The 113,086-nt window shown below is 73.9% G+C and carries 103 protein-coding genes and 1 tRNA gene (2 of these 104 only partly in view); 39 read left to right on the top strand and 65 right to left on the bottom strand.

The window, feature by feature from the left end:
* Window positions 1–1,531, bottom strand: partial view of a helix-turn-helix transcriptional regulator gene (locus GA0074696_RS04955; protein ID WP_088960000.1) — the 5' portion only. Its footprint begins 1,151 nt before the window's first position; the window shows 1,531 of its 2,682 coding nt (coding positions 1–1,531); the start codon lies at window positions 1,529–1,531; its stop codon lies beyond the left edge, outside the window.
* A gap of 99 nt (window positions 1,532–1,630) precedes the next feature.
* On the opposite strand from GA0074696_RS04955, the gene GA0074696_RS04950 reads away from it, so the two are divergent.
* Entirely contained in the window at window positions 1,631–2,041 is a 411-nt protein-coding gene (locus GA0074696_RS04950; protein ID WP_088959999.1) for a hypothetical protein, read from the top strand.
* A 174-nt stretch (window positions 2,042–2,215) separates the two neighbouring features.
* On the opposite strand, the gene GA0074696_RS04945 is transcribed toward GA0074696_RS04950, so the two are convergent.
* A tRNA-Thr gene (locus tag GA0074696_RS04945) sits at window positions 2,216–2,292 on the bottom strand.
* Between the two features lie 367 nt (window positions 2,293–2,659).
* Here GA0074696_RS04945 and GA0074696_RS04940 point away from each other — a divergent pair.
* Window positions 2,660–3,751 (top strand): ABC transporter ATP-binding protein, encoded by a 1,092-nt coding sequence (locus GA0074696_RS04940; protein WP_088959998.1) that lies wholly within the window; start codon window positions 2,660–2,662, stop codon window positions 3,749–3,751.
* Between the two features lie 83 nt (window positions 3,752–3,834).
* Here GA0074696_RS04940 and rlmB read toward each other — a convergent pair whose 3' ends face one another.
* Window positions 3,835–4,962, bottom strand: a complete 1,128-nt coding sequence (gene rlmB / locus GA0074696_RS04935) for a 23S rRNA (guanosine(2251)-2'-O)-methyltransferase RlmB (RefSeq protein ID WP_088959997.1) — start codon at window positions 4,960–4,962, stop codon at window positions 3,835–3,837.
* Entirely contained in the window at window positions 4,962–6,377 is a 1,416-nt protein-coding gene (cysS, locus tag GA0074696_RS04930) for a cysteine--tRNA ligase (protein ID WP_088959996.1), read from the bottom strand. Before cysS ends, rlmB begins: the two co-directional genes overlap by 1 nt.
* Window positions 6,378–6,584: 207 nt before the next feature.
* On the opposite strand from cysS, the gene GA0074696_RS04925 reads away from it, so the two are divergent.
* On the top strand, window positions 6,585–7,193 hold the full coding sequence (locus GA0074696_RS04925; protein WP_088964360.1) for an IclR family transcriptional regulator: 609 nt from the start codon (window positions 6,585–6,587) through the stop codon (window positions 7,191–7,193).
* Between the two features lie 146 nt (window positions 7,194–7,339).
* On the opposite strand, the gene GA0074696_RS04920 is transcribed toward GA0074696_RS04925, so the two are convergent.
* The 3 genes from GA0074696_RS04920 to GA0074696_RS04910 all read right to left on the bottom strand — a co-directional run bounded on the left by GA0074696_RS04920 (window position 7,340) and on the right by GA0074696_RS04910 (window position 10,784).
* On the bottom strand, window positions 7,340–9,031 hold the full coding sequence (locus GA0074696_RS04920) for a S8 family serine peptidase (RefSeq protein WP_172894177.1): 1,692 nt from the start codon (window positions 9,029–9,031) through the stop codon (window positions 7,340–7,342).
* A 96-nt stretch (window positions 9,032–9,127) separates the two neighbouring features.
* On the bottom strand, window positions 9,128–9,811 hold the full coding sequence (locus tag GA0074696_RS04915) for an HAD family hydrolase (RefSeq protein WP_172894175.1): 684 nt from the start codon (window positions 9,809–9,811) through the stop codon (window positions 9,128–9,130).
* Between the two features lie 13 nt (window positions 9,812–9,824).
* Window positions 9,825–10,784, bottom strand: coding sequence for an EamA family transporter (locus GA0074696_RS04910; RefSeq protein WP_088959993.1), 960 nt, complete (start codon window positions 10,782–10,784; stop codon window positions 9,825–9,827).
* Between the two features lie 82 nt (window positions 10,785–10,866).
* Here GA0074696_RS04910 and GA0074696_RS04905 point away from each other — a divergent pair, with 82 nt between their 5' ends.
* A complete protein-coding gene (locus GA0074696_RS04905) occupies window positions 10,867–11,412 on the top strand; it encodes a CGNR zinc finger domain-containing protein (protein ID WP_088959992.1) in 546 nt (181 codons plus the stop codon).
* Here GA0074696_RS04905 and GA0074696_RS04900 read toward each other — a convergent pair.
* The 6 genes from GA0074696_RS04900 to GA0074696_RS04875 form a co-directional block, all read right to left on the bottom strand.
* On the bottom strand, window positions 11,372–11,944 hold the full coding sequence (locus tag GA0074696_RS04900; RefSeq protein WP_088959991.1) for a GNAT family N-acetyltransferase: 573 nt from the start codon (window positions 11,942–11,944) through the stop codon (window positions 11,372–11,374). The genes GA0074696_RS04905 and GA0074696_RS04900 overlap by 41 nt on opposite strands.
* A 208-nt stretch (window positions 11,945–12,152) precedes the next feature.
* Window positions 12,153–13,562, bottom strand: coding sequence for a class II fumarate hydratase (locus GA0074696_RS04895; RefSeq protein WP_172894173.1), 1,410 nt, complete (start codon window positions 13,560–13,562; stop codon window positions 12,153–12,155).
* A gap of 35 nt (window positions 13,563–13,597) precedes the next feature.
* Window positions 13,598–16,579 (bottom strand): AfsR/SARP family transcriptional regulator, encoded by a 2,982-nt coding sequence (locus tag GA0074696_RS04890; RefSeq protein ID WP_088959989.1) that lies wholly within the window; start codon window positions 16,577–16,579, stop codon window positions 13,598–13,600.
* Window positions 16,580–16,841: 262 nt separating this feature from the next.
* Window positions 16,842–18,509, bottom strand: a complete 1,668-nt coding sequence (locus tag GA0074696_RS04885; protein WP_088959988.1) for a fumarate hydratase — start codon at window positions 18,507–18,509, stop codon at window positions 16,842–16,844.
* 90 nt (window positions 18,510–18,599) lie between these two features.
* Window positions 18,600–20,021: a hypothetical protein gene (locus GA0074696_RS04880; RefSeq protein WP_407940595.1), complete on the bottom strand. Its 1,422-nt coding sequence runs from the start codon at window positions 20,019–20,021 to the stop codon at window positions 18,600–18,602.
* A gap of 142 nt (window positions 20,022–20,163) precedes the next feature.
* Entirely contained in the window at window positions 20,164–20,655 is a 492-nt protein-coding gene (locus GA0074696_RS04875) for an Lrp/AsnC family transcriptional regulator (RefSeq protein WP_088959987.1), read from the bottom strand.
* A gap of 146 nt (window positions 20,656–20,801) precedes the next feature.
* On the opposite strand from GA0074696_RS04875, the gene hppD reads away from it, so the two are divergent.
* Genes hppD through hisC form a run of 4 tightly spaced genes read left to right on the top strand, consistent with a single transcriptional unit; the run spans window position 20,802 to window position 24,770 of the window.
* Entirely contained in the window at window positions 20,802–22,007 is a 1,206-nt protein-coding gene (gene hppD / locus GA0074696_RS04870) for a 4-hydroxyphenylpyruvate dioxygenase (protein ID WP_088959986.1), read from the top strand.
* Between the two features lie 11 nt (window positions 22,008–22,018).
* Window positions 22,019–22,729, top strand: a complete 711-nt coding sequence (locus GA0074696_RS04865) for an RDD family protein (protein ID WP_088959985.1) — start codon at window positions 22,019–22,021, stop codon at window positions 22,727–22,729.
* Window positions 22,726–23,670 (top strand): RDD family protein, encoded by a 945-nt coding sequence (locus GA0074696_RS04860; RefSeq protein WP_088959984.1) that lies wholly within the window; start codon window positions 22,726–22,728, stop codon window positions 23,668–23,670. The genes GA0074696_RS04865 and GA0074696_RS04860 overlap by 4 nt, the downstream gene beginning before the upstream one ends.
* Window positions 23,667–24,770, top strand: a complete 1,104-nt coding sequence (gene hisC / locus GA0074696_RS04855; RefSeq protein ID WP_088959983.1) for a histidinol-phosphate transaminase — start codon at window positions 23,667–23,669, stop codon at window positions 24,768–24,770. The genes GA0074696_RS04860 and hisC overlap by 4 nt, the downstream gene beginning before the upstream one ends.
* Before the next feature lie 95 nt (window positions 24,771–24,865).
* On the opposite strand, the gene GA0074696_RS04850 is transcribed toward hisC, so the two are convergent.
* The 5 genes from GA0074696_RS04850 to GA0074696_RS04830 all read right to left on the bottom strand — a co-directional run bounded on the left by GA0074696_RS04850 (window position 24,866) and on the right by GA0074696_RS04830 (window position 29,279).
* Complete coding sequence (locus GA0074696_RS04850) at window positions 24,866–26,104, bottom strand: outer membrane protein assembly factor BamB family protein (RefSeq protein ID WP_088959982.1); 1,239 nt, start codon at window positions 26,102–26,104, stop codon at window positions 24,866–24,868.
* Window positions 26,105–26,180: 76 nt separating this feature from the next.
* A complete protein-coding gene (locus tag GA0074696_RS04845) occupies window positions 26,181–26,663 on the bottom strand; it encodes an SRPBCC family protein (protein ID WP_088959981.1) in 483 nt (160 codons plus the stop codon).
* Between the two features lie 116 nt (window positions 26,664–26,779).
* A complete protein-coding gene (locus tag GA0074696_RS04840) occupies window positions 26,780–26,989 on the bottom strand; it encodes a DUF397 domain-containing protein (RefSeq protein ID WP_088959980.1) in 210 nt (69 codons plus the stop codon).
* Between the two features lie 156 nt (window positions 26,990–27,145).
* Complete coding sequence (gene fahA, locus GA0074696_RS04835; RefSeq protein ID WP_088959979.1) at window positions 27,146–28,345, bottom strand: fumarylacetoacetase; 1,200 nt, start codon at window positions 28,343–28,345, stop codon at window positions 27,146–27,148.
* A 76-nt stretch (window positions 28,346–28,421) separates the two neighbouring features.
* Window positions 28,422–29,279 (bottom strand): hypothetical protein, encoded by an 858-nt coding sequence (locus tag GA0074696_RS04830; RefSeq protein ID WP_088959978.1) that lies wholly within the window; start codon window positions 29,277–29,279, stop codon window positions 28,422–28,424.
* 94 nt (window positions 29,280–29,373) lie between these two features.
* Between GA0074696_RS04830 and GA0074696_RS04825 the strand changes: the two genes are divergently transcribed.
* The gene (locus tag GA0074696_RS04825; RefSeq protein WP_088959977.1) at window positions 29,374–30,540 is read left to right on the top strand and encodes a homogentisate 1,2-dioxygenase; all 1,167 of its coding nucleotides are present in this window, start codon (window positions 29,374–29,376) and stop codon (window positions 30,538–30,540) included.
* A 6-nt stretch (window positions 30,541–30,546) separates the two neighbouring features.
* Here the strand turns inward: GA0074696_RS04825 and ispF are convergent, their stop codons facing one another.
* From ispF to GA0074696_RS04810, 3 genes are read right to left on the bottom strand one after another with little or no spacing between them, the layout of a single operon-like run.
* Entirely contained in the window at window positions 30,547–31,029 is a 483-nt protein-coding gene (gene ispF / locus GA0074696_RS04820) for a 2-C-methyl-D-erythritol 2,4-cyclodiphosphate synthase (RefSeq protein WP_088959976.1), read from the bottom strand.
* A 16-nt stretch (window positions 31,030–31,045) separates the two neighbouring features.
* Entirely contained in the window at window positions 31,046–31,741 is a 696-nt protein-coding gene (gene ispD, locus GA0074696_RS04815) for a 2-C-methyl-D-erythritol 4-phosphate cytidylyltransferase (RefSeq protein WP_088959975.1), read from the bottom strand.
* Between the two features lie 54 nt (window positions 31,742–31,795).
* Window positions 31,796–32,281, bottom strand: a complete 486-nt coding sequence (locus GA0074696_RS04810) for a CarD family transcriptional regulator (protein WP_088959974.1) — start codon at window positions 32,279–32,281, stop codon at window positions 31,796–31,798.
* 328 nt (window positions 32,282–32,609) lie between these two features.
* On the opposite strand from GA0074696_RS04810, the gene GA0074696_RS04805 reads away from it, so the two are divergent.
* Complete coding sequence (locus tag GA0074696_RS04805; RefSeq protein WP_088959973.1) at window positions 32,610–33,347, top strand: hypothetical protein; 738 nt, start codon at window positions 32,610–32,612, stop codon at window positions 33,345–33,347.
* A gap of 64 nt (window positions 33,348–33,411) precedes the next feature.
* Here the strand turns inward: GA0074696_RS04805 and GA0074696_RS04800 are convergent, their stop codons facing one another.
* From GA0074696_RS04800 to GA0074696_RS04785, 4 genes are all read right to left on the bottom strand, one after another.
* Window positions 33,412–34,038: a hypothetical protein gene (locus tag GA0074696_RS04800; RefSeq protein WP_088959972.1), complete on the bottom strand. Its 627-nt coding sequence runs from the start codon at window positions 34,036–34,038 to the stop codon at window positions 33,412–33,414.
* A 9-nt stretch (window positions 34,039–34,047) separates the two neighbouring features.
* Window positions 34,048–35,115, bottom strand: coding sequence for a type III polyketide synthase (locus GA0074696_RS04795; RefSeq protein ID WP_088959971.1), 1,068 nt, complete (start codon window positions 35,113–35,115; stop codon window positions 34,048–34,050).
* A 201-nt stretch (window positions 35,116–35,316) separates the two neighbouring features.
* Complete coding sequence (locus tag GA0074696_RS04790; RefSeq protein WP_088959970.1) at window positions 35,317–36,483, bottom strand: acyl-CoA dehydrogenase family protein; 1,167 nt, start codon at window positions 36,481–36,483, stop codon at window positions 35,317–35,319.
* A 40-nt stretch (window positions 36,484–36,523) separates the two neighbouring features.
* Window positions 36,524–37,282 (bottom strand): methyltransferase domain-containing protein, encoded by a 759-nt coding sequence (locus GA0074696_RS04785; RefSeq protein ID WP_088959969.1) that lies wholly within the window; start codon window positions 37,280–37,282, stop codon window positions 36,524–36,526.
* Window positions 37,283–37,327: 45 nt separating this feature from the next.
* Between GA0074696_RS04785 and GA0074696_RS04780 the strand changes: the two genes are divergently transcribed.
* From GA0074696_RS04780 to disA, 4 genes are all read left to right on the top strand, one after another.
* Entirely contained in the window at window positions 37,328–38,167 is an 840-nt protein-coding gene (locus GA0074696_RS04780; protein ID WP_088959968.1) for a UbiA family prenyltransferase, read from the top strand.
* Window positions 38,168–38,308: 141 nt separating this feature from the next.
* Window positions 38,309–39,073, top strand: coding sequence for a copper chaperone PCu(A)C (locus tag GA0074696_RS04775; protein ID WP_088959967.1), 765 nt, complete (start codon window positions 38,309–38,311; stop codon window positions 39,071–39,073).
* 88 nt (window positions 39,074–39,161) lie between these two features.
* On the top strand, window positions 39,162–40,619 hold the full coding sequence (gene radA, locus GA0074696_RS04770; RefSeq protein ID WP_088964358.1) for a DNA repair protein RadA: 1,458 nt from the start codon (window positions 39,162–39,164) through the stop codon (window positions 40,617–40,619).
* Between the two features lie 129 nt (window positions 40,620–40,748).
* On the top strand, window positions 40,749–41,930 hold the full coding sequence (gene disA, locus GA0074696_RS04765; protein ID WP_088964357.1) for a DNA integrity scanning diadenylate cyclase DisA: 1,182 nt from the start codon (window positions 40,749–40,751) through the stop codon (window positions 41,928–41,930).
* 9 nt (window positions 41,931–41,939) lie between these two features.
* On the opposite strand, the gene GA0074696_RS04760 is transcribed toward disA, so the two are convergent.
* From GA0074696_RS04760 to GA0074696_RS04750, 3 genes are all read right to left on the bottom strand, one after another.
* Window positions 41,940–42,668 (bottom strand): hypothetical protein, encoded by a 729-nt coding sequence (locus tag GA0074696_RS04760; protein WP_088959966.1) that lies wholly within the window; start codon window positions 42,666–42,668, stop codon window positions 41,940–41,942.
* A gap of 107 nt (window positions 42,669–42,775) precedes the next feature.
* The gene (locus GA0074696_RS04755) at window positions 42,776–43,339 is read right to left on the bottom strand and encodes a peptide deformylase (RefSeq protein ID WP_088959965.1); all 564 of its coding nucleotides are present in this window, start codon (window positions 43,337–43,339) and stop codon (window positions 42,776–42,778) included.
* Complete coding sequence (locus GA0074696_RS04750; RefSeq protein ID WP_088959964.1) at window positions 43,336–43,848, bottom strand: glycine cleavage system protein R; 513 nt, start codon at window positions 43,846–43,848, stop codon at window positions 43,336–43,338. Before GA0074696_RS04750 ends, GA0074696_RS04755 begins: the two co-directional genes overlap by 4 nt.
* 96 nt (window positions 43,849–43,944) lie before the next feature.
* On the opposite strand from GA0074696_RS04750, the gene GA0074696_RS04745 reads away from it, so the two are divergent.
* The gene (locus GA0074696_RS04745) at window positions 43,945–44,847 is read left to right on the top strand and encodes an HhH-GPD family protein (protein WP_088959963.1); all 903 of its coding nucleotides are present in this window, start codon (window positions 43,945–43,947) and stop codon (window positions 44,845–44,847) included.
* Window positions 44,848–45,052: 205 nt separating this feature from the next.
* On the opposite strand, the gene GA0074696_RS04740 is transcribed toward GA0074696_RS04745, so the two are convergent.
* The 3 genes from GA0074696_RS04740 to lysS form a co-directional block, all read right to left on the bottom strand.
* Window positions 45,053–47,584 (bottom strand): ATP-dependent Clp protease ATP-binding subunit, encoded by a 2,532-nt coding sequence (locus tag GA0074696_RS04740; RefSeq protein ID WP_088959962.1) that lies wholly within the window; start codon window positions 47,582–47,584, stop codon window positions 45,053–45,055.
* Window positions 47,585–48,087: 503 nt separating this feature from the next.
* The gene (locus GA0074696_RS04735) at window positions 48,088–48,438 is read right to left on the bottom strand and encodes a histone-like nucleoid-structuring protein Lsr2 (RefSeq protein WP_172894171.1); all 351 of its coding nucleotides are present in this window, start codon (window positions 48,436–48,438) and stop codon (window positions 48,088–48,090) included.
* 107 nt (window positions 48,439–48,545) lie between these two features.
* Window positions 48,546–50,054, bottom strand: coding sequence for a lysine--tRNA ligase (gene lysS / locus GA0074696_RS04730; protein ID WP_088959960.1), 1,509 nt, complete (start codon window positions 50,052–50,054; stop codon window positions 48,546–48,548).
* A gap of 90 nt (window positions 50,055–50,144) precedes the next feature.
* Here lysS and GA0074696_RS04725 point away from each other — a divergent pair, with 90 nt between their 5' ends.
* Entirely contained in the window at window positions 50,145–50,885 is a 741-nt protein-coding gene (locus GA0074696_RS04725; RefSeq protein WP_088959959.1) for a class I SAM-dependent methyltransferase, read from the top strand.
* A 37-nt stretch (window positions 50,886–50,922) separates the two neighbouring features.
* On the opposite strand, the gene GA0074696_RS04720 is transcribed toward GA0074696_RS04725, so the two are convergent.
* The 7 genes from GA0074696_RS04720 to GA0074696_RS04690 all read right to left on the bottom strand — a co-directional run bounded on the left by GA0074696_RS04720 (window position 50,923) and on the right by GA0074696_RS04690 (window position 57,873).
* Entirely contained in the window at window positions 50,923–51,681 is a 759-nt protein-coding gene (locus GA0074696_RS04720) for a type III pantothenate kinase (RefSeq protein ID WP_088959958.1), read from the bottom strand.
* 92 nt (window positions 51,682–51,773) lie between these two features.
* Window positions 51,774–52,670 (bottom strand): carboxylating nicotinate-nucleotide diphosphorylase, encoded by an 897-nt coding sequence (gene nadC, locus GA0074696_RS04715; RefSeq protein WP_088959957.1) that lies wholly within the window; start codon window positions 52,668–52,670, stop codon window positions 51,774–51,776.
* Window positions 52,671–52,836: 166 nt separating this feature from the next.
* Window positions 52,837–54,531: an L-aspartate oxidase gene (locus GA0074696_RS04710; protein ID WP_088959956.1), complete on the bottom strand. Its 1,695-nt coding sequence runs from the start codon at window positions 54,529–54,531 to the stop codon at window positions 52,837–52,839.
* Between the two features lie 73 nt (window positions 54,532–54,604).
* Window positions 54,605–55,501 (bottom strand): septum formation family protein, encoded by an 897-nt coding sequence (locus tag GA0074696_RS04705; protein WP_088959955.1) that lies wholly within the window; start codon window positions 55,499–55,501, stop codon window positions 54,605–54,607.
* 89 nt (window positions 55,502–55,590) lie between these two features.
* Window positions 55,591–56,016 carry an aspartate 1-decarboxylase gene (gene panD, locus GA0074696_RS04700; protein ID WP_088959954.1) on the bottom strand — a complete coding sequence of 142 codons (426 nt, stop codon included), beginning with the start codon at window positions 56,014–56,016 and terminating at the stop codon, window positions 55,591–55,593.
* 34 nt (window positions 56,017–56,050) lie between these two features.
* On the bottom strand, window positions 56,051–56,899 hold the full coding sequence (gene panC, locus GA0074696_RS04695) for a pantoate--beta-alanine ligase (protein ID WP_088959953.1): 849 nt from the start codon (window positions 56,897–56,899) through the stop codon (window positions 56,051–56,053).
* Window positions 56,896–57,873: a Rossmann-like and DUF2520 domain-containing protein gene (locus GA0074696_RS04690; protein ID WP_088959952.1), complete on the bottom strand. Its 978-nt coding sequence runs from the start codon at window positions 57,871–57,873 to the stop codon at window positions 56,896–56,898. The genes panC and GA0074696_RS04690 overlap by 4 nt, the downstream gene beginning before the upstream one ends.
* Before the next feature lie 214 nt (window positions 57,874–58,087).
* Between GA0074696_RS04690 and GA0074696_RS04685 the strand changes: the two genes are divergently transcribed.
* Window positions 58,088–59,161 (top strand): SAM-dependent methyltransferase, encoded by a 1,074-nt coding sequence (locus GA0074696_RS04685; protein WP_088959951.1) that lies wholly within the window; start codon window positions 58,088–58,090, stop codon window positions 59,159–59,161.
* Entirely contained in the window at window positions 59,158–60,327 is a 1,170-nt protein-coding gene (locus GA0074696_RS04680; protein WP_172894169.1) for an NADH-quinone oxidoreductase subunit D, read from the top strand. The genes GA0074696_RS04685 and GA0074696_RS04680 overlap by 4 nt, the downstream gene beginning before the upstream one ends.
* A 21-nt stretch (window positions 60,328–60,348) precedes the next feature.
* Here the strand turns inward: GA0074696_RS04680 and GA0074696_RS04675 are convergent, their stop codons facing one another.
* The 4 genes from GA0074696_RS04675 to GA0074696_RS04660 all read right to left on the bottom strand — a co-directional run bounded on the left by GA0074696_RS04675 (window position 60,349) and on the right by GA0074696_RS04660 (window position 64,550).
* On the bottom strand, window positions 60,349–61,836 hold the full coding sequence (locus tag GA0074696_RS04675; RefSeq protein WP_088959949.1) for a hypothetical protein: 1,488 nt from the start codon (window positions 61,834–61,836) through the stop codon (window positions 60,349–60,351).
* 119 nt (window positions 61,837–61,955) lie between these two features.
* Complete coding sequence (locus GA0074696_RS04670; protein ID WP_088959948.1) at window positions 61,956–62,960, bottom strand: glycine betaine ABC transporter substrate-binding protein; 1,005 nt, start codon at window positions 62,958–62,960, stop codon at window positions 61,956–61,958.
* Between the two features lie 157 nt (window positions 62,961–63,117).
* Window positions 63,118–63,867, bottom strand: coding sequence for an ABC transporter permease (locus GA0074696_RS04665; protein ID WP_088964356.1), 750 nt, complete (start codon window positions 63,865–63,867; stop codon window positions 63,118–63,120).
* Window positions 63,864–64,550, bottom strand: coding sequence for an ABC transporter permease (locus tag GA0074696_RS04660; protein WP_088959947.1), 687 nt, complete (start codon window positions 64,548–64,550; stop codon window positions 63,864–63,866). Before GA0074696_RS04660 ends, GA0074696_RS04665 begins: the two co-directional genes overlap by 4 nt.
* Before the next feature lie 2 nt (window positions 64,551–64,552).
* Between GA0074696_RS04660 and GA0074696_RS04655 the strand changes: the two genes are divergently transcribed.
* Together GA0074696_RS04655 and GA0074696_RS04650 are read left to right on the top strand one after the other, a co-directional pair.
* Window positions 64,553–65,551 carry an ABC transporter ATP-binding protein gene (locus GA0074696_RS04655; protein ID WP_088959946.1) on the top strand — a complete coding sequence of 333 codons (999 nt, stop codon included), beginning with the start codon at window positions 64,553–64,555 and terminating at the stop codon, window positions 65,549–65,551.
* A 238-nt stretch (window positions 65,552–65,789) separates the two neighbouring features.
* The gene (locus GA0074696_RS04650) at window positions 65,790–66,848 is read left to right on the top strand and encodes an IS110 family RNA-guided transposase (RefSeq protein ID WP_088959945.1); all 1,059 of its coding nucleotides are present in this window, start codon (window positions 65,790–65,792) and stop codon (window positions 66,846–66,848) included.
* A gap of 132 nt (window positions 66,849–66,980) precedes the next feature.
* Here the strand turns inward: GA0074696_RS04650 and GA0074696_RS04645 are convergent, their stop codons facing one another.
* The 7 genes from GA0074696_RS04645 to folP form a co-directional block, all read right to left on the bottom strand.
* Complete coding sequence (locus GA0074696_RS04645; RefSeq protein ID WP_088959944.1) at window positions 66,981–67,481, bottom strand: hypothetical protein; 501 nt, start codon at window positions 67,479–67,481, stop codon at window positions 66,981–66,983.
* A 62-nt stretch (window positions 67,482–67,543) separates the two neighbouring features.
* Complete coding sequence (locus GA0074696_RS04640) at window positions 67,544–67,849, bottom strand: hypothetical protein (RefSeq protein WP_088959943.1); 306 nt, start codon at window positions 67,847–67,849, stop codon at window positions 67,544–67,546.
* A gap of 54 nt (window positions 67,850–67,903) precedes the next feature.
* Complete coding sequence (locus GA0074696_RS04635) at window positions 67,904–69,124, bottom strand: ABC transporter permease (protein ID WP_088959942.1); 1,221 nt, start codon at window positions 69,122–69,124, stop codon at window positions 67,904–67,906.
* A gap of 102 nt (window positions 69,125–69,226) precedes the next feature.
* The gene (locus GA0074696_RS04630; RefSeq protein ID WP_088964355.1) at window positions 69,227–69,763 is read right to left on the bottom strand and encodes a DUF3180 domain-containing protein; all 537 of its coding nucleotides are present in this window, start codon (window positions 69,761–69,763) and stop codon (window positions 69,227–69,229) included.
* 19 nt (window positions 69,764–69,782) lie between these two features.
* Window positions 69,783–70,310 (bottom strand): 2-amino-4-hydroxy-6-hydroxymethyldihydropteridine diphosphokinase, encoded by a 528-nt coding sequence (folK, locus tag GA0074696_RS04625; RefSeq protein WP_088959941.1) that lies wholly within the window; start codon window positions 70,308–70,310, stop codon window positions 69,783–69,785.
* A complete protein-coding gene (folB, locus tag GA0074696_RS04620) occupies window positions 70,307–70,666 on the bottom strand; it encodes a dihydroneopterin aldolase (RefSeq protein WP_088959940.1) in 360 nt (119 codons plus the stop codon). Before folB ends, folK begins: the two co-directional genes overlap by 4 nt.
* Before the next feature lie 52 nt (window positions 70,667–70,718).
* A complete protein-coding gene (folP, locus tag GA0074696_RS04615) occupies window positions 70,719–71,672 on the bottom strand; it encodes a dihydropteroate synthase (RefSeq protein WP_088959939.1) in 954 nt (317 codons plus the stop codon).
* A 333-nt stretch (window positions 71,673–72,005) separates the two neighbouring features.
* Between folP and GA0074696_RS04610 the strand changes: the two genes are divergently transcribed.
* From GA0074696_RS04610 to GA0074696_RS04580, 7 genes are read left to right on the top strand one after another with little or no spacing between them, the layout of a single operon-like run.
* Window positions 72,006–72,320 carry a hypothetical protein gene (locus tag GA0074696_RS04610; protein WP_088959938.1) on the top strand — a complete coding sequence of 105 codons (315 nt, stop codon included), beginning with the start codon at window positions 72,006–72,008 and terminating at the stop codon, window positions 72,318–72,320.
* Between the two features lie 13 nt (window positions 72,321–72,333).
* A complete protein-coding gene (locus GA0074696_RS04605; RefSeq protein WP_067302246.1) occupies window positions 72,334–72,696 on the top strand; it encodes a hypothetical protein in 363 nt (120 codons plus the stop codon).
* 49 nt (window positions 72,697–72,745) lie between these two features.
* Window positions 72,746–76,252, top strand: a complete 3,507-nt coding sequence (locus GA0074696_RS04600; protein ID WP_088959937.1) for an ATP-binding protein — start codon at window positions 72,746–72,748, stop codon at window positions 76,250–76,252.
* 1 nt (window position 76,253) lies between these two features.
* Complete coding sequence (locus GA0074696_RS04595; RefSeq protein ID WP_088959936.1) at window positions 76,254–78,209, top strand: MFS transporter; 1,956 nt, start codon at window positions 76,254–76,256, stop codon at window positions 78,207–78,209.
* A complete protein-coding gene (locus GA0074696_RS04590; protein WP_088959935.1) occupies window positions 78,206–78,763 on the top strand; it encodes a hypothetical protein in 558 nt (185 codons plus the stop codon). Before GA0074696_RS04595 ends, GA0074696_RS04590 begins: the two co-directional genes overlap by 4 nt.
* The gene (locus GA0074696_RS04585) at window positions 78,760–79,959 is read left to right on the top strand and encodes a M23 family metallopeptidase (RefSeq protein WP_088959934.1); all 1,200 of its coding nucleotides are present in this window, start codon (window positions 78,760–78,762) and stop codon (window positions 79,957–79,959) included. The genes GA0074696_RS04590 and GA0074696_RS04585 overlap by 4 nt, the downstream gene beginning before the upstream one ends.
* Window positions 79,956–80,558 (top strand): hypothetical protein, encoded by a 603-nt coding sequence (locus GA0074696_RS04580; protein WP_088959933.1) that lies wholly within the window; start codon window positions 79,956–79,958, stop codon window positions 80,556–80,558. The genes GA0074696_RS04585 and GA0074696_RS04580 overlap by 4 nt, the downstream gene beginning before the upstream one ends.
* A gap of 6 nt (window positions 80,559–80,564) precedes the next feature.
* Here the strand turns inward: GA0074696_RS04580 and GA0074696_RS04575 are convergent, their stop codons facing one another.
* Window positions 80,565–81,128 carry a hypothetical protein gene (locus tag GA0074696_RS04575; protein WP_088959932.1) on the bottom strand — a complete coding sequence of 188 codons (564 nt, stop codon included), beginning with the start codon at window positions 81,126–81,128 and terminating at the stop codon, window positions 80,565–80,567.
* Window positions 81,129–81,329: 201 nt separating this feature from the next.
* Here GA0074696_RS04575 and GA0074696_RS04570 point away from each other — a divergent pair, with 201 nt between their 5' ends.
* The gene (locus tag GA0074696_RS04570) at window positions 81,330–83,891 is read left to right on the top strand and encodes an FtsK/SpoIIIE domain-containing protein (protein ID WP_088959931.1); all 2,562 of its coding nucleotides are present in this window, start codon (window positions 81,330–81,332) and stop codon (window positions 83,889–83,891) included.
* A 32-nt stretch (window positions 83,892–83,923) separates the two neighbouring features.
* Window positions 83,924–84,622 carry a hypothetical protein gene (locus GA0074696_RS04565; RefSeq protein WP_407940594.1) on the top strand — a complete coding sequence of 233 codons (699 nt, stop codon included), beginning with the start codon at window positions 83,924–83,926 and terminating at the stop codon, window positions 84,620–84,622.
* Between the two features lie 59 nt (window positions 84,623–84,681).
* On the opposite strand, the gene folE is transcribed toward GA0074696_RS04565, so the two are convergent.
* Together folE and ftsH are read right to left on the bottom strand one after the other, a co-directional pair.
* Window positions 84,682–85,347, bottom strand: a complete 666-nt coding sequence (folE, locus tag GA0074696_RS04560; RefSeq protein ID WP_088959930.1) for a GTP cyclohydrolase I FolE — start codon at window positions 85,345–85,347, stop codon at window positions 84,682–84,684.
* A gap of 35 nt (window positions 85,348–85,382) precedes the next feature.
* Window positions 85,383–87,341 (bottom strand): ATP-dependent zinc metalloprotease FtsH, encoded by a 1,959-nt coding sequence (gene ftsH, locus GA0074696_RS04555; RefSeq protein WP_231925400.1) that lies wholly within the window; start codon window positions 87,339–87,341, stop codon window positions 85,383–85,385.
* Between ftsH and GA0074696_RS31655 the strand changes: the two genes are divergently transcribed.
* Window positions 87,252–87,449 carry a hypothetical protein gene (locus GA0074696_RS31655; RefSeq protein WP_231925517.1) on the top strand — a complete coding sequence of 66 codons (198 nt, stop codon included), beginning with the start codon at window positions 87,252–87,254 and terminating at the stop codon, window positions 87,447–87,449. The two genes, ftsH and GA0074696_RS31655, sit on opposite strands and share 90 nt — an antisense overlap.
* A 385-nt stretch (window positions 87,450–87,834) precedes the next feature.
* On the opposite strand, the gene hpt is transcribed toward GA0074696_RS31655, so the two are convergent.
* Together hpt and GA0074696_RS31110 are read right to left on the bottom strand one after the other, a co-directional pair.
* Complete coding sequence (hpt, locus tag GA0074696_RS04550) at window positions 87,835–88,410, bottom strand: hypoxanthine phosphoribosyltransferase (RefSeq protein ID WP_088959929.1); 576 nt, start codon at window positions 88,408–88,410, stop codon at window positions 87,835–87,837.
* 100 nt (window positions 88,411–88,510) lie between these two features.
* Window positions 88,511–88,648 (bottom strand): hypothetical protein, encoded by a 138-nt coding sequence (locus tag GA0074696_RS31110; protein WP_172894166.1) that lies wholly within the window; start codon window positions 88,646–88,648, stop codon window positions 88,511–88,513.
* 150 nt (window positions 88,649–88,798) lie between these two features.
* On the opposite strand from GA0074696_RS31110, the gene GA0074696_RS04545 reads away from it, so the two are divergent.
* Window positions 88,799–89,761, top strand: coding sequence for a GlxA family transcriptional regulator (locus tag GA0074696_RS04545; protein WP_088959928.1), 963 nt, complete (start codon window positions 88,799–88,801; stop codon window positions 89,759–89,761).
* A 295-nt stretch (window positions 89,762–90,056) separates the two neighbouring features.
* Here GA0074696_RS04545 and GA0074696_RS04540 read toward each other — a convergent pair whose 3' ends face one another.
* The 4 genes from GA0074696_RS04540 to dacB all read right to left on the bottom strand — a co-directional run bounded on the left by GA0074696_RS04540 (window position 90,057) and on the right by dacB (window position 95,463).
* Window positions 90,057–91,691: a gamma-glutamyltransferase family protein gene (locus GA0074696_RS04540; protein WP_088959927.1), complete on the bottom strand. Its 1,635-nt coding sequence runs from the start codon at window positions 91,689–91,691 to the stop codon at window positions 90,057–90,059.
* Between the two features lie 119 nt (window positions 91,692–91,810).
* Window positions 91,811–92,806, bottom strand: coding sequence for a tRNA lysidine(34) synthetase TilS (tilS, locus tag GA0074696_RS04535; protein ID WP_088959926.1), 996 nt, complete (start codon window positions 92,804–92,806; stop codon window positions 91,811–91,813).
* 10 nt (window positions 92,807–92,816) lie between these two features.
* The gene (locus GA0074696_RS04530) at window positions 92,817–93,884 is read right to left on the bottom strand and encodes a zinc-dependent metalloprotease (protein WP_088959925.1); all 1,068 of its coding nucleotides are present in this window, start codon (window positions 93,882–93,884) and stop codon (window positions 92,817–92,819) included.
* A 67-nt stretch (window positions 93,885–93,951) separates the two neighbouring features.
* The gene (gene dacB / locus GA0074696_RS04525) at window positions 93,952–95,463 is read right to left on the bottom strand and encodes a D-alanyl-D-alanine carboxypeptidase/D-alanyl-D-alanine endopeptidase (protein WP_407940593.1); all 1,512 of its coding nucleotides are present in this window, start codon (window positions 95,461–95,463) and stop codon (window positions 93,952–93,954) included.
* Window positions 95,464–96,015: 552 nt separating this feature from the next.
* Here dacB and GA0074696_RS04520 point away from each other — a divergent pair.
* Window positions 96,016–96,522: an inorganic diphosphatase gene (locus tag GA0074696_RS04520; RefSeq protein WP_088959923.1), complete on the top strand. Its 507-nt coding sequence runs from the start codon at window positions 96,016–96,018 to the stop codon at window positions 96,520–96,522.
* Between the two features lie 125 nt (window positions 96,523–96,647).
* On the opposite strand, the gene eccD is transcribed toward GA0074696_RS04520, so the two are convergent.
* The gene (eccD, locus tag GA0074696_RS04515; protein ID WP_088959922.1) at window positions 96,648–98,048 is read right to left on the bottom strand and encodes a type VII secretion integral membrane protein EccD; all 1,401 of its coding nucleotides are present in this window, start codon (window positions 98,046–98,048) and stop codon (window positions 96,648–96,650) included.
* Window positions 98,049–98,149: 101 nt separating this feature from the next.
* Here eccD and eccCa point away from each other — a divergent pair, with 101 nt between their 5' ends.
* The 4 genes from eccCa to GA0074696_RS04495 all read left to right on the top strand — a co-directional run bounded on the left by eccCa (window position 98,150) and on the right by GA0074696_RS04495 (window position 105,133).
* Entirely contained in the window at window positions 98,150–102,103 is a 3,954-nt protein-coding gene (gene eccCa, locus GA0074696_RS04510; RefSeq protein ID WP_088959921.1) for a type VII secretion protein EccCa, read from the top strand.
* Window positions 102,104–102,178: 75 nt separating this feature from the next.
* Window positions 102,179–103,537, top strand: coding sequence for a type VII secretion-associated serine protease mycosin (mycP, locus tag GA0074696_RS04505; protein ID WP_088959920.1), 1,359 nt, complete (start codon window positions 102,179–102,181; stop codon window positions 103,535–103,537).
* A 42-nt stretch (window positions 103,538–103,579) separates the two neighbouring features.
* Window positions 103,580–104,380 carry a phosphatase PAP2 family protein gene (locus GA0074696_RS04500; RefSeq protein ID WP_088959919.1) on the top strand — a complete coding sequence of 267 codons (801 nt, stop codon included), beginning with the start codon at window positions 103,580–103,582 and terminating at the stop codon, window positions 104,378–104,380.
* A 30-nt stretch (window positions 104,381–104,410) separates the two neighbouring features.
* Window positions 104,411–105,133, top strand: coding sequence for a phosphatase PAP2 family protein (locus tag GA0074696_RS04495; protein WP_088959918.1), 723 nt, complete (start codon window positions 104,411–104,413; stop codon window positions 105,131–105,133).
* 35 nt (window positions 105,134–105,168) lie between these two features.
* Here the strand turns inward: GA0074696_RS04495 and GA0074696_RS04490 are convergent, their stop codons facing one another.
* From GA0074696_RS04490 to GA0074696_RS04465, 6 genes are all read right to left on the bottom strand, one after another.
* A complete protein-coding gene (locus GA0074696_RS04490) occupies window positions 105,169–106,347 on the bottom strand; it encodes a MarP family serine protease (RefSeq protein WP_088959917.1) in 1,179 nt (392 codons plus the stop codon).
* Between the two features lie 58 nt (window positions 106,348–106,405).
* A complete protein-coding gene (locus GA0074696_RS04485) occupies window positions 106,406–107,101 on the bottom strand; it encodes an NUDIX hydrolase (RefSeq protein ID WP_088959916.1) in 696 nt (231 codons plus the stop codon).
* A 173-nt stretch (window positions 107,102–107,274) separates the two neighbouring features.
* Window positions 107,275–107,973, bottom strand: coding sequence for a TlpA family protein disulfide reductase (locus GA0074696_RS04480; RefSeq protein WP_088959915.1), 699 nt, complete (start codon window positions 107,971–107,973; stop codon window positions 107,275–107,277).
* On the bottom strand, window positions 107,970–108,749 hold the full coding sequence (gene nth / locus GA0074696_RS04475; RefSeq protein ID WP_088959914.1) for an endonuclease III: 780 nt from the start codon (window positions 108,747–108,749) through the stop codon (window positions 107,970–107,972). Before nth ends, GA0074696_RS04480 begins: the two co-directional genes overlap by 4 nt.
* 51 nt (window positions 108,750–108,800) lie before the next feature.
* Entirely contained in the window at window positions 108,801–109,958 is a 1,158-nt protein-coding gene (locus GA0074696_RS04470) for a CapA family protein (RefSeq protein WP_088959913.1), read from the bottom strand.
* Between the two features lie 56 nt (window positions 109,959–110,014).
* The gene (locus GA0074696_RS04465) at window positions 110,015–110,677 is read right to left on the bottom strand and encodes an adenosylcobinamide amidohydrolase (protein ID WP_088964352.1); all 663 of its coding nucleotides are present in this window, start codon (window positions 110,675–110,677) and stop codon (window positions 110,015–110,017) included.
* Window positions 110,678–110,899: 222 nt separating this feature from the next.
* Here GA0074696_RS04465 and GA0074696_RS04460 point away from each other — a divergent pair, with 222 nt between their 5' ends.
* The 3 genes from GA0074696_RS04460 to GA0074696_RS04450 form a co-directional block, all read left to right on the top strand.
* Window positions 110,900–111,577 carry a Crp/Fnr family transcriptional regulator gene (locus tag GA0074696_RS04460; protein ID WP_067306583.1) on the top strand — a complete coding sequence of 226 codons (678 nt, stop codon included), beginning with the start codon at window positions 110,900–110,902 and terminating at the stop codon, window positions 111,575–111,577.
* Window positions 111,578–111,696: 119 nt separating this feature from the next.
* Window positions 111,697–112,440, top strand: coding sequence for a metallophosphoesterase family protein (locus tag GA0074696_RS04455; protein WP_088959912.1), 744 nt, complete (start codon window positions 111,697–111,699; stop codon window positions 112,438–112,440).
* A gap of 173 nt (window positions 112,441–112,613) precedes the next feature.
* Window positions 112,614–113,086, top strand: the 5' portion of a protein-coding gene (locus GA0074696_RS04450) for a TetR/AcrR family transcriptional regulator (protein ID WP_088959911.1). It continues 193 nt past the right edge of the window; the window shows 473 of its 666 coding nt (coding positions 1–473); its start codon is at window positions 112,614–112,616; the stop codon falls past the right edge of the window.

Below are 113,086 nucleotides of genomic sequence, written 5' to 3'. Positions count from 1 at the left end.
GCCCGATCGCCTGGCTGACCAGCGGCGAACCGGGAAGCGCCGGAAGCTTCGCGGCTGCCTGCTCCGCCAGCTGCGGGTCCCCGGCGAACCAGGCGCAGCGGACGGCCTCCACCAGCAGCCATTGGGCCTGCTCGGTGGCGTGGGCCGCTACCCGAGGGACGGCATCCATGATGATCCGGCCCGCCGCCAGCGGGGTACCCAACTCGAACTCGCGATGGGCGCGGACCTGGGTCAGCGCCAAGATCATCGTGGGGTCGTCCACGTCGGGGGTGGCGCTGTCGGCGAGTGCGGCGGCACGGCGCATCAGGCCGGCGTCGCTCGCGGCCAGTGCGGCGGCGGCCAGCCGCGCGGATCGGCGTACCGGATCGGCGGTGAGCTCGGCGGCTCGTTCGTAGGCGGCCGCCATCGCGGCGTGGCCGCCACGCGTACGGGCTCGCCCCGCCGTCTCCTCCAACTGTTCTGCGACGTCCTCGTCGGGACCGAGCGCTGCGGCGGCCAGGTGCCAGGTCCGCCGGTCAGCGGCATCCGGCGAGGTCGAGCTGGTCAGCGCGTCGGCAAGGGCTCGATGTGCGGCGAGCCGTCGGGAGACGGGGGCGCTCTGATAGGCGGCAGCCCTGATCAGGGGATGACGGAAACCGACGATCGACCCGCTGATCTCGATCAGCCGGCTCCGCTCGGCCGCTTCCAGACCGTGGAGGGAAGCGCCGGCAGCGACCAGCGTCGCAAGCTCACCGGTGCCGCCCGCCGCCGCGATCAGCAGCGCGGTGCGCGCGTGCTCGGGAAGCTCCACCAGCTGCGCGTGGAACGCCTCCTGGACGCGATCGGCCACCGGCATCGCACCCACCGGCGACAATCGTCCCGCCCGCTGTTCGGGGCTGAGCGCGGCGGGCAACTCGACGAGCGCCAGCGGGTTGCCGTCCGACTCGTGGATGAGGCGTTCCCGTACCTGGGGCGGAAGGTCGGCGGGGAGCAGGGCGGCGGCCGCGGTGCTGTCCAGGCCGCCCAGCCGCAGCTCGGGAAGCCCCGGGGCAGGGAAATCCGGGCGAGCCGCGAAGATCATGGCAACGCCGTCCGCCTCGAGTCGGCGCGCGGCGAAAACCAGGGCGTCGATGGACGCCTGGTCGAACCACTGCGCGTCGTCGATGAGACAGAGCAACGCGGCGTCCCCGGTCAGCTCGGACAGGAGGCTCAGCGTGGCCAGTCCGACCAGGAACCGGCTTTCCGGCGGGGCGTCGCACAACCCCAGTGCACTGCGGAGCGCGGTGGCCTGCGCGTCGGGCAGCGCGTGGATCCGGTCCAACCCGGCGCGCAGAAGCAGGTGGAGTGCGGCGAACGGCAATGCCGCCTCGGACTCGACACCGACGCCGCGCAACACCCGCATGCCGGCTGCCCGCCCGGCGGCGTACTCGACGAGCGCCGACTTGCCGATCCCCGCTGGACCGCGCATCACCAGCGTGCCGCTGCGACCCTTCCTGGCGCCTTCCAACAGCCGGTCGATCTCCGCCTGTTCCTTGGCCCGCCCGTGCAGCACGACTGGCAACCTACCGTCACGACGACTGATTCGCCGATCGCGCCGACCTCCGTAGCTTCGTGATCAGACGCCCGTCAGCACCACGAAAGGACCTTCGAGATGGTTACCGCCGCCAGCACCGTCCAGACCGTCGGTGACGCCAAGCTGCTCCGCTTCGCCCTCAAGCAGGACGCGATCGGCTCGGGTGCCAATGGACTCGTCTACCTCGCCGCTGCGGCGATCTTCGGCGAGCTGTTCGGCCTTCCCGCCGCCTTCCTCTACCCGATCGGTGCGTTCCTGGTCGCCTTCGCAGCCGCTCTGCTCTCCCTGGCGTCGAAGCCGAGGGTGAGCAGGCCGGCCGTGGGTGTCGTGATCGCTGTCAACACCGCATGGGTGGTCGCTAGCCTGGAGCTGCTCATCGCCGGGTGGTTCCCGCTGACCGGCCTCGGCACCGCACTTGTGATCGCACAGGCGGTGGTGGTCGCCGGCTTCACCGCCCTGCAGCTTGCCGGCCTCCGCAAGACGGCCTGAATCCGCTGTGCCTCCGGTGCCCGCTCAGTGACGAGCGGGCACCGGTGCGCATCCGGACGCTGAAGCCACCGCCAGGGTGGCATCAAATGCGGCCTCGTCGGCATTCGCCACGGCTGGATGTCTGTCGACCGATCGGCTTCCGACAGCACCGCACCGGGAAATGCCGGGTGGAATTGGAGCCCCCGGCCGGGATCGAACCGGCGACATCTCGCTTACAAGGCGAGTGCTCTGGCCAGCTGAGCTACAGGGGCGCGTGTGTCGACGTCAGCATAGCGACTGGTGTCCGGAAATCCCGCTCGGCAGGTGTCCCGAGCACGCAAAACGTCAATTTCCCGACCGCTTCGGCCGACCGGCCGGCGCGGTCGGGCGCGGTCGTGCGTGCCGATTGATACCCGGGCGTGCCCGACTGACCGGAATGCGTATGCGGTCGGTCCCACCCGCTGTCCCCCGTCTTGGCAGGGTCGGGAAAGCCGTTTACCGTGCAGTGACACGGACGACACCCCCGATCGGCTCCGGCCGCCCCCGGGACGTCGCCCGAGGACCGGCACCGAGGGTGCCGGTGGCTCCTTCACTCGGATCGTCCGGCACGTTCCTGCCGGTGAAAGGAAGCGCTCCACCATGGCTACGGTCACGTACGCGAAGGCGTCCCGGATCTACCCGGGCACCGAACGCCCCGCGGTCAACCAGCTCGACCTCCAGATCGGCGACGGGGAGTTCCTCGTCCTGGTCGGCCCGTCGGGTTGCGGTAAGTCCACCAGCCTGCGGATGCTCGCCGGCCTCGAGGACGTCGACGACGGCGCGATCTACATCGACGACCGGGACGTCACCCACCTGCCGCCGAAGGCCCGCGACATCGCGATGGTCTTCCAGAACTACGCCCTCTACCCGCACATGTCGGTGTACGAGAACATGGCGTTCGCGCTGAAGCTGCGCAAGACCTCCAAGGACGAGATCGACCGGCGGGTCAAGGAGGCGGCGGCGCTGCTCCAGCTGGAGGAGTTCCTCAACCGCAAGCCGAAGGCGCTCTCCGGTGGCCAGCGCCAGCGGGTGGCCATGGGCCGCGCGATCGTCCGCGAGCCGCAGGTCTTCCTCATGGACGAGCCGCTGTCGAACCTCGACGCCAAGCTCCGCGTGCAGACCCGTACCCAGATCGCGTCGCTGCAGGCCAAGCTCGGCATCACCACGGTCTACGTCACGCACGACCAGGTCGAGGCGATGACGATGGGCCACCGGGTGGCGGTCATGCTCGACGGCGTGCTCCAGCAGGTGGACACCCCCCGCGCGCTCTACGACACCCCGGCCAACGTCTTCGTCGCGGGCTTCATGGGCTCCCCCGCCATGAACATCAAGACCGTGCCGCTGAACGAGCAGGGCGCCGCCTTCGCCGACCTGCACGTCCCGCTCACCCGGGAGCAGATCGCCGCGGCCAAGGAGGAGGGTGGCGACGGCAAGGTGACCGTCGGCTTCCGCCCGGAGGACTGCGACCTGGTCAGCCCGACCGAGGGCGGCATGCCGGTCGTGGTCGAGCTGGTCGAGGACCTCGGCTCGGACGCCAACGTCTACGGGCACGCCGCGCTCGAGGGCGCGAACGAGCGGTTCGTGGTCCGGACCGACCGGCGCACCATGCCGAACATGGGCGACACCGTGTTCGTCAAGCCGCGTACCGGCCGCAGCCACGTCTTCCACGCCGTCACCGGCGAGCGGATCTGACGTACCGGCTGCACTGACGTACCCGAAAGGGGCGGTCCGCTGTCGGCGGGCCGCCCCTTCTCGTCTGTGCGGGCGCGGGTCGGTCAGACCTCGGCGGCGCGGCGGCGGGCCACCTCGGCGAGGGCGACCGCGGCGGCGACGCTGGCGTTGAGCGACTCCACGTCGGAGATCATCGGGATGCTGACCGTCAGGTCGCAGGTCTCGCCGACCAGCCGGGACAGCCCGCGTCCCTCCGAGCCGACCACCACGACCAGTGGGCCGACGGCGGCTTCCAGGTCGTACAGGTCGGTTTCGCCGTCGGCGTCCAGGCCGACCACCATGAAGCCGGCGTCCTGGCAGGCCTTGAGCGACCGGGTCAGGTTGGTGACCTGGGCGACCGGCACCCGCGCGGCCGCGCCGGCGCTGGTCCGCCAGGCGGTCGCGGTGATCCCGGCGGCCCGCCGCTCGGGTACGAAGACGCCCTGCGCGCCGAACGCGGCGGCGGAGCGGATCACCGCGCCCAGGTTGCGCGGGTCGGTGACCCCGTCCAGCGCCACCAGCAGCGGGGCGGTGTGCTCCACCGACGCGGCGATCATGTCCTCGAACGGCTCGTAGGCGAACGGCGGCACCTGGAGGCCGATGCCCTGGTGCAGCACCCCGCCGGTCATCCGGTCCAGCTCGGCGCGGCTGATCTCCAGGATGGCGATGCCCCGGTCGGCGGCGGTCCGGATGATCTCGTTGACCCGGTCGTCGGCGTCGATGCCCTGCGCGGTGTAGAGCGCGGTCGCCGGCACCTGGGCGCGCAGCGACTCCAGCACCGGGTTGCGGCCGACCAGCAGCTCCGGGGTGTCCTTGGCCGGGTTGGACTTGCGCCCCGGCGCGACCCGCGGGCCGGTCCGGCCGGCGGGCTTGCCGCCCCGACCGCCGGTGGCACGGCCGGCCGGTACGCCCCGGCCGCCGCCCCTGCCCCAGGTGGTGTCCTTGCTGCCCGGCTGACCGATCTTGGGCGCGCGCCCCTCCTCGGCCGCCGCGCGGCGCTCCTTGTCCTGCTTCCAGGCGGTGCGCTGCGGCAGCTTCTCGGTGCCCGAGTACGCCTTGTGCCAGGGCCGCTCGTCGGCGGGCAGGGTCTTGCCCCGGCCGGCCAGAGCGTCCTTGCCCTTGCCGCCGGAGCCCTTCGGGGCGCCCGCCTTCGGCGTCAGTCGCCGGCCACGGCGCTGCGAGTTGCCGGCCATCAGTCCTGCTCTCCAATAGTCCAACGGGGGCCCTGTGGGGTGTCCTCCACCACCACGCCGGCCTGCTTGAGCTGGTCGCGTACGGCGTCGGCGGCGGCCCAGTCCTTGCGGCCGCGGGCCTGGGCGCGCTGCTCCAGGGCCAGGGCGACCAGGGAGTCCACCACGCCGCGCAGGTCGTCCGCGCGGTCGCCGCCGGTCCAGGCCGGATCCAGCGGGTCAACCCCCAGGATATCCAGCATGGCGCGCGCGGAGGCCAGGGTCGTGCGGACGGTCACATCGTCGCCGGCGGTCAGCGCGGTGTTGCCGTCCCGGACCACCTCGTGCAGCACCGCCAGGGCGGCGGAAGTGTTCAGGTCGTCGTCCATCGCCGCCACGAAGCCGGTCGGCAGCTCGCCGAGCTGCCCGCCGCCGACCCGCTCGGCGGCCCGCTGTACGAAGCCCTCGATCCGCCGGTACGCCACCGCGGCCTCGCGCAGCGCGTCCTCCGAGTAGTCGATCCGGGAGCGGTAGTGCGCGGCGGCGTAGTAGTAGCGCAGCTCCACCGGGCGCACCCCGAGCGAGTCGACGTACGTCAGGTCGAGGGCGTTGCCGAGCGATTTGCCCATCTTGGCGCCGCCGATGCTGAGCAGGCCGTGGTGCACCCAGTACCGGGCGAAGGGCAGCCCGGCGGCCTGGGACTGGGCGATCTCGTTCTCGTGGTGCGGGAACGTCAGGTCCAGCCCGCCGCCGTGGATGTCGAACTCGGCACCCAGGTAGCGCCAGCACATCGCCGAGCACTCGATGTGCCAGCCGGGGCGCCCCCGGCCCCACGGCGACGGCCAGTAGGCGTCGGCCGGCTCGTCCGGCTTGGCGCCCTTCCAGAGCGCGAAGTCGCGCGGGTCGCGCTTGCCGCGCTCGGGGGCGTCCCCGGCGGACTGCATGTCGTCGGGCGACTGCCCGGACAGCGACCCGTACGCGGGCCAGGAGGCCACGTCGAAGTAGACGTCGCCGGAGCCGTCGGTGGCCGGGTAGGCGTGCCCGGTCTCGATCAGCTCGGCGATCAGCTGGTGCATCTCCGGGATGTGCCCGGTGGCGCGCGGCTCGTACGTCGGCGGCAGCACGTTCAGCGCCCGGTACGACTCGGCCAGGATCAGCTCGTTGGCGTACGCGATGGACCAGAACGGGCGGCCCTGCTCCATCGCCTTGACCAGGATCTTGTCGTCGATGTCGGTCAGGTTGCGGATGAAGTTGACCTCGTAGCCGGCGGTGAGCAGCCAGCGGCGCAGCACGTCGTAGTTGACGCCGGAGCGAAGGTGGCCGATGTGCGGCGGGGCCTGGAGGGTGAGACCACACAGGTAGACCCCCACCTTGCCGGCTTCCCGCGGGACGAAGTCCCGCACCGATCGGGTGGCGGTGTCATACAGGCGTAGCGTCACCGTACAAGGGTAGCCGTCCACGCATTCCGGGGCCGCCCGGAGCCGGGTCGTACGCTGCGTGCTGTGGAGACGACGGCGAGGTCCGGCGAGCCCGGGGACGCGGCGGCCCGGCCCGGAACCGATCGGACGGAACGGCTCGGCGCCGGGGCGACGGACCGGGCGGCGGGCGGCGAGACGGCGGGCCGGCCCGGGGAGACGGCGCAGACCCTGGACCGGGGCCTGCGCCTGCTGCACCTGGTGGCCGACGCTCCCGCCGGACTGACCGTGACCGAGGCGGCGAACCGGCTGGGCATCGGCCGGGCGGCCGTCTACCGGCTGGTCGGGGCGCTGACCGGGCACGGGATGCTGCGCCGGGACGGCGACGGCCGGCTGCGCCTCGGCGCCGGCGTGCTGCACCTGGCCCGGCGGGCCCAGCCCCTGCTCGCCGAGGGAGCGCTGCCGGCGCTGCGCCGGCTGGCCGAGCAGGCCGGCGCGACCGCGCACCTCACCGTGGTCGAGGGCGGCGAGGGGGTGGCGCTCGCGGTGGTCGAGCCGAGCTGGACGTCGTTCCACGTGGCGTACCGGACCGGTGCCCGGCATCCGCTGGAGCGCGGGGCGGCCGGCCGGGCCATCCTCGCCGGCCGGTCGGGCGCCGCCGGCCCGGTGAGCACCAGCGGGGAACTGCAGTCCGGGGCGTACGGAGTGGCCGCGCCAGTGCTCGGCGTGCCCGGGCTGGAGGCGAGCGTCGGAGTGGTGGCCCTCGCCCCGCTGGACGTGGCCACGGTCGGCGCCCAGGTCGAGGCCGCCGCTGAGGCGATCGCCGCCGCCCTCTCCTGACGATCGGCCGCGTCGGATCAACTCGTCGCCGCCGGCTGGCTCGTGCCGACGTGACCGGCGCCGGCTGTGCCACCGGCCGGGATGTCGACAGCCTGCCACGAAGAGGGCCCGGGCGACCGACGGTCACCCGGGCCCCCTCCCGGCTGTCACATCGGGGTGGTCACCGCGGCGTACGCGTCGACGATCCCGTAGCCGTAGAAGCCGTTGAACTCCTCGTCACCCTCGCAGTAGGCGTTGAACTGGCCGCTGCGACCCTCGCGCTGGTAGGTCTGCGTGCGAGGCTGCGGGCAGGCGTGCTCGACGGCGGTGCCGGTGAGCTGCTCCTCCACCGCGTCCGGCGCGAGCCCGAACCCGGCCTCGGTCATCCCGCCGAACCGGCTGACGATCAGCGACGCGACGCCCGCGGCGTGCGGAGACGCCATCGAGGTGCCCTGCAGGTAGGTGTAGTAGCCGCAGACACCGGCGGCGGTGCACTGCTTGAAGACGAAGCTCTGTGCGTCCGGCACGATGTTGCCGTTCTTGTCGACCGAGCCCTCCTCCTGCAGCACCTTCTTCGGGTAGCTGGAGAGGATCATGTTGGCGTCGGTGCGGAAGGCGTCGGTGCCGTAGCCGTCGCGGAACCATCCGCCCGGCGCGGCGACCGAGATCTGCTCGACGCCGTAGTTGGAATAGTCGGCCTTACGGCCCGACGGGCCGACCGAGGAGACGCCGATCACGTGCGGGCCCTCCACCGGCAGGTCGAGGCAGGTGTCGTTGTCGATCGGCCGGTGGTACGGCGCGGGGCCGTAGTCCGGGCTGCTGGTGTCGACGCGGGGCTTGCCGAGGTCCTCGTGGTTGTTGCCGAGGGCGCCGACGAGCGTGACGCCGTGCTCGTGGGCGTAGTTGAGGGCCCGCTTCATCGCCGTGATGATGGCCCGCTGCTCCGCCTGCGCTTCCGGCGAGTCGGTGGGGTTGCTGGTGCAGTTGTAGAGCCACGGGTCGACATAGAAGGACATGTTGACCACGTCCAGGCCCTTGTCGCCGGCGTGGACCAGCGCGTTGACCACCGGGTCGAGGAAGAAGTATCCGGAGTCCTGGCCACCCTTGAGCTCGACCAGGGTGACGCCCGGCGCGACGCCGGAGACTCCGAAGCCGTTGGCGGCCGCGCCGACGGTGCCGGCGACGTGCGAGCCGTGTCCGCCGTCGTCGGTGCCGACCGGATCGAGACAGCTCGCGACCTCGCATGCGCCGTCGATGTCGGTCATGTCCGGGGCGAAGTTCTTCGACAGCGACCAGCTGAAGTTGGCGGCCAGGTCGGGGTTGCTGGCGTCGAGGCCGGTGTCGAGGATGCCGACGGTGACGGCGGTGTTGCCGTCTTCGACGGCGCGTGCCCGGTCGGCCCGGATCATCGACAGGCCCCACAGCTTGTCGTCGAGCGGGTCGAGGCCGGTGGGGCCCTTCGCCAGGGCGGTGGTGCCCTTGGGGTTTGCCGAGCCCTGGGGGTTCGGCGCAGCCACGAGATTCTCGCGCTCGAGCTTGCGGTCGGCGCGCGGGGCGTGGCCGACGGCCTTGTTCTGGGTGGCGCCGACGAGCTTCGCGCTGGCCGCGGCGCGGCCGGCGAAGTCCGCCCGCTTGCTGACCACGCGGAACATGCCCACGGCGTCGGTACGTGAGACCACCGTGCCACCGGCGGCCTTGATCTCGGCGATCGCCGTGCTGGCGGAGACGCCGTCCTTTGCCACCACGGTGAAGGTTCGGGCGCTGGTCGTCCCGGCGTTCGCCGGTGCGACCAGGCCCGTCACCGTGAGTGCCAGCGCGGCCGCTGTCGCGACCCCGCCGACGGTGAAGCGTTTGCTCACCACATCAGATCCTCTCCGTTGAGGGACGTGGCAGACATCACATAACACCGAGCTGGTTTACGCCAGACAACCGTTCGGAATGGACATCGGTTTGGCTTATGTCGGATCCAGCGAGTTCAGCGCGTCGGGCAGTTCGGCCAGGGTGGACACCTCGGCGTCCGGCGAGAGACCGGCCGGACGGGGCAGTCCGCCCCGGTTGAGCCAGACCGCCCGCAACCCGGCCCGCTGCGGCGCCACCACGTCGTGTTCCGGCGAGTCCCCCACATAGACGATCCGCGCGGGCGGCACGCCGACCGAAGCCACCACCGCCGCGTAGAACTCGGGTGCCGGCTTCTTCGGCAGGCCGTTCTCGTGCGCGTACAGCTCGAACGCGAACTCGCCGGCGAGCCCGCAGCGTTCGGCGCGGCTGTTGCCGTTGGTGGCGTAGCCCAGCCGGAACTGGCGGCGCAACGTGGCCAGGGCGGGAAGCACGTCGGCGTAGGGCCGGGTCAGCGCGAACCGCCGGGCGAAGAAGAGCGCCGCCAGCTCGTCGAGGCGCTCCGCCAGGCCGGCCCGGGCCAGCGAACGGGCCAGCGCGGCCCGCCGGATCTCCTGCACCGGGGCCGCGCTCATCGCACCGAAGACCGCACCCCAGTCCGACTCCAGGTCCGCCAGCGACACCTCGGCCGCCGCCGGGGTCAGCCGCCGCATTTCCTCGAGTACGGCCACCAGGCCACCGGTCACCGCCGGGCGCAGGTCGAGCAGGGTCTCGTCGGCGTCGAACACCAGCACCGTCAGCACGGCACCGACCATCTCACGTCAGCGCGGGCTCCTCGGCCGGGGTGTCCGACCGTTCCACCCGGTCGCCGCGCAGCTCGTCGAGGCGGACCAGTGCCACCCCGGCGACGATCAGGGCACCGCCGAGCAGCTGCACCACGGTGGGCAGTTCGCCCAGCACCAGCCAGGCGATGAGCACCGCGAACATCACCTCGGTCAGCCCCACGAAGGACGACAGCCGAGCGCCGAGGATCCGCGTCGCCGCGATACCGGCCTGGTACGCGATCACGGCGGCGACCAGCGACAGCCCGACGATCGGGACCAGCCAGCTGGTGCGCTGCCCGGCGAACTCGACGTCGCCGAAGGTGGCCCGCAGCGGCAGCACCCCGACCAGCCCGAGCAGGGCGAGGACGGCGGCGCCGATCGCCATGCCGCCGCTGGCCATGGCGACCGACGGCAGCGCGGGGTCGACCCGGGCGGCGAGCACGAAGTAGCCGGCCAGCCCCACTCCGGCGCCGAGCCCCCAGAGCACACCCACCGGGTCGAGGCGGCCGGTGCCGGTGAGGTCGAGCACGAAGGCCAGGCCGGCCAGCGCGGCGACCGAGCCGACCACGGTGAGCCGTCGGGGGCGCTGCCCGTGCACCAGCCACATCCAGGCCACCACCAGGATGATGCCGAGGTACTCCAGCAGCAGGGCCACGCCGACCGGCAGGTAGCGGACGGCGTTGAAGAAGCACGCCTGGGCGGTGGCGACGCCGAGCAGGCCGAAGACGCTCACCGGGCCGAGGGTGCGACGCAGCACGGCGCCCTTGCCGCGCAGCGAGAGCACGGCCGGCACCGCGAGCACCAGGGCGGCGATCCCGACCCGGGCGACGACGACGGCCTCGGCCGACCAACCGGCCTCGATCAGGGAGCGGGCGAAGGTGCCCGAGGTGGCGAAGGTGACGGCTGACAGCAGGGCCAGCCCCAGGCCCGCGCCGGCGGATCGTTCGTGCATCGGGCTCTCCTCGCCGGTAGTTGTCATGACCGAACTGCGCCTATGCTGGTGACGCTAACGGCCGACTCTGACAGGAGTCAAGTTGCTTTTTGCCCATGACACCGAATGTGGGTTGATCGCCGCGACCGCCCTGGTGAACACCGACGACCCGGCGGGCGAAGGGCTGCCCGACGTCGCGGCGCTGGACCGGTTCGTCGTCACCTACGGCTGGACCGGCCGGCACGAACACACCGAGGCCGAGCTGCGGGCGGTACGCGAGCTGCGCCCCCGGCTGCGCCGGATCTGGCACGCCGACGTCGACGAGATCGTCGCCGTCGTCAACGAACTGCTCCGCGAGTCCCATGCGCTGCCCCAGCTGATCCGGCACGACGACGAGCCGTACCACCTGCACGCGGTGCCCCGGGACGCGCCGCTGGCCACCCGGATGGCGGTCGAGGCGGCGATGGCCCTGGCCGACCTGGTCCGCGCCGGCGAGCTGGGCCGGCTGCGGATCTGCGCCCACCCGGACTGCGCGAACGTGCTGGTCGACCTGTCGAAGAACCGGTCCCGCCGGTTCTGCGAGGCGGGCTGCGGCAACCGGGCCGCGGTCAGCGCGTACCGGGCGCGGAAGGCGGCCACTCGCTCCTGAGCAGCTCGTACTCCACCTCGCCGTGCTCGGTCCCCGGGGCCGGGTCGTCGAAGTGCAGGTGGAAGGTGCGCAGGTTCCGCAGGCCGGACTTCGCCATCACCTGCCGGGAGCGGATGTTGACCGCCATCGTCTCGGCCCAGACGCGCCGGACGTCCAGCTCGGTGAAGGCGTACCGGACCAGCGCCCGGGAGCCCTCGGTGGCCAGGCCGCGCCCCCACGCGCCACGGCGCAGCCGGTAGCCCAGCTCCGCCTCCTTGCCGTCGTCGGACGGGTCGAGCGCGAACCAGCCCAGGAAGTCATGGCTCTCGCGGTCCTCCGCCGCCCACCGCCCCAGGCCCGGGTGCTCGTCGTACTGGCGCAGCAGGCGGGGCAACTGCTCGTCGCGCACGGTGGCCCGCGGGGTCGGCCGGCCGCCGGTCAAAAAGCGCATGACCTCCGGGTCGCTGTCCAGCTCGACGAGGTGGTCCACGTCGTCGGGGGTGAACCGGCGCAGCCGCAGCCGCTCGGTCTTTAGCAGCACGTCAGCGGTCATGCCGGGATGATGCCGCGCCCCACGCGCGCTGGTCGACCGATATCCCGCGCCGCCGCGTGGTCAGCCTCGTGATCGGGTCGCGATTTCCGAGACGACACGGCGCACCGAGTGCCGGAAACTGCTACCCGATCATGACCAGCCCGGCCGGCGCAGGGCCCGCGGCCCAGGGTCGAGGCCGGATCGGGGTCGTGCGGGCCAGGGTCAGGGGTCAGGGATGGGTCATGCGGAGGAGGTCGAGGGCCTCGTCGAGCTGGGTCTCGCTGAGCTTGCCGGAGTCCACGTGGCCCCGCGCGATCACCACCTCGCGGATCGAGGTCTGCTTCGCCAGCGCCTCCTTGGCGATCGAGGCGGCCTCGTCGTACCCGAGGTGGCGGTTGAGCGGGGTGACGATCGACGGCGACCCTTCCGCGTACGCCAGGCAGACCTCGGCGTCCGCGATCAGGCCGACCACCAGCCGGTCGGCGAAGAGCCCGCTCGACGCGGCCAGCAGCCGGATCGACTCCAGCAGGTTGCGACCCATCACCGGGAGCATCACGTTCAGCTCGAAGTCGCCCTGGGAGCCGGCGAAGGCGACCGTCGCGTCGTTGCCGATCACCTGCGCGCAGACCTGCCGCATCGCCTCGGCGACCACCGGGTTCACCTTGCCCGGCATGATCGACGAGCCGGGCTGGAGGTCGGGGATGCGCAGCTCGCGCAGGCCGGCGCGGGGGCCGGAGCCCATCCAGCGGATGTCGTTGGCGATCTTGTAGAGCCCGACGGCGACGGTACGTAGTTGCCCGGAGGTCTCCACCAGCGCGTCCCGCGCGCCCTGCGCCTCGAAGTGGTTGCGCGCCTCGGTCAACGGCAGGCCGGTGGAGGCACGCAGCTTCTCGATCACCTTCGCGGCGAAGCCGAGCGGGGTGTTGATGCCGGTACCCACGGCGGTACCGCCCAGCGGCAGCTCGGCCAGCCGGGGCAGCGCCGCCTCCAGCCGTTCCACACCGTAGCGGACCTGCGCGGCGTACCCGCCGAACTCCTGCCCGAGGGTGACCGGCGTGGCGTCCATCAGGTGGGTACGGCCCGCCTTGACCACCGTCTCGAACTCCGCCGCCTTCTCCTCCAGCGCGCCGGCCAGGTGCTTCAACGCGGGCAGCAGGTCCTCGACCACGGCCTGGGTGGCGGCCAGGTGGATGGAGGACGGGAAGACGTCGTTGCTGGACTGCGAGGCGTTGACGTCGTCGTTCGGGTGCACGTCCCGGCCCAGCTCGCGGCCGGCCAGGGTGGCGATCACCTCGTTGGTGTTCATGTTGGACGACGTACCCGAGCCGGTCTGGAACACGTCGATCGGGAACTGGTCGTCGTACCCGCCGTCGGCCACGTGCGCGGCGGCGGCGGCGATCGCGGCGGCCACGTCCGCGCCGATCACGCCGAGCTCCCCGTTGACCTGCGCGGCGGCGCCCTTGATCTGGGCCAGGGCCTTGATCTGGGCCGGCTCGATGCCGCGTCCCGAGATCGGGAAGTTCTGCACCGCGCGCTGGGTCTGCGCCCGCCACAGCGCCTCGGCGGGCACCTCCACCTCGCCCATCGAGTCGCGTTCGATCCGGTAACCCGCTGCCTCTGGAGTCGTCACGCGTACCATCCTGCCGCGCCCACCGCCGACTCGCAGATGATCGCTCAGTCCAGCTCCGCCAGCAGCCGGACGACCTCGTGCCGGTCCGGCGACTCGACCTGGCGGAACAGCGCCAGCGCCCGCATCCAGTGCGAGCGGGCGGCGGCCGGGTCGGTGGCCCGCAGGCAGCGGGCGATGCCGTCGAGCGCCCGCGCCTGCTCGTAGCGGGCACCCAGCCGGGTGGCGTCGGTGAGTACCCGGCGGTGCAGGTCCAGCGCGCTGGAGACGTCGCCCTGGTCGAGGATCGCCCGGGCCAGCAGGTTGCGCGACGCGCACTGGCCGATCCGGTCGCCCACCTCCATCATCGCCACCAGCGCCTCCCGGTGCATCGCGGCGGCGACCTCGGGGCGACCCGCAGCGCGCTCCATCACGGCGAGCTCGTTGAGAACCTCGCCCTCCCCGAACCGGTTGCCGGCGTTCCGCTTCAGTTGCAGCGCGGCCCGCAACAGCCGGCGGGCCGGCGCGACGTCGCCCATCCGGTGCCGGATCATCCCGACGTGCCCGACCGCGTGCGCCAGCTGGATGCGGTCGTCCACCTGCCGGGCCAGCTGGAGGTGCTGGCGGCCGGTCCGGAGTGCCTCCTCGTAACGTCCCCAGCAGAGCAGCGCGAAGGACAGGTTGTTCAGCAGGTTCGCCAACTCCGCCGTCTCGGCCGCTATCCGGATCAGTGCCGACGATTCGTCGAAGCACTCCTTGCTGCGCCGGAAGTCGCCATTGGCGGCGTAGGACGCGCCAAGGTTGCCCAGGGTGTTGCGCATCTCGTCGCGCAACCCGCCCCGACGGACCAGATCGAGGCCCAGCTCCATCAACCGGATCGCCTCACCGAACCGGGCCAGCCGGTAGTACGCCGAGGAGAGGTAGTTCAGCATCACCGCGACGGCCTCGTCGTCGCCCAGCCGCTCGGCGGCGCGCAGGCCGACGGTGTGCGTCTCGATCAGCTCGTCCAGGTGACCGCCAATGAAATGGGAACGCCAGCAGGCGCGGGTCAGCTGCCAGCAGTGCCGCAGGAAGCCCTCGGCCTCGGCCAGCCGGATCAGGACGGTCAACGCCGCCCGGTTCTCGTCGAACCAGCCACGGCCCTGGCCCGCCGACGCGGCGACCAGCTCGGGACGGGATGGATCGGGGAGTCGGAACCTGCTCCGGCTGCCCGCCGACTCGATCGTCCGCGAGATCGTCGCGGCCACGTGCAGGTGGTAGTCGAGCAGGCGCTCGATGGCGGGGGCGCGCTCAGCCGCGTGCTCCGGCTCGGCGAGCAGCAGCCGGGCGTACTCGCGGATCAGGTCGTGCAGCCGGTACCGGCCCGGCTCGACCTCCTCGGCCAGGTGCGAGTCGACCAGCTCGTCGAGCAGGTCCTGCGTCTCGGGCAGCGGCAGCTCGGCGAGGGCGGCGGCGACCCGGTTGTCGAACCGTACGCCGGGATGCAGGCCCAGGAACCGGAACAGCCGCTGTGCCGCCGGCGACACCTGGGCGTACGACAGGGCGAACGCCTGTCCCACCGAACGCTGCCCGGCGGCCAGCTCGGCCAGCGGACCAGCGCCGGTGACCAGCCGCTCGGCCAGGTCGGCGACCCGCCAGCGGGGCCGGTGCGCCAACCGTGCGCCGGCCAGCCGGATCGCCAGCGGCAGGTACCCGCAGCGGCGCACCACCTCGGCCGCCGCCTGCGGTTCGGCCGCCACCCGCTCCTGGCCGGCAACCCGGCCGAGCAGTTCGATCCCCTCGTCCGGATCGAGGACCGGCAGGGACGAGGGCCGCCCCTCGTCCAGGCCGACCAGCCGGCGGCGGCTGGTGATCAGCACCAGGCAGTCCGGGCCGGTGGGCAGCAGCGGCGCCACCTGGTCGGCGCCGGCGGCGTTGTCGAGCACCACCAGGGCCCGCCGGCCGGCCAGCTCGCTGCGCCACACCGCGAGCCGGTCGTCCAGGTCCAGCGGGACCCGCTCCGCCGGCACCCCGAGCTGGCGGAGCAGCGTGGCCACCGCCGCAGCGGGCGTCAGCGGGGTCCGTTCGCTGTGCCCGTGCAGGTCCACGAAGAGGTGCGCGTCCGGGTAGCGATCCGCCAGGGCGGCCGCGACGTGCACGGCCAGGGTGGTCTTGCCGCTGCCGGCCATCCCGTCGATCAGCTGGATCCGGGCGCCCTCCTCCTCGATTTCCTTCACCAGCCGGGCCATCGTCTGCTGCCGGCCGGTGAAGTCGCTGATCGCCCGGGGCAACGACCGGACGGGGGCCACCGACCGGTTCTCCGGCCCGCCCAGCGCCAGGTCACCGGCGAGCACCCGCTGGTGCAGCTCCTGCAACGCCACGCCGGGTTCGATGCCCAGCTCCTCGGCGTAGATCCGCCGGCCCTCCCGGTAGACGGCGAGCGCGTCCGCCTGCCGTCCCATCGCGGCGAGGGCGAGCATCAGCTGGCCGCGCAGCCGTTCCCGCAGCGGGTGCCGGTCGACGCACTCGGCCAGCTCGTCGACCAGGTCGGCGGCCTGCCGCAGCCGCAGCTCGACGTCGACGCACTCCTCCAGGGCGGCGAGCCGCTGCTCGTCGAGGGTCTGCGCCCGCCGGCGCACGGCCCGGCTCCGGATGCCGCTCAACGCCGGCCCGCGCCACAACCCGAGCGCCTGCCGGTAGTGCCGGCGCGCCTCGGCCGGCTGCCCGGCCGCGACCGCGGCGCGGGCGGTCTCGACCGTACGGGCGAAGACCTCGAAGTCCAGGTCGGCCGGTTCGACGCGGATGCCGTAGCCGCCCGGGTCGGTGACGATCACGTCGGCCGGCAGGCCGAGCGCGGCGAGCCGCTGGCGCAGCCGGGAGACGCAACTGTGCAGCTGGGCCTTGGCGGTGGCCGGCGGGCGTTCCTCCCAGACCGCGTCGACCAGTTCCTCCACCGGTACGACCCGACCGGCCCGCAGCAGCAGCATGGCGAGCACGACCCGGTCCCGGCCCGCGGTGACGGTGGCCTCGCCGCCGCCGACCCGCAGAGGTCCCAGGATCCCGAACCGCATCCGCTCCCCCCGCACGCCGTGGTGCAACTTCCAGCAGCGTAGCCCGCGGGTGCCCGCTCGCCCCGGCGAGGCGATAGCGATCCGATAGCGGAACGACAGCAGCGGGGCCGACACTCGACTGGGTTGTCGGTGACGGCATCCGACGGGGGCGGTGCGCCCGTCCGGGTGGGATTTCCGGACGGGCGCACCGATGTCGAGGTACGACCAACGAGCAGGGGCGCCGGGCCAGTGGCCCGACGCCCCGTTCTCCGGGTCCGGAAGGTCAGCGCCGACCGACGGTCAGCACCGGCTTGGTGACCTCGGCGAAGAAGTCGTTGCCCTTGTCGTCGACCACGATGAACGCCGGGAAGTCCTCGACCTGGATCTTCCAGACCGCCTCCATGCCCAGCTCCGGGTATTCGAGCACCTCGACGTGCTTGATGCAGTCCTGGGCGAGCCGGGCCGCCGGGCCGCCGATCGAGCCGAGGTAGAAGCCGCCGTGCTGCTGGCAGGAGCGGGTGACCTGGGCCGAGCGGTTGCCCTTGGCGAGCATCACCTGGGAGCCGCCGGCGGCCTGGAACTTCTCCACGTAGGCGTCCATCCGGCCGGCGGTCGTCGGGCCGAACGAGCCGGAGGCGTAGCCCTCCGGGGTCTTGGCCGGGCCGGCGTAGTAGACGGCGTGGTCACGCAGGTACTGCGGCATCGGCTCGCCCGCGTCCAGCCGCTCGGCGATCTTCGCGTGGGCGATGTCCCGGGCGACGACCAGCGGACCGGTCAGCGACAGCCGGGTCTTCACCGGGTACTTCGACAGCTCGGCGCGGATCTCGTCCATCGGCCGGTTGAGGTCCACCTTGACGACCAGTTCGGCGTCCAGCGTCTCGTCGGTGACGTCGGGCAGGAACCGGGCCGGGTCGGTCTCCAGCCGCTCCAGCCAGACGCCGGACGGGGTGATCTTGGCGACCGCCTGTCGGTCGGCCGAGCAGGAGACGGCGATCGCCACCGGGCAGGAGGCGCCGTGCCGGGGCAGCCGGACGACCCGCACGTCGTGGCAGAAGTACCGGCCGCCGAACTGTGCGCCGATGCCGAAGTTGCGGGTCAGCTCCAGCACCTGGGCCTCCAGCTCCAGGTCCCGGAAGCCGTGCGCGGTCATCGAGCCGGAGGTGGGCAGCGCGTCGAGGTACTTGGCCGAGGCGTACTTGGCGGTCTTCAGGGCGTACTCGGCGGAGGTGCCGCCGATGACGATGGCCAGGTGGTACGGCGGGCAGGCCGCGGTGCCGATGAGCCGCAGCTTCTCCTCCAGGAACTGCATCATCCGCGTCGGATTCAACAGCGCCTTGGTTTCCTGGTAGAGGTAGGACTTGTTGGCCGAGCCGCCCCCCTTGGCCATGAAGAGGAACTTGTACGCGTCCGGGTGCCCGTCCGGGTCCTCGGCGTAGAGCTCCACCTGGGCCGGCAGGTTGCTGCCGGTGTTCCGCTCGTCCCACATGGTCAGCGGGGCGAGCTGCGAGTAGCGCAGGTTGAGCCGGGTGTACGCCTGGTAGACACCACGGGAGATCGCCTCGGCGTCGGCGCCGTCGGTGAGCACGTGCCGGCCGCGCTTGCCCATCACGATCGCGGTGCCGGTGTCCTGGCACATCGGCAGCACACCACCGGCGGCGATGTTGGCGTTGCGCAGCAGGTCGAGCGCGACGAACCGGTCGTTCGGCGAGGCCGCCGGGTCGTCGATGATCGACCGGAGCTGGGCCAGGTGGGCGGGGCGCAGGAAGTGGGCGATGTCGTGCATCGCCTCGGCGGTCAGCGCGGTCAGCGCGGCGGGCTCCACGGTGAGGAACCGGCGGCCACCCGGGCCGTTGACGACATCGACGCCCTCGTCGGTGACCAGGCGGTACTCCGTCTGGTCGGGACCGGTCGGCAGCAAGGGGGCGTACGAGAACGCGGCGGCACTGCTCATGACGGGAAAGCCTAGGGCAGACCGGTCGATCGGTGGCACCCGCCGGGTGCGTCGTGGGATGCCGCTCTCACCCGGGCGGGGCCGCCGCGCTCAGCTGTCCTTGTCACCCGGGTCGGGGCAGAGTTCCCGCTTCGGTCCGCAGTCCGGCTGGTCCCCGGGGCCGCCCCCGGTGTTCGGGCCGGGGACGCCCCCGGTGTCGGGGTCGGGGACACCGCCATCGTCGGGCGGCGGCTCGGCGCCACCACCGCCGAACCGGACGTACCCGATCTCCCGGCCCTCCCCGATGATCATGCCGTCCGGACCGACCGCCAGCGCGTTCGCGCTGGTCCGCAGCACCACGAGTTCCCGACCGGTGCGCGGGTCGAGCGCCACCAGCCGGTTCGGCTTGTCCTGGGTGAGGATCGCCGCGTACGGGGTGAGCGCCGCGCCCGGCCGGTCGCCGACGGGACGGTTCCAGCGGACCCGGTCGACGCCCAGCTCCCGGCCGACGACGGTGTCCTTGTCGGCGGTGCGCACCAGCGCGTACCGGTCGTCGACGGCGAGCAGCTTCTCGCCCTCCGCATCGACGAGCAGCAGCCGCCCGTCGTACCCGTCGATGACCGCCTCCCGGCCGTCCGGCGCCACGCCGATCAGCACGTTCCGCGCGCCCTGCGGGTCCTCGCGCTGCGCGCAGCCGGCGCTGTCGGCGGTCCGCAGGTTGACCCCGGCCTTGCGCCACGCCTCCTGGCCGGTGGCCGGGTCGCGGGCGGAGATGACGTACTGGCAGGTGCCGTCCCGGGAGACGGCGTGGATCCGGAGCATCCGGCCGCCGATCACGGCGAGCCGCTCGTCCCGCCCGGGCTCGACGTTCTGCACCACCCGCCCGGTGGCGGTGTCCACCACGTGCACCCGGCCGTCGACCGGGAAGCCGAGCAGCGGCGGCACCGACTCGGGGCCGGCCACCCCGCCGTCGATCCGGGGCGCGGTGAGCCGGCGGGTGCCGAGCAGGTTGGGGTTGTCGGCGAACAGGCCGGTGCTGACGCCGGGCAGGAACGCCGTCCAGAGTGGCCGGGTGCCGCGCGGGTCCCAGGCGGTCAGGGTGCAGTCGGTCGGCTCGACGCAGTGCGCGTCGAGCAGCATGTTCCGGTACGTCCAGACGGCCACCGCGTCGTCGTCGCGCCGGCGCACCACCCCGGTCGTCGGGTCGAGCAGTTCGTACCCCTTGACCAGCAGCTTGCCCACCGCGACGACCGGGTCCCGGGTCCCGCCGGCCACCGCCGCCCAGTCCGCCTTGCGCTCCCAGAGCTGCGTGCCGGTGGCCAGGCTGCGCGCCTCGACCCGGGTCCGCTGCTCGATCACGACGGTGTCCCCGGCGATGGTCACGCTCTTCGGGGTCCCGCCGATACGCTGCTGCCAGACAACGTCCGGGTCGGAGATCGGCTGCCGGCGGTCGACCCAGTCCCAGATTGCGGGGAACGGGTTCCAGACCCCGGTGGCGGCGAGCACGACCACGGTGACGAGCCCCAGCAGCAACCAGCCGCGTACGCCAAGGCCCTTCACACCGCACACGGTAGCGACGATCACCGAACTCCCCCGGCCCCGCGCCGGAGTGTCGCCGCCCTTTCTGCGCGCCGGCGCCGGGCGTCGGGGCTGCCCGGCGCGACAGCGCCGAGCGTCAGCCGGGCGCGGCGGCGGAGCGGACCAGGGGCAGGACGCGGTACGGGATCTGCTCGGCCAGCGCGATGATCGTGGAGGCGCGGCGGATGCCCTCGTACGAGACGATCTGGTCGATCACCCGCTGGAGGTCGGTGTTGGACCTGGCGACGATCCGGCAGAGCAGGTCGCTGGAGCCGGTGATGGTGTGCGCCTCCAGCACCTCGGGGATGGCCGCCAGGTGGGCGGTGACCGCGTCGTGGCCGTGCCGCTGGCTGATCTCCAGGGTGACGAAGCTGGTCACCCCGAAGCCGATCGCGGCCGGCGAGACGTCCGGCCCGAAGCCACCGATCACCCGCCGCTCGACCAGCTTGTCCAGCCGGGCCTGGACGGTGCCCCGGGCCACCCCGAGCCGGCGGGAACACTCCAGCACCCCGATCCGGGGCTCGTCGGCGAGCAACTGGATCAACCTGGCGTCCAGCTCGTCGAGCTGTACATCCTGTCCAGCGTTCATGTTTCAACACTCTACCGAATGCGCAGGATGACCAGCGGAAACGGCGACGGTTGCCCAGTGAGCCGGGCCACCGCGATCCTCCTGACAAGAGCATCGGAAACACCGCGACGGCCCACGAGGCCGGCCGGTACGCAAGGGAGGACACCATGACCCAGGCGATCGACCGACCCCAGTCGACCGAGGAGGTCGACGTCGACGCCCTCGTCGGCGCCGTCGACCACGACATCAGCCGGGACCCGTTCCCGGTCAAGGGCCTCGACCACGTGCACTTCCTGGTCGGCAACGCCAAGCAGGCCGCGCACTACTACTCCACCGCCTTCGGCATGACCTGCGTGGCGTACCGGGGGCCGGAGCAGGGCTACCGGGACCACGCCCAGTACGTGCTGACCAGCGGCTCGGCCCGGTTCGTGCTGACCGGCGCGGTCCGCCCGGACGCCGCCGGCGCCGACCACGTCGCCAAGCACAGCGACGGCGTCTCGGACATCGCGCTGGAGGTGCCGGACGTCGACGCCGCGTACGCGCACGCCACCGCCCAGGGCGCGACCGGCCTGGTCGAGCCGCACGACGTCACCGACGAGCACGGCACCGTCCGGATGGCCGCCATCGCCGCCTACGGCGACACCCGGCACACCCTGGTCGACCGGTCCCGCTACACCGGCCCGTTCCTGCCCGGCTTCGTCGCCCGCGGCCCGATCGTGGACCGCCAGCCGATGATCGACGCCGGTATCCAGCCGAAGCGCTTCTTCCAGGCGGTCGACCACGTGGTCGGCAACGTGGAGCTCGGCCGGATGGACGAGTGGGTCGAGTTCTACAAGCGGGTCATGGGCTTCTCGAACATGGCCGAGTTCATCGGCGACGACATCGCCACCGACTACTCGGCGCTGATGAGCAAGGTCGTCGCCAACGGCACCCGCAAGGTGAAGTTCCCGCTCAACGAGCCGGCGATCGCCCGCAAGAAGTCGCAGATCGACGAGTACCTGGAGTTCTACCAGGGCCCGGGCGCCCAGCACATCGCCGTGGCCACCAACGACATCCTGGCCAGCGTCGACGCGATGCGGGCCGCCGGCGTCGAGTTTCTGGACACCCCGGACTCGTACTACGACGACCCGGAGCTGCGCGCCCGGATCGGCCAGGTCCGGGTGCCGATCGAGGAGCTGAAGTCCCGCAAGATCCTGGTCGACCGGGACGAGGACGGCTACCTGCTCCAGATCTTCACCAAGCCGGTGCAGGACCGCCCGACCGTCTTCTTCGAGCTGATCGAGCGGCACGGCTCGCTCGGCTTCGGCAAGGGCAACTTCAAGGCGCTCTTCGAGGCGATCGAGCGGGAGCAGGAAGCACGCGGCAACCTGTAACACTGTCGAGCGTGACGCAGCCTCCGACGTACCCGACGCCGCCGGCCGGTGGGCCCTCGCCCGCCGCCGGCGGCTTCGCGCCGCCCTCCGGTCCCACCCCCCAGGGGTACGCCGTGCCGCCCCAGCCCGGCCCGTACTCCGGATTGCCGAGCTATCCGCCGGGGCCGCCCGGCGCTCCGCCCCGCCTTCCCTTCCCGGCCGTGCCGCTGAGTCCAGGTGGCCAGCCGCTGGCCAGCTTCGGCGACCGGCTGCTGGCGGTGCTGATCGACGGGCTGGTGCTCGGCGCGGCCAGCCTCGTCGTCATGGTGCCCGCGATGATCTTCTTCCTGGCGGCGGTGGTGCCCGACCTGACCGCCACCACCGCCGACGGCACCTACGCCGAGCCGGACCCGTTCGCGGTCCTGCTGCCCCTGCTCGCCCTGGAGGCCGGGCTGATCCTGCTCCTCCTCGCGATGTCGTACGTCTACCAGGTCGAGATGATGTTCCGGACCGGAGAGACGGTGGGCAAGCGGGTGATGAAGCTGCGGATCGTGCCGCTCGACCCGACCGCCGCGCTGGACCGGAAGACGGCCGCCAAGCGGTGGCTCGCCCACCAGCCCGCCGGGATGCTCATCCCGGGCTTCAGTTACGTCGACGGCCTCTGGCAGCTCTGGGACAAGCCCTGGCAGCAGTGCCTCCACGACAAGTTCGCCCGCACCGTCGTCGTTAAGGTGTCCGGGTGAGCGTTGAACCAGGCTGGTACGTCGACCCCGCTGAGCCCACCACCAGGCGTTGGTGGGACGGCGAGGGTTGGGTCGGCGCGCCCGTCCCGGTCGACGTCACCCCGCCGGAGGGTCCACCGCCACCGGAGCCGCCGCCCGCCCCCGAGCCGCCGGCCTCCCCGGCCGCGCCGGCCACCGGGTTCCCGGCGCCCCCCGGCGCGGGCCCGCAGGCTGTCGGGGCACCGCACCACCACGGCGTCCCGCCGGGCGTCGGGCTGCCCGGCCCGGGCGCGGGCCATCCCCAGGGGCCACCACCCGGCTGGCCGTACCCGACCTGGCCGGGGCGCCCGCCGGAGCCGCGCCCGCACGGCCTGCCGCTGGCCGGGTACGGTGCCCGACTGATCGCCCGCCTGATCGACTTCGGCATCGTCCTGCTGCTCAACGTGGTGGTCAACGGCTGGTTCGTCTGGCGGTTCGCGTTGGAGATCGCCCCGCCGTTCGAGGAGTACTGGCGGCGGGTGAACGCCCGGGACCTGAGCACCGAACCGCTGCCGGCGGCCGGGGCGCAGAGCGGGTCGCTGCTGGCCGTCATCCTGGTGATCGCCACCGCGCTCTGGTTCGCGTACGAGGTGCCCTCGATGGCCGCCCGGGGGCAGACCTTCGGCAAGCGGGTGATGCGCATCAAGGCGGTCTCCGTCGAGGCGGATCAGCCGCTCGGTTTCGGCCGGGCGACCCGCCGGTGGAGCACCCTGGGCACGCCCACCCTGCTCTGGTACTGCTGCGGCCTGGGCCTGCTCTTCCAGCTCGTCGACGCGGTCTCGGCCCTCTTCGACCACCCGCTGCGCCAGGCGCTGCACGACAAGCGCGCCCAGACCGTCGTGGTGCGGCTGCCGCAACCCGGCGGTCCCACCACCCCCGCCACCCCGCACGACCGTGCCGACTCCCCGGGAGACACCCCATGACCGACACCGGACGTCACCAGCCCGCGCTGCGCCTGACCCGCGCCGACCTCGACGCGCTGCCGAACTACGTGCCGGGTCGCAGCCCCGCCGACCTGGCCCGGGAGCTGGGCCTGCCGGAGGCGATCAAGCTGGCCAGCAACGAGGTGCCGTACGGGCCGCTGCCCGGCGTGGTCGAGGCGGTCACCGAGGCGGTCACCGGCTCGCACCGCTACCCGGACATGGGCGTGGTGGCGCTGCGTCAGGCGCTGGCCGAGCGGTACGGCGTGGACGCCGACCGGATCGCCACCGGCTGCGGGTCGGTGGCGCTGGCCGAGCACCTGGTCCGGGCCACCTGCCTGCCCGGCGACGAGCTGCTCTACTCGTGGCGGTCGTTCGAGGCGTACCCGATCATCGCGGCGACCAGCGGCGCGACCAGCGTGCGGGTACCCAACGACGCCGGCCACGGCCACGACCTGGCGGCGATGGCCGCGGCGGTGACCGACCGGACCCGGATGGTGCTGGTCTGCAACCCGAACAACCCCACCGGTACGGCCGTGCGCAAGGCGGAGCTGGACCGGTTCCTCGACTCCGTCGGCGAGGACGTGCTGGTCGTCATCGACGAGGCGTACCGCGAGTTCGTCACCGACCCGGAGGTGCCGGACGGCCTGACCTACCTCGACCGGCCGAACGTGGTGGTGCTGCGCACGCTCTCCAAGGCCTGGGGGCTGGCCGGGCTGCGGATCGGCTTCCTGGTCGCCGCCCCGGAGGTGGCCGCGGCCGTGCGCAAGGTGGTCACCCCCTTCTCCACCAGCATGGCCGCGCAGGCCGGCGCGCTGGCCGCGCTGGCGCAGGCGGACGAGGTCGAGCGGCGCTGCGCGCTGGTCGTCGCCGAGCGGGACCGGGTCACCGAGGCGCTGCGCAAGCTGGTCCCGGACGTGCCGTCCAGCCAGGCCAACTTCGTCTGGCTGCCGCTGGGCGAGCGGGCGGTGGACTTCGGCAAGGCGTGCGAGGCACGCGGGGTCATCGTCCGGCCGTTCGCCGGCGACGGGGTGCGGGTCACCATCGGCACCCCGGCCGAGAACGACGCCTTCCTGGCTGCGGCGGAGTCCGCGCTGGCCTGAGCCGGGGACCGGTCCGCCTCCGCCAACCCCGATCGGAGGCGGACCGGCTCCGCGCGCAACTTTAGCGCCTTTTGTCCTATTTGTCGGTCGGTCGCTCAGGTCACCGCGAGCACGACCGGCTCGGCCATCAGGAAGTACCCCTGGTCGTCGTCGTCCGGACGGGCCCGCTCGCGCAACCGTTCCACGGCCACGTAGCCGCCGGCCGCGTACGCCAGCCCCGGCACCCAGCCGATCCCGTCCTGCCCGAGGGTGAGCGGGAAGCGGGACCGCTGCGCCCCGGTCCTCGGGTCCAGGGTGATCAGATCCCGCTGCCGGCTCAGCACGTGCACCCGACCGGGCTCGACCGCGATCACCCGCACCTCGCCCAGGTCGCCACGCCGCCACCGCTTCTCACCGGTGCGCGCGTCCCAGCCGGTCAGCACGCCGCCGGTGACCGCGATGGCGAACTCGCCGGCGAGGGTGACGTCGTCGGCGCCCAGGGCCGGCGCGGGACGCGGCTCACCCGGGCCGACCAGCCAGCCGCGGCCGTCCGAGGTGCGCAGGCCCCGGCACTGCGAGCGCGGAGTCAGGCACCCCAGCGCCGTGACGGCCAGCTCCGGGCCGGCGCCGGGAGGACGCCAGCGGGTGCCCACCGCGCCGGTCGTCGCGTCGCGGAACTCCACGGTCGCCGGACCGGCGCAGGCGTCCACCGACAGGACCTGGCCGGCGGCCGTGGTCCCGAGATCGGTCCGGCAGTCGGCGTCACCGGCGGCCCGCCACAGCTCCCGGCCGTCGGCCACCGAGTACCCGCGCAGGTCGCCCGCGCCGGACGCCACCAGCGTCGTCCGGCCGCCCGGACCCGACGCGAGGAAGATCCCCCGCGGGTCCCAGACGATGGCCGCACCGGTGCGCCGGGACGGGAAGCCCTTCCCCGGCGGCGGGCCGTCGGCCCGCCAGGCCACCTTCCCGGTACGGCCGTCCAGCGCCACGATCTTCCCGTCGGACCAGCGGCTCACCACCGTGGTACCCGCCACCAGCACCCCGTTGAGCTGGGCCGGCCACCGCCGATACGACCAGAACGGGGTGACCCGGTGCTTGCTGTCGGCCGGCCGGTCGGCGTAGACCTGGCGCTGCGCCGCGTAGACCCGGAGCCGACCGTCGACGATCAGCGGTGCGGCGGGCAGTCGGCCGACCACCCCGGTCGCCGGGGTGTCCAGGGGCGGCAGGTCGTCCTGGGCGGGCGTGACGACCTCGGCGGGGGCCAGCACCCGGTAGCCGATGGCCCCGACGACCCCGAGGGCGAGCAGCGCCGCGACCGCGACGGTGATCCGTCGCCGGCCCTTCGGGACACCCATGCACACCTCCGCCCGGCACCCTACCGAGGCAGCCCGCCGCCGCCCCGCGCAGGTCGCGGCGGCGCGATCCGGCGGTTCAGGCGGCTTCTGCGCCGCTGGCGCGCCGAGCGGCGGCGGCGAGGTCGGCGAGATCGCGCCGGATGGCTCCCTCCACCGCCCGCGCGGCCAGCCCGCCGAAGAGCAGCGCGACCACCCGCCCGTACGGGGCGATCGGCACCGCCTGGTGCTCCACGGTCACCGCGGTGCAGCCGCGGCCCCGACGCCGCACCGTGCGCAGGGTCCAGGTGATCCGGTAGTCCACCCCGATGCCGGGGGAGCTGAGCACGAGTCGGTGCGGCGGCCGGGCCTCCAGCACCACGAACTCCTCCGCCTGGTCACCGCCGTCCGGCCTGGTGCGGGTCTCCCGCCAGGCGGTGCCCGGCCCCAGCCGGCCCTGGGTCAGCAGCTCCACGCCGCCGACGGTGCAGAGCCAGTCGGCCCGGACCGGCAGGTCGACCAGGAGCGCCCACACGTCGTCGGCCCGCGCCTCGATGAACTCGGTGACCGTGACCGTCGACATGACACCTCCCGTGGCGTCCACGGTACGGCGGGTGAGCGCGCCACGGGGGGTCCTGCGGTGGAATTTCCGTCACCGGTGCCCCGGATCGGGGCACCGGTGCGGTCCCGCGGCACGGGTCAGGGACGGAAACCGCCGTGCCGGATCGCCCCGACGAACGCCGTCCAGCCCGGCGGGCCGACGACGAGCACCGGCCCGTCCGGGTCCTTGGAATCACGTATCCCGACCACACCCAGGTCGCGTGCGAGGTTGTCCGCCACCTCCACGCAGAGCCCTTGATCGTTCGACCGACTACTGGTGCGCCAGACCGCGCCCACGAGATCGTCCATGCTCGTACCTCCTGTCCGCTGCGATGTCCCATGCCGGTCACAAACCCACGCCGCCCCCGGACGGGACGGCGTGGGGTGGTGACCGAATCCGGTCGATCAAACGCGGCAGGCGGGCCGGCCGGTCGCACAGCGGGTGCGACCGGCAAATACGCGACTTCAGCGGGCCGGCAGGATCCGCCCGGTAACCTCGCCCAGAGCGACCGTGGTGCCGTCCGGGCCGGGGGCGGTGGCCCGGATGGTGACGGTGTCGCCGTCCTCCAGGAAGGTGCGGGTCTCGCCGCCGCCGACCTTGACCGGCTCGGCGCCGCCCCAGGTCAGCTCCAGGAACGAGCCGACCTGGCCGCGGTCCGGACCGGACACGGTGCCGGAGGCGTAGAGGTCGCCGGTGCGCAGCGAGGCCCCGTTGACGGTGAGGTGGGCGAGCTGCTGGGCGGGCGTCCAGTACATGGTCGCGAACGGCGGCTCGGCCACCCGCTCGCCGTTCCACTCCACCGCCAGGCGCAGGTCCAGCCCCAGGTGCGGGGTGTCGCGCAGGTAGTCCTGCACCGGCGGGTCCTGCTCCGGCGCCGGCACGAACGCGTCGGCGAGCGCGTCCAGCGGGGTCACCCAGGCCGAGATCGAGGTGGCGAAGGACTTCCCCAGGAAGGGGCCGAGCGGCTGGTACTCCCAGGCCTGGATGTCCCGGGCGGACCAGTCGTTGACCAGCACCACCCCGAAGACGTGGTCGGTGAAGTCGGCGGCGGCGACCCGGTCACCGAGGGCGCTCGGCACGCCGACCACGAAGCCCACCTCGGCCTCGATGTCGAGGCGTACGGAGGGGCCGGCGGTCGGGCCCTGCGCGGTGGCGCGCTGCCCGGTGGGGCGGACCACCGGGGTGCCGGAGACGACCACCGTGCCGGCCCGGCCGTGGTAGCCGATCGGCAGGTGCTTCCAGTTGGGCAGCAGCGGCGGCTGGCCGGGGCGGAAGATCTGGCCGACGTTCGAGGCGTGGTGCTCGGAGGAGTAGAAGTCGACGTAGTCCGCCACCTCGAACGGCAGCAGCAGCTCCGCCTCGTCGAGCGGGACCAGCAGCGGCTCCACCGCCGCCCGGTGCGCGGTGTCGGTGAGCAGCTCGACGATCCGCTGCCGGACCGCGGTCCACTGCGGACGGCCGAGCGCCATGAAGTCGTTGAGGGTGGGGCGACCCAGCGCCCCGGCGGCGAGCACCAGGCCGGCCGACTCGGCGCCGGCCAGGTCGAGCACGAAGTCGGCGACGCGTACGCCGATCCGCGGCCCGCGCCCGCCGGCCCGGAACACCCCGTACGGCAGGTTGGTCACCCCGTACGGCGAACCGTCCGCGCCCGTCACCCAGCTCATGCCGCCACTCCGCTCCGCTCCGTGCCGCCATGAGGCACCATCGCACTGCGCCTGCTGATTCGCTCGCTGCGCTCGCTCATTGGTCGTCTCCCCCGTTCACCAGCGCCAGCCGGATCAGATCGGTCAGTGGTTCCAGGATGCTGCACGAGCCGAAGCCGATCCAGAGCGGGCGCTCCTCGTCGCGCCGCGCCCGCGCCTGCTCGACCAGGGGCAGCGGGTCGGTCGCGGCGAGCAGGGCGGCGACGGCGTCCACCTCGGCGCCCTGGGCGGCGGCGAGCGTCGCGGCCAGCACGTTGCCGAAGCCGTGGTGGGTGAAGCCGGTCTCCGGGTCGAGGTGGCGCAGCGCGTGGTGCAGCCCGGCGGTCAGCTTGAACGGCAGGGCCCGGTCGCGGCAGGCGCAGATCACTGCGGCCAGCTCGACCGGGGTGGGGAAGAGTTCGGCGGCCAGTCCGCCGGTGCGGAACTTCGCCGCGACCGGCAGCCCGTCGGCCCGCGCCGCGGCCAGGGTGTCCAGCGCGCCGGTGAGCCCGAAGGTCAGCGGGACCTCGGCGTGGACGTCGACGCTGGTCAGCCGTTCGGCGAGCTTCAGCAGCCCGGCCAGACCGGGCTGCGGGTCCTCGCCGCGCTTGGCGACCGCCGCCTCGACCTGGCGGACGGTGATCCGGGGATCGGCCTCGGCGAGCGCCGCGTCGAGCTGGCCGATCGGCAGGTCACCGATGACGCCGACGGCGAGCCGCTCGCCGGGGCCGAGCAGGTCGGCCAGGGCCGGCAGCGCCGAGGCGGGCAGCAGCAGCGGGCCGACCAGGCCGGCGTACCAGGCGTCGCGGTGCTCGCGGTGCGCGGCGACGGCGTCCGGCAGGGACGCGCTGCCGGGCGGGAAGACGGCGGCGTCGTCGACGAGGCCGGCGAAGAGGCGGGGCACCTGCGTTGACACGAGACAAGAATCTACGGGACGCTACAAGGAACGGACAACAGCGTCCGATTATCGGACGTCACCGGCCGGAGAACGGGACATAACGGGAGGCGACATGCCGTACTACCGCAGCGTCGGCGAGGTGCCCCGCAAGCGGCACACCCAGTTCCGCCAGCCCGACGGCAGCCTCTATGCCGAGGAGCTGATGGGCCAGGAGGGCTTCTCCTCCGACTCGTCCCTGCTCTACCACCGGTACGCGCCCACCGCGATCGTCGCCGCCGAGGAGTTCACCCCGCCGGCGTACACCCGGGTGCCGAACCTCCCGCTCAAGCCGCGCCACCTGCGTACCCACAAGCTCGACGGCACCGGTGCCGACCCGGTCCTCGGCCGGCGCTACCTGCTGGCCAACGACGACGTGCGGATCGCGTACGTGCTGTCCGACCGGCCGTCCCCGCTCTACCGCAACGCCACCGGCGACGAGTGCCTCTACGTGGAGGCCGGCACGCTGCGGGTGGAGTCGACCTTCGGCGTGCTCGACGCGGTCGCCGGCGACTATGTGATCATCCCCACCTCCACGGTGCACCGGCTGGTGCCGACCGGCGACGGTCCCACCCGGCTGCTCGCCGTCGAGGCCAGCGGCCACATCGGCCCGCCCAAGCGCTACCTGTCGGTGCGCGGCCAGTTCCTGGAGCACTCGCCGTACTGCGAGCGGGACGTCCGGGGACCGGACGCGCCGCTGCTGGTCGACGGCACCGACGTCGAGGTGCTGGTACGCCACCGGCGCGGGTGGACGAAGCACGTCTACGCCAACCACCCGTTCGACGTGGTGGGCTGGGACGGGCACATGTACCCGTGGGCCTTCTCCATCCACGACTTCGAGCCGATCACCGGCCGGATCCACCAGCCGCCGCCCGTGCACCAGACCTTCCAGGGCCCGAACTTCGTCATCTGCTCGTTCGTCCCGCGCAAGGTGGACTACCACCCGGACGCCATTCCGGTGCCGTACAACCACCACAACGTGGACTCCGACGAGATGCTCTTCTACACCGGCGGCAACTACGAGGCCCGGCGCGGTTCCGGCATCGAGCAGGGCTCCATCTCGCTGCACCCGTCGGGCTTCACCCACGGGCCGCAGCCGGGTGCGGCGGAGCGCTCCATCGGGATCGACTTCTTCGACGAGCTGGCCGTCATGGTGGACACCTTCCGCCCGCTCGACCTCTGCGACGCGGCCGGCGAGTGCGAGGACGAGGGGTACGCCTGGACCTGGTCCCGGCGCCCCTGACGGCGCTCAGGCGGTCGGTGCCTCGTACACCAGGGCCACCGCGACGCCGGCGAGCCCCTCGCCGCGTCCGGTGAAGCCGAGCCCGTCGCTGGTGGCGGCGGAGACGGTGACCGGCGCGCCGACCGCCGCGGAGAGCACCCGCTGCGCCTCCTCGCGGCGCGGCCCGATCTTCGGACGGTTGCCGACCACCTGGACCGAGACGTTGCCGATCTCGAAGCCGGCCGCGCGGACCCGCCGGGCCGACTCGGTCAGCAGCGCCACCCCGGAGGCGCCGGCCCACTCGGGCTGGTCGACGCCGAAGTTCGCGCCGAGGTCGCCGAGCCCGGCGGCGGAGAGCAGCGCGTTGCAGGCGGCGTGCGCGACCACGTCGGCGTCGGAGTGACCGGCCAGGCCGTCCTGGCCCGGCCAGTGCAGTCCGGCCAGCCAGCAGGGCCGGCCGGGCGCGAAGGCGTGGATGTCGGTGCCGACGGCCACCCGAGGAACGATCATGAGCCGAGGGTACGCGTCAGTGGCCGGCGGCCAGCAGATGCTCGGCGAACGCGAGGTCGAACGGGCGGGTGACCTTCAGCGCGTACTCCGAGCCGGGCACGCAGAACACCGGTACGCCCTGCTTCTCGACCAGCCCCGCGTCGTCGGTGAGCGGATCGCCCGCCGCGGCGTGCGCGGCGGTCAGCACGCTCCGGCGGAAGCCCTGCGGGGTCTGCACGGCGCGCAGCGCGGAACGGTCGACGGTGCCGAGGACCACCTCGCCCGCGCCGACCTCCTTGATCGTGTCGACCACCGGGAGCACCGGGATCACCGCGTGGTGCCCGGAACGGACCGCCCCGGCCACCGACTCGGCCAGCTCCGGTGGGGTGAGCGCGCGGGCGGCGTCGTGCACGAGCACGATGTCGGGCCCCGGCGGCACGGCGGCCAGGGCGGCCGCCACGGACGCCTGCCGCTCCGCGCCACCGGGCACGACCACCACCGGCGCCACGGGTGCCAGCAACCGCCGGACCGACTCCACCTCGGCCGCCGGGGCGGCCACCACGATGGTGTGCACCGAGGGCGCGGCCGCGATCCGGCGTACCGCGTGCACCAGCAGCGGCTCGCCGCCGAGCAGGCGCAGCGCCTTCGGCGCGCCCGGACCGAGGCGTACCCCGGCGCCGGCAGCAGGAACGAGGACCGCGACGTCACCGCGCGGATTGAGCTGCGCGGTCACGTCGCGGTCCTCGGATTTCTTTGCCGGCGTCCGGGTACGACGATGCTGTGGGGACTACGCCTCGCCCAGCACCTTGTCGAGCAGCGTCTCCGCCTCGTCCTTGGTGCTCTTCTCGGCCAGCGCGACCTCGCCGACGAGAATGTCGCGGGCCTTGGCGAGCATGCGCTTCTCGCCCGCGGACAGGCCCCGCTCCCGCTCCCGGCGCCACAGGTCGCGGACGACCTCGGCGACCTTCAGCGGGTTGCCGGAGGCCAGCTTCTCCAGATTCGCCTTGTAACGCCGCGACCAGTTGGTCGGCTCCTCGGTGTGCGGTGCACGGAGCACGTCGAAGACCTTGCCGAGGCCCTCTTCGCCGACCACCTCGCGTACGCCCACGATCTCGGCGTTCTCAGCGGGCACCCGGACCGTCAGGTCACCCTGCGCGACCCTCAGGACGAGGTATTCCCTGGGCTCGCCCTTGATGACCCGAGTCTCGATTGCCTCGATGAGTGCGGCCCCGTGGTGGGGGTAAACAACGGTCTCGCCGACACTGAAAACCATAGGTTCGAAACCCCTTTCGCTGTGTCTAGGGTAACACGCTCAGGCACCGATGTCTCACCGCTGTCCTGACCGTTGGCGCAGCTCAGGGGCCCTGTGAGAGGTATTTCTTCAGCTTGACAGGCAGTCAAACCGATGGTTTGAGCACGCTCCGTGACGAACGGATGACAACCCGGTACGGGTGATCGGAGCGTGGATTTCTCGGGCTATGCGCTTTTCCCATGGTAGCCCGGCAGCGCCCGGCCCGCCCAGGTCTGGCGGCAGGAGGGGGCGGTGCGGGACGCTGGAGGGGTACCGCTGTCCGCTCACGAGCCACTTCCCCGGGGGTCCGATGGGCATGCCTGACGCAGAGGGCCACGGCCCGTCCGACGGGCTGCCCGACCTGCCTCCGGAGTGGGGTCGGGTGGTCGTACCGGACGACGCGTCGGCGCTGGCCGAGGAGGCCGAGCAGCTCCGTCGCGAGCTGCGGCGCCGGGCCTCCGGCGCGCGCTGGCGCCAGCGGTTGGGCCTGACCCCGCGCGCCGACGGCGGGCCACCCCTCGCCCTGCCCGTGCTGATCCTGGTGGTGGCCCTGCTCACCACCATCGGCGGCCTGCTCGCCGTCACCTGGCCCCGCTCACCCCGGGGCACCGAGCGGCCGACCGTCCTGCCGTTCCCGTCGGCCGCCTCGCCCGGCACGCTGACCGGCCGGCCGCTGCCGGCGCTGGACCTGGTCGACGCCGGCCAGTCGCCGGTGCCGCTGCGGCGGCTGCTGCCCGCGATGATCATTCTGGTGGACGCCTGTGCCTGCGCCGAACAGGTCGCCGCGGCGGCGGCCGCCGCACCCGCCGGCGTCTCGGTGGTCACCGTCACCGGCGGCCGTACGGTCGGCCCCGACCCCGTTCCCGGCGGCCCGGTACGCGCCCTCGCCGACCCCGCCGGCGGCGTACGGGCGGCGCTGCACCTCGGCCCCCGCCCCGGCACCGCCACCGCCCTGCTGGTCGACCGCTCCGGCACGGTCCAGCGGGTGATCCCCGACCTGGCCATCGCCGGCGACTACCGCGCCGACCTCGCCCGCCTGGTCCGCTGACCCCTGCGTCGCGGTCCTTCACGGACGGCACGGCCGATCACCCGACGCGACCGGGCAGCTCGGCTCAGGGGACGGCGACGAGCTGCGCCTCCACCTGGACCGGCCGCGGACCGACGGCGGAGAACTCGACCCGGTTGAGCAGCGGCTGCTCGGGCGGGGCGTCCCCCGGCTCCATCCATTCGGGCAGCTCGAGCTCACCCAGCTCACCGTCGCAGTTGGTCTGGGACGTGTCCATGTTCGGGCCCCGGATGATCGAGATCAGCAGCTCGCCCGGGCCGGTACAGCGGTACTGCAACAGCTGCCGCGCCCCGTCGACCAGCGACTCCCGGCGTACCGGTTCCTCGCCCGGGGCCAACGTCATGTGCTCCCGCCAGAGGGTGTCGGTGAACCCGGGCAGCGCCAGGTCGCCGGCCTCGCCCGGCAGCTCCGTCGCCTCGATGACGCGGCCGGTCTCGGCGTCGATGTGGACCCGGACGGCCGTGCCGGGGTTCGCGGCGAGCACCTCGTCGAGGGTCTGCGGGGATCGGGACGGGACGACACCGCGCGGTGCCGCGCTCGCGCCGAGCGCCACCCCGTGCGGGCCGGTGGCCGGCGAGTTGGCCCACCACCACCCGCCACCCACCGCCACGGCGAGCAGGGTGGCCGCCGCCAGCAGTCCGCCGCGCAGCCGGTCGTCGGCCCGGTCGTCCATCCGGCGAGCCTAACCGCGGCGGTCCAGCAGGGCGGCGTAGAGGGTGAGGCCCGGCCCGAAGGCCAGCATCACGATCCGCCGCGGCGGCACGGCGGCCCGCACCAGCCGGTCCAGGATCAGCAGGACCGTCGGGGACGAACAGTTGCCGTGCTCGTCCAGCGTGGCCCGGGAGGCGGCGAGGGCCTCCGGCGGCAGCGCCAGCTCGCGTTCCACCACGTTGAGGATGCGCGGGCCGCCCGGATGCACCGCCCAGCCGTCCACCTCGGCGATGCCCGTGCCGTGCCGGGCCAGCAGGTCGTCCACCAGCCCCCGCACGTGGGTCGAGAGCACCTGCGGGACCTTCGGCGACAGGCCCATCCGGAAACCGGTGTCGGTGACGTCCCAGGTCATGTGGTCGGCGGTCGAGGTGTCGGTGATCGAGGTGACCTCGCGCAGCGCGTACCCGTTGGGCGATCCGGGACCGGCCGCGCCGGGGACCACCACCGCGGCGACCGCGGCGTCGGAGAAGAGCGCGTGCGAGACGATCTGCTGAGTGTCCATCCGGGCGCTGGCCGGCTGGATGTGCAGGCTGGTCAGCTCGGCGCAGAGCAGCAGCGCCGGCCGCCCCCGCGCGGTGACGAAGTCGGCCGCCGCGCCGAGCCCGGGCAGCGCGGCGTAGCAGCCCATGTGCCCGACGAACATCCGCTGCGTGTCGGGGGCCATGCCCAGGTCCCGGGCGAGCAGGATGTCCAGCCCCGGCGTGGCGTACCCGGTGCAGGAGCAGACCACGAAGAGCCCGATGTCGCCGGCGGCGAGACCGGCCGAGGTCAGCGCCCGGCCCACCGCCTCCTTGCCCAGCGGCAGCGCCTCGACCTGGTAGCGACGCATCCGGCGCTCGGTCGGCCACTCGGAGACGTCCTCCAGCAGCGGGTTGACCGCGGCCTGCCGGCGGGTCACCCCGGAGTTGGCGAAGATCCGCTCGGCGAGCGCCCGGGTGGTGCCGGAGAAGTGCCGGGAGAAGAAGCCCTCCCAGAGCTCGTCCTGTGCGGCCCCCGGCGGCTGCGCCGTACCGAGCCCCGCGATCACTGGTACGGCCATGTCCCCCACCTCTCGTCCACGACTGCACGCCCGGCGACCGCCCCCGCCCCAGGAACGACCACCCTCGCCGAACTATTCGCCCTCACCCGTGCCGCTTTTGGTTCGGGCTGCGGGGGCTCGCACCCCGGCGAACTCCTCGCCCTCACCGTGCCGCCCTCCGTTCGGGCTGCGGGGCTCGCAACCCCGGCGAACTCCTCGCCCTCACCAACGAGGGGTCGATCCGTCGCGATCCGGGTCCCCGCCCAACGCCGCGATGCCGAGCCAGTCCGCGCAGACGTCCGAGGTCGCGGGGTGCAGCGACCCGCAGCGGGCGTCCCGGTAGAGCCGCTCCAGCGGATGACCCCGTCGGGTCGCCGACGTGCCGGCCGCCTCCAGCACGGACGCCGCCACGTCGGCCGCGGTCGTGCCGGCGAGCAGCTTGGCCCGCCAGACCCAGCGGTTGGTCTCGGCGTCACCGGGGGCCTCGTCGACCCGGCGGGCCGCCTCCGCCACCACCAGCTGCGCCGCCGCCACCGCCGCGTCGGCCCGACCCAACCTGGCCCGTACCGCCGGCAGGCCGGCCAGGTCGCGGGCGTTCAGGTGCTCGGCCGCCGCGTCCACCGCCGCCCGGGCCACCCCGACGTAGACGGCGGCGTAGCTGGCCACCAGCCAGTGCGGCATCAGCTGGGCCACCACCAGCGCCAGGCCCTCCACCCCGCCGAGCAGCCGGTCCGCCGGGACGGTCACGTCCAGGTGCAGGTCGTGCGAGGAGGTGGCCCGCATGCCGAGCGAGTCCCAGGTCGGCTCCACGGTCAGCCCCTCGCCGGCCGGCACCAGGAACTGGGAGACCATCGACTGGTCGGCGGCGCTGCGCGCGGCCACCAGATAGCCGTCCGGGTGCCCGGCGCCGGAGCAGAAGGTCTTGCTGCCCTTGATGTGCCAGCCGCCGTCGACCGGCTCGTAGACCGTGCTGAGCTGGGACAGCCGGGCACCCGCGCCGCGTTCGCTCATCGCGACCGCGTACCAGGAGCCCTCGGCCGCCGCGCGGAGCAGGCGGTCCCGGGCGGCCAGCGCCTCGTCCGGTACGCCCAACGCCTCGGCCAGCTCCTCGGTGACCGCGCCCAGCGCGCCGGTGACCGAGGCGTGCATGTTGAACACCAGCGCCGTCGCGCCGTTGCCCCGGGCCAGCTCGGTGGCGACGGTCGCGTACTCGGCGAAGGTGCCGCCCGCGCCCCCCAGCTCGCGCGGCACCATCAGCCCGAAGAGACCGGCCTCGCGCAGGTCGGCGAAGTCGTCGACGGGGAACGAGCCGTCCCGGTCGTGCCGTGCCGCCCGCGCGGCGAACCGCGGCGCCAACCGGCGGGCCGCCGCCAGCGCGTTCACCGTCATGTCGCCCCCTCCTGCGTCCCTGTACCCCCGCGCGCTCCGGTTACCCGTGCCACACCCCGTGTCCCTGGTAGAGCACGGCGACCGACCGGGTCGGCCTCATCCGGGGCTGCCGCCCGTCGACCGTCCCGGAAGGACGGCCGCGGGCCCGCCGGACGAGCCAGGCCAGTGTCCCGCGCAGGCTCGGCCGGATCCCCCGGATTCGCAGGTGTACGCCGTGCCGCGCGCACTCGGCCACCAGCTCCCGGGCGTCCACGAACAACCGTGGATCATGGATGCCCCGGGGCACCGTCGGCAGCCGCTCCCCGATGCGTACCGCCAGCAGCCGGGCCAGCGCGGTGTCGTTGAGGGTGTCCAGCACCAGCAGGCCACCGGGGCGCAGCAGGCGGCACGCCTCGGCCACCACGCGCCGCCAGTCCGGTACGTGCTCCAGCAGCTCGCCGGCGGCCACCACGTCGGCACAGCCGTCGACCAGCGGCACCGCCGTGGCGTCGCCGTTGACCACCGTCACCCCGTGCGCGGCGGCCTGCGCCAGCGCGGACCGGGTCAGGTCGACCCCGACGTGCCGGTAGCCCTTGCCGGCCAGGTGCGGGGCGAGCAGCCCGGCGCCGCAGCCCAGGTCGACCAGCAGGGCGTCGGGCCGGGTGGCGGGCGGCACCAGGGCGGCGCGGGACCGCGCCAGCCAGTGCAGCATGGCGAACGCGCCGTCCGGTCGCCACCACTCGCCGGCCAGGTCGTCGTACTGGCGGGGGTCGTTGGGAGGCAGGACGCGGGGCGGAGTGGACACGGGACCGTTCCGCATGGACCGAGCGTGGCACGACTCCCCGGTAACGACCAGACTTCCCTTATGTCGCCGACGGTGTTAGGGCTGGTCAGGGCGAGCCATCCGGAGCCGGCCGCGGCGGTCACCGCGGTCTCCGGTCTGCTCGCGTGGGGGGCGGGGCACTCCCCGGCCGGCGTCGCCGCGGTCACCGCGACGGTGCTGGCCAGCCAACTCGCCGTCGGCTGGACCAACGACGCGCTGGACGCCGGGCGGGACGCCGCGGTGGGGCGTACCGACAAGCCGGTCGCCGCGGGCGCGGTGAGCCGGCGCACGGTGGCGGTGGGCGCGGTGCTCGCCGCCCTGGCGACCCCGCTGCTGGCGCTGACCACCAACCCGACCGCGGCGCTCTGGGTCACGATCGCCCTGGTCTCGGCGCTGCTCTACGACTGGCCGCTGAAGTCCAGCCCGGTCTCCGTGCTGCCGTACGCGGTGTCCTTCGGGACGCTGCCCGCCTTCGTGGTGCTGGCCCTGCCCGGCGCGCCCGCGCCACCGGCGTGGCTGGTCGCCGCCGCGGCCTGCCTCGGCGCGGGGGCGCACTTCGCCAACGTCCTGCCGGACCTCGCCGACGACGCGCGCACCGGGGTGCGCGGGCTGCCGCACCGGCTCGGGCCGGCGGGCAGCCGGCTCGCCGCCGCCGCGCTGCTGCTGGCCGCGACGGTCGTCCTGGTCGTCGGGCCGCCCGGGCCGCCGTCGTGGCTGGGCCTGTCGGCCGTGGCGGCCGCCGCCGTGGTGCCAGCGCTCGGCTGGTACGGCGGGCGCGCCGCGAGCGGAGCCGGCGGACGGCCGGTGACGGCCTTCCGGGCGGTGCTGGTGGTGGCCCTGATCGATGTGGTGCTGCTGGTCGCCAGCGGTCGGGTGATCTGACCGGCCCCCGGCCAGGTGGCAATACCGGGTCGCCGTGCGGCCGTCGATCAGCCCCAACTACCCTGGAGCGCGGTCTGCGCGGGTATGACCACCCCGCGCCCGGGGTACGGCCGGGTGGGGATCGTGACGAGGAGGACCGACGTGACGCGCTCGATCAGGGGTTCCCGGCGGGCGGCCCTGCTGCTGTCCGGCATGGCGGCGGCGACCGCCCTGCTGGCGACGGGATGCGGAGCCGGCCAGGTGGCCGAGACTTCCAACAAGGAGCCGTCGATCCAGGGCATCAACGTCCAGACTCCGGACAACGCCTACAAGGTGCGCGGCCTCTACGTGGAGTACCCCGGCACCCAGGGCCTGCGCACCGGCGCGAACGCCGCGCTCAACACCGTGATCTACAACGACACGCGGGACCCGGTGACCGTGACCGTCACCACGGACAGCGCGCGCGAGGTCGTGATCATCGGCAGGCCGGGCTCGACGCCCCCGCCGGAGAGCACCGCGCCGTCGGAGAGCGCGTCGCCGTCGGAGAGCGCCTCCCCCGCTGAGAGCGCGTCGCCGTCCGAGAGCGCATCGCCGTCCGGCTCGGCCTCGGCCAGCCCGTCGGAGAGCGCGTCGGCCGGCCCCTCGGCCCCGGCCGGCCAGCCGGCCCGCTTCGAGATCCCGGCGCTGAGCTACGTGCAGCTCAACGTGCAGGGTGGCCGCTACCTGCAGCTCGTCGGGCTGACCGAGGCGCTGCGCGTCGGCCAGCAGGTCAACCTGACCTTCGACTTCGGCAACGGCCGGACCATCCAGACCGGCGCTCCGATCGGCGTGCCGCTGACCCCGGCCGCCCCGGTCTCCCCGATCATCGAGCGCGAGGGCGGCTACGAGGGCGGTGGCGAGGAGGGCGGCTCCGGCCACGGCGGCTGATCCCCCCGCACGGAACTGTCGACACCGTCGGCGTGGTGACCACCACGCCGGCGGTGTTTTCGTCGTACCAGGGGGTTAGCGTCCTGTGGTGACCACCTCCCGATCGACCCCGGCACGGGGTGGCGCCGCCTCCGGCGCCTCCCGCGGCCGGGCCGCCCGCGAGCCCCGCCCGGCCTACGAGTGCGACGCCTGCGGGCACCAGCCGCCCAAGTGGGTGGGGCGCTGCCCCGAGTGCGGCGAGTGGGGCTCGGTGGTCGAGTGCACGGTGACCGGGCCGATGGTCTCCGGCCGGGTGGTCAGCTCCCGGCTGCCGGCCGAGCCGGCCCGGCCGATCGCCACGATCAGCGCCGCCCCCGCCCGGGCCCGGCCCACCGGCGTCAGCGAGCTGGACCGCGTCCTCGGCGGCGGCCTCGTGCCCGGCGCGGTGGTGCTGCTCGCCGGCGAGCCCGGGGTCGGCAAGTCGACGCTGCTGCTCGACGTGGCCCAGCAGTGGGCCGCCGGCGCCGGCAGCCCCTCCCTGGTGGTCAGCGGCGAGGAGTCGGTCAGCCAGGTCCGGCTGCGCGCCGAGCGGATGGGCACCCTGCACGACCAGCTCTACCTGGCCGCCGAGAGCGACCTGGGCGCGGTGCTCGGCCACCTCGACGCGGTCAAGCCGGGGCTGCTGGTGCTCGACTCGGTGCAGACCATCTCCACCACCGGCACCGAGGGAGTGCCGGGCGGGGTCACCCAGGTCCGGGCGGTCACCGCCGCCCTGGTCGCCGTCGCCAAGGAGCGCGGCATCGCCACCGTGCTGGTCGGCCACGTCACCAAGGACGGCCAGGTCGCCGGTCCCCGGGTGCTGGAGCACCTGGTCGACGTGGTGCTGCACTTCGAGGGCGACAAGCACTCGTCGCTGCGGATGGTCCGGGGCGTCAAGAACCGGTTCGGCGCCGCCGACGAGGTCGGCTGCTTCGAGATGCACGAGGGGGGCATCAGCAGCCTCGCCGACCCGTCCGGGCTCTTCCTGACCCGCTACTCGGAGCCGGTGCCCGGCACCTGCGTGACGGTCGCGATGGAGGGGCGGCGGGCCCTGGTCACCGAGGTGCAGGCGCTGATCGGCGCGACGGTGGCCGGTTCGCCGAGGCGGACGGTCTCCGGGCTGGACTCCGCCCGGCTGGCCATGGTGCTGGCCGTGCTCCAGCGCCGCACCGAGCGGCTGACGCTGCACGACCGGGAGGTCTTCGCCGCCACCGTCGGCGGCATCCGGGTGGTGGAGCCGGCGGCCGACCTGGCCGTCGCCCTGGCCGTCGCGTCCGGCGGGCTCAACCTGGCCATCGCGCCCAACCTGGTGGCGATCGGCGAGGTCGGGCTGACCGGCGAGGTGCGCCGGGTGGGCGCGGTCCCCCGCCGGCTGGCGGAGGCGGCCCGGCTCGGTTTCCGGGTGGCGCTGGTGCCACAGGGCTGCGGGCCGGGCAGCACCGGGGCGGGCCCGGAGAACATGCGAGTGATGGAGGTCACGGACGTGCGCTCGGCGCTGCAGTGTGTCGCCCGCGCATCCGCCGAATGACCGACGGTGGCCGCCGGGCCGGACCGGGCGGGCCATACCGGACAGCCCAGCACTTCAGGAATCCGATGCCGTGACACATCACAGTAACCACGACAGCACCCACCGCACGGCAGTCCGTAGACTGTGCGCGTGCCGATCGACCGCGACACCACCAAGCCTGCCGGCGCGACACCCCACGCCCGCACCGGTGCCGTGGGCTCGCCCGCCCGCACGATCAGCGTGAGCGTGACCGGGGGCGCCGGGAGCGCCGGCGATCCGCTGCGCGCCAACCTCGCCCTGATGGCGCCCGGCACCGCGCTGCGCGACGGCCTCGAGCGGATCCTGCGGGGCCGCACCGGCGCCCTGATCGTGCTCGGCTACGACAAGGTGGTCGACCAGATCTGCACCGGCGGCTTCCCGATGGACGTCGAGTTCTCGGCCACCCGGGTCCGCGAGCTGTGCAAGATGGACGGTGCGGTGGTGCTCTCCAGCGACGGCACCCGGATCGTCCAGGCGGGCGTGCACCTGATGCCCGACCCGTCCATCCCGACCGAGGAGTCCGGCACCCGGCACCGCACCGCGGAGCGGGTCGCCCGGCAGACCGGCTATCCGGTCATCTCGGTCAGCCAGTCCATGCGGATCATCAGCCTCTACGTCAACGGCCAGCGGCACGTCCTGGACGACTCGGCGGCCATCCTGTCCCGGGCCAACCAGGCGCTCGCCACCCTGGAGCGCTACAAGCTCCGCCTGGACGAGGTCTCCGGCACCCTCTCCGCGCTGGAGATCGAGGATCTGGTCACCGTCCGCGACGCGGTCGCGGTGGTGCAGCGGCTGGAGATGGTCCGCCGGATCGCCGACGAGATCGCCGGATACGTGGTCGAGCTGGGCACCGACGGCCGGCTGCTCGCCCTGCAGCTCGACGAGCTGATGGCCGGCGTGGACGCCGACCGCACCCTGGTCATCCGCGACTACCTGCCCACCGGCCGCAAGTCGCGCACCCTCGACGAGGCACTGGTCGAGCTGGACCTGCTCGGTGCCACCGAACTGATCGACCTGGTCTCGGTGGCCAAGGCGATCGGCTACCCGGCCGCCTCCGACGCCCTCGACGCGGCGGTCAGCCCACGCGGCTTCCGGCTGCTGGCCAAGGTGCCCCGGCTGCCGGTGGCGATCGTCGACCGGCTGGTCGTGCACTTCGGCAGTCTCCAGCGGCTCCTCGGCGCCACCGTGGAGGACCTCCAGGCCGTCGAGGGGGTCGGCGACGCCCGGGCCCGGGGCGTACGCGAAGGGCTTTCCCGGCTCGCCGAGGCGTCCATCCTGGAGCGGTACGTCTGACCGGTCCGGTCAGCCGGTGATGACCAGCTTCACGGGCTCGCTGAGCTTGGTGCCGACCCGGGCGAAGACCTGGTACGTCCCGGCGGGCGGCGTCGGACCGGCGGCCACCCCGCCGGCGCACCGGCTGACGTCCTTGCCGTTCCAGGTGAGCTGGTAGGAGCGCTCGAAGCCCGGGGTGAACGACTGCACATCCGAGCCCTTGCCGGTGCCGCAGGTGTCCGACGACCACACCTTCTCCGCACCCCGCTTGACGTAGAGCTCCTGGAGGTCGGCGCCGACGTCTCGGCTGCAGGTCCGCTGGGCGGTGTTCTTGACCCGCAGCGTCAGATCGACCAGGGCGCCCCGACGCACCTCGGACGGGAGCGCCTGCGAGGTCACGCTGAGCTCGGCGTCCGTGCAGGTGCCGTCGTCGACCACGGCCGGGCCGGCGGGCACGACGGGCGGCGCGGCCGGCGGCGCGGTGGTCGTACCCGGGTCACCGGCCGGACCGCCCCCGGAGTCCGGCGCGTCCGGCGTGGCCGTCGGTGCGGCGGACCCGGAGGCGGACACCGAACCGGTCGGCGCCGGATCGACGGCCGGCGACGTCGGGGTGGAGCCGGCCCCCGATGTCGTGGCGGTGTCCCCCGACTGGTTGCAGGAATAGAGCAGGACAATCAGGAAGAGAAGCCCCGCTCCGAGCACGACGGCGCGACGCCGCCAGTACACGGCGGATGGCAGGGGACCGACCGTCAGACGCATGATGCCCCCACCGTAGCGGCGCACCGCACTCCCACCCGTCGCGACGCGCCGGACACCGACCCGATCACCGCCTGCACCCTCCACTCACGACAGCCGGCGGCGGCCGGTCACAGGTAGACCTTGCGCTGGTAGACGGCGTGTGCGCCGGCGACCCGATCGAGGAAGAGCAGCCCCGAGCAGTGGTCGATCTCGTGTTGCAGCGCGCGCGCCTCGAAGCCGTCGGTGACCAGCCGCACCGGCTTTCCGGTGCCGGGCAGGTCGCCCTCCACCACCAGCCGACTGGCCCGCTTCACGTCCCCGGTCAGGTCCGGCACCGACATGCAGCCCTCCCGCCCCGGCTTCCACCGGGTCGCCTCGACCACCCGCGCGTTGCAGAGCACGAAGGTGCCGTGCACGGTGACCGCCTTCGGGTGACCAGTGACGTCCACGGCGAACACCTGCGCGCCCACGCCCACCTGCGGGGCGGCCAGCCCCACGCAGCCCGGCGAGACGCGCATGGTGGCGATCAGGTCGGCGGCCAGCTGGACGGTCTCCACCGCGGTGGGGTCGACCGCGCCACCGGGCCGGCTCAGCACCGGGTGCGGAGCGGCGACCACCTGACGTACCTCGCCGGGCACGGCCAGCGTCTCCGGAGTCCAGTCGCCGAGGCCGGCGTAGTCCTCCTCGCTCACAGCAGATCCGGGTCGGCCGGCCGCAGGGACACCTCGACGCCCAGCTCGGCGGCGGTGGCCGCAAGGCGTCCAGCCAGCTCGTCCGCGCTGCCCGGCGGCAGGTCCACCTCCGCCACCACCACGTAGAGCGAACCGGCGAGCCGGGTGCTCAGGTCGGTCACGTTGCCGCCGGCGTCGGCGAGCACCCGGGTCATCGCCGCCACGATGCCCATCCGGTCCGCGCCGTGCACCGCCATCACGTACGGCTCCCCGGCCCGCGCCGCCACCCCGTCGGGCGTGACCGCGCGTACCGTGGCCAGCAGCTGGCCGTCGGCGGCGAGCGGGGCCAGGGCGGCCTCCACCTCGGCGGCGGCCGGGCCGACGCAGATCAGGGTCATCGCGAAGTGACCGCGCAGCCGGGTCATGGTGGAGTCGGTGAGGTTCGCGCCGAGCCGGGCGAGCACCTCGGCGACGTCGGCCACGATGCCGGGCCGGTCCCGGCCGATGACGGTGATCGCGAGCTCGTTCATCCGGGCATTCTGCACGATCCGCGCCGGCGGGCCGCGTCGCCCCGCCCGGGTCGCCCATCCAGCGGGACCGTCCCGCGTGACATCATCGGCGACGCGATGACTGAACCGACTTTCGCCACCCTGGTCAGCCGGTGGTACGAGGAGAACGCCCGCGACCTGCCCTGGCGCGAACCCGGGGTCGGCGCCTGGGCGATCCTGGTCAGCGAGGTGATGCTCCAGCAGACCCCGGTGGTCCGGGTGCTGCCCGCCTGGCGGGCCTGGCTGGACCGCTGGCCCGATCCAGCCGCGCTGGCCGCCGACACGCCGGCCGAGGCGATCCGGATGTGGGGCCGGCTCGGCTACCCCCGTCGGGCGGTACGGCTGCGCGACTGCGCGGTGGCGATCGTGGAACGGCACGGCGGCGAGGTGCCCGACAAGCTGGACCAGCTGCTGGCGCTGCCCGGCGTCGGCACGTACACGGCGCGGGCGGTGGCGGCCTTCGCGTACGGGCAGCGGCACCCGGTGGTGGACACCAACGTCCGGCGGGTGGTGTCCCGGGCGGTGGCCGGCGAGCCGGACGCCGGACCGGCCACCCGACCGGCCGACCTGGTCGCCTGCGAGGAGCTGCTGCCGCTCGAACCGGCCGCCGCCGCGCTGGCCAGTGCGGCGTTCATGGAACTCGGCGCGGTGGTGTGCACGGCCCGCTCGCCGCGCTGCCCGGTCTGCCCGGTCGAGTCGGTCTGCGCGTGGCGGGCCTCCGGCCAGGAGGCGCCCGCCGGCCCGACCCGACGCCCCCAGCGGTACGCCGGCACCGACCGGCAGGTGCGCGGGCTGCTGCTCGGAGTGCTCCGGGAGGCCACCGGCCCGGTCCCGCACCAGCGTCTCGACCAGGTGTGGACCGACGACGTGCAGCGGGCGCGGGCGCTGGCCGGGCTGGTCACCGACGGGCTGGTGGAACCGGTCGGCGAGGCCGCCTTCCGCCTGGTCGGCGACGGCCCCGCTCCACTCCCCCTCCCCTGACTCCACCTCCGCGTCGGGGGGCCCGACCGCCCGAGGCCGGGTGATCGACTCCGTTTGCGGCGTGTCGCGGGTCGTGCGTCCCGGACACCGCTACCCGCCGCGAAGCGGACGGTAGCCTGGCCGGTCGCGCAGGGATCGGCACGCCAAAGGCGGCGGCCCCGGATGGCTCTCGCCGTCCGGGGCCGCCGCCCTCGTGCTGTCGTCCTTACTCGTCCGCCCCCGCGGTGGCCGCGCCACCGAGGTCGGCCGGAACGGCGTCCGGCACCTCGGCCGGCCGGTCCGAGCCGCGGAAGACCAGCTTGGACTTGTCGATGTTCTCCGGGTCGCCCTCGCAGTCCACCACCACGATCTGACCCGGGGTCAGCTCGTTGAAGAGGATCCGCTCGGAGAGGTTGTCCTCGATGTCGCGCTGGATCGTGCGACGCAGCGGACGGGCGCCCAGCACCGGGTCGAAGCCCTTCTTCGCCAGGTACTTCTTGGCGTTGTCGGTCAGCTCCAGGCCCATGTCCTTGTTGCGCAGCTGGCCCTCGATCCGCTGGATCATGATGTCCACGATCGAGAGGATCTCCGACTCACGCAGCTGGTGGAAGACGATGGTGTCGTCGATCCGGTTCAGGAACTCAGGCCGGAAGTGCTGCTTGAGCTCATCGTTGACCTTCTGCTTCATCCGGTCGTAGTTCGACTCGGAGTCCTCAGAGGCCTGGAAGCCCAGCGACACCGCCTTGGCGACGTCACGGGTACCGAGGTTGGTGGTCAGGATGATGACCGTGTTCTTGAAGTCCACGATCCGACCCTGACCGTCGGTGAGCCGACCGTCCTCCAGGATCTGGAGCAGCGTGTTGAACACGTCCGGGTGGGCCTTCTCGATCTCGTCGAAGAGGACCACCGAGAACGGCCGACGCCGCACCTTCTCGGTCAGCTGACCACCCTCGTCGTACCCGACGTAGCCGGGAGGGGCACCCACCAGCCGGGAGACCGTGTAGCGGTCGTGGAACTCGGACATGTCCAGCTGGATGAGGGCGTCCTCGCTGCCGAACAGGAACTCGGCCAGCGCCTTGGAGAGCTCGGTCTTACCCACGCCGGACGGGCCGGCGAAGATGAACGAGCCGGACGGACGCTTCGGGTCCTTCAGGCCGGCCCGGGTACGCCGGATCGCCTTCGAGACCGCCTTGACCGCGTCCTCCTGGCCGATGACGCGCTTGTGCAGCTCGTCCTCCATGCGCAGCAGGCGCGAGGTCTCCTCCTCGGTCAGCTTGTAGACCGGGATACCGGTCCAGTTGCCGAGCACCTCGGCGATCTGCTCGTCGTCGACCTCGCTGACGACGTCCAGGTCACCGGCCTTCCACTCCTTCTCCCGCTGCGCCTTCTGACCGAGGAGCTGCTTCTCCTTGTCACGCAGCTGGGCGGCGCGCTCGAAGTCCTGCGCGTCGATCGCGGACTCCTTGTCGCGGCGCACCTGGGCGATGCGCTCGTCGAAGTCGCGCAGGTCTGGCGGCGCGGTCATCCGACGGATCCGCATCCGGGCACCGGCCTCGTCGATCAGGTCGATCGCCTTGTCCGGCAGGAAGCGGTCCGAGATGTACCGGTCGGCCAGGGTCGCGGCTGCCACGAGGGCTGCGTCGGTGATGCTCACCCGGTGGTGCGCCTCGTACCGGTCGCGCAGACCCTTGAGGATCTCGATGGTGTGGGCCAGCGACGGCTCACCCACCTGGATCGGCTGGAAGCGGCGCTCGAGAGCGGCGTCCTTCTCCAGGTGCTTGCGGTACTCGTCGAGAGTGGTCGCGCCGATGGTCTGCAGCTCGCCACGGGCCAGCATCGGCTTGAGGATGCTCGCCGCGTCGATCGCGCCCTCGGCGGCACCCGCACCCACCAGGGTGTGGATCTCGTCGATGAACAGGATGATGTCGCCGCGGGTGCGGATCTCCTTGAGCACCTTCTTCAGGCGCTCCTCGAAGTCACCGCGGTAGCGGGAACCGGCGACCAGGGCGCCGAGGTCCAGCGTGTAGAGCTGCTTGTCCTTCAGCGTCTCGGGCACCTCGCCCTTGATGATCTTCTGGGACAGCCCCTCCACCACGGCGGTCTTGCCGACGCCCGGCTCACCGATCAGGACCGGGTTGTTCTTGGTACGGCGGGAGAGCACCTGCATGACCCGCTCGATTTCCTTCTCGCGCCCGATCACCGGGTCGAGCTTGCCCTCGCGGGCGGCCTGGGTCAGGTTGCGGCCGAACTGGTCCAGCACGAGGCTGGTCGACGGCGCGGCCTCACCCGGCGCGGCGCCCGCCGCGGCCGGCTCCTTGCCCTGGTAGCCGGAGAGCAGCTGGATCACCTGCTGGCGGACCCGGTTGAGGTCCGCGCCGAGCTTGACCAGCACCTGGGCGGCGACGCCCTCACCCTCGCGGATCAGACCGAGCAGGATGTGCTCCGTGCCGATGTAGTTGTGGCCGAGCTGCAGCGCCTCGCGCAGCGACAGCTCCAGCACCTTCTTGGCCCGCGGCGTGAACGGGATGTGCCCGCTCGGCGCCTGCTGGCCCTGGCCGATGATCTCCTCGACCTGCTGGCGGACGCCCTCGAGGGAGATGCCGAGGCTCTCCAGGGCCTTTGCCGCGACGCCTTCACCCTCGTGGATGAGGCCCAGCAGGATGTGCTCCGTACCGATGTAGTTGTGGTTGAGCATCCGGGCCTCTTCTTGGGCCAGGACGACAACCCGTCGCGCTCGGTCGGTGAACCGCTCGAACATGCCCTCGTGCTCCTCACGTGCCGTGCGCCTTGATGTTCTAGATCTTGGCGGGGCCGGTGCGCGGACGTCCGGGACGGGCGTCCGTGCCTCCTTACTCTATCGCCGCCGACCGACTCCGCTGAGGTCGTGTGTCCTCGCGATGAGCCGTTCTGACGTCGTTTTGAACAACCATCCGCGCTCAGGAGGTGTTCCGGGACCCCGACCTGTACGCGCAGAGCGAAATTCGCCTCGGGTGCGGAAGCTCCCCGGCGGACCGGTGGCTCGTCCACAGGTTGTGGACAGATTCTCCACCGCCTGTGGACAACGCCGCCCCCGGCGGGAATCTTCCCGCCCGCTGGGCCCCGCCGCGCCGGTGCCGCACGAGGCAACTCCGGGCCGCCCCGCCCCGTTCATCACAGCCAGCACATCCGGCCCCGGCGCCCCACGGGCCGGGTAAACGGCGACGCCGGCCCGGAGTGGTGCTCCGGCCCGGCGTCGTGTCGCCCCTGGCGCTGGCGCTGGCGTCAGTGACCCGCCTTGGAGTGGTACTCGTCGACGATCTCCTGCGGGATGCGGCCCCGGTCGGAGATCTCCTTGCCGGACTTCTTGGCCCAGGCCCGGATCGCCTTGTTCTGCTCGCGGTCGGCGGTGGCGCCGCCCCGGCCCCGCGCCGCCCGGCCACCCACGACCACGCCGCCACGACCGACCCGGGTGCCCGCCGCCACGTACGGCGCGAATACGTCGCGCAATTTCTCGGCGTTGGAGTTCGACAGGTCGATCTCGTACTGAACGCCGTCGAGGGCGAACTTGACGGTCTCGTCCGCGTCCCCGCCGTCCAGGTCATCGACCAGCTTGTGAATGATCTGCTTGGCCACGTCCCACATTCCTTTCGAGCAGGGTGCTCCTGCAATAGAAGCACAATAACCTGCGCGGCGCTCGACCCGTCAATAGGATGCGGTAACGAGCCGGAGAAGCTTCCGACTCACTCCGGGCGGACCAACGGGAAGAGGATGGTCTCCCGAATTCCGAGACCGGTCAGCGCCATCAGAAGTCGGTCGATTCCCATTCCCATACCGCCGGCCGGCGGCATTCCGTACTCCATCGCGCGCAGAAAGTCCTCGTCCAGCCGCATGGCCTCGTCGTCGCCGCGGGCGGCCAACTGCGCCTGGGCGACCAGCCGCTCCCGCTGCACCACCGGGTCCACCAGCTCCGAGTACGCGGTGCCCAGCTCGAAGCCGAGGACGTAGAGGTCCCACTTCTCGGCCAGCCCCGGCTCGCTGCGGTGCGCCCGGGTCAGCGGGCTGGTCTCCTCCGGGTAGTCGCGCACGAAGGTGGGGGCCTGCAGGCCCGGCACGACCAGTTCCTCGAACAGTTCCTCGGCCAGCTTGCCCGGCCCCCACTTCGGGTCCACGGCGAGTCCCACCTTGTCGGCGTACTCCACCAGGCGGGACCGTTCGGTGCGGACCGTGACCTCCTCGCCGAGCGCCTCGGAAAGCACCCCGAACAGCGTCACCGAGCGCCACTCGCCGCCCAGGTCGAAGTCGCGGCCGTCGGCGTGGGTCACCACGGTCGAGCCGCTGACCGCGATCGCCGCCTGCTGCACCAGATTGCGGGTCAGCTCGGCCATCGTGTCGTAGTCGCCGTACGCCTGGTAGGTCTCCAGCATCGCGAACTCCGGCGAGTGCGAAGAGTCGACGCCCTCATTACGGAAGTTGCGGTTGATCTCGAAGACCCGGTCGACGCCGCCGACCACGGCCCGCTTGAGAAACAGTTCCGGCGCGATTCGCAGATACAGGTCGGTGTTCAACGCATTGCTGTGGGTCACGAATGGGCGGGCCGCCGCCCCGCCGTGCAGCAACTGCAGCATCGGGGTCTCGACCTCGATGAATCCCTGCCCGTGCAGCGAATCGCGCAGGCTGCGCACCGCCGCCGCCCGGGTACGCACCATCTGCCGCGCCTGCGGGCGGACGACCAGGTCGACGTAGCGCTGGCGGACCCGGGCCTCCTCGCTCAGCGGCTTGTGCGCCACCGGCAGCGGGCGCAGCGCCTTGGCGGTGACCGCCCACTCCTGGGCCAGCACGGACAGCTCGCCCCGGCGGCTGGTGATCACCTCACCGGTCACCCCGACGTGGTCGCCGAGGTCGACCAGGCGCTTCCAGTCCTCCAGCCGCTCGGCGCCCACCCGGTCCAGGGAGAGCATGGCCTGGAGTTCGGTGCCGTCGCCGTCGCGCAGCGTCGCGAAGCAGAGCTTGCCGGTGTTCCGTACGAAGATCACCCGGCCGGTGACCGAGACCTGGTCGCCGGTCGCGGTGTCGGTGGGCAGCTCGGCGTACTTCGCGCGGACCTCGGCCAGCGTGCTGGTCCGGGGGAAACCCACCGGGTACGGCTCGATGCCCTCGGCGAGCATCCGGTCCCGCTTCTCCCGGCGGACCTTCATCTGCTCGGGAAGGTCGTCGGCGGGATCCACTGGCACGGCGTTCTGCTCGGTCACGGCACTGTCCTCAGAAAGGAGATATCGGCGGGGTCAGCCCCCGAGCGTACTCAAGCGCCCAGGTCGCCGTTACGGGATAACCTGCCGCTCATGACCGACCCCACTCACGCGCTGTCCTTCGGGGCGGCCGCCACCGACTACGACCGGTTCCGGCCCCGCTATCCGCAGGCCGCCGTCCGCTGGGCCCTGGCGAGCGTCGAGGCGCCGGCCCGGGTGGTCGACCTCGGCGCCGGCACCGGCATCCTCAGTCGCGCGATCCTCGACCTGGGCCACGAGGTGCTGCCGGTGGAGCCCGATCCGGGCATGCGGGCCCAGTTGGCCGCCGCCACCCCGGGCAGCACCGCGCTGGCCGGCAGCGCCGAGTCGGTGCCGCTGCCGGACGGGACGGCCGACGCGGTCCTGGTGGGGCAGGCCTACCACTGGTTCGACAAGGAGCGGGCGCACGCCGAGATCGCCCGGGTGCTCCGGACGGGCGGGACGTTCGCCCCGATCTGGAACACCCGGGACGGCAGCGTCGGCTGGGTGGCCGAGCTGGACCGGATCGCCGAGCTCCACGACGACGCCGGCGACCTGACCGAGAAGATCACCGACTTCGGTCCGGCCTTCGGCCCGGTCGAACTGGGCGAGTTCGCCCACCGGGTCACGCTGACCCCGGACGAGGTCCTCGGCATGCTGCGTACCCGTTCGAACTGGCTGACCGCCACGCCCCGGCAACGGCAGCGGGTCGACTCGGAGCTGCGGGAACTGTTCGCCACCCACCCCGATCTGGCCGGGCGGGAGACGGTCGAGCTGCCGTACCGGACGCTGGTCTTCCGGGCCCGGCGGCGCTGAGCCCCCGGGCGGCGCCCGACCGCGGCGACGCCCGGGGTCAGGTGTTGCGCTCGTAGACCATCCGGAGGCCGATCAGGGTGATCATCGGCTCGTGGTGGGTGATCGTGCGGCACTCGCCGATCACCACCGAGGCCAGCCCGCCGGTGGCGATCACCGCCTTCACCTCGCCCAACTCCTCGGCCATCCGCTCGACGATCCGGTCGACCTGCCCGGCGAAGCCGAAGTAGAGGCCGGACTGGAGGCATTCGACGGTGTTCTTGCCGATCACCGACCGGGGCTTGGTCGCCTCCACCTTGCGCAGCTGGGCGGCCCGGGCGGCCAGGGCGTCGAACGAGATCTCGATGCCCGGGGCGAAGGCACCGCCGAGGAACTCTCCCCGGCCGCTGATCACGTCGAAGTTCGTGGTGGTGCCGAAGTCGACCACGATCGACGGACCGCCGTAGAGGGTGTAGGCGGCGAGGGTGTTGACCACCCGGTCCGAGCCGACCTCCTTGGGGTTGTCGATCGCGAGCTGGACGCCGGTGCGCACCCCCGGCTCGACGATCACGCTGGGCAGGTCGGCGTAGTAGCGGGCCAGCATGGACCGCAACGAGCGCAGCGCCGCCGGAACCGTGGAGCAGGCCGCCACCCCGGTGATCTCCACCGCGTCACCGGCGAGCAGCCCGCGGAACATCAGACCCAGCTCGTCCGCCGTGGACCGGGCGTCGGTCTTGATCCGCCAGGAGTGCACCAGCTTGTCGCCGTCGAAGGTCGCCAGCACGGTGTTGGTGTTTCCGATGTCGATGCAGAGCAGCACACGCGAAGCCTAGACGCCGCCCGGCGGGTCGAACCCGCCGAGCCGCCGGCCGCCCGGCCCGGCCCACCGCGCCGGGCCCACCGCGCCCAGGCTCACCGCGTCCGCAGGTCCAGCGCGATGTCCAGGATCGGCGAGGAGTGGGTCAGCGCACCCACCGACAGGAAGTCCACACCGGTGGCCGCGTACTCGGCTGCCACCGCGAGGGTGAGCCCGCCGGTCGCCTCCAGCTCCGCCCGGTCGCCCACCCGGGCGACCACCTCCCGCAGCGTCTCCGGGGTCATGTTGTCCAGCAGCAGGAAGTCCGCACCGGCCTCGACCGCCTCCACCGCCTCGGCGACGGTGTCGACCTCCACCTGCACCGGCACGTCGGGGAACGCCTCCCGGACCCGGCGGAAGGCGGGCGCGATGCCGCCCGCGGCGAACTTGTGGTTGTCCTTGATCATGGCGACGTCGTGCAGGCCCATCCGCTTGTTCGTGCCGCCGCCGGCGCGCACCGCGTACTTCTCCAGGGCGCGCAGGCCCGGGGTGGTCTTGCGGGTGTCCAGCACCATCGCCTTCGTACCGGCCAGGGCGTCGGCCCAGGCCCGGGTGTGGGTGGCCACTCCGGACATCCGGCTGAGCAGGTTGAGCGCCGTGCGCTCGGCGGTGAGCAGCAGCCGGGTCGGGCCGGTCACCGTGGCCAGCACGTCGCCGCGCGCCACCCGCTGCCCGTCCCGGGCCACCAGCGAGACCTCGACGGTACGGTCCGCACCGGTCACCTCGCCGACCAGCTCGAAGGCCGCGGCGGCCACGGCCAGCCCGGCCACCACCCCGTCGGCGCGGGCGACCACGTCGGCGGTGTCGGTCTGGGTGTCGGGGATGGTGGCCACGCTGGTCACGTCGAGGAAGTCCGGCCCCAGGTCCTCGGCGAGCGCCCCCACGACGACCGCCCGCACCTGCGCCGGGTCCAGGCCACCGGCCCGCAACGCCCGCTCGGTCGACTCCCTCACGCGTCCCCCTCGATTCGCGCCCGCAGGACCGGCTCACTCCTCGCGCTCACCGGACCCACCTTCGTTCGCGACTGCGGGGCTCGCAAAACCGGCTCACTCCTCGCGCTCACCGGACCCACCTTCGTTCGCGACTGCGGGGCTCGCAAGACCGGCTCACTCCTCGCGCTCACGCCAACTCCTCCCACCGGGACGTCAACCGACCCTGCGCACCGACCGCACCGAGCAGATGGCCCCGCCACCGCTCGTCGGCGGCCGGGAAGTCCTCCCGCCAGTGGCACCCCCGGGTCTCCTGGCGGGCGTACGCGGCGGCGACCAGGGTCGACGCCACGGTGAGCAGGTTCGTCGCCTCCCAGTCGGCGGTACGCGGAGTGCCCCGGCCCAGGCCCAGCTCGCCCAGGACGGCGGCGGTCCCGGTCAGCGTGGCGGCCGACCGCAGCACCCCGGCGCCCCGGGTCATCGCCCGCTGGAGCGCCGACGTGCCCTCGGCCGGCACCACCCAGCCCTCGCCGCCCACCCACGCGCCCGTCTCCGCCGGCCTGGCCTGCTCGGGCAGCCCGGCGGCGATGTCCTCGGCGATCCGGCGGGAGAAGACCAGCCCTTCCAGCAGCGAGTTGCTGGCCAGCCGGTTGGCGCCGTGCACGCCGGTGCAGGCGACCTCGCCGCAGGCGTACAGGCCGGGGATGGAGGTGCGGCCGTGCAGGTCGGTCCGGACGCCACCGGAGGCGTAGTGGGCGGCCGGGGCGACCGGGATCAGGTCGGTGGCCGGGTCCACACCGATGGCCAGGCAGGAGGCGACGATGGTGGGGAACCGCCCGGCCAGGAAGTCGCCGCCCAGGTGCCGGGCGTCCAGCCAGACGTGGTCCGCGCCGGTGGCCAGCAGCACCCGGTGGATGCCCTTGGCCACCACGTCCCGGGGGGCCAGTTCGGCCAGCTCGTGCTGGCCGACCATGAACCGCTTGCCGTCACCGTCGACCAGGTGGGCGCCCTCGCCGCGCAGCGCCTCGGAGACCAGCGGCTGCTGGGCGAGGCCGGCGCCGGCCACCCGGGCCGCCTGCGGCACGATCAGCGCGGTCGGGTGGAACTGGACGAACTCCACGTCGGTGACCGCCGCGCCGGCCCGCATGGCCAGGGCCACCCCGTCGCCGGTGGAGACGGCCGGGTTGGTGGTCGCCGAGAAGATCTGCCCCATCCCGCCGGTGGCCAGCACCACCGCCCGGGCCAGCAGCGCGCCGACGCCGTCCTCGCTGCCCTCGCCGAGCACGTGCAGGGTGATGCCGCAGGCCGGGCCGAGGCCGTCCGGGCCGTCGCCGGGAGCGCGCAGCAGGTCCAGCACCAGGGCGTGCTCGACCAGGCGGATCCACGGGTCGCGGCGGACCGCCGCGTGCAGCGCGCGCTGCACCTCGGCGCCGGTGGCGTCGCCGCCGGCGTGCACGATCCGGTCCGCCCGGTGCCCGCCCTCCCGGGTGAGCATCAGCGATCCGTCCGGGTTGCGGTCGAACTCCGCGCCGATGCGCATCAGCTCGCGGAGCCGGGTCGGCCCCTCCTCCACCAGCACCCGCACGGCCGCCGGGTCGCAGAGCCCGACGCCGGCGATCTCGGTGTCGTGGGCGTGCGCGCCCGGGGTGTCCGTCGGGTCGAGCACCGCCGCGATGCCGCCCTGCGCCCACCGGGTGGAGCCCTCGTCGATGTTGACCTTGGTGACCACCGTGACGTGCAGGCCGGCCTCGCGCAGGTGCAGCGCGGCCGTGAGCCCGGCGACCCCGGAACCGACCACGATCACGTCGGTCGTCTCCACCCAGCCGGGCGCGGGCGCGGCCAGCAGTCGGGGCAGGGCCGGTAGGTCGACGGTCGGAAGGTCCATGAGCACAGTCAACCGGAACGCCCCTCATCCCGGGCGGCGGGGGCACGACGAGTGGTTTGGACTACGGCGTCCGCTACCTCGTCCGGACGGGCAGCCCGGCCGGGCCGGCGCCCTTGAGCGAGGCGGTCACCGTCCGGTTGCTGAGCCAGAGGTGGCAGCGGACGCCGCGGTCACCCGCCCGCCAGCGGCCGGCACCGGGCGGGCGGACCACCACGCCGCTGCGGAAGCGCAGGTCGGCGTCGTCCGGCACGCCGACGTACCGGGCGAGGACGCTGCGGCAGCCGGCGTAGAGCGGCAGCCAGTCAGCGTCCCGGGTCGGGTACGGCCGGTCGGGCGCCTTCCACACGCCGACGAACTCGGCGTCGTGGGCGGTGGCGCACTCCGCCGGGAGCAGCACCTGCACGCCCCGGCCGCTGCCGGTGCGGCTGCGCTGGCAGCCCAGGCGCAGCGCCGACGGGCCCTTCAGGGCGTCCCGCAGGCTGCCGGTGCGGGTCACCACGGCGGCCGCCGCCTCGACGGTCGTCAACTCGCTGAGGTCGCAGCGGTACCAGCGGGAGCCGGCCGCCCAGCCGGGACGGGTGGGCAGCGCCACGGCCAGCCGCAGCCGGCCGGCGCGCCAGTCGTCACCGACGTACCCGGTGGCGTGCGCGTCGCACTTGGCGAAGGCGCCACGCAGGTCGGGCGAGCCGGTGGCGGGCGGGTCCGCCCGGCCGGCCGAAAAGGCCCCGACGTGCACCGTCTCCACCCGGTGCGCCACGGCGCAGTCCACCGGCGCGTACGCGTCCAGCGCGACGGTGTCAGTGAAGTCGCCGACCTGGCAGACGCCGGCCTCGGGGGTGAACGGCCCGGCAGCCGCCGGGGCGGCCCAGTCGTCGGTGAGGTCCCCGTCGACCCCGGCGGTGGCGGCGCAGCCGGCCAGCAGGGCCCCCGCGGCGAACGCGGCGACCGGTCTCGTCATCGCACGGCGCATCGCGGCCTCCCCCAGCCGACGACCGTCGATCCCGACGGTCCGCCCAGGGTAACCAACAATGACCTTCCGGTGACAGACCGGAAGTGCGCTCAGCCCACCACGGCCAGCGGGCTGGGGGTGGGGTCGCCGGCGGTGCCGGGAGCCACGGCGGCCGGGTCGGCGCCCAGGTCGACGACCTTGTTGTCGGCGTCGACGTGCACCACCCGGGGCCGGTACGAGCGGGCCTCGGCGTCGTCCATCTGACCGTACGAGATGAGGATGACCAGGTCGCCGGGGTGCACCAGGTGCGCCGCCGCGCCGTTGATGCCGATCACCCCGCTGCCCCGCTCGCCGGGGATGACGTACGTCTCCAGCCGGGCCCCGTTGGTCACGTCCACGATCGCCACCTGCTCGCCGGGGAGCAGGTCGGCGGCGTCGAGCAGATCCTGGTCCACGGTCACCGAGCCGACGTAGTGCAGGTCGGCCTGGGTCACCGTGGCCCGGTGGATCTTCGACTTGAGCATGATCCGGAACATCGGTCGCCTCTCCAGCGGTGTGGTGGTCAGGTGGTCAGGAGCGAGGGGCGAGTCGGATCGCCATGTTGTCGATCAGGCGGGTGTCGCCCACCCAGGCCGCGACCAGCAGCCGGGCCGGGCCGGCCACCGGACCCGGTTCCAGGTCCGGGTCGGTGAGCACCAGGTAGTCCAGCCGGGCGTCGGCGCCCACCGCGGCGAACGTCCGGTGCGCGGCGGCCAGCACCTCCCCGGCGTCCCGGCCCTGCTCGGCGGCGGTCGCGCCGGCCCGCAGCGCGGCCGACAGGCTCAGCGCGGCCTGCCGCTGGTCGGGCGAGAGGTAACGGTTACGGCTGGACAGGGCCAACCCGTCCGGTTCGCGGACGGTCGGCACGCCGACCACCTCCACCGGGACGTCCAGGTCGCGGGCCATCCGGCGGACCAGGGTGAGCTGCTGGTAGTCCTTCTCACCGAAGAAGGCGAGATCGGGGCGGGTGAGCTGGAGCAGCTTCATGACCACGGTCAGCACGCCGTGGAAGAAGCCGGGCCGGCTCTGCCCCTCCAGGTCCTCGCCGAGCTGCCCCGGGTTCACCCGGACCGCCGGCTGCCCGTCCGGGTACATGTCCGACACGGTGGGGGCGAACACCACGTCGGCCCCGGCCCGGCGGCAGATCTCCAGGTCGGCGTCGAGGGTGCGCGGGTAGCGGTCGAAGTCCTCGTTCGGCCCGAACTGCAGCGGGTTGACGAAGATCGTGACGAGCACGTGGTCCGCCCGCTCCCGGGCCGCCCGCAGCAGCGTCTCGTGCCCCGAGTGCAGCGCACCCATGGTCATCACCACGCCGACGGTGCCCTTGAGTCCGTCCCGCGCCTTCGCCAGCTCGGCCCGGGTGTGCACCAGCTCCGTCATGCCGCCACCTCCCGATGGATCCCGGCCAGCACGTCGAGCAGCGACTCGGCGTCCACCGGCCGCAGCCGACCGGCCGCGATCGCCCGATCCGCGCTCCGTCGTGCCAACGCCAGGTAGGGGGCCACCGATTCCGGGGCGGTCTCCGCCAGCCGGTCCAGGTGCCGTCGCACGGTGCCCGCGTCGCCCCGGGACACCGGGCCGGTCAGCGCGTCGTCGCCGAGCCGCAGCGCGTTCTCCAGGGCCGCCCGCAGCAGCGGGGCCAGCACCTTCTCGGGCTGGGCCACGCCGGCGTCGCGCAGCCGGTCGGCCGCCTCGTTGACCAGGGTCACCAGGTGGTTCGCGCCGTGCGCCAGCGCCGCGTGGTAGAGCGCGCGGTCCGCCTCGCCGACCCACTCCGGCACGCCGCCCAGGTCGGCGACGAGCCGGGCGGCGAGCGGGCGCAGCTCCGCCGGGGCGGTCACCCCGTACGAGATGCCGGCCAGCCGGCCGAGGTCGTCGGGCGTACCGGTGAAGGTCATCGCCGGGTGCAGCGCCAGCGGGCGCGCGCCGACGGCGGCGGCCGGGGCCAGCACGGTCAGGCCGTGCGCGCCGGAGGTGTGGGCGACCACCTGGCCGGGGCGCAGCGCCCCGGTCTCGGCCAGCCCGGCGACCACGCCGGCCAGCGCGTCGTCCGGGACGGCGATCAGCAGCAGGTCGGTGGCGGCGCGGGCGACCGAGGTGGCCGAGCGGTTGCGGGCGCCGGGCAGCAGCAGCGCGATCCGGGCCTTCGCGGCCCCGGAGACGCCGGAGGCGGCGACCACCCGGTGGCCGGCGGCGGCGAGCGCCGCGCCCAGCACCGCACCGACCCGACCGGCGCCGATGACGCCGACGGTGAGGGTGCGGGGGAAGACGGGCGGGGCGCCGGCAGGGGCGCCGCCCGCGGGAACGGCGGCCTCACGCGGGGCGGCCGAACGCGGGCGCAGCGGTGCGCTCATGGCAACGATCCAGTCCTCGAAGGGGGTACCGGTCGACCGCAAGTATGCGCTGGGGTTACGGAGCCCTAACAAGAGTGTGTGAAAACCTTCACCGGCCGGTGGGCGGGCGGTTTCCGGGCGGCGCGGGCCACGCGGCGCGGTTACAGTGCCACCCCGCCGACCGGCTGACCGTAGGGTCGGCACGGTGACGCACCCTGAACGCGGGATCAACTCGATGCGCTGGCGGGACGCCATGGACGCCGCCCTCTACGGCCCGGCCGGCTTCTTCGTCGCCGGCGCCGGACCCGCCGCCCACTTCCGCACCAGCGCGCACGCCCCCGGTGTCCTCACCACCGCCCTGTCCCGCCTGGTCGAACAGGTGGACGCCGCCCTTGGCCGGCCGGAGCCGCTGGACGTGGTCGACGTGGGCGCCGGCCGGGGGGAGCTGCTGCGCGCCCTCGCCGGGGCCATGGGAGCCGACGGGGACCCCACCGGGCGGCCGGCCTCCCCGGAAACCCCGACCGCCCCGGCCGCCGCCGTGCCGTCACCCGCCGCGCCGGTGCCGCTCGCCCGCCGGGTACGGCTCACCGCCGTCGAGCGGGCGCCCCGCCCCGACGACCTGCCCGCCGGCATCGACTGGCGGGACGAGATCCCGGACGGGGTCACCGGCCTGCTGGTCGCCACCGAATGGCTGGACAACGTCCCGCTCGACGTCGCGGTGCACGACGGGGACGGCTGGCGGTACCTGCTCGTCGACCCGGCGAGCGGGACGGAGTCGGTGGGCGGTCCGGTCGACGCCGCCGACCTCGACTGGCTGCACCGCTGGTGGCCCGCCCCGGTTGCCGCCGGGCGGGCCGAGATCGGCCGGACCAGGGACGACGCCTGGGCCGACGCGGTCGGCAAGCTCGACCGGGGACTCGCGCTGGCCGTCGACTACGGACACCTGCGGCAGGAGCGGCCGGTGGACGGGACGCTGACCGGGTACCGCGCCGGCCGGCAGGTGCCACCCGTACCCGACGGCTCCCGCGACGTCACCGCGCACGTCGCGGTGGACTCGGTCGCCGCCGCCGGCGCGCGGGTCGCCGGGCGCGCGTACACGCTGGGGTCGCAGCGGGAGGCGCTGCGGGCGCTCGGGGCCGACGGCGGCCGACCGCCGCTGACCCTGGCCGGCAGCGACCCGGCCGGCTACCTGCGGGCGCTGGCCGCCGCCTCGGCGGTGGCCGAGCTGACCGACCCGGCCGGCCTCGGCGGGCACTGGTGGCTGCGGCAACCGGTCGGCGTCGAGCCCGCGGCGTTCATGGCACGATGACCCACATGACCACGGACGCCGGCGACCTCCGCGAGCTGACCGTCGGCACCGGCGCGGGCGGGGAGCAGCTGGGCACCGACATGGTGCTCAACATCGGCCCGCAGCACCCGTCCACGCACGGGGTGCTCCGGCTCAAGCTGGTGCTCGACGGCGAACGGGTCGTCGCGGCCGAGCCGATCGTCGGCTACATGCACCGGGGCGCGGAGAAGCTCTTCGAGGTCCGCGACTACCGGCAGATCATCGTGCTGGCCAACCGGCACGACTGGCTGTCGGCGTTCTCCAACGAGCTGGGCGTGGTGCTCGCCGTCGAGCGGCTGATGGGCATGGAGGTGCCCGAGCGGGCCACCTGGCTGCGGATGGCCCTCGCCGAGCTGAACCGGGTGCTCAACCACCTGATGTTCCTCGGCTCGTACCCGCTGGAGATCGGTGCGATCACCCCGGTCTTCTACGCGTTCCGCGAGCGGGAGACCCTTCAGGCGGTGATGGAGGAGGTCTCCGGCGGCCGGATCCACTACATGTTCAACCGGGTCGGCGGCCTCAAGGAGGAGGTGCCCGCCGGCTGGACCGGCCGGGCCCGCGCCGCGATCGCCGAGGTCCGCCGCCGGATGCCCGACCTGGACCGGCTCATCCGCCGCAACGAGATCTTCCTGGCCCGTACCGTCGGGGTGGGGGTGCTCTCCACCGCCGACGCCGCCGCGTTCGGCGCGTCCGGGCCGGTCGCCCGCGCCTCCGGTCTCGACCTGGACCTGCGCCGCGACGAGCCCTACCTGGCCTACGACCAGCTCGACGTGCCGGTGGTCACCCGCACCGCCGGGGACTGCCACGCCCGCTTCGAGGTGCTGCTCGACCAGGTGTACGCCTCGCTCGACCTGGCCGAGCAGTGCCTGGACCGGGTCGACGGGCTGACCGGGCCGGTGAACACCCGACTGCCCAAGGTGGTCAAGGCGCCCGAGGGGCACACCTACGCCTGGACCGAGAACCCGCTCGGCATCAACGGCTACTACCTGGTCTCCCGCGGCGAGAAGACCCCGTGGCGGCTCAAGCTGCGCACCGCGTCGTACGCGAACGTGCAGGCGCTGGCCAGCCTGCTCCCCGGCACCCTGGTGCCGGACCTGATCGCCATCCTCGGCTCGATGTTCTTCGTGGTCGGCGACATCGACAAGTGACCGGCGGCTGACCGGAGCGGGTCAGCGCCAGCGGCCACCGGCGCGCGGGGAGTCGTCCTGCGGCGATTGGCCGTACCGCTGCTCGCCGCCCCACTGCTGGCGGGCACGCGGCTCCGGCTCGCCGCCCCACTGCCGGCGGGCGCGCGGCTCCGGCTCGGCGGCCCGCCAGGAGTCCACCGGCTCCCGCTGCGCGGGCGCCCGCCACTGGTCGGCCGACCGCTCGTCCCACGACTGCTCGGTGTTCTGCTGGCCGCGCGCCTGCCCCCGCCACTCCTGCGGCACCGGCACCCCGCCGGCCGGCAGCGCGGGATGCTCCTCCGGCTCGACCCAACCGCCGCCGCCCCACTGCTCGGCGGTCCGGCGGGGCTCGTCGTGGCGCACCGACGCCCACCGGTCCTGCACGCGGAACTCGGCGCCGTCGGCGTGCAGCTCCGCCCGGCGCTCACCGACCCGCACCTCGCGGCCCCGCCCGTCGTCGCGTACCTCGGCCCAGCGGTCGCCGGCCCGTACCCCGGACCAGTTCTCCTCCGCCGGGTACGACCCGCCCGCCCAGGACTGGTCGGCTCGATCGTCGGCGGCACCCGACCAGGACCGCTCCTCGGGCTGCCCGCCCGGCCAGGGCCGGTCCTCCCGCTGGTCGCTCGACCGTTCGTCGCGCTGGCCCGCCCAGCCCCGCTCCGGCTCGGCCCGCTCCGCCCAGGAGTTCTCCGGCTCCGCGCCGCTCCAGGACGGCTCCTCGGGCGCGGGGGACCAGCGGCCGGCGTAGCCGGCGTAGGCGTTGCCGACCGCCGGATCCGCGCCGTCCACCACGGTGTGCCGGGTGGTCACGTGCACGGTCTCGGTGTGCCGCAGCACGGGACGGCCGCCCGCCTCCGGTCCGGGAGCGGCGCCGCGCGGTTCGCGGGGAGCGCCGTACACCCCGGCCTGGCCGGCGGCGGGACGCTCCGCGCCGTAACGGCGCCCGGCCGGCTCCTCGTCGTCCCGATCGGGGGCGCGCCCCCAGGTGGACGGGGTCTCCTCCGGCGCGGCGGCCCACCGCCGCCCGCCCGACGCCTGCTCCTGCGGGTCGGACACCCGGGCCCGACCGGCGCCGGCCGGTTCCTCGGCCACCGCCCCGGTGATCCCGGCGGCCGCGGCGATGCCGGCCGCCGCCGCGTCCAGCCGGCGGCGCAGCGCGGCGACCTGGTCCTCCACCCGCTGGGACTGGTCGAGCGCCTGGTTGCCGCGCTGGGCGGCGGCCACGATCTCGGCCCGCAACTCCCGGCGAACCTGCTCCAACTCGTCCAGGAACTCCTCGCCGCGCGGCTGGCCACCGTCGGCGCGCAGCGCGATCGACAGACCGATCAGGACCACGGCCATGATGGCCAGTACGGCGGCGAACCGGAGCGGACCGTTGCCGTCGGCGATCAGCAGGATCAGCGCCGCGACGGGCGCGATCGCGACACCGATCCAGAACAGGACGGTCAGCAGCTGCGGGTGGTGCTTCTCGGGCACGACCGGGGCGGGCATGGCTGTGGAGCCTACCGAGAGATGCCCTGCGTGGGAACGGTCCCGAGTACCGAATCGCGACGTCAGGGGGTGCGGGCCGGGCGCGGCCGGCGGGGTGCCGCCGCGCCCGGAACCCGTGGTCAGCCGGTGGCGAGTGCGCCGTCGGAGGAGAAGACCAGACCGACGCTGGCGGTGCCGGTCTTCAACGCGTTCTTGGTCTGCGGGCCACCGGCGTCCAGCGAGCTGAACGAGCCGGCCTTGAAGTCGTAGACCTCCACCAGTCCGGCCTGGCACTTCGGCCGCTGCGGGCACTCCGGCGGGCCGGCCAGCACGGTCGCCGAGCCGGAGCACTTGGCCGCCAGGTCGGAGATCGTCTGCACGCCGTACTTGTCGGCGAACGCCTTCGTGACGGCGAAGGCGTTCTGGTCCTGGGCGGCGGCGGGTGCGCCGAAGGTGATGCCCACCTTGTCGCCGGCCGCCTTCAGTGCGGTGACCGTCTTGTCCAGCTCGGGCGAGGAGACCGGGGTGGCGTTCTTGCCGTTGGCCTTGGTGTTGAGGAACTCCGCCATGGTCGCCGCGTACTCCGGGACGACCTGGATCTCGCCCTTCTCCAGGGCCGGCTCGTAGAGCTCGCGGTTGCCGATCTGCTGCACCTTGACCTGGTAGCCGGCCGCGGTGAGGACGATGTCGTACAGCTCGGCCAGGGTCTGACTCTCGCTGAAGTTGCCGGCGCCGACCACGATCTGCCCGCCGGGACCCTTGGCGATGCCGGCGGTGAGGTTGTTCGCCGAGGCGAACTCCTCGGCGGCGGCCTTCGGGGTCTTGCGCTCGAGGTCGACGGCCTTGTTGAGCGCGATCAGCTTCGGCGTGTCCAGCGCGGCGGAGACCTTGTCGAGCGCGGCGACCAGCTGCGGGTTGGCCACGTCGACGTTGATCGCCGGGATGATGTTGTCGGTGTTCTGGAGCTTCTTGTCGTCGTTCAGGACGACCAGCTGGTCGCCGGCGACCGGGGCGCAGCCCGCTCCGCTCGCGCCCTGCTGAGGTGCGTCGGTGCCGGATGACCCCTCGTCCCCGCAGCCGGTGAGCAGACCTGCCACGGTGAGCGCGCCGATCGCGCCGACCGCCACTCGTGTCCGTACGCGCATGATCGCGCCCGCCTTCCGTGTCCCGGCGCGACCCGAGGTGGGCCGGCCGCGTGTCCGACGGGCGATCCGATCGGCCGCCCGCGACTCCAGCCAACATCCTCCGGCTCCGACCGACAAACTCGGAGCGGGGTTCGTCACCCGATCGTCACCGGTTCGCTCAGTTCCCGGCGACGGCGGCCGCCGCCCGCCGGTGCGCCCGGCCCCGGACCCGCCGCAGCGGGCGCGGGGTGACCGCCCGCTCGACCAGCGCCAACACCCCCTCGACCAGCAGCGCCAGCCCGGCCACCAGCACGCCCCCGGCGATGATCTGGCCGCCGCCGGCCGCGATGTCCAGCCCGAAGCCCGCCCGGATGATCTGGCCGAGCCCGCCGCCGTTGACGAACGAGGCGAGCGCGGCGGTCGCCACCACCTGCACCGCCGCGGTCCGGAACCCGGCCGCCAGGTACGGCACCGCCAGCGGCAGCTCCACCCGGCGCAGCACCTGCCCGCCGGACAGTCCCATCCCCCGCGCCGCGTCCCGGGCCTCCGGGTCGGCCTGCCGCACCCCCGTGTACGCGTTGGCCAGCAGCGGTGGCACCGCGAAGACGGCCAGCGCCACCACCACCGCCGGCCGGCCGAACCCGAGGAAGGTCAGCGGCAGGATGGTCAGCAGCGCCAGGGTGGGGATCGCCAGCGTGACGTTGGAGATCAGCAGGACCGGCCCGCCACCGCGACCGCTGTGCCCGAGCCAGAGCCCGATCGGCCAGGCCACCAGGCAGCCGAGCAGCACCGCGGCGGCGGACATGCTCAGGTGCTCCCCGAGCCGGTCCAGGATGCCGCCCGGGTTCGTCCAGTTCAGCGGGTCGTTGAGCCAGACCACCGCCTGCTCGACCGGATTCGTCCCCGCCCGGGCCGCCGTGGCGGTCATCCGGTCCGCCCGCGCAGCCACGGCGTGAGCAGCCGGCCCATCCCGGCGAGGATCAGGTCCAGCACCAGGGCGAGCAGGACGCAGAGCAGCGTCCCGGTCATGATCTGGGCCTTGTAGAAGTTGTTCTGGAAGCCGGCGAAGATGAGCTGCCCGAGGCCGCCGCGACCGACCACCACCCCGACGGTGACCAGGGCGACCGTCGAGACGGTGGCGAGGCGTACCCCGGTGAGGATGCCGGGCAGGGCCAGCGGCAGGTCGATCCGGAACAGCCGCGCCCAGCGGCCGTACCCCATGCCCTCGGCCGCGTCGCGGACCTCGGGGGGCACCTGGTGCAGCCCGGCCACCGCGTTGCGCACGATCACCAGCAGCGCGTACAGCACCACCACGGTCAGCACGGTGATCGCGCCGATGCCCAGGTAGGGCGCGATGAAGGCGAACAGCGCCAGCGACGGGACGGTGTACAGCACGCCGGTGAGTGCGAGAATCGGCCCGGCGAGGGCGCGGAACCAGTACGCCGCCACCGCCAACGGCAGGGCCACCAGGGCGGCGATCAGCACCGCCCGGGCGGTCAGCGAGGCGTGCTCGCGCAGCGCGGCGAGGATGGTGTCAGAGTTGTCCCGCACGTACTGCCAGGAGAACCACGGGTTACCGGGGTCGGCCCGGTAGCTCAGGTGGAGGGACACACGTGGACGTTACCCCGGGACCCATCGGCGCGGCCGGGCACAGCGCTGCCTCGATCACCCTGGACGGCATCCGGAAGCGCTACCCGGACGGCACCGAGGCCGTGCGCGAGCTGAGCCTGGAGGTCAAGGCCGGCGAGCTGGTGGTTTTGATCGGCCCCTCGGGCTGCGGGAAGTCCACCGTGCTGCGCATGGTCAACCGGCTGATCGAGCCGACCGGCGGCCGGATCCTGCTCGGCGACGAGGACATCACCCGGGTCGACCCGGTGAAGCTGCGCCGCCGGATCGGCTACGTGATCCAGAACGTCGGGCTCTTCCCGCACCAGACGGTGCACACCAACGTGGGTACGGTGCCCCGGCTGCTCGGCTGGCCGAAGGAGCGGATCCGCCGCCGCGCCGACGAGCTGCTGGAACTGGTCGGGCTCGACCCGGCGCAGTTCGGCCGCCGCTACCCGCACGAGCTCTCCGGTGGGCAGCGGCAGCGGGTCGGGGTGGCCCGGGCGCTCGCCGCCGACCCGGTGGTGCTGCTGATGGACGAGCCGTTCTCGGCGGTCGACCCGATCGTCCGGACCCGGTTGCAGGAGGAGTTCCTGCGACTCCAGGCCGAGGTCCGCAAGACCATCGTGCTGGTCACCCACGACCTGGACGAGGCGGTCCGGCTCGGCGACCGGATCGCGGTGCTCTCCCAGGGGGGCCGGCTGGAGCAGTACGACACCCCGGCCGCCCTGCTCGGCGCCCCCGCCTCACCGTTCGTCCGCGAGTTCGTCGGCGCGGACCGGGGCATCCGCCGGCTCGCCGTCACCCCGCTCAGCCGGGACACGCTGGCCCCGGTTCCCGGCGCGACCGCCGACCTGCCGGCGGTGCCGCTGGGCGGTTCCGCGTACGACGCGCTGGCGGCGATGCTCACCACGGGCTCCGAGGCGGTCGTGGTCACCGCCGACGGCGAGCCGGTCGGCGCGCTCACCCGGGCCCGGGTGCTCGAACTCGGCCAGACCGGCGCCTGACAGTGAGGATGTAGGTGGGGTCACCCGGTCTGGTCTGACTCAGCGCCTGACCGACGATGCTGTCCTGCTGTGGGATTCGTCGACCGGTTCCGGGTGACCCCGTTCCTGCACGTCACTGGCAGGGGCGTCGTGACCTGATAGGAGCCTGTGCAAGAGGCCCCTTCACTGTCCTGTCCGCCCGTCCCGGCGAGTGCGTGCCGACCCTGTCGGTGCAAGCGAAAGGGACGACGGTTCCAGGATGACAGCCAAGAAGCGCCAGGTCACGGGTGGGGTTGATACCCACGGCAAGACTCATCACGCCGCTGCCGTCGATCAGGCGGGGCGGTTCCTCGGTGATCGTGAGTTCGCCGCCACCGCCGCCGGATATCAGCAGTTGCTGGCCTGGCTGGGTGCCTTCGGCCGGGTGGTCAAGGTCGGAGTGGAGGGCACCGGCGCCTACGGCGCTGGCGTCATGCGGCACCTGAGCGGGTCGGGCATCACCGTGGTGGAGATCGACCGCCCCGACCGCAAGATCCGCCGGACGAGGGGCAAGTCCGACCCGATCGACGCCCTCGCCGCCGCCCGCGCGGCCCTGTCCGGGCAGGCCGCTGGTGTCCCGAAGACCCGCACCGGCCCCGTCGAGGCGATCCGCGCCCTGCGCGTGGCCCGCCGAGGCGCCGTCAAGGCCCGCACCGCCGCCCTGAACCAGCTCCACGGCCTGCTCACCTCGGCACCGCAGGAGATTCGGGAAGACCTGGCCGGCGTCACCGGGGCCGCACTCGTGCAACGATGCGTCGAGCTGGGCATCGACGAGTCCGCACTCACCGACCCGGTCCACGCCACGAACGCCGCCCTCGCCGCGATCGCCACCCGGATCACCGCACTCAACGTTGAGATCACCCGAGCCGACCGGCGGCTACGCCCCGCCGTCGCCCGCACCGCCCCAACGCTGAGCAGTCTGTTCGGCGCCGGTCCCGAAGTCGCCGGGCAACTCCTGAACACCGCCGGCGACAACCCCGACCGGCTGCGTTCCGAGGCGGCCCTGGCCCACCTCTGCGGCGCCGCCCCGATCCCCGCCAGCAGTGGACGCACCGACCGGCACCGCCTCAACCGCGGCGGTGACAGAGCCGCGAACAACGCGCTGCACACGATCGTGCTCAGCCGGATGCGCCACGACCCCCGCACCCGCGCCTACGTCGACAAACGCACCAAGCAAGGCCTCAGCAAGAAAGAAATCATGCGATGTCTCAAGCGATACGTCGTCCGCGAGGTCCACACGGCTCTCCTCGCCGACTTCGCCGCCCTCAACACCGCTTGACATCCATAGGAGCATCCCCGCCGATCTCTGACTTCGCGCCGGCGACTTGCCGTTCCGGCGGCAGCCGGGCCGTTCCGGCGGCCAGTTCGGTCCGTCGCCGGACTGGTCCTGCGGCGAGGTCGGGGCGGAATGTCAGGCCCGGCCGCCGAGACTGGCGGTGCCGATGATCCAGCCGGCGAAGAAGCCGTAGGTGGCACCCGTGCCGGCGGTCTGGAAGTCGGCGAGCAGCGGCCCGTCCGAGGTCAGCAGCGCCGCCAGCAGGGTCGCCGTCGCGGCGGCCAGGACGTACGCGGCCCAGCCGGAGAAGAACTGGCTCACCGAACCCTGCACCCGGGCCACCTGCGAGGTGGGCAGCAGGTAGAGGAAGGTCGCGGCGAACACCAGCAGCAGGATGGCCCGCAGGTCGGTGGCGAGCACCCCGTGCTCACCACCGGCGGCCTCCAGCCGCCAGGCCGGCCAGGCGAGCAGCCGCAGGAACCAGCCGCCGGCGGAGTTGGGGTCGGTGTGCGCCTCGGCCCAGTCGACGTACCACGGGCTGCCGCAGACCCCCACCAGGATGAGCGCGGCCAGGGTGCCGGTGCCGGCGGCGGTGCCGTACCCGCTGACGGTCCGGGGGCGGTTGGTGAGGGCCATGCGGCGGGAAGTTCCCGACTCACCCCGGCGGGCAAACCTGCGCCAGCCGGCGCTACGACCGGTCAGTGCTTCACCAGGTAGTCGATGAACGCCGCGCGCAGCAGCGGCGCCGACTCCTCGTACCCGTGGCCGGTCAGTTCCCGCCACAGCGCCGAGGCCTCGTCGATGGTCGGGCCGATCGAGTTCGGCGCCCCGTCCAGCGCGGCGGCCTCGTCGGCGTTCGGCAGGTGCCGCAGCACCGACCAGAAGAAGCCCACGTCGCGGCGCTCCCGGGCCAGCGCGAAGGCCCGCTCCCGCAGCTCCTCGGTGGGAAGCGCGTCGAGCTGGTCGAAGGTGCGGCCGGTACCGGCGGAAGGAGTCTCGCTCATGCCCGCGAGCCTAACCGGCGAGATCACCTACGGCCCGTCGGACGCGGGCACGCCTCACCGGTCGTCGTCGTCCCAGCGGCGCGACCCGGTCTCCCAGCGGGGGGCCTCCCACGGGTCCGGCGGGGTGGCGGTCGACTGGGCCGGCAGCGCGGGCGCCCAGTTGTCGACGGTGCTCGGCCGGGGCAGCGACCAGCCGGTGCTGATCGTGCCGTCGCCGGCGGGCGCCGTCTCGGCCGGCTCGCCGATCGCCCCGCGCGGGCGCCCACACGCCTCGACCAGCCGGGTCACCACCAGCCCGACGCCCAGCGCCGCGCCGCCCACGGTCCACCGGGAGACCGTCCAGCCGCGCGCGGTCGCCCAGGCCAGGAAGACCACCACCACGCCCACCGCGAGCAGGGTGCCGAAGACCCCGCCGCGCCGGCCGTACGCGCTGGTGCCGCCGAGCATCGCCACACCGACCGCCAGCACCGTCCAGTCCAGCCCCGACGTCGGTACGACCGGGCCGGCGGCGTTGGCGGCCAGCAGCACCCCGGCCAGCATGGCGAGCACGGTGGAGCCGACCAGCGCCGCGGCGGTGACCAGGGCCGCCAGCACGCCCCGGCGGCGGGCCGGGTCGACCACCGGCCGGAACCGGCCGACCACCCGCCGGACCGCCCGGATCGCGCCGAACATCCCGCCCAGCACGGCGACGGCCGCGAACCCGGCGAAGAGGTAGAAGGCCGTGCGGCGCGGGTCGTAGCCGGCCTGCACTACGACCGCGCCGGAGCGCCGCTCGATGTAGACGATCACGGCCGCGGCGGCGGCGAGGCTGGCCGCCCAGCCGGGCACGTGCAGCACCACCACGGCCAGGGCCAAGGCGAGGCCACCGACGGCGGCGGCCACCAGGGCCGGGGTGAGCGCCGCCGGGACACCCCGATCGCCCTGCTCGGCGAAGTGCAGCGCGGCGGCGACGGCGATCGGCCCGACCGCCAGGTTCACCGCCGCGGTCCGCAGGCTCAGCCCGGCGGCGAGGGCCAGCAGGCCGAGCGCGACCACGTCGACCAGGAGGGTGCGCAGCCCGTCGCCGCGCAGCGCGTCGGCGTCCTCGCGGCGGAGCAGCAGCACCACACCGACCAGGCCGACCAGGAGAAGTGTCTCCCACACCAGGTGCACGCCGACCCGGTCCCGGCCCGGCTCACCGTGCGCGGGATCGTCGAAGACGTTCTCCAGCACGGTGGCGGGCACCCCGGGCGTGGGCTCCGCAGATCCGGCCCGGCCTGGTTCGTCGTACGCCATGCCGCGCGCCTCCCACGTGGCCGGCCGTCCTCGTTGACGGCCGTCTGCTCTCCGGTCGCCAGGGACGGTACCTGCGCGCGGGGCCGCGCGTAACCCCCCTGATCAGCGGCGGGGCGGGGGGCCCTGCCGCTCGCCCGGCTCCCGGTCCTCGTCGTCCTCCTGCTCGGGGACCCGGCAGGCGCGTTCGAGCCAGAGCGCGGCGGCGGTCAGGGCGAGCGAGGCGAGCAGGCCGGCGCCGGCCGCCGGCCGGTCGTCCATGGCGGCGTTGGTGTCCTCGATGAAGAGCCACGCGGTCAGCCCCGCGTAGAAGCCCGTGAAGATCGCCCCGGCCAGGGCGGACGCCTTGGCCAGCACGACGAACCGGGCGACCAGCAGCGGGTTGACCGGTTCGCGGCCCGGCCGGCGCTCGATCCGGCTGCGGGTGTTGGTCGCCGCGAACGCCTCGAGCACCGCGAGCGCGGCCAGCGTCACCACCGGCAGCCAGGGCAGGTCCGGCGCGACGTCGTAGTAGAAGGTGCTGATCAGCAACCAGGCCACCGCCGCGGCGCCGAGGGCGGCGACGACCAGGGTGGAGATCCGGGTGGGGCCCATCCGGAAGCGGTCGGGCTCGCTTCCGCGCGGGGGCTGCGCCTGGGTCATGCCGGCCGGCTCCACTCGGTCATGGGGTCGACTCTAACGCCAGATCGGGCCGGGGGCTCAGTTCCAACGCGTCACCGGCCAACGGCTCGGCGTTGAGCAGGTCGGTCAGCCAGCCGTGTCCGGGCAGCCTCCCGTGCGGCTCGATGTCGATCCACGGCCGCAGCACGAACGCGCGCAGGTGGGCGCGGGGGTGCGGCAGGGTGAGTTCGGGGTCGTCGCTGAGCACCGGCTCGCCGGCCGCGTCCCAGACGGCGATGACGTCCACGTCCAGGGTGCGCGGTCCGAACCGGCGCTCGGGGTCGCGGACCCGGCCGGCCGCCCGCTCGGCGGCCCGGGCCCGGTCCAGCCAGTCGCGCGGGGTCGCCGCCGGGTCCGCGACCATCACCGCCGCGTTGAGGTACGCCGGCTGGTCGGCGTCCCCCCACGGTGGAGTCTCGTAGACCCCGGAGACCACCAGGACCGCGTCGCCGAGCGCGGCGACCGCGGCACGCAGGTGGGCGAGGCGGTCGCCCAGGTTGCTGCCGAGGGAGAGCACGGCCCGGGTCATCGGGTACGCCGCATCGTCACGGCGACGTCGGAGAAGGTGTGCGGGATCGGCGCCTCGGGCTTGTGCACGGTGACCGTGGCGGCGGCGACCAGCGGCTCGGCCAGGCAGACCGCGAGCAGCCGGTCGGCGAGCGTCTCGATCAGCGCGACCGGTTCGCCGGTGATGACGGCGACCAGCTTCTCGGCCAGCTCGCCGTAGTGCACCGTGTCGGTCACCTCGTCGGAGCGGGCCGCCGGGGCGAGGTCGAGTTCGAGCACCGCGTCGACGACGAACTCCTGCCCCTGGGCCCGTTCGAAGTCGTAGACGCCGTGCCGACCGCGCGCCCGCAGGCCGGTCAGCTCGATCCGGTCGGTCATCGCTCTCCCTCGTCCCGGCCGACGTACGCGGCGGTCCCCAGCCCGGACGCGGTCACCGCGCCGGCTCGCTCTGCTGCCGGCCGACAGGCCCGGCCGCCCCCACCGCCGGCACGCCGGCACCGCCCGGTTCCGCGCCGTCCCGGCCGGCGCGGCGCGCGGCCGGCTCGGCGACCAGGCGGGGGCGGCCGGTGGCCTGCCAGACGGCGAGCGCGTCGGCGGTGCCGCGCACGTCGTGCACGCGTACCCCCCAGGCGCCGGCGGCGACGGCCAGCAGGCTGGTGGCGGCGGTGGCCGCCTCCCGGTCGGCGGTGGGGCGCGGCTCGCCGTCGGCGTCGGCCAGCAGCCGGCCGAGGTACGACTTGCGGCTCGCCCCGAACAGCAGCGGGAAGCCGAGCGCGACCAGCTCGGGCAGCCGGGCGCTGAGCTCCCAGTTGTGCGCGGCGGTCTTGGCGAAGCCGAGGCCGGGGTCGACGATGATCCGGTCGGCGGCCACCCCGGCGGCCAGCGCCTCGTCGACCCGCCGCCCCAGCTCGGCGCGCACGTCGGCGACCACGTCGGTGTAGGTGGTCAGCTCGCGCATCCCGCGCGAGTGCCCGCGCCAGTGCATCAGCACCCAGGGACAGCCGGCGTCGCGCACCACCCGGGCCATGTCGGGGTCGGCGAGCCCGCCGGAGACGTCGTTGACGACGGTCGCCCCGGCGGTCAGCGCCGCCTCGGCCACCGAGGCCCGGCTGGTGTCGATGCTCACCGCCACGCCGGCCGCGGCCAGCTCCCGGATCACCGGCAGGACCCGGGCCGCCTCGGTCGCGGGGTCGACCCGGTCGGCGCCCGGCCGGGTGGACTCGCCACCCACGTCGACCAGCGCGGCGCCCTCCGCCCGCAGCCCGACACCGTGTGCGACCGCGGCGTCGAGGTCGGCGTAGCGGCCACCGTCGGAGAAGGAGTCGGGCGTGACGTTGAGGACGCCCATCACCACCGGGGCCTGGGCCCGTACCAGATCGGTCACGACTAGACGGTACCGGTCGTCCACGCCCGCTCCGGCGGCCCCCTGACATGCGTATTGGAACAGGTGTACGATCGGTCGTCCGGGTCGAATCGGGCCGACTCTTCGCGGGTTGTCGCAAAGGAGGGCGGGCCGTACGCTGTGGAATTGCCCAGCATCGAGATGGCGAAGCCTGGAGGGAGGGCCGAAGCGGGAAAAATCCCCCCAAAGCTCACCACTCTACGTGGTGGGTAACGAACGCAGCGTCGCCGACGCTGCGCTGAGTGAGCACATTTCCCGCCAGGCTTGCCTACTGCACCGCCGCGGCACCGCCGGCCGCGACATGGGGAGGTTCCAGTGATCGCCTTCGAGCTCATGCAGACGGCGACGTCCGGCGTCGCGCAGGCCCTGCACACCCTGGCGACGACACCGCTCGCCGAAGAGGCCCCGAAGGGCATCGACACCAACGGCGTCGTCACCTTCTTCGCCAGCAAGATCGCGCCCATCCTGCTCGCCGTGCTCGGTGTCATCTTCATCGGCCGGGCCAGCCGGGGTGAGATCTCCAAGGTCCTCACCAGCTCGGCCATCGCGATCGTCGGCCTGGCCTTCATCGCCGGGGCGGCCACACTCTTCTTCGTCGGTGACTACCTGATCGACCTGATCTTCGAATAGGCCCGGGCGAGACATGCGGCTGCGCACCGACGACGACATCTACCGGGCTCGCCTGGTCTACCTCGGGCCGCCCGGCTACACCCTTCCCGTCCACCTGCCGTACGCCCAGTACGGCCTGTTCATGCTGCTCGTACCCCTCTACATGTTCATCCACTGGCTGTTCACGCTGCAGGTCGAGCTCTTCCCCGCCTGGGAGATCGCGCTCGCCATCGTGAGCACCTCGTTCATCTTCCGGTACGTCGACCCGGACCGGCCGGCACGGATGGTCATCCGCACCGCCCTGACCGACTGGCGACGCACCCGGGAGCCGGCCGCCGAGCTGCGGGACCCCCGCCTGGTCGGCAGCCGGATCAGGATCCGGGAGGAACTGGCATGACCGGGCGTACGTCGATCGGGCAGTCGAACCACGCGGGTGAGGCGGTCGCATGAGTCGCTCTTCCACGCCGGGTTTCCCGGCCGGACGTCACAGCGCCCCGCACGGTAACCGTGCGCGGTCGCTCGACTACCCGGAGGAGGAGATCCAGGACGAGCAGCCGTCCGACCCGGCCCTGGTGACCAGCCCCGGGCAGGGTGGCGTCGGCGTCTTCCAGCCACCGCGGCCGGCGAACGGCCGGGGCGTACCTCCGGTCGAGCCGAGCCCGCCGATGCTCGTCGGCGACGGCACCGACATCGACTCCCCGTTCCTCGACCTCTTCGGCGGCTCCGGCGCACCCCCGCGTCCCGGCCCGCCGCCCCCGGTGTCGTCCCCGCGCCGCGGCCGGGAGCACCCGGCGATCCCGCACCAGTCGGCGGCGCCCCCGGCCTCGGCCGCGCCGCAGCCCGCCATCGCGCCGGAGACGCCGGCGGCGATCGAGGCGCCGGCCGCCGACCGCCCCGCCCGCACCCGGGTTCCGCACCAGCCCGGCGACCGCCTGCCGGTGCTGCGCCCGCCGGCGGAGGCCGAGCCGGTCGCGGACCGACCGGTGGAGACCCCGGCGCCACGCCTGCCGCGCGCGGTGCCCGCCGAGCCGCTGACCGCGCGCGAGGCCACCGAACGCAGCCGGCGGGAGGCCGTCGAACGAGCCCGGCGGGAGGCCGCCGCGCCGGCCCGCCGGGAGATCGTCGCACCGGTCCGTCCCGAGCCGACCGAGCGGACCGAGCCGGAGTGGCCGGAGCCGGAGGAGCTGCCCCGCTCGGCGCCCGCCGGGTCGTCCCGACGGGAGATCGAGGAGCCGGCCCGGCACGCGATCGCCGAACCCGGCCGGCGCGAGCTGGCCGAGCCCGGGCCGCAGGAGCCGGCGGAACGGGCGTCCCGGGAGCTGGCGCCGCCGCGCCAGCGCGCGGCCAGCCGGCGCACCCCCGCCAAGCCCGTCCGGGTACGCCCTCCGAAGATCAAGTTTGGGGACCGGGACCCGTCGATCGACCTGGCGATCACCGAGATCGCCGGCCACCTGACCTTCACTCCCAACACCGTCACCGCCTGGTACTGGCTGCCCGAGGTGCGCTGGGCGTTCCGTCCGGACGCCGAACGGGAGGCGCTGCTCTCGGCCATCTCGGAGCAGTACGCCGGCCTGGCCGGCTTCCGGTTGCACCTGCGCCGCACCACCCGCCCCTTCCCGGCCGACGAGTGGGCCCGCACCATCGACGCACACACGGCCACGCCGCTGCCCGACGTCCCCGCCACGCCCGGCTGGGCCGACCACCTGGTCGCCGCCCAGCGGCACCTGATGTCGGTCAACCACGCCGAGGGGCAGACCTACCTCGGCGTCACCTTCGCCCGGCGCTCGCTCGGCGACTCGCTCACCGAGCGGCTGCTGCGCACCTTCGGCCGGGGCACCGCCGACGGCGAACGCCGCAAGCTCGGCCGCACCGTCGAGCAGTTCGACGAGGTGCTGGGCGCGTTCGGCATGCGCGGCCGCCGGGTGACCGCGCAGGAGCTGGAATGGCTGCTCTACCGCTCGGTCGCGCTCTGCATGGCGCCCCCCGGCACGCTCTCCCCGGTGACCAACGGCCGGTGGGAGCGGGGGGACCTGCTCGCCCTCACCGAGCAGGTGGAGCGCTACCGCACCCCGTACGGCTCGACGGTGAAGCTCGTCAACCGGATGACCGGCGAGGAGCGGCACGTCGCCGTGCTCGCCGTCGGCCGGATGGAGCCGCTGGAGATCCCCGAGCGGCACGAGCCCTGGCTGCACTTCCACGAGCGGCTGCCCTGGCCGATGGAGATCTCCACCCGGGTCGACATCCTCGGCTCCGGCGACTCCTTCCGTAATCTGGAGCACCGGCTGCGGATGATCCGCTCGCAGCAGCTCGACTACGCCGAGCACGGCATCGACGCCCCGCCCGAGCTGGAGCGACTGGCCAAGCGGGCGCTGGTGATCGGCGACGAGATGACCACCGGCCTGCCGGTGGACTCGGCCCGCGCGCACGGCTGGCACCGGATCGCCGTCGGCGGCCGGACCAGGGAGGAGTGCCTGGAGCGGGCCCGGCGGCTCATCCAGCTCTACTCCCGCGAGCTGCGCATCTCCCTGCAACACCCGAAGAACCAGGACTGGCTGGCCCGCGAGTTCATCCCCGGCGAGCCGATCGCCAACACCGGCTACGTCCGGCGGATGCCGGTCAACCTGCTCGCCGCCGCGCTGCCACAGGCCGCCTCCACCGTCGGTGACCGCCGGGGCGACCTGATCGGGCGCACCGCCGGCACCTGCCGCCGCCCGGTCTTCCTCGACCTGCACTTCCCGATGGAGGTCCGGGAACGCTCCGGCCTGGCGGTCTTCGTCGCCGAGCCCGGTGGTGGCAAGTCGACCCTGCTCGGCGCCCTCGGCTACCTGGCCGCGCGGCGCGGGGTGCAGGTGACCCTGCTGGATCCGTCCGGCCCGCTGGCCCGGCTCTGCGCGATGCCCGAGCTGCGACCGTACGCGCGGGTGCTCAACCTGACCGGGTCGGAGCAGGGGACGCTGGCCCCGTACTCGCTCATCCCCACCCCGCTGCGCAGCGAGTTCGGCAGTGGCGCGGCGGGCGACCGGGAGTTCGAGATCGCGGTCTCCAACGCCCGGGCCGAGCGCCGGATGCTGGTGCAGGACATCTGCATGATGCTGGTGCCGCCGCAGGTGGCCCGCGAGGCGTCCACCGCGACCCTGTTCCGGCACGCCGTACGCCAGGTGCCGGCGGAGGAAACCTCCACGCTGGACGACGTGGTCGCCTGCCTGCAGGGGATGGACGACGACGCCGGCCGGGAGCTGGCCAACCTGCTGCTCGACACCGCCGAGATGCCGCTGGCGATGCTCTTCTTCGGCCGCCCGCCGGAGGGGTTGCTCGGGGCCGACGCGGCCCTCACGGTGATCACCATGGCCGGCCTCCGGCTCCCCGACCTCAAGATCGAGCGGGAGTACTGGTCCGCCGAGGAGGCGCTGGCCCTGCCGATGCTGCACACCGCGCACCGGCTCGCCGTGCGCCGCTGCTACGGCGGGTCGATGTCGTCGCGCAAGCTGGTCGGCCTGGACGAGGCGCACTTCATGGAGGGCTGGCGCTCCGGCCGGTCGTTCCTGGTCCGGCTGGCCCGGGACTCCCGCAAGTGGAACCTCGCCGCCCTGGTCGCCTCGCAGAACCCGAAGGACATCCTCGGCCTCGACGTGCAGAACCTCGTCTCCACCGTCTTCGTCGGGCGGATCGCCGAGGACGCCGAGATCGCCTCCGAGGCGCTGCGGCTGCTCCGGGTGCCGGTCGACGACGGGTACGAGGCCACCCTCGCCTCGCTCTCGGCCGTGGACGCCACCTCGGCGGACCGGCTTGGCTACCGCGAGTTCGTGATGCGCGACGTGGACGGCCGGGTGCAGAAGGTCCGGGTCGACGTGTCGTACGTCGAAGGGCTGCTGGCACACCTGGACACCACCCCCGCCGGGGTCGCCCAGGTGGCCGGGCAGCTGCCGACCGTCCTGGCTGACCTGGAGGCGTGACATGGCGAGGGCCCGGGCACGGATCGCGGCGCTCCTCCTCGCGATCGGCGTACTCGCCGGTGCCACCATCGCCTGGCCGGTGATCGGGGCGACACCGGCGGTGGCGGCCCCGCCGGTGACGGCCCAGGCGGCAGCGGAGCTGTGCAGCACCAAGGAGTGGCAGGCCGACTTCCGCGCCTGCGTCGCCAAGCTGCAGCAGGTCAGCGAGGACCAGGTGAAGTGCCGCAACGCGCCGGTGCCGACCACCCCGGATTCGGGGCTCGCAGGCTGGTTCGCCTCCAGGCCCGACTCATCCAAGCTTGGCGGCCCGAAGGGCCTCTACAGCGACTACGGCTACGCCGGCTACAGCTTCAACACGTACGACCTGGACGAGGGATGCGCATCGTCGGTGCTGCATCCCGACTACAAGTTCACGACGACGGTCGCCAACGGTGAGTTCATGTTCGCCACAGCCATCATCGGTGCCTCGAACGCCCTGCGGGAGCGGGCGTGGGACCCGCGTTCGATGTGGGGCTGGGCCGACCCGCTGGTGGAGAAGGCGACCAAGGCCGTCTACCAGAAGGTGTTCAGCGTCTTCGGCATCGTCACGCTCTGCGTGGTGGGTCTGTACCTGCTCTGGCGTTCCCGCCAGTCGGACATGAGCAACGCGATGACCACGGCCGGGTGGGCCCTGCTGGTGATGGTCGCGGTGACCGCCCTGGCCGCCTGGCCGGTCAAGTCCGCCAACATCGCCGACGGCACGCTCATCACCTCCCTCGGCGTCGTCCACGACGCGGTGGGGCCGGCCTCCCGTGACACTCCGCCGGGCCAGTGCGACGATCCGAACCCGGCGGCGTGCAAGGACAATCGGCCGCCGGCCGTCCGGGCCAGCGACACGGCTACCGAGTCGATGCTCTACCGCAACTGGCTGCGTGGGGTGCTCGGGTCGGCGGACAGCGAGACCGCCAAGAAGTACGGACCTGCGCTCTACGACGCCAAGTCGCTCTCCTGGGAGGAGGCGGAGAAGCTCCGGCAGAATCCCGCCACTCGACCGGCGACGATCAAGGCCAAGCAGCAGCAGTGGGCCAGGGTCGCCGCTCAGATCAAGTTGGAGGACCCGGAGGCGTACGAATACCTCACCGGCGCCCGGGACATGGACCGGATCGGGTCCGGCTTCATCGCCGTGCTGGCCTCGCTGCTCTTCGCGATGTTCGACCTGACCGCGTCGCTGCTGGTGCTGCTCGGCTTCCTGATCTTCCGCTGGGCGGTCATCGCGGCACCGATCCTGGGCACGGTTGGCCTGCTGAGACCGGCCAGCGCCGGGCTGCGGCGACTCGGCAACGCGGTCGTCGCGGCGGTGTTCAACATCGCCATCTTCGGCACCGGAGCCGCCATCTACCTCTTCGCGGTGGACCTGATCATGAGCACGCCCACCCTGGCCGGCTGGCTCCAGGTGGTGCTGGTCTGGCTCTGCGGCGTGGTCGGCTGGCTGCTGCTGCGACCGTACCGGCGGATCACCCAGCTCGGCGGCAAGGACAGCAGCGAAGCGGTCAGCTCGGCCGGCTCCTGGCACCGTCGCTTCTTCCGGGACATGCGCATCGCCGCCCGGCTCGACGTGGTGGAGCCGGGCGGCACGGCCGAACCGGCCGTCGCCCGGCGGCGGGGACTGGCGCTGGAGCCGTCGAACCTGCGTCCCGAGGCTCGGCGGGAGGACCCGTCGCACTCCTCCACCACCCTCGCCGTGCGGGAACGACCGGACGGCCGGGAGCGGCCGGACGAGACCGAGCAGCCGGAGGTGCGGTCCGGTGGCGGCGAGCGGCGCTCCGCACCGCGCCCCCGTCGGCAACAGCCGGCGAGCTGGACGGAGCCGGACGTGCCGGAGGAATCGCCGTCCTTCGTGGTGTACCGACCGGACTCGGCCGAGCGCGCACCGGCCAGCACCAGGCCCAGCCCTCGGGTGCGCTCCGAGGCACGGTGACGGCGATGCGACGGGCGATCGAGTTCCTGGCGACCCGGGTCCTGCGGTCCCGGATCGGTATCGCGCTCGCGATCGCCGTGCTGGTCTTCGCGGTGATCGGGACCGCCCGCCTGGTGACCGGCCCCGTCGACCCGGCCATCGGGCTGAGCAACCGCCCACGCGAGCCCATCACCACGGTGGACCCCACGGAGGGCGACGACGGCGTCATCGCCACACCGGTGCCGGCGTCCCCCAGTACGCGTCCCGGTGAGCTGACCCCTCAGCAAATCGCGGACCGGTTCGCCAAGGCGTGGCTCGGTGGGTCGGCCGTCACGGCGGAGAAGTGGCATTCCGACCTGCGCCCGCTGTCCACGGCGGGGCTCACCGAGAAGCTGACGGGCGCCGATCCGGCGGGGGTGCCGGCGGAGAAGGTGACCGGGGAGTTGATTCTCCGGCCGCGCACGGAGGCCTTCGCGGAGGTGCTGGTCCCGCTGGAGACCGGGCGGCTCCGTCTTGAGTTGGTGGCGCCGGACGGGCGCTGGTTGGTGGACGCCGTGGACTGGGAGCGGGAATGACTGCCGAGCTGCCGGGGGTGGGCCAGCCGCCCCGTCGCCGACTCCGGGTCGGCGCCGTGGTCACCGCGCTGACCGCCACCCTCACCCTGCTCTGCTGCGGCGGCGGCACGGCCGCGTTCTTCCTCACCAACCTCGGCGGCGACGACGAGGATCTGGTGTCCTCCGAACAGAGGTGCGGCGAGGACCACCGGGTCGACGTCACCGGCAGGATGCCGCGGATGTCCGACTACGGCGACAGCCAACTGCGCAACGCCGCCGTCATCATCAAGGTCGGGCAGGAGATGAAGGTGCCACCCCGCGGCTGGGTGATCGCGGTGGCGACCGCGATGCAGGAGTCGGCCCTGCGCAACCTGGCGAACAGCACGGTCGCCGGATCCGGCGACATCCCCAACGAGGGGGTGGGGCGCGACCACGACTCGGTCGGTCTGTTCCAGCAGCGGGCCGGGTGGGGCAGCGTGGCGCAGCGGATGAGCCCCGACTACGCCGCCCGCAAGTTCTACGAGAAGCTGCTCAAGGTCGACGGTTGGGAGCGGCTCCCGCTGACCCTCGCCGCCCAGCGGGTCCAGATCAGCGCCTATCCGGACGCGTACGCCAAGCACGAAGACACCGCCAGCCGGATCGTGAACGCGCTGGCCAAGGGTGCCGCCCGGACGGTGCGGATCGCCGACAAGACCATCTGCGACCGGGCGTCCGCCAAGACGATCGCCGCCTCCGGCTGGACGTCACCGATCCCCGGCAGAGTCGGCTCGGGCTTCCGGACGGCGAGCCGACCGCAGCACAACGGGGTGGACATCGCCGCGCCGAAGGGGACCACGCCGATCCACGCGGCGGCCACCGGGCGGGTGCTGGTGGCCCGCTGCGACCCCGACCACCGGGGCCGGCTCGACTGCGACGTGGACGGCTACCCCGGCAAGGGGGGCTGCGGTTGGTTCGTCGACATCCTGCACGCCGGCGGGTACATCTCCCGCTACTGCCACATGGTGGAGAAGCCGCTGGTCGTCCCCGGTCAGGAGGTGCGGGCCGGTGAGGTGATCGGGCGGGTGGGCAGCAGCGGCAACTCCTCCGGCCCGCACCTGCACTTCGAGGTGCACCGGGACAGTGACCGCAGCTCGCTCGGGGCGATCGACCCGGTGCCGTTCATGCTGCAGCGGGGTGCGCCCCTCAACGGGTCGAGCCCGAGGCAAGCGGCACGATGAGCGGTCCGCTGCCGGATCCCTTCGCCGGGCAGCCCGACTGGGCGCCACTGACCCCCCGGCCGGTCGAGATCGTGCCCGCCACCGGGCGGGTCGAGCTGCGCGGCCGGCGGGTCCTGGTCGGTCTGCCCGGCCTGGGCTGGCGGGGTGACCTGCGGGCCGACGAGAGGGTGGTGCAGGGCAGCCGCACCTACGTGCCGGTGATCCCCGAGCACGAGTGGTACCGGGCCGAGTCCGACCAGGTCGAGGTGTTCGCGCCGTTGATCCCGGTGGAGCGGGTCTGGGTCGAGACGCTCGGCGAGCGCCCGTCGCCCGGGGCGGCCGCCCGCGAGCAGGGCATCCGGCTGGTCTCGTTGGACGAGCCGGCCAACCGGATACCGACGCCGGTCTTCGAGGCCGACACGGTCAGCGGCCGGCGGGTGGTGCACGTCGAGGATTTGGTCGAGCACCGGGATCTGCGCGCGGTGACCGAGACCTACTCCGGCGCCGACGGCGACATCTGCGTCCGGGTCACTCCGGAGCTGGAGTGGTACCGGTGGGCCTGGCGCGGGCAGCCACCGACCACCCTAGAGGTGCCGGTGCATCTCTTGTGGATCGAGTGAGGGCGGTCAGGCGACCTTCCGCGCACCGCAGACCCGCCAGCCGTCCTTGATGTCCACGACCTCGAAGGTCCAGTCCTCCCGCCGGCTGCTGCGTTGTTGTCCGTCCGAGGACCCAGCGATGGTCATGGTGGTGCTGACCGACTCGCCGTCGGCCGACTTCGCCCGGACCAGCGGCCCCCAGCTCACCCGGACCACGACGTTGAAGGTGGCCTCGCGCTGTTCCGCCTCGCTCCGCAGGGCCCTGACCGCACCGAGGTCGGCATTTCCTTCGCAGACGAGCAGGCTGGCCCGCGCATCGTTCCGGTTGACGAGATATTCGCGCAGGTAGTTGTCCACCACCACGTCCGGGGCGCTGCGGTCCGGGGTCGCGGCGCGGTCGTACAGCACGTAGCCGATCACCGCGCCGCTCACGCAGAGCAGCGCCAGCACCCCCGCGACCACGGTGAGGACGGTGCGGGTCCGCCGGGGCTGCTGCTGCGGCGCCGCCGGGGCGGCAGAGGGCGGCAACTGGTCCGGCGGGGTCCGCTGCGCCGGTACGCGGGAGACCTGGGAACCGGCGGGGGGCTGCACTGATTCCACCCCCTGAGGCTATCGGCTGAGCGCCCCGCACCCAATGCCCCAGATCCTGCGGATCGTGACAGGACGAACCCGGGACGTGAGACTTCGCCACGCTTTGCGACAAGACGATTCCGCACCGCCGCGCTTCCCGAGTGAGCGGTCGGACCTGGGATACGGTCGGGGCTCGGGAGGTTTCCAACCTCGGAAAGAGGGGTGGACACGGTGGCCGGTCCGAAGTCGCGTACGAACCGTGCCGCCGCCCTGCACCGGCGGGCCGCCGCCACCGCCGTGGCCGCCGCCGGCGTGCTCGACGAAACCCGCCCGGCCCCGGCCGACCAGCGCCGGCAGTACGAGCTGGCCGACCGGCTGCGGACCGCGGCGGCGGTGCTCGCGCCGGGCTGGGCCGGCGCCCCGCTGGACACCTTGGCGCCGGACACCCCGGCCGGCGAGGAGAACCCGCCGTTCGTCCGGGTCGGCACCGCGGCACCGCTGGACGACGCCCGCTTCCCCGCGCTGGTGCCGCTGCTCGGCACCGGCCACCTGACGCTCGACGTCGACGCCCGGGAGCCCCGGGCGGTCGGCCTGCTCCGGGCCGTACTGCTGCGGCTGCTGGCCGCGACGCCGGCCGGCTGCCTGCTGGTACGCGCGGTGGACGGCGCCGGCGACACCTTCGCGTCCTTCGCGCCGCTGGCCGACGCGGGTCTGCTGCCGCCGCCGGCGGTGGACGTGGCCGGCCTGCGGGCGGTGCTGACCGAGGCCGAGCAGTGGGTCTCCCCAGGCACCGGCCGGCCCCGCCGGCACGACCGTACGCTGCTGCTGGTGATCGCCGGGCTGCCGGAGCTGACCGGGCCGAGCGACCTGGCCCGGATCGAGGCGCTGGCCGCCCAGGGCCGCCCCGCCGGCCTGCACCTGGTCGTCGCCGGCTGGCCCCCACCCGGCCCGTACGCGGCCCGCCCGCCGCTGCCGGAGGCCACCCGGCTGGAGCTGCGGACCGCGTACGCGCTGCTCGGCGATCCGCCCGGCAGCCCGTTCGGCGGGCCGGGCGGCGACGGACCGGGGGGCCTGAACTCTCCGGTCTTCGTGGACGAGGACCCGGGGCCGGACCTGATCGGGCAGGTCTGCCGGCGGTTGGCCGCGCAGGTGGAGGAAGGCTCCCGGCTCTGCCTCGCCGAGCTGCTGCCGCCGCCCGAGGAGCCGCTCTGGCAGGCCGGCTCGACCGACGGGCTCTCCACCACGGTGGGCGACGCCAACGGGCGGCCGGTGACCGTCGGCTTCACCGAGCTGACGCCGCACTGGCTGGTCAGCGGTCGATCCGACGCCGGCCGGTCGGCGTTCCTCACCAACGCGCTGCTCGGCCTCGCCGCGCGGTACGGCCCGGACGAGCTGGTGCTGCACCTGGTGGACCTCGGTGACGGCGAGTCCTTCGTGGAGTTCCTGCAGACCGAGCGGGACCGCTCATGGGTGCCGCAGGTCCGGGCCGCCGCGATGGCCGCCGATCCGGAGTACGTGCGGGACCTGTTCGACCAGTTGGCGGCGGAGACCCGCCGGCGGGAGGAGGCGAGCGCCCGGGCCGGCGGGCAGCGCTACGCGCAGCTGCGGGAGCACCAGTCGCTGCCCCGGATCGTCTGCGTGATCGACAACTTCCCGCTGCTGCTGGCGACCCGGGATCCGGTCGCCGCGGACGTGCTCGCCCGGCTGGACGGCCTGGCCCGCGCCGGGCGCGCGTACGGCATCCACCTCGTGCTGGCCGGCTCGGGTGACCTGGGCATCGGGGCGGGGCCGGCGCCGCGCGACTCGGTGCTGGGCCAGTTCCCGGTGCGGGTGGCGCTCTCCGGTGGCGGCGCGGTGCTCGCGCCCACCAACGACGCGGCGGCGGGCCTGGCGGTGGGCAGCGCGGTGGTCAACACCGCGGGCGGGCTGGGCGGGCCGCGCGGCGCCACCCGGGGTCACGAGCGGCTGGTCCGCTTCCCCGACCCGCACGACGCCCCGGAGACGATCGAGCGGCTCCGGCACCGGCTCTTCGAGGCCCGCCCGGAGGGGACCACCCCGCCGGTGGTCTTCGCGGGCTGGGCCCGGCCGCTGCTGCGCAACGACCCCCGGCTGCGGGCCGCCCTGGCCGGCCGGGCCGGTGGGCCGGCGGCCCTGCTCGGCCGGGCGGTGGACGTGGCCCGGACGACGGTCGCCATCCCGCTCGGCCCGGTGGCCGGCCGCAACCTCGCCGTCCTCGGGGCGGGTACGGGGGCGGCCGGGCTGCTGGCGAACGCCGCGCGGAGCACCGCTGCCCACCATCCGCCGGGTGCCGCCCGATTCGTGCTCGCGCCGCTGGCCGAGGGCTCCGCCGCCCTGGCGGCCGGGTTGGCGACCGAGCTGGCGCAACGGCAGCGGGTGGAGACGGTCGACGCGGCGGGCCTGCTGGCGGCGATGGACGGCGACGGGCCGGCGTACCTGGTGGTGTTCGGGGTGGACCTGGCGACGGCGGAGGAGCTGCCGGTGGAGCGGCTGCGCACCCTGCTGCGCGAGGGTCCGCCGACCGGTATTCACCTGCTGGGCTGGTGGCGGACGGTGCCGCCGTTCGCGGCGCTGCTGGAGCCGGACGGCGAGGTCGACAAGCTGGCCGCGGTCGCCGCGGTGGACGTGCCGGGGGCGATGCTCGGCGCGGTGTTCGGTCGACCGGTGGAGTGGCGGCCCCGCCCCGGCCGGGTGGTGCTCTGGGACGGTCCGGGTGAACGGGGCACGGTGCTGGTGCCCTTCGCCGACGAGGAGGAGCCGGCGTGAGCGGGCGGAGCGAGCGGGCCGGCGCGGCGGGCATCGACGAGGCGCCCCCGGCGGCGCCGGTCCGGCAGCGGATCGGGAACGAGCCGGTCGGCGCGGTGGCCGCCGCCTGGACGGACTACCTGGCCGCCGCGCGGCAGCTGGACGGGGTACGCCGGGCCGCCGCCACCGCCGCCGCCGAGCAGGCCCGAGCGGTGGAGGCGGCCCGGGAGGAGCTGACCGGGCTGCACGCCCGGTTGGCGCCGCAACAGGCCGGGCTGCGGGAGCTGGGCGTACCGGCGATCACGCTGACCCCGACGCCGCCGGAGCTGACCGAGGCGGCCCGGTCGATGGTCGGTGGCCCGGCCGCCGTGCTGGCGGCGTTGCGGGTGGCCCGCGGCTGGGCGGACGCGGCCGACGCGACGCTGGCCGCGCGGGGTCCGCTGCGGCCGGCGGCCTGGCCGCCCCGGGCCCGCAACCTGCTGGTGTACGGCCCGCTGGCGCTGCTGGTGCCGATAATCCAGCTGATCGTCCTCGCGGTCGCCGGGACGGGCGCGGCGAGCCTGGTGGCGCTGGTCGTCGGGCTGCCGATGCCCGCGGTGGCCTTCGGGGCGGGTTGGGTGACGGTGGGTCGGCTCTTCCCGCCGCGCCCGGGCGAGCGGCTGGACCGGACGCCCCGGTTGGGGGCGCTTACCTGCCTGGTCCCGGCGGTGGTGACGGCGAGCGTGATCATGCTGGCGCTGCTGGCCGGCTGAGACGCGACGGCCGCGCCGTCCTCACGAGGGGGCGACGCGGCCGGTCGGGATGCTACGGGTCAGCGCGGGATGATCAGGGCCATCGCCTCGGCCCGCGACTTCGCGTCGTGCTGGAGGGTGCCCCGCACCGCGGAGGTGATGGTCTGGGCGCCGCTCTTCTGGATGCCACGCATCGCCATGCACATGTGCTCGCACTCGAGCACCACGACGACGCCGCGCGGCGCCAGCTTGTTCATCAGCAGGTCGGCGATCTGCGAGGTGAGCCGCTCCTGGACCTGCGGGCGGCGGGCGAAGACCTCGACCAGCCGGGCCAGCTTGGACAGGCCGGTGATCCGGCCGTCCGGCCCGGGGATGTAGCCGATGTGCGCGCTGCCCCGGAACGGCAGCAGGTGGTGCTCGCAGAGGCTCATCACGTCGATGTGCCGGACGAGCACCAGCTCCTGGTGGTTGGCCTCGAAGGTGGTGCTGAGCACCTGCGCCGGGTCGACCCGGAGGCCGGCGAAGAGTTCCGCGTACGCCCGGGCCACCCGGGCCGGGGTCTGCTGGAGTCCGTCCCGGTCGGGGTCCTCCCCGACCGCGATGAGGATCTCGCGGACGGCCTTCTCGATCCGGCCGAGGTCCATGGTGTCCTCGATCGGGCGGCCGGTCAGCTTGCCGCTGATCAGCCGGGCCGCGACGTAGTCCAGGGCCTCGTCGCCGTCGGGCTCGGTCGACGAGGCGGCCAGCCCCGAGTTCTCGGGGCTGGCCGCGGCGTCCGTGTTCAGTGGGTACCGTCCGAGTTGTTCGAGCCGCCGACCGACGCGCCGTCGGCCTGCGCCTGCGCCTTGAGCTTGTCCTTCTCGGCCGGGGTGAGCACCGGGGGCTCGGTGGAGGGCTGACGCTTGCCGAAGCCGTTGTAGGGGGCCATCGGCGGGCGCTTCGCCACCCGGGCGCAGATCCGGGCCATGTCGGCGGTGGAGAGGGTCTCCTTCTCCATCAGTTCCAGGACGATGTTGTCCAGGACGTCCCGGTATTCCACCAGGATCTCCCAGGCCTCGTCGTGGGCCACCTCGATCAGGGCCCGCATCTCGCCGTCGATCTCGGCGGCGACCGAGTCGGAGTAGTCCCGCTCGTGGCCCATGTTGCGGCCGAGGAACGGCTCGTCGCCGCTGGTGCCGTACTTGATCGCACCGAGCTTGGAACTCATGCCGTACTGGGTGATCATCGCGCGGGCCAGCTGGGTGGCCTTCTCGATGTCGTTGCCGGCGCCGGTGGTCGGCTCGTGGAAGACCAGCTCCTCGGCGGCCCGGCCACCCAGCGCGTACGCCAGGGTGTCGACCATCTCGGCGCGGGTCTGGGTGTACTTGTCCTCGGTGGGCAGGACCAGGGTGTGGCCCAGCGAGCGGCCGCGGGACAGGATCGTCACCTTGTGCACCGGCGCGGCGTGCGGCAGCGCCCAGGCGACCAGCGCGTGGCCACCCTCGTGGTACGCGGTGATCTTCTTCTCCTGGTCGCTCATCACCCGGGTCCGGCGCTGCGGACCGGCGATCACCCGGTCGATCGACTCCTCCAGGGAGTCGTTGTTGATCGCCCGCTGGTCCTTGCGGGCGGTGAGCAGCGCGGACTCGTTGATCACGTTGGCCAGGTCGGCACCACTGAAACCGGGGGTACGCCGGGCCACCGCGTCGAGGTCGACGTCGGGGGTGAACGGCTTGCCCTTGGCGTGCACCCGCAGGATCGCCTTGCGGCCCTCCATGTCGGGGGCGTCCACCGGGATCTGCCGGTCGAAGCGGCCCGGGCGCAGCAGCGCCGGGTCGAGGATGTCCGGCCGGTTGGTGGCGGCGATCAGGATGACCCCGCCCTTGGTGTCGAAGCCGTCCATCTCGACGAGGAGCTGGTTGAGGGTCTGCTCGCGCTCGTCGTGACCGCCGCCCATGCCGGCGCCACGGTGCCGGCCGACCGCGTCGATCTCGTCGACGAAGACGATCGCCGGGGCGTTCGCCTTGGCCTGCTCGAAGAGGTCGCGGACCCGGCTGGCGCCGACACCGACGAACATCTCCACGAAGTCGGAACCGGAGATCGAGTAGAACGGCACCCCGGCCTCGCCGGCCACCGCGCGGGCGAGCAGCGTCTTACCGGTACCGGGCGGGCCGAAGAGCAGCACACCCTTCGGGATCTTGGCGCCCAGGGCCTGGTACTTCGCCGGGTTCTGCAGGAAGTCCTTGATCTCGTGCAGCTCCTCGACGGCCTCATCGGCCCCCGCCACGTCCGCGAACGTGGTCTTCGGCGTGTCCTTGGTGATCATCTTCGCCTTGGACTTGCCGAAGTTGAGCACCCGGGAGCCGCCGCCCTGCATCTGCGACATGAAGAAGATCAGCAGGAGCACCAGCAGGGCGATCGGGAGCAGGTTGACCAGCAGGCTCACCCAGATGCTGTCGGACGACACCTTGGCGTCGGCCGGGCCGGTGACGTTGTTGGCGGCCTTGGCCGCCAGGACGTCGTTCCAGACCTCGTCGCCCACCTCGTACGGGAACTGGGCCTCGATACGGTCGGTGGTGGTGTCGCCGAACTTGGTCTTCTCGGCCAGGTCGAGCTGGAGCGTCTGCTCCTTGTCCTGGAAGACGACCTTGTCGATCTTGGGCTTGCCGGTGTGAAGCTGATCGAGCGCAACGGAAGTGTCCACGCGGTGGTAGCTGGGACCAGCGGTGAACAGCTGACTGAGCACAACGGCGCCGAGGATGACCAGGATGATCCAGACCACCGGTCGGCGGAAGAAACGCGTACGTTCCATGCTGTTGTCGAGCGCCGAGACGCCCGCATCCTCCTGATCGACGTCCTGACCGTCTGAATGGTGTCGCCGCGTTGGCGGCGCCGAGCCGCCGTGCGGGCCGGCCTCGACCCCGAGGCGCGCGAACTGCCGCGCCGCGGTCATTCGACGGTACACCGTGTGCGCCAGGAGTGAGCTTCTGAGCCCAGCACTTACGCGGACGGCGAACCGGGGTTTCAGCCGGCGTGGCGGGAGCTCCGCACCCGGCCACCCGACCGCCGGTCACACACCAGTCGAGGGGTCGGGGGTGGAGATTGCCTCCACGCCACCGGCACCTACCGTAGTCCGATTTGCTGAGAGCCCGCTGAACGTCCGCTCGATGGACACCGATACGAGCAGCTCTCGGCCCGACCGGGGCGGGACCACCGCGGGCCGGCGGCGGGCGCGGACCCGCCCGGCGACGGGCTCAGGCCCGGGCGTAGACCTCCGGCTTGAGCACGCCGACGTAGGGCAGCTCGCGGTAGCGCTCGCCGAAGTCGAGGCCGTAGCCGACCACGAACTCGGTCGGGATGTCGAAGCCGACGTACTTCACCGGGACGGGGACCTTCACCGCGTCCGGCTTGCGGAAGAGGGCGACCACCTCGACGCTGGCCGCGGAGCGGGACTCCAGGTATCGCAGCAGCCAGGAGAGGGTCAGCCCGGAGTCGACGATGTCCTCGACCACCACCACGTGCCGGCCGGCGATGTCCCGGTCCAGGTCCTTGAGGATGCGGACCACGCCGGAGGAGGTGGTGCCCTGGCCGTACGAGGAGATGGCCATGAAGTCCAGCTCGGCCGGCGGGCCGTTCCGGCCCAGCGCCCGGGCGAAATCGGCCATGAACATGATCGCGCCCTTGAGCACGCAGACGAGCAGGAGTCCGTCCTCGACGCCGGCGTAGTCCGCCGAGACCTGCTTGGCCAGCTCCGCGGTCTTCTCGCGGATCTGCGCCTCGGAGATGATCACGTGATCGATGTCGGCGTCGTACCAGGAGCCGTCAGCCATGACTCCTAGCCTGCCGTACGCCGGCTGGCCTCCGTCGGCGGGGCCGCCCCTTTTGGAGCGGTCCCGCCAGGGATTTTTTCGGCAATCCGGACCATTCACCTCAGCAGGTACGGGACTGCCAGCGGCGGCCGTGGTCGCTCGGCTTCCAGTCGGCCGAGTCGTGGCTGTCCGCGGTGAGGCCGGCGGCCGAGGCGACGGCCAGACCGACGAGGAAGAGCAGAAGCAGCAGGAGTTCCATGGCGGCGCTCGCTTTCGCGTTGTTTGGACTGTTATCGCCGCCGGTGCGCACCGGACTGGTACCAGTTTCCGCCCGCACCCGGAAGCCGGACAGTGGCAGGAATGCCATTGCCCCTCGATTTTCTGCCACCGACGGGGTTACCCTCGTCACATGCTCCGATCCGTCGCCGTCCTCGCGCTCGACCAGGTCGCCCCGTTCGAGCTCGGCGTGCTCGCCGAGGTCTTCGGCACCGACCGCACGGCGGACGGGTTCCCCGGCTACCGGTTCGCCGTCTGCACCGCCGACGGCGGCCCCGTCCGAACCTCCTCCGGCTTCGGGCTGACCCCGCACGCCGACCTCGGTCCGATCGAGGAGGCCGACCTGGTCGCCGTGCCGGCGCACAGCCAGGGCTGCGCGGTGCCCGAGCCGGTGCTGGACGCGCTGCGCCGGGCCGCCGACCGGGGGGCGTACCTGCTCAGCGTCTGCTCGGGCGCGTTCGTGCTGGGCGCGGCCGGGCTGCTCGACGGCCGCGAGTGCACCACCCACTGGCGGTACGTCGACGAGCTGCAACGCCGCCACCCGGCGGCCCGGGTCCGGTGCAACTCGCTCTACGTCGCCGACGGGCCGGTGCTCACCAGCGCCGGCACCGCCGCCGGCATCGACGCCTGCCTGCACCTGGTCCGCCAGGAGCACGGCTCCGCCATCGCCACCCGGCTGGCCCGCCGGATGGTCGTCCCCCCGCACCGCGACGGCGGCCAGTCCCAGTACGTCGAGGCGCCGATCCCGGTCACGCCGGAGGCCCCCACGCTGGAGCCGGTGCTGAGCTGGCTGATCGGGCACCTGGACCGGCCGACCACGGTGGACGAGCTGGCCGCCCGGGCCGGCATGTCGGCGCGGACCTTCGCCCGCCGGTTCCGGGCCGAGACCGGCACCACCCCGCACGACTGGCTCACCAACCAGCGCGTGCTGCTGGCCCGCCGGCTGCTGGAGGAGACCCGGCTCAGCGTCGACACCGTCGCCGACCGGGCCGGCTTCGGCGACGCCGCCGCGCTACGCCACCACTTCACCCGCCGCGTCGGCACCACCCCGCACGCCTACCGCACCACCTTCCGCGACCGGGTAACCACCACCTGACCCACACCCAGCCCCACGTCGACCACAACCAGCCCCACGGCCACCAGCCCGGCCACCACCGGAACGACCGCGGCCATCCCTCGGGCCACGGACCTGCGGAGAAGGCCGGTTCCCGCCACCGCAACCACCGCAACCACCGCAACCACCAAAGATCCACCCACCCGACCGGCGGGACCCACCCAGCCCGGCCACCCGGGTTTCGCCGGAGCCCGACCCGCGCAGGGATCAAGCCTGACCGCCCGGAGCGGGTCGGGCTCCGGCGAAACCCCACCCCGAGCCCGACGAACCGAAAGAGTCAGAACCCGACAGCAGCCCCGTCCACCCGAGACTCCGACCCCGCCACATAGCCGCCCGACGGGCCACGCCACACCGCCTGCCCGTACCCGAAGACCGAAGGCTCCTCCGCGACGGTGACCTCATGCCCCCGCGAGCGCAGCCCCGCGACCAGGCCGGGCACCGCCGCCAGCGCCGGCTCGACCAGCAGGGTCCGGCCGGCGTGCCAGTACCAGCGGGGAGCGTCCAGCGCGGCCTGCGGGTCGAGGCCGGCGTCCACGGTGGCGGAGACCAGCTGGACGTGCCCCTGCGGCTGCATGTGCCCGCCCATCACGCCGAACGGTCCGACCGGCGCGCCGTCGCGGGCCAGGAATCCCGGGATGATGGTGTGGAAGGGCCGCTTGGCCGGCCCGACCACGTTCGGGTGCGTCGGGTCGAGACGGAAACCGAGGCCCCGGTTCTGCAGCGCGAAACCGTGCCCGGGCAGCACCACCCGGGAGCCGAACGCCAGGTAGGTGGACTGGATCAGGCTGACCATCATCCCGCCCGCGTCGGCGGTGCACAGGTAGACCGTGCCGCCGCGCTCCGGGTCGCCGGCCACCGGGTCGCCGGCCCGGTCGGTGACCAGGGCCCGCCGGGCCGCCGCGTAGCCGGGGTCGAGCAGGGCGGCGGTCGGCACCCGGGCCCGCTCCGGGTCGGCCACGTGGGCGTGGGCGTCGGCGAAGCCGAGCTTGACCGCCTCGATCTGGCGGTGCAGCCGCTCCTCGGCGTCGAGCGCGGCGAGGTCCGTGCCGGCCAGGATGTTCAACGCCAGCAGGGCGGCGATTCCCTGCCCGTTGGGCGGCAGCTCCCAGACCTCGTGCCCCCGGTAGCGGGCGCTGACCGGGTCCACCCAGGTGGAGGCGTGCCTGGTCAGGTCGTCGCCGGTGAGCAGGCCGCCGGTGCGGGCGGCGTGGGCGTCGAGCGCGGCGGCGATGTCGCCCCGGTAGAAGTCCGCTGCGCCGGTCTCGGCGATGCGGCGCAGGGTGCGGGCGGCGTCCGGGTTGCGCCACCGCTCGCCGGGGCGCGGCGCCCGCCCGCCGATGGTGAACACCCGGTCGAACTCGGCGTACTCCTCGCCGCCCGGCTCGACCCGCGCGGCCAGCGCCCGGTCCCAGGTGGCGGCGGTGCCGGTGGCGACCGGGTAGCCGTGCTCGGCGTAGGAGATCGCGTCGGTGAAGAGTTCCGCGAAGGGCAGCGACCCGAACCGGTCGTGCAGGTCCCGCCAGCCGGCCGGCGCGCCGGGCACGGTCACCGGCAGCCAGCCGCGGGCCGGCAGCGCCGGACCGCGCGCCTGCGCGCCCCCGAGCGCGTCCACCGCCGCCGGCCCGTTCCCCCCGGTCGCGGTGAGCACCACCTCCCGGGTCAGCGCGGCCGGGGACCGGCCGGAGGCGTTCAACCCGTGCAGCCGCTCGCCGTCCCAGACGATCGCGAACAGGTCACCGCCGATGTCGTTCGAGGGCGGCTGCACCACGGTCAGCGCGATCGCCGTGGCCAGCGCGGCGTCGACGGCGTTGCCGCCGCGCCGCAGCACGGCCAGACCCGCGGCCGCCGCGAGCGGCTGGCTGGTCGCGACGGCACCGTTCGGGGCGAAGAGCGGCTGTCGGGGGTACGCCATCCGCCATGTCTACCGCCTCCGGCGGCTCCCGGGGAGGGTCCGCCGCGCGCCATGTGATCGGAATGCGGAAACCGTCGGAAGCCCCCGATCATGGCGCGACCGGCGGCCACGGCCCCGCCTCAGTCGACCCGGAGCAGGCGGCCGGCGCGACGGGCCACCCGCAGCCCGCCCGGCAGGTACGTCGCGCCCTGCCCCCGCCAGTCGGTGACCAGCGCGTCCAACGCGGCCACGTGCCGGTGCGACAGCGCCGCCGGACAAGCGCCCAGTTCCCGGGCCCAGGCGTGCAGCACCCGGGTACGCACCGCCGGGGCCAGCGCGGCCAGGGCCGCCACGGAGAGTCCGCCCTCGGCGGCCCGTACCCCGGTTGGGGTGGCGAGCGCGGCGGTGGCCAGGTCGTCCAGGGCGGCGGTGTCGGCGGCCACCAGCCGGGCGGTCCGGGCCAGGTTGTCCAGCACCCCCGGGCCGAGCGCCCGCAGCAGCACCGGCAGCACGTCGGTGCGTACCCGGGCGCGGGCGTACGACGGGTCGGCGTTGTGCGGGTCCTCCCACGGGGTCAGCCCGAGCGCGGCGCACGCCTTGCGGGTGTCGTCCCGGGTGAGGTCGAGCAGCGGACGCAGCAGCGGCACCCCGTCCAGCTCGCGGCGCTCGGGCATGCCGGCCAGTCCGCGCGGTCCGGCGCCCCGGGCCAGCGCGAGCAGCACCGTCTCGGCCTGGTCGTCGCGGGTGTGCCCGACCAGCAGCGCCGCCGCGCGGTGCCGCCGGGCGGCGTCGACCAGCGTCTGGTAGCGGGCCTCGCGGGCGGCCGCCTCCGGGCCGCCGGGGCGCCCGGCCACGGTCACCGGCACCGCCTCGACCGGGTCGAGACCGGCCTCGACGGCCCACCGGGCCACCGCCCCGGCCCGCCCGGCGGAGCCCTCCTGCAACCCGTGGTCCACGGTCACCAGGCCGGCCCGCCGGCCGAGCCGGGGCGCCACGAAGGCGGTCGCGGCGGCCAGCGCGAGCGAGTCGGCCCCGCCGGAGCAGGCCACCAGCACCGGCCCGCCGGCCGGCAGCGCGGTCAGCGCGCGGCGGACGGCGATCCGGATCGCGGCGACCGGCGGGGCGAGGGCGGCCACGGCCGTCCGCTCAGCCGGCGGTCGGGGTGGCGCCGGCCGGCCCGTGCACCCGGGCCACCCAGGCGTCCGGGTTGCCCAGCTCGTCCAGCCGGGGCAGGGTCAGCGGGGAGCCGAAGATCTTGTTGAAGCCGTCCATGCCGACCCGGTCGACCACGCCGTGCACGAACTTGCGGCCCTCGGCGTACTGGCGCATCTTGACGTCGACGCCGAGCAGTCGCCGGATCGCCTTCTCCAGCGGGTTGCCGGCCTCGCGGCGTCGGTTGAACCCCGCCCGGATCCGCTCCACGCTGGGAATGACCTGCGGCCCGACGCCGTCCATCACGAACTCCGCGTGCCCCTCCAGCAGGGTCATCAGCGCGGTGAGCCGGTCCAGCACGGCCCGCTGGGCCGGGGTCTGCACGATGTCCAGCACGCTGGTGCGGCTCTCCGGGTCCTTGATCGCGTCGGAGAGCGTGGCGACGCCCCGGCGCAGCCGCTCCAGCAGGTGCTCGTTGCCCTGCGCGGCGTCGACGAAGGCGTTCACCTCGCCGAGGAAGTACGCCCGCATCCAGGGCACCGAGGTGAACTGGGTGCGGTGGGTGACCTCGTGCAGGCAGACCCAGAGCCGGAAGTCGCGGGGGTTCGCCTCCAGCTTCCGCTCCACCTCGACGATGTTCGGCGCGACCAGCAGCAGCTGACCCGGGTCGGCGGAGAACACCTCGTACTGGCCGAGGACCCGGCCGGAGAGGTAGGCGAGCACCGTGCCGGCCTGCATCCCGGTCAGCCGGGAGCCGACCGCCTCGGTGAGCGGCCCGGGACGCTTGTCACCGGAGAGCCGGTTGACCAGCGGGGTGATCACCTCGCGCAGGCCGGCGATGTTGGCGGCCGCCCAGTCCCGGCGGTCCACCACCCGCACCGGCGGGTGCGTCACCTGCGAGCGCAGCCCGGTGTAGTCGGCGACGTGCCCGGCCGCCTCCTCGGTGAGCCGTCGCAGGTCGACGACCACGTCGGTGGCCTCGGCGTACGACACCCGGGGGCCCGACTTGCCCAGCGCCCCCGCGGTCGCGGCGGCCAGATCCCAGTCCACGAACTGCGCCATGCACCCACCGTACCCGCGCCGGAACACCCCGGCCCGGCGTGCGAGCAGGGGGCCCCGGCGGTCGGGGTCAGCGGCAGCCGCAGCCGGCCAGGGCGCCGGCGATCCGGTCGAGGGCCTGACGGCTGACGTCCGAGTCGCCGGCCGGGGCCCGGTCGGTGAGGACCGCGAAGGTGAGCAGCCGACCCTCGGCCGTGGTGACCAGCCCGGCGATGGCGTGCACCCCGGTCAGCGTGCCGGTCTTGGCCCGGACCACCCCGGCGCCGGCGGCGGTCGCGTCGACCCGGTAGCGGTCACCCAGGGTGCCGGACCAGGCGCCGACCGGCAGGCCGCCGAAGATGGCGCCCAGTTCCGGGTGGTCGCCCTTGCCGGCGAGCGCGATCAGGTCGGTGAGCAGGGACGGGCTGATCCGGTTGTTCCGGGACAGCCCGCTGCCGTCGGAGAGGCTGATCTCGTTGGCCGGCAGGCCCAGCTCGCCGATGACCTCGTCCATCGCCGCCGCCCCGCCGACGAAGCTCGCCGGCTGGTTGCGGGCCAGTGCCACCTGCCGGGCCAGCGCCTCGGCGATCACGTTGTCGCTGTCGCTGATCATGATGTCGACCAGGCGGATCATCGGCAGCGACTCGGCCTTGCCCAGCTCGGTGCCGGGTGCCGGGGCGCCGGTGGCCGTGGCGCCGCCGGCCGCCGGGGCGGTGCCCCGGGTGACCTGGGCGTCCCCGCCGAGGCCGAGGAGCCGGGCGAAGGAGCGGCCGGCGGTCAGGTCGGGCTCCGGAACCCGCTCGGCCGCGCCGTGGGTGTCGTCGGAGGTCTTCCGGGCCGCCTCGGGGTCGCGGCGTGCGCCGTCGGTCATCAGCGCGGTGATCGACGCGCCGTAGCCGCCGGTCGGGATGTCGTCGTCCCAGCCGGGGCCGTGCACCGGGCCGGGGAAGAGCGTGGAGTCGACGACGACCTTGGTCACAGCGGTGCCGCCGAGGGCCTGCTTCACCTGCTTGGCCAGCGTGTCGAGGCGGGCGGCGCCGCGGTAGAAGCCCTTGCCGTCCACCGCGAGGGTCGGGTCGCCGCCGCCGACGAGCACCACCTCGCCCGGGTTCGCCCCGGCCACCGCCCGGGTGGGGATGCGGTACCCGGGACCGCGTGCCTCCAGCACGGTCACGCCGGTCGCCAGCTTGGTCACCGAGGCGGGCACCGTGCCGTCGTCGCCGCCCCTGGCGTAGATGGACTGCCCGGTGGTCAGGTCGGCCACCGAGATGTTCACCCGGCCGCCGAGGGCGGCGGCCCCGAGCAGCGGCTCCACCGCGGCGCGTACCCCGGCGGAGGTGGGCTGCGGGGCGTTGGCGTCGGGGCCGGCGAGCACCGGCGACGGGTCCGGCTCCGGCGCCTGGGCGGCGGCGGCCGGCGCGGCGGCGTCATCGCCCAGCCACCCGGCGACCGGCCCGGGGCGGAGCACCACGGTGACCCCGGCCAGCGCGAGCAGCAGCACCGTGGCGAGCACCGCGACCGGCAGCAGTCGGCGACGCCGGCGCGGCGCGGGGGGTGGCGGAGCCAGCGGTCCGGCGCCCGCCGGCGGCGGGGAGACGGGCACGGAGCCGGCGGCCGGGGAGACCGGACCGGCCGAGGGCGAGACCGGCGCGGCGCCGTAGACGTGGCCCGCGCCGGCGCGGTGGACCTGGCCGGGCCCGGTGGCCGGGGCGTCCCAGGTCAGCGGCGGGACCCGGGCCGAACCGGCGGCCGGCGGGGGCCCGGACGGCACGCGGGCGGAGCCGGCGGCGGGGCGGCCGGGCGGGTTCACCTCGGGGAATCGGCCGGTGTTGCGGGGATCGCCCGGCCAGGCCGGCGGAACCGGCCCCGACGGCGTGGCGCTGGGCGGGGCAGACCGGTCGGACGGGTGCGCACCGGGCACCGGGACGCGTCCGCTCGCGGATCCACCGGACCCGCGCCCGTCAACCCCCTCCGGGCGGTAGTGTGAATCTTCCCTCCCCACGACCCCCTCCTCCCGCCTCCGGAACCAGCCTGGGTGACACTACTTCGGTCCGAAGACTATGCGGCGTCCGGAGCCGGTGGGTGGCCAATCACCCGTACCGGGGGCGTCTGTGGTTCCGTTCAGCCAGCGTGGGCAGACGAGGGAGCGTGGGAGATGGATTTCGACGTCACGGTTGAGATCCCGAAGGGTCACCGAAACAAGTACGAGGTGGACCACGCGACCGGCCGGATCCGGCTGGACCGCACCCTCTTCACGTCGACCCAGTACCCGGCCGACTACGGGTTCATCGAGGGCACCCTGGGCGAGGACGGCGACCCGCTGGACGCGCTGGTGCTCGTCCCCGAGCCGACCTTCCCGGGCTGCCTCATCCGGTGCCGCACCATCGGCATGTTCCGGATGACGGACGAGAAGGGCGGCGACGACAAGGTCCTCTGCGTGCCCTACGAGGACCCGCGCCAGGAGCACCTGCGCGACATCCACCACCTGGGCGAGTTCGACCGGCTGGAGATCCAGCACTTCTTCGAGGTCTACAAGGACCTGGAGCCGGGCAAATCGGTCGAGGGCGCCACCTGGGTCGGCCGGGTCGAGGCCGAGGCCGAGGTCCGCGCGTCGTACCAGCGGGCCAAGGACGCCGAGGAGCGCGGCGACACCGCGCACTGACCTACCGCGTCACGAAGGGCCCGGGCTCACCCCCGGGCCCTTCGTCGTCTGCCCCCGAGGCTGTCGGGAAGCCTCGGGGCGAGCGAGGCGGAGTCGCAGCCGTCGCGAGGTTTCCCGACAGCCTCCTAGCCGAGCAGGCCGCGCGCGGCGTCGTAGAGGCCCAGCACGGCGCAGGCCACCGGCACGACGGAGACCACCAGCGCGGTGTCGGTCAGGTCGGCCACCCGACCGACGTACGGCGACACCGGCCGCCGGGCGTACGTGGTGCCGGCCGCCACGGCGGTGAGCGCCACCAGCAGCCCGCCCACGGTCAGCGCCAGCACCACCGCATCGCCGGCCCGGACGGCCAGCACCACGCCGAGCACCGCGAACCCGGCCAGCCCGGCGAGCACCGGCGGCACCCGGTGGCGGACCGCCACGAAGAGCCGGGAGCGCAGCAGCAGCACCGCCGAGACGACGGCCACCAGCAGCCGCCCGGCCAGCCCGCCGGTGACGCCGAGCACCAGCGCCGCGGCGAGCGCCAGTGCGCCGTGCCCGATCAGCATCCCGGTCAGCATCTCCTCGGTCCGGGCCACCGCCGCGTGCACCCGCGCCCGGTCGGGCAGGTCCCGCACGCCGTCCGGGCCGCCGGTCGGGCCGGTGGGCAGGGTGATCGGCGGCAGCGGCATCTTGCCCAGCCGGATCGCGAGCAGCGGCAGCCCGCCGAGGGCGAAGACCAGCACGCAGAGCAGCACCGCCGCGGTCTCGGCCGGCCCGAGCAGGAGCCCGCCGAGGGCGGCGGCCGCGCCGACCGCGCCGAGGGTCGCGCCGGCCACGAAGACCCGCAGCCGGGTGGCGGTGCCGAGCAGGCCGAGCACCGACACCAGCAGCAGCGCCACCGCGCCGGCCAGCAGCTCGGGGGCGCCCAGCCAGGGCAGCGGCCGGAACGCACCGACCGGGTCGCCGGAGCTGACCGCGAGGGCGCCGGCCGCCGCGGCGTACGGCAGCGCGTACCCGCCGAGGGTGGCGCCGGTCGGGCCGTCCCCGTACGCGCGGGAGGCGACCGTGCCGGCGAGCGCGAGCAGCAGCGCGACGGTGACCGCCAGCGGCCAGCCGGCCCGGTGCTGCGGCCCGGCGGCCAGGACGGCGACCAGCCCGACGGCCAGCGGCACGCCCGCACCGGCGAGCGCCGCGGCCCGGGTGGCGGCCGGGGACCAGGCACTGCCGCGCCGACGGGCGCCGTCGGCGATGGCCTCCACCACGTCGTCGTACTCCAGCTCGGGCCACTCGGCGTGGGCCGGCGCGAGGTGCAGCACCTCGCCGTCGCGCACCCCCTGCGGGAGCAGCGCCTGCGCGGTCGCCAGCACCGCCCCGTCGGTGCGGCGCAGCACCCAGCCGCCGTGCCGCTCACCGTCGTCGGCCAGCCCCTCGCCGGCGTGCCGCAGCACCTCCGGCAGCAGCTCGGCGAGGGGCACCTGCTCCGGCAGGGCCACGTCGACGCGTCGTTGCGGAGCGCTGATGGTGACCCTTGCCAGCCCGGTAGTCATCGACTGATCTCCATATCGAGCGGGAGCGGTGGCTGACGGACGACAGGACTTTACCTACCATGAGCCAGGCTCGGGTTACCGAGCGCCACCTTGGAGGGTCAGTGTCCACTGTCGTCATCAAGCGACCGCCGCGCCGTCCGGCGCCGGAGATACCGGTCGGTGAACTGCCCGTCGAGGCGCCGCCGGAAATCCCCGCGGTGACCGGCGGTCGCTGGCAGCAGGCGCTGATGGTGCTGCCCATGCTGGGCGGCACGGTGGCGATGGCGATGATGTTCGGCCGGGGCGGCGGCGCCTACTCGTACGTGGTGGGCGGCATGTTCGGGCTCTCCTCGGTGGCGATGCTGGTGACCTCCTGGGGCAGCGCCTCCGGCACCCCGAAGAAGTCGGAGATGATGGCCGCCCGCCGCGAGTACCTGCGACACCTGGCCGCGCTGCGCCGCCGGGTCCGGCAGACGGCCGGGCAGCAGCGGGCCGGGCTCTTCTACCGGCACCCGGACCCGGGCCGGCTCTGGTCGACCGTCGACAGCCACCGGGTCTGGGAGCGCCGACCGGGTGACCCGGACTTCGCCGTGGTCCGGGTGGCCGTCGGCCCGCAGACCCTGGCCACCCCCCTGATCCCCCCGGTCACCCGGCCGCTGGAGGAGCTGGAACCGATGACCGCGGGGGCGCTGCGGCGCTTCCTCGACGCGTACTCGGTGGTGCCGGACCTGCCGGTGGCGCTGTCGATGCGCAGCTTCGCCCGGGTCTTCGTCCGCGGCGAGGCCGGGGACGCACGGGGCGGCACCGGCTCGCCCGGCGCCCAGGCGCTGGCCCGGGCCATGCTCACCCAGCTCGCCGTCTTCCACGCCCCGGACGAACTGCTCATCGCGGTCTGCGCCGGGCCGGAACGGCGGGCGCTCTGGGAGTGGGTCAAGTGGCTGCCGCACGCCCACCACCCCGGCCGCACCGATGCGCTCGGCCCGGTCCGGCTGGTCACCAGCTCCGCCGCCGAACTGGAACGCCTGCTCGACGAGGTGCTGTCCAGCCGGTCCCGGTTCAGCCCGGCCGGCCCGGCCACCGACGGGCCGCACGTGGTGGTCCTGCTCGACGGCGGCGACCTGACCGGGGCGACCGAGCTGGCCGGGGACGGCGGCATCGACGCGGTGACCGTGATCGACCTGGACACCCCGCCGCCGCGGCTGCTCGACCGTTTCGCCCTGCTGCTGGAGCTGCACGGCGACCGGCTGCACTCCCGGTCGGCCGAGGGGCACGCCGAGGTGGGCACCGCCGACCGGCTGGAGGTCGTCGACGCCGAGGCGGTGGCCCGCCGGCTCGCGCCGCTGCGGCTGGCCACCACCGTACGCGGGGGCGAGACCGCGGCCGGGGCCGAGCTGGGCCTGCCCGAGCTGCTCGGCATCGGCGACCCGGAGGGCTTCACCGCCGAGCAGGGCTGGGCACCCCGCTCGGGGCGGGACCGGCTGCGGGTGCCGATCGGGGTCGGTGCCGACGGCGGCGCGATCGAGCTGGACCTGAAGGAGTCGGCGCAGGACGGCATGGGTCCGCACGGCCTGCTGATCGGCGCGACCGGCTCCGGCAAGTCGGAGCTGCTGCGCACCCTGGTGCTCGGCCTGGCCGCCACGCACAGCTCGGAACAGCTCAACTTCGTGCTGGTCGACTTCAAGGGCGGCGCCACCTTCGCGTCCTTCGACCGGTTGCCGCACACCGCCGCCGTGATCACCAACCTGGCCGACGCGCTGCCGCTGGTGGACCGGATGGTGGACGCCATCAACGGTGAGCTGATGCGCCGCCAGGAGCTGCTGCGCCGGGCCGGCAACTTCGCCAGCCTGCGCGACTACGAGCGGGCCCGGGCCGCCGGCACCCCGCTGGCCCCGCTGCCCTCGCTGCTGCTGATCTGCGACGAGTTCTCCGAGCTGCTCTCCGCCAAGCCGGACTTCATCGACCTGTTCGTCCAGATCGGACGGCTGGGCCGGTCGCTCGGGGTGCACCTGCTGCTGGCCAGCCAGCGCCTGGAGGAGGGGCGGCTCCGGGGCCTCGACACCCACCTGTCGTACCGGATCGGGTTGCGCACCTTCTCGGCGCTGGAGTCCCGGACGGTGCTCGGGGTGCCGGACGCGCACGAGCTGCCCCGCTCACCCGGGCACGGCTACCTGCGGGCCGGCACCGACCCGCTGGTCCGGTTCAAGGCCGCGTACGTTTCCGGGCCGGTCCGCCGGCGGGGCGCGGCGGCCGGCGGCGGCGCGGGCGGCGGCACCCGGCTGCTCACCTTCTCCACCCACCTGGTGCCCGTGCCGGAGCCGGCCACCCCGGCGCTGCCGGCCGTCGAGGAGGAGACGGAGAACCTGCTCGACGTGCTGGTCGGCCGGCTCGCGGGGCAGGGCCCGCCGGCGCACCAGGTCTGGCTGCCCCCGCTCGACACCGCACCCGCCCTGGACGAGCTGCTCGGGCCCGCGGCCGTCGACCCGCAGCGCGGCCTCACCGTGGCCAACCCGGAGCTGCACGGCGCGCTCCAGGTGCCGGTGGCCGTGCTGGACAAGCCCTTCGAGCAGCGCCGCGACCTGCTCTGGCTGGCGCTGGACGGCGCCGCCGGGCACGTGGCGGTGGTCGGCGGGCCGCAGAGCGGCAAGTCGCACCTGCTCCGGACGCTGATCTGCGCGCTGGCGCTCACCCACACCCCGGCCGAGGCCCAGGTCTACTGCCTGGACTTCGGCGGTGGCGGGCTCGCCGCGCTGCGCGACCTGCCGCACGTCGGTCAGGTGGCCGGACGGTCCGACCCGACCGTGGTGCGCCGGACCATCGGCGAGATCGCCACCCTGCTCGCCGAGCGCGAGCGTCGCTTCGCCGAGCTGGGCGTCGAGTCGATGGCGGCCTGGCGGCAGCGCCGGTCCGGGTTGGCGGGGGCCGGCCAGCCGACCGTCGACCCGTTCGGCGACGTCTTCCTGGTGGTCGACGGCTGGGCCACCCTGCGCGGCGAGTACGACGACCTGGAACCGCTGGTCACCGACCTGGCCACCCGCGGCCTGTCGTACGGGGTGCACGTGGTGGCGAGCGCGGTCCGCTGGATGGACTTCCGGCCGGCCATCCGGGACCTGTTCGGCTCCCGGCTGGAGCTGCGCCTCGGCGACCCGTCGGACTCGGTGGTGAAGCGGGTGGCCGCGGCGGGCGTGCCGGAGAAGTCACCCGGCCGGGGCATCACCGCGCAGAGCCTGCACTTCCTCACCGCGCTGCCCCAGCTGGCCGGGATGGAGCCGACCGACCTGGTGAAGGCGGTCGCCGGAGCCTGGTCCGGTCCGCCCGCCCCGCGGGTGCGGCTGCTCCCGCCGGTGCTTCCCTACGCCGACCTCGACACCTCCGCCGCCGCCGGGCTGGCCTTCCCGATCGGCGTGGGCGAGGCGGACCTGCGCCCCGTGGCGGTGGACTTCGCCACCGAGCCGCACTTCGTGGTCTTCGGCGACGCGGAGTGCGGCAAGTCCTCGTTCCTGCGCGCGCTGGCCACCTCGATCATCGACCGGTTCACCCCGGAGCAGGCCCGGATCATCCTGGTCGACTACCGGCGCAGCCTGCACAGCCTGATCGACGACCCGCACGTGATCGGGTACGGCAGCGCGGCGGCGCACACCGCCGAGCTGGTCGAGTCGGTCGCCGGCTACATGCAGGCCCGGCTGCCCGGGCCGGACGTGACCCCGGCGCAACTGCGGGAGCGGGCCTGGTGGTCCGGGCCGGAGCTGTTCGTGCTGGTCGACGACTACGACCTGGTGTCCAGCGGCCCGGCGAACCCACTGCGCGGCCTGGAGGAGCACCTGCCGCAGGCCCGCGACATCGGGCTGCACCTGGTGCTGGTCCGCCGTTCCGGCGGCGCCGCCCGCGCCCAGTACGAGCCGATCGTGCAGCGGCTGCGCGAGCTCTCCACCGCCGGGCTGGTGATGAGCGGCAGCCCAGACGAGGGGCCGCTGGTCGGTCAGGTCCGTCCCGGGCCGCTGCCGCCCGGGCGGGGCCGGCTGGTCACCCGGCGTGAGGGCGTACGCCTGGTCCAGTTGGCACATCTCCCCCCGCCGTGAGCGTGTCCGGCGGAACGTCCCGCCGCGGACGGGAAAACCGGTAATCTGCCGAGCAGCACGTGTCAAGGACGATGAATGGCGGAGGATGTGACCAGGGTTCGGCACGGCTCCCCGACCGCGCTCAACCGGTTCGCCGGCCGGGCGTTGCTCGGTGTCGCGGCGACCGCCGTGACGGTCGTCGGCGCGGTGCCGCCACCGGCGTCGGCCGCCCCGTCCCGACCGGTCACCGTCGCCGCGTGGGCCGCCGGCGCGCCGCTGGCCGAGCCGGGTTTCGTCCCGCTGGAGACCACGACCCGGGCCGACCGGGTCCGCGACGACCAGTGGCAGCTCCAGGAGTTGCGGGCCAGCACCGCGTGGAGCGCCTCCACCGGCCGGGGGGTCACCGTCGCGGTGATCGACTCCGGTGTGGACGCCTCCCACCCGGATCTCGCCGGCCAGGTGCTGCCCGGCATCGACCTGGTCTCCCCCGCCGGCGCCGACGAGCCGGACCCGGTGGGTCACGGCACCACGGTGGCCAGCCTGATCGCCGGGCGCAACGACGACCGGAAGGGCGTGGCGGGGCTGGCCCCGGGCGCCCGCATCCTGCCGGTCCGGGTGCTCGACGACGAGAACCGCTACGACGACGCGATGATCGTCGCCAAGGGGGTGCGCTGGGCGGTCGACAACGGCGCCCGCGTGATCAACCTGTCCCTGGGCGGCGGCGGTGACAGCCCGGCGCTGGCCGCCGCGCTCGACTACGCCTTCGCTCGGGACGTGGTCGTGGTCGCCTGCACCGGCAACCTCGCCACCTCGTCCAGCCCCAAGGTCTGGTACCCGGCACGGGAGCCCGGCGTGATCGCCGTGGCCGGGTTGGAGGGCAGCAGCGAGAACCTTTGGTCCGGCTCGATCACCGGGCACGCCACCACCCTCACCGCGCCGGCCACCCGCCTGGTCGGGGCCCGCCCCGGTGGCTACTGGGGGGTGCAGGGCACCAGCTTCGCCGCACCGCTGGTGGCGGCGACCGCCGCGCTGGTGCGGGCCCGGTTCCCGGAAATGTCCGCGGGGGACGTGGTCAACCGGCTGCTGACCACCGCGAAGGACATCGGCCCCACCGGTCGGGACGACCGCTTCGGGTACGGCATGGTCGACCCGGTGGCCGCGTTGACCGCGGACGTGCCGCTGGTGCACCGCAACCCGCTCGACGACAACGACTCCCCCGGCGTGGTCGGCTTCGGCCCGGCGCCCGGGTCGACCGACGACGCCCAGGCCGGCGGCACCGGCTCCGACCCGCTCGGCTTCACCGCGCCCCGGCAGCACACCCGCTGGTCCGCGCAGCCGGCCGGCGCCGAGGACGACAGCGCGCCGCGCCGCCTCTGGACCGGCGTGGCCATCCTCGTCGCCCTGGTCACCGGCACCGCGCTGATGATCCGCCGGTTCCGCCTCTGGGGTCGCTGACCCCGGCCTGATCGGCCGCGTCGCTGGGTAAGTGCTGACGCCATGAGCAACCCCGGCCAGCGCACCTCCGTACCTCCGTCGGCCCGCTCCTGGCGGGGTCGACGCCTGGACCGCGACCACTCGCTGGGCCTGCGGCTGACCCTGGCCTCGGCGGCGGCGTTCCTGGTGCTGGTGCCGTTCGCGCTGCTGGCCGTGCTGGTGGTGGGCGCCTGGCCGCCGCTGCACCACCTGGACGCGGTGGTGACCGACGCGCTGTTCCGCTACGCCGTCGACCACCGGGGCTGGGTGCGGGTGATGAACGGGTGGACCACCGTCTTCGGTCCGGGGCCGCTGCGGGTGGCGGCGCTGGCCGTGGTGGTCTGGCTGTGGACCCGCCGGGCCCGCCGGCTGGCCCTCTGGGTGGTCACCACGATGACCGTCGGCGGGCTGCTCGGCGCGCTGCTGAAACTGCTGGTCGGCCGGGGCCGGCCGGACCTGCTCGACCCGGTGGCCCGGGCGGCCGGCTTCTCCTTCCCGTCCGGGCACGCGCTGAACGCCACCCTGGCCGCCGGCGTGCTGCTGCTGGTCTTCCTGCCGTACGCCCGGAGGCGAACGGCGGCGCAGGTGGCAATCTGGGTGGCGGCGGTGCTGGTCGCAGGGGTGACCGGGCTGAGTCGGGTGGCGCTCGGCGTGCACTGGACCAGCGACGTGCTGGGCGGCTGGCTGCTCGGCGTGGCGGTGGTGGCGGCGACCTCCGCCGCGTTCACCACCTGGCGGGAGCGGACCGGCCGGCCCGCCGCCCGGCCTGCCGCCGAGGGCGTGGAACCGGAGCTGGCCGACGACCGGAACGAGCCGGACGCGTAGTTGTGGCCCGGCGGGGGTAATGGGCGGCCCATGTCCGACTTCGCGGTGCAGGTAATCAAGCGGGTGCTGGTGCCGGTGGCCCTGCTGCTGACCTTCATGGTCCTGCTCGGGGTGCTGGTCACCCGGGTGCTGGACCGGGTCTGGCCGTTCACCGTGGAGGACGCGGTCAACCGGGAACTGGCTGCCGACCGCACCGGCGGCTGGAACGACGTCTCACTGGTGTTCAGCACGCTCGCCAGCACCCAGGTGATCCTCCTGGTCACCGTGGTGGCGGCGCTGGTCCTGCGGCTGGTGTTGCACCGCTGGCGGGAGCCGCTGTTCCTGTGCGCCGCGGTCAGCGCCCAGGCGCTGGTCTTCCTGCTGACCACGATGGCCATCGACCGGCGTCGTCCGGCCGTCGAACACATGGACGTCTCGCCGCCCACCTCCAGCTTCCCGTCCGGACACACCTCGGCGGCGGTGGCGCTCTACGTCGGCATCGCGCTGCTGCTGGCGCTGCGGGCGAGGAGCACCGCGGGCAAGGCCACCTGGTGGGCCCTGCTGGTCCTGGTGCCGGTCGGGGTGGCGCTGACCCGGATGTACCGGGGCATGCACCATCCGAGCGACGTGCTGGCGTCCTTCGTCAACGGCGGCACCTGCGTGGCGATCATGGCCCGGGCGGTGCTGGACCGGACGCTGAACTGGGGCAGGGCCCGGCTGCCCGGGGTCACCCCGTCGGGCGGGGACGTGGCCGCCGCCCGCGCCCGGAGCTGACCCCGGCCGCGGTCACCCGGCCGCCGCGGCGGGGCTCAGGTGCAGTCGCCCGTGCCCACCCCACGGGTACGCTCCGCGCCCTCCAACGCCACCGGCCGCGCCTCCGCCGCCGTCACCGCGAAACCCGTGTTCGGGTCGTCCGCCGCCGCCGCGAAGATCACGCCGAGCACCAGACCGTTGGAGGAGACCAGCGGACCGCCGGAGTTGCCGCTGCGGACCAGCGCCCGGATCGTGTAGATCTCCCGGGTCACGTCGCCGGAGGAGTAGATGTCCGGCCCGGTGATCCGGTCGACGTCGCGCACCCGGGCCGGCCGGGCGTCGTACGGGCCGTCGAGGGGGAAGCCGAGCACGATCGCGTCCGAGCCGCTGCCGGCCTGCCCGGCGGCGAAGCGCAGGGACGGGCCGGGCAGCCCGGGCACGTGCAGCACGGCGAGGTCGCGGTCCGGGTCGTAGACGACCACCTCGCCGTCGTACCGCTCGCCGCGCAGCTCCACGGCGACGGAGCGGGTACCGGCCACCACGTGCGCGTTGGTCATCACCCGGTCGTCGGCGTACACGAAGCCGGAGCCCTCGATGCGGCGCGCGCAGCTCGGCGCGGAACCCAGCACCTTGACCACCGACCGCTGGCTGTTCGCCACCACCTGGGAGCCGGCGAGGGCCGGGTCGGGCGGGGAGACCTGCCGCGCCTGGGTGCGGCCCAGGCCGTTGAAGACGTCCGGGAAGCCGTCGGTGTCCACCGTGTCGCGCAGGGCGGTGGAGAGCTCCTGGGCGCGGTCGGGCAGCACCCGGTCCACCACGGTCAGCAGCGCGCTGTTCTTGACCGAGGCGGACAGCCAGGGCAGCGGCGAGGAGGCCAGCGGGACGGCGACCAGCCAGGCCACCAGCATCACGGCGAAGAGCGAGACGAACGCGCCGCCGATGTCGTCGGCCCGCTTCGCCACGTCGTTGGTGATCGTCCTGCGCAGGTGCGAGCCGAGCCAGCCGGCGAGCGCCTGCCCGAGCACGGCCAACCCGAAGACGGCGACCAGGGAGATCAGTACCCGGGTGCCGCTGTCGACGAACTGCCGGGCGAAGATGGGGCCGACCTGGAGGCCGAGGAGCGCGCCCAGAAAAAAGCCGGAGAGCGAGAGCGCCCCGATGGCGAAGCCCTGGCGGTATCCGCTGATCGCGAACACGAGCATGAGCAGGAGCAGGACGAGATCCACGACGGACACGCGTCAAGGGTACGGGCACCGGGCACGGCGGGGGCGTAGCGCTTGCTGAACGTGACGGTCAGGTCAGCGGGCCAGCCATCTCGTCGACCTCGTCGGTGCCGGCGGAGGGCGCCGGGGTGGCCCCGGCGGGCGGCAGTTCGATCACCCGGCCACGCGGCCATGGGCGGGCCCAGCCCCCCATCTCCAGGAGCGTGGCGAGCACCCCGGCGGTGAAGCCCCAGACCAGCATGCCGCGCACGGAGAACGCGGGCCCGATCCAGCCGCTCGGGTGGCGTACCCGCATCCGGTTCTCCGGGTCGACCAGCTCGGCGACGGGCAGCCGGGCGACGTGGGCGACCTCGGCCGGCTCCCGGGGGTGCACCGGGTGCGGCGCGTGCCACCAGGCCAGCACCGGGGTCACCACGAAGTCGCTGACCGGGATCCACAGCCTGGGCAGCTCGGCCAGCACGGTCACGCTGGCCGGGTCGAGGTCGACCTCCTCGTTCGCCTCGCGCAGCGCGGTCGCGGCGGCGTCGGCGTCCTCCGGGTCGGCAGCGCCGCCGGGGAAGGCCGGCTGGCCGGCGTGGTTGCGCAGGGTCGCGGCCCGCTGGAGCACCAGCACGTCCGGGCCGGCGCCGGGCTCCTCGCCGAGCAGCACCAGCACCGCGCTCTCCCGGCCGCCCTCCTCGGGCGTGGTGAGCCGGGTGAAGTCCTCCACCCGGGCGGTGCCGAGCCGACCGAGCAGCGGGTCGATCCAGGCCGGCGGGCGGGTCACGGAGTGACCTCTATTCGCGACTGCGGGGCTCGCAGGACCGGCTCGCTCCTCGCGCTCACGGTGCCACCTTCGTTCGCGACTGCGGGACTCGCAGGACCGGCTCACTCCTCGCGCTCACGGTGCCACCTTCGTTCGCGACTGCGGGACTCGCAGGACCGGCTCGCTCCTCGCGCTCATCGGGACACCTGCACGCCGAGGTGCTGCCGGACCAGCGCGGCGAGCCGGGCGTGGTCGAGGGCGCCGGTGGCGTCGGTGTGGCGTACCCGGCCCTGGGCGTCGACGAGGATGGTCAGTGGGAGGGCGTTGCGCCCCAGCTCCCGTTGCAGCGCCTCGCCCTGGTCGAACAGCATCGGGAAGCGGATGCCGTAGTCCTCGCCGATGGACTGGGCGGCGCTGCGGGTGTCCCGGCTGTTGACGCCGATCACCTGGAGCCGGCCGGCCGTCTGCTCACTGAGCCGCTGGAAGGCGGGCAGCTCCTTGCGGCAGGGCGGGCACCAGGAGGCCCAGACGTTGACCACGGCGGGGCCCCGGACGTCCCGCAGCGCCACCGGCGTGCCGCCGGTGAAGCAGGAGAGGATCAGGCCCGGCAGCACCGGCCCGGCACCCCCCGTCCCGGTGGCGGCCGGCGCGGCCGCATCGAGCGTGGCAGTGGCGGTCGCGGCGGCGCCCGGCGTCGCGGTGCCGGTCGCGGCAGCGCCAGGCGTGGCGTCACCGATCGTGGCCGGCGGGCGGGTGAGCGTCGCGCAGTCGGCGAACGGCGAGGGGCGTTCGGCTCGGGCGGTGGGGGTGGTGGCGCTGCCCTGACCGGTGGCGGTGCAGCCGGCGACGGCCAGCAGCGCGGGGACGAGCAGGGCAGCCAGCCGACGGTTCACGGCACCTCCGCGGCGACGGCCTGCCGCGGCACCAGCTCGGGGTCGACCCCGGCGGCGGCCGCGAGGTCCCGGGCCCGGGGGCCCTTGAGCAGCTTCGCGGCGGCGGCCGGCTCGGTCGGGCCGGTCCCGTACGACGGGCAGAGCTTCGCCAGCGTGCAGGCCCCGCAGGCCGGCTTGCGGGCGTGGCAGACCCGCCGGCCGTGGAAGATGATCCGGTGCGAGAGCATGGTCCACTCGCGCTTGGGGAAGAGCGCGCCGATCTCGTGCTCGATCTTCACCGGGTCGGTCTGCGCGGTCAGCTTCCAGCGCTGCACGAGCCGCTGGAAGTGGGTGTCGACGGTGATCCCCGGGACGTCGAAGGCGTTGCCGAGGATGACGTTGGCGGTCTTGCGGCCGATCCCGGGCAGCGTCACCAGGTCGGCCAGCCTGCCGGGGACCCTGCCGTCGTACCGCTCGACCAGGGCCTGACCCAGCTTGATCAGCGAGTCGGTCTTGTTGCGGTAGAAGCCGGTCGGCCGGATCAGCTCCTCCAGTTCCGCCCGGTCGGCCCCGGCGTAGTCGGCCGCCGTCGGGTAGCGCACGAAGAGCTTCGGGGTGACCTCGTTGACCTTCTTGTCGGTGCACTGCGCGGAGAGGATGGTGGCGACGGCCAGCTCCAACGCGTTGGAGTGGTCGAGTTCACAGTGCGCGTCGGGGTGCGCCTCGGTCAGCGCCCGGCCGATCCGCCGGGCGCGCCGGGTCCGGCCGAGGTCCGTCTCGGTGGAGCTGATGGTCACGCCGGCCAGCCTACGTCGCCGGGACGACCACCCGCCGGGCCCACGCCCGGCTCAGCCGGCCTGCGGCGCGCCGATCCTGCCCTCCGCGTCGAACCGGGCCCCGGTACGCGGGAAGTCGGCCCGGCTGAGCTGCTTGACCAGCCCGAGGCCCTGGTCGGCGGAGTCCATGGTCGGCTTGCCGACGGAGTTCATCCGGGTGGAGGTGAAGGAGCCGCCGGCGAAGCTGCCGTCCGGCTTGAGCGACACCTTGAGCACCCCGCCCCAGCCGAGCCGCCCGCTCGGGTTGAGCGACCGGCCGCCGCCGGCGAAGTTGCCCAGGCTGTAGGCGATCAGCCGGCCCTGGTAGAACTCCATGCCGCGCAGCACGTGCGGGCCGTGCCCGACGATCAGGTCCGCCCCGGCATCGATCATGGCGTGGGAGAACTTCACCGGGTCGCCCCGGTTCTCGCCGTAGAACAGCTCGGTGCCCGGCTTGACCTTGGTCCGGTCGGCCCCCTCGGCACCCATGTGCACCTGCACCACCACGAGATCGGCCATGGTGGCGGCCTTCTCGACGACCGCCGTCGCGGCGTCGATGTCGGTCAGGCTGTTCGACCAGGGGTACGACGAGAAGCCGGCCACCGCGATCTTGACGCCCTTGACCTCCACCACGGTGATCTGGTCCGGCGCGCCGGTGTGCTTGAGGCCCTGCTTCTCCAGCGCCTTCTGGGTGTTCGCGTACCCCTGTGGGCCGTAGTCGTAGCCGTGGTTGTTGGCCTGGTTGAGCAGCTCGAAGCCGGCGTCGGAGAGGTGGGCGGCGTAGCTGGGCGGGGCCCGGAACTGGAAGCAGGCGGTGGCGTTGGCCCCGCACTTGCCGGTGCCGGTGTCCTCGGTCAGCGGCTCCTCCAGGTTGCCCATCACCAGGTCGGCGTCGAGCGCGTCGGAGATCTCGTCGAAGAAGCCCCGCCCGCCGTTGGCGGGGAGCCGGGAGGGGGCGTTGCCCATGATGATGTCGCCGGTCGCCGAGAGCGAGACGGCCTCGCCGGCCGGCTCCGAGGCGCCGCCGGACGGGACCGGTGCACCGGTGGCGCCCCCGCCGCCGCCGCGCTGCCAGACCGGCGCGGCGTCGTCGTCCGACGTGCCGCAGCCGGCGCTGAGCAGCACAGCGAGGACCGCGCCGACGGCGAGTGCGGCACGGCGGCGGGTCCTGGCAGACGCGGGAGCGGACATCGCTGGCGACCCTACCGGGTAGGTAACGGCCCGACGATGGCCTTTCGGACCGAAGTTCATCCCGCCCGCCGGTCGGACCAGGGCACGCAGGGCACCGCCCCGCCGTCCCGGACGGCGGCGTGCACGGCCCGGGCCAGCGGGGCGCCCCAGGTGGACCGGGGGCCGCCGTAGGGCTCGGCGGGGCCGTCGGCCGGGCAGAGCACGGTGACCGCGTCGGTGGGCGTACCGGTGGCGGGCAGGCCAAGCTCCCAGATCGCCTGGGCCTTCGCCTCGGTGGCCGTGGCGATGGCGTTGACCAGCGCGGCGTCGCCGAGCGCCGCCGGGACGTACACGACGATGTTGACCGTGCCCACCCGCTGGGCCGGCGTCGCCGGGGCCGGCGCGGCGGCCCAGACCGGCGTGCCCAGCCCGACCGTCGCCCAGGCCCGCACGCCGGTGTCGACCCGGGCCACCACCTCGGCGACGTCCACCCCGGTGAGCAGGCCCACCCCGGGGCCGGCCAGGCCGAGGCCGCCGGCCAGCGCGGCCAGGTGGGCGGCCGGGTCGTCCCGGCGGTACGACATCGGCACGGTCGCGTTCAGCACCCAGTTCCGGACGCCGATCCCGCCACCGAGCGGGCCGGAGCTGACCGCCCGCAGGGGCGCCCCGGCGCGCCACACCAGCAGCGGGATGTCCCGGCCGTCCTCGGGACGGCTGGTCAGGGCGGGGTCGCTCAGCACGTCCGTCACCCTACGGCCATCGACGGCGACGCCCGGTCACCACCCGGACACGGCCGCGCGATACTAGCCCCTGATCAGGGCGGGAAGGTTAAGTCCAAGGATCAGGATTCCAGGGGTGCGCCTCTGATTCGTGCTCGCGTGCGCCTAGACTTGTCGGCGCGCGAGGGATAAGCGGACGGCGGACCCGGCCGACGGACGGCGGCGCGCAACCGGAGGTGCGCGATGGACGAGGTACTGGCCCGCAGCGGGATCTTCCAGGGTGTCGACCCGGAGGCTGCCGAGGCGCTCGCCAAGGAGATGGAGACGATCGACGTCCGCAAGGGCGAGATCGTGTTCAACGAGGGCGAGCCCGGCGACAGTCTCTACATCCTCCTGTCCGGCAAGATCAAGGTGGGGCGTCGGGCGGCCGACGGCCGGCAGAACCTGATCGCCGTCATGGGCCCGTCGGACATGGTCGGTGAGCTGTCGCTCTTCGACCCCGGTCCGCGTACGGCCACGGCCACCGCGGTCACCGACACCCGGCTGGTGCGGCTGCGCAAGCAGGCGCTGCGGCCGTGGCTGAACAACCGGCCCGAGATCGCCGAGCAGCTGCTGCGGGTGCTGGCCCGCCGGCTCCGCCGGACCAACGACTCGCTGGCCGACCTGATCTTCACCGACGTGCCGGGCCGGGTCGCCAAGAACCTGCTCCAGATGGCCGGCCGCTTCGGCACCCGTGACGGCGGCGTCCTGCGGGTGACCCACGACCTCACCCAGGAGGAGATCGCCCAGCTCGTCGGCGCCTCCCGGGAGACCGTCAACAAGGCGCTGGCCGACTTCGCCTCGCGGGGCTGGCTGCGGCTGGACGGCAAGAGCATCATCATCCTCGACCCGGAGCGTCTGGCCCGCCGCGCGCGGGTCTGACCCGATCGACGACCAGGCCAGGGCCATCCCAGGTGTCCCTGGCCTCGTCGTGTCCGGGGGTCTCTCTGCCGGGCGCAGAATTCCTCGACATCGTGGCGGCCGCCCGGCACGGTGGGCGCATGCTCGAACGCGTAGCCGTCCTCTCCGACATCCATGGTGCGCTGCCCGCGCTGGAGGCCGTGCTGGCCGAGCCGGACGTGGCCGCCGCCGACCTGATCGTGCTCACCGGTGACATCGCCGCCGGACCGCAGCCGGTCGAGGTGCTGGACCTGCTCGCCGACCTCGGCGACCGAGCCTGTTGGGTCGGCGGCAACGCCGACCGCGAGCTGGTCGAGGCGCGGGCCGGTCGCAGCTCTCCCATCGCGGTCTCGAACTGGGCCGCCCAGCAGCTCCGGGACGATCAGGCGGCCCGGCTGGCGGCGCTGCCGCTGACGGTGACCCTGGAGGTGGCCGGCCTCGGTCCGGTGCTCTTCTGCCACGCCACGCCCCGCGACGACGAGGAGGTGGTGCTGGTGGACTCCCGGATGGACCGCTGGGCGGAGGTGCTCGCCGGGGTGCCGGCCGAGGTGGGCACGATCGTCTGCGGGCACACCCACATGCCGTTCACCCGCCTGGCCGACCGGCGGCTGGTGGTCAACCCGGGCAGCATCGGGATGCCGTACGGCGGCGCCGGGGCGTGGTGGGCCCTGCTCGGACCGGGCGTGCAACTACGCCGCACCCCGTTCGACGTGGATGCCGCCTGCGTCCGGGTCGCCGCCGAGTCGGGTTTCCCCGAAGCCGCCGAGTGGGCCGACGAGTACCTGCGCTCCCGGCACAGCGACGCCGACGCGCTCACCGTCTTCGGCCCCCGGGACGGTCGCTGACCACCGCCGAGCACGCGGATCCTTTCGAGCTGATGACGTGAACGACTCGGCGGCGATCCGCCCACGTCATCAGCTCGAAAGGGTCGCCACACCACCCCCGCAGAGGGCCGGACAGACAGAGACTAGAAAAAGTCAGGCTTGACTGTTTGTTTCGGGGGCGGCACGCTGTCCCCGTGCCCACCGCATCGACGCGCGTCCCTCAGCAGGAGCGCAGCCGCGCCACCCAGGCCCGGCTGCTGGAGGCGACCGTCGACTGCCTGGTGGAGTACGGCTGGTCCGGCACCACCACCACGGTGGTCGCGGCCCGGGCCGGCGTCTCGCGCGGCGCGCAGCTGCACCACTACCCGACCAAGGCGGCCCTGGTGACCGCCGCCGTCGCGCACCTCGCCGACCGGCGGGCGGCGGAGCTGCGCACCGAGGCGGAGGCCCTGCCGGCCGGGCCGCAGCGGCTCGACCGGGTGGTCGACCTGCTCGGCGTGGCCTTCACCGGGCCGCTCTTCGTCGCCGCGCTGGAGCTCTGGGTCGCCGCCCGCACCGACGCCGAGCTGCGCCGCGCCCTGGTGCCGCTGGAGGCCCGGGTCGGCCGGGAGATGCACCGGCTGACCGTGGCGCTGCTCGGCGTCGACGAGCGCCGCCCCGGCGTACG

Source organism: Micromonospora purpureochromogenes (genome assembly GCF_900091515.1).
GTDB lineage: Bacteria > Actinomycetota > Actinomycetes > Mycobacteriales > Micromonosporaceae > Micromonospora > Micromonospora purpureochromogenes.
The sequence above is the reverse complement of the archived record's forward strand: the minus strand, read 5'-3'. Positions and strand labels throughout refer to the sequence as shown.

Excerpts from the sequence above, each read along its gene's own strand:
- GA0074696_RS04740 (WP_088959962.1), bottom strand. The coding sequence starts at position 47,584 with ATGTTCGAGCGGTTCACCGACCGAGCGCGACGGGTTGTCGTCCTGGCC.
- folB (WP_088959940.1), bottom strand. The coding sequence starts at position 70,666 with ATGACCGACCGGATCGAGCTGACCGGCCTGCGGGCGCGCGGTCGGCAC.
- GA0074696_RS04840 (WP_088959980.1), bottom strand. The coding sequence starts at position 26,989 with ATGGACGATCTCGTGGGCGCGGTCTGGCGCACCAGTAGTCGGTCGAAC.
- mycP (WP_088959920.1), top strand. The coding sequence starts at position 102,179 with ATGGCGGAGGATGTGACCAGGGTTCGGCACGGCTCCCCGACCGCGCTC.
- folK (WP_088959941.1), bottom strand. The coding sequence starts at position 70,310 with ATGACCCGGGCCGTGCTCTCCCTCGGCAGCAACCTGGGCGACCGCCTC.
- GA0074696_RS04455 (WP_088959912.1), top strand. The coding sequence starts at position 111,697 with ATGCTCGAACGCGTAGCCGTCCTCTCCGACATCCATGGTGCGCTGCCC.
- GA0074696_RS04790 (WP_088959970.1), bottom strand. The coding sequence starts at position 36,483 with ATGACGGTGAACGCGCTGGCGGCGGCCCGCCGGTTGGCGCCGCGGTTC.
- GA0074696_RS04540 (WP_088959927.1), bottom strand. The coding sequence starts at position 91,691 with ATGGCGTACCCCCGACAGCCGCTCTTCGCCCCGAACGGTGCCGTCGCG.
- GA0074696_RS04895 (WP_172894173.1), bottom strand. The coding sequence starts at position 13,562 with ATGGTACGCGTGACGACTCCAGAGGCAGCGGGTTACCGGATCGAACGC.
- GA0074696_RS04940 (WP_088959998.1), top strand. The coding sequence starts at position 2,660 with ATGGCTACGGTCACGTACGCGAAGGCGTCCCGGATCTACCCGGGCACC.
- GA0074696_RS04825 (WP_088959977.1), top strand. The coding sequence starts at position 29,374 with ATGCCGTACTACCGCAGCGTCGGCGAGGTGCCCCGCAAGCGGCACACC.
- eccD (WP_088959922.1), bottom strand. The coding sequence starts at position 98,048 with ATGACTACCGGGCTGGCAAGGGTCACCATCAGCGCTCCGCAACGACGC.
- GA0074696_RS04595 (WP_088959936.1), top strand. The coding sequence starts at position 76,254 with ATGGCGAGGGCCCGGGCACGGATCGCGGCGCTCCTCCTCGCGATCGGC.
- GA0074696_RS04680 (WP_172894169.1), top strand. The coding sequence starts at position 59,158 with ATGACCCACATGACCACGGACGCCGGCGACCTCCGCGAGCTGACCGTC.
- GA0074696_RS31110 (WP_172894166.1), bottom strand. The coding sequence starts at position 88,648 with ATGGAACTCCTGCTGCTTCTGCTCTTCCTCGTCGGTCTGGCCGTCGCC.
- hpt (WP_088959929.1), bottom strand. The coding sequence starts at position 88,410 with ATGGCTGACGGCTCCTGGTACGACGCCGACATCGATCACGTGATCATC.
- GA0074696_RS04675 (WP_088959949.1), bottom strand. The coding sequence starts at position 61,836 with ATGCCCGCCCCGGTCGTGCCCGAGAAGCACCACCCGCAGCTGCTGACC.
- GA0074696_RS04750 (WP_088959964.1), bottom strand. The coding sequence starts at position 43,848 with ATGAACGAGCTCGCGATCACCGTCATCGGCCGGGACCGGCCCGGCATC.
- GA0074696_RS04605 (WP_067302246.1), top strand. The coding sequence starts at position 72,334 with ATGCGGCTGCGCACCGACGACGACATCTACCGGGCTCGCCTGGTCTAC.
- GA0074696_RS04805 (WP_088959973.1), top strand. The coding sequence starts at position 32,610 with ATGGGCATGCCTGACGCAGAGGGCCACGGCCCGTCCGACGGGCTGCCC.
- GA0074696_RS04850 (WP_088959982.1), bottom strand. The coding sequence starts at position 26,104 with ATGGGTGTCCCGAAGGGCCGGCGACGGATCACCGTCGCGGTCGCGGCG.
- panD (WP_088959954.1), bottom strand. The coding sequence starts at position 56,016 with ATGTTCCGGATCATGCTCAAGTCGAAGATCCACCGGGCCACGGTGACC.
- GA0074696_RS04520 (WP_088959923.1), top strand. The coding sequence starts at position 96,016 with ATGGATTTCGACGTCACGGTTGAGATCCCGAAGGGTCACCGAAACAAG.
- GA0074696_RS04745 (WP_088959963.1), top strand. The coding sequence starts at position 43,945 with ATGACTGAACCGACTTTCGCCACCCTGGTCAGCCGGTGGTACGAGGAG.
- hppD (WP_088959986.1), top strand. The coding sequence starts at position 20,802 with ATGACCCAGGCGATCGACCGACCCCAGTCGACCGAGGAGGTCGACGTC.
- GA0074696_RS04785 (WP_088959969.1), bottom strand. The coding sequence starts at position 37,282 with ATGCGGAACGGTCCCGTGTCCACTCCGCCCCGCGTCCTGCCTCCCAAC.
- GA0074696_RS04950 (WP_088959999.1), top strand. The coding sequence starts at position 1,631 with ATGGTTACCGCCGCCAGCACCGTCCAGACCGTCGGTGACGCCAAGCTG.
- GA0074696_RS04545 (WP_088959928.1), top strand. The coding sequence starts at position 88,799 with ATGCTCCGATCCGTCGCCGTCCTCGCGCTCGACCAGGTCGCCCCGTTC.
- GA0074696_RS04910 (WP_088959993.1), bottom strand. The coding sequence starts at position 10,784 with ATGCACGAACGATCCGCCGGCGCGGGCCTGGGGCTGGCCCTGCTGTCA.
- GA0074696_RS04900 (WP_088959991.1), bottom strand. The coding sequence starts at position 11,944 with ATGACCGCTGACGTGCTGCTAAAGACCGAGCGGCTGCGGCTGCGCCGG.
- GA0074696_RS04810 (WP_088959974.1), bottom strand. The coding sequence starts at position 32,281 with ATGGTTTTCAGTGTCGGCGAGACCGTTGTTTACCCCCACCACGGGGCC.
- GA0074696_RS04530 (WP_088959925.1), bottom strand. The coding sequence starts at position 93,884 with ATGGCGCAGTTCGTGGACTGGGATCTGGCCGCCGCGACCGCGGGGGCG.
- GA0074696_RS04875 (WP_088959987.1), bottom strand. The coding sequence starts at position 20,655 with ATGAACGCTGGACAGGATGTACAGCTCGACGAGCTGGACGCCAGGTTG.
- panC (WP_088959953.1), bottom strand. The coding sequence starts at position 56,899 with ATGACGGAGCTGGTGCACACCCGGGCCGAGCTGGCGAAGGCGCGGGAC.
- GA0074696_RS04685 (WP_088959951.1), top strand. The coding sequence starts at position 58,088 with ATGCGCTGGCGGGACGCCATGGACGCCGCCCTCTACGGCCCGGCCGGC.
- GA0074696_RS04670 (WP_088959948.1), bottom strand. The coding sequence starts at position 62,960 with ATGCGCGTACGGACACGAGTGGCGGTCGGCGCGATCGGCGCGCTCACC.
- fahA (WP_088959979.1), bottom strand. The coding sequence starts at position 28,345 with ATGAGCTGGGTGACGGGCGCGGACGGTTCGCCGTACGGGGTGACCAAC.
- ispF (WP_088959976.1), bottom strand. The coding sequence starts at position 31,029 with ATGATCGTTCCTCGGGTGGCCGTCGGCACCGACATCCACGCCTTCGCG.
- GA0074696_RS04690 (WP_088959952.1), bottom strand. The coding sequence starts at position 57,873 with ATGAGCGCACCGCTGCGCCCGCGTTCGGCCGCCCCGCGTGAGGCCGCC.
- GA0074696_RS04890 (WP_088959989.1), bottom strand. The coding sequence starts at position 16,579 with ATGCGGTTCGGGATCCTGGGACCTCTGCGGGTCGGCGGCGGCGAGGCC.
- GA0074696_RS04645 (WP_088959944.1), bottom strand. The coding sequence starts at position 67,481 with ATGGCCCTCACCAACCGCCCCCGGACCGTCAGCGGGTACGGCACCGCC.
- GA0074696_RS04725 (WP_088959959.1), top strand. The coding sequence starts at position 50,145 with ATGACCGACCCCACTCACGCGCTGTCCTTCGGGGCGGCCGCCACCGAC.
- GA0074696_RS04580 (WP_088959933.1), top strand. The coding sequence starts at position 79,956 with ATGAGCGGTCCGCTGCCGGATCCCTTCGCCGGGCAGCCCGACTGGGCG.
- GA0074696_RS04780 (WP_088959968.1), top strand. The coding sequence starts at position 37,328 with ATGTCGCCGACGGTGTTAGGGCTGGTCAGGGCGAGCCATCCGGAGCCG.
- GA0074696_RS04470 (WP_088959913.1), bottom strand. The coding sequence starts at position 109,958 with ATGTCCGCTCCCGCGTCTGCCAGGACCCGCCGCCGTGCCGCACTCGCC.
- rlmB (WP_088959997.1), bottom strand. The coding sequence starts at position 4,962 with ATGGCCGGCAACTCGCAGCGCCGTGGCCGGCGACTGACGCCGAAGGCG.
- GA0074696_RS04460 (WP_067306583.1), top strand. The coding sequence starts at position 110,900 with ATGGACGAGGTACTGGCCCGCAGCGGGATCTTCCAGGGTGTCGACCCG.
- GA0074696_RS04795 (WP_088959971.1), bottom strand. The coding sequence starts at position 35,115 with ATGGCCGTACCAGTGATCGCGGGGCTCGGTACGGCGCAGCCGCCGGGG.
- GA0074696_RS04650 (WP_088959945.1), top strand. The coding sequence starts at position 65,790 with ATGACAGCCAAGAAGCGCCAGGTCACGGGTGGGGTTGATACCCACGGC.
- GA0074696_RS04885 (WP_088959988.1), bottom strand. The coding sequence starts at position 18,509 with ATGAGCAGTGCCGCCGCGTTCTCGTACGCCCCCTTGCTGCCGACCGGT.
- GA0074696_RS04705 (WP_088959955.1), bottom strand. The coding sequence starts at position 55,501 with ATGCGCCGTGCGATGACGAGACCGGTCGCCGCGTTCGCCGCGGGGGCC.
- GA0074696_RS04800 (WP_088959972.1), bottom strand. The coding sequence starts at position 34,038 with ATGGACGACCGGGCCGACGACCGGCTGCGCGGCGGACTGCTGGCGGCG.
- GA0074696_RS04495 (WP_088959918.1), top strand. The coding sequence starts at position 104,411 with ATGTCCGACTTCGCGGTGCAGGTAATCAAGCGGGTGCTGGTGCCGGTG.
- GA0074696_RS04585 (WP_088959934.1), top strand. The coding sequence starts at position 78,760 with ATGACTGCCGAGCTGCCGGGGGTGGGCCAGCCGCCCCGTCGCCGACTC.
- hisC (WP_088959983.1), top strand. The coding sequence starts at position 23,667 with ATGACCGACACCGGACGTCACCAGCCCGCGCTGCGCCTGACCCGCGCC.
- GA0074696_RS04710 (WP_088959956.1), bottom strand. The coding sequence starts at position 54,531 with ATGGACCTTCCGACCGTCGACCTACCGGCCCTGCCCCGACTGCTGGCC.
- GA0074696_RS04640 (WP_088959943.1), bottom strand. The coding sequence starts at position 67,849 with ATGAGCGAGACTCCTTCCGCCGGTACCGGCCGCACCTTCGACCAGCTC.
- GA0074696_RS04500 (WP_088959919.1), top strand. The coding sequence starts at position 103,580 with ATGAGCAACCCCGGCCAGCGCACCTCCGTACCTCCGTCGGCCCGCTCC.
- GA0074696_RS04665 (WP_088964356.1), bottom strand. The coding sequence starts at position 63,867 with ATGACCGCCACGGCGGCCCGGGCGGGGACGAATCCGGTCGAGCAGGCG.
- GA0074696_RS04845 (WP_088959981.1), bottom strand. The coding sequence starts at position 26,663 with ATGTCGACGGTCACGGTCACCGAGTTCATCGAGGCGCGGGCCGACGAC.
- GA0074696_RS04630 (WP_088964355.1), bottom strand. The coding sequence starts at position 69,763 with ATGACCCAGGCGCAGCCCCCGCGCGGAAGCGAGCCCGACCGCTTCCGG.
- GA0074696_RS04600 (WP_088959937.1), top strand. The coding sequence starts at position 72,746 with ATGAGTCGCTCTTCCACGCCGGGTTTCCCGGCCGGACGTCACAGCGCC.
- GA0074696_RS04760 (WP_088959966.1), bottom strand. The coding sequence starts at position 42,668 with ATGCGTCTGACGGTCGGTCCCCTGCCATCCGCCGTGTACTGGCGGCGT.
- GA0074696_RS04635 (WP_088959942.1), bottom strand. The coding sequence starts at position 69,124 with ATGGCGTACGACGAACCAGGCCGGGCCGGATCTGCGGAGCCCACGCCC.